This is a genomic window from Methanococcus voltae PS (assembly GCF_024807035.1).
GTDB lineage: Archaea > AGJL01 > Methanococci > Methanococcales > Methanococcaceae > Methanococcus > Methanococcus voltae.
Map to the genome: position 1 here is coordinate 173014 of NZ_JANUCQ010000003.1, position 115295 is coordinate 288308.

At 28.7% G+C, this 115295-nt stretch carries 94 protein-coding genes, 9 tRNA genes, 3 rRNA genes and 1 other RNA gene (1 of these 107 running past the window's edge); 54 read left to right on the top strand and 53 right to left on the bottom strand.

Annotated elements, in window-relative coordinates; all coding sequences use genetic code 11:
* The 8 genes from hisS to M2325_RS06525 form a co-directional block, all read right to left on the bottom strand.
* Positions 1–503, bottom strand: partial view of a histidine--tRNA ligase gene (gene hisS, locus M2325_RS06490; RefSeq protein ID WP_209591300.1) — the 5' portion only. It extends 751 nt beyond the left edge of the window; the window shows 503 of its 1254 coding nt (coding positions 1–503); it begins with the start codon at positions 501–503; its stop codon lies beyond the left edge, outside the window.
* A 225-nt stretch (positions 504–728) separates the two neighbouring features.
* Positions 729–1019, bottom strand: a complete 291-nt coding sequence (locus tag M2325_RS06495) for a metal-sulfur cluster assembly factor (protein WP_209591302.1) — start codon at positions 1017–1019, stop codon at positions 729–731.
* 407 nt (positions 1020–1426) lie between these two features.
* The gene (locus M2325_RS06500) at positions 1427–2104 is read right to left on the bottom strand and encodes a hypothetical protein (RefSeq protein WP_209591304.1); all 678 of its coding nucleotides are present in this window, start codon (positions 2102–2104) and stop codon (positions 1427–1429) included.
* A 406-nt stretch (positions 2105–2510) separates the two neighbouring features.
* On the bottom strand, positions 2511–3413 hold the full coding sequence (gene fhcD, locus M2325_RS06505; RefSeq protein WP_209631831.1) for a formylmethanofuran--tetrahydromethanopterin N-formyltransferase: 903 nt from the start codon (positions 3411–3413) through the stop codon (positions 2511–2513).
* A gap of 174 nt (positions 3414–3587) precedes the next feature.
* Complete coding sequence (locus M2325_RS06510; protein WP_259052248.1) at positions 3588–5459, bottom strand: hypothetical protein; 1872 nt, start codon at positions 5457–5459, stop codon at positions 3588–3590.
* A gap of 274 nt (positions 5460–5733) precedes the next feature.
* On the bottom strand, positions 5734–7494 hold the full coding sequence (locus M2325_RS06515; RefSeq protein WP_209591310.1) for a DEAD/DEAH box helicase: 1761 nt from the start codon (positions 7492–7494) through the stop codon (positions 5734–5736).
* 799 nt (positions 7495–8293) lie between these two features.
* Complete coding sequence (locus M2325_RS06520; RefSeq protein WP_209591312.1) at positions 8294–8743, bottom strand: OsmC family protein; 450 nt, start codon at positions 8741–8743, stop codon at positions 8294–8296.
* Positions 8744–9297: 554 nt separating this feature from the next.
* The gene (locus tag M2325_RS06525; protein ID WP_209631829.1) at positions 9298–11487 is read right to left on the bottom strand and encodes a methyl-accepting chemotaxis protein; all 2190 of its coding nucleotides are present in this window, start codon (positions 11485–11487) and stop codon (positions 9298–9300) included.
* Positions 11488–11829: 342 nt separating this feature from the next.
* Between M2325_RS06525 and M2325_RS06530 the strand changes: the two genes are divergently transcribed.
* Positions 11830–12411 carry a flavodoxin family protein gene (locus M2325_RS06530; RefSeq protein WP_209631828.1) on the top strand — a complete coding sequence of 194 codons (582 nt, stop codon included), beginning with the start codon at positions 11830–11832 and terminating at the stop codon, positions 12409–12411.
* 95 nt (positions 12412–12506) lie between these two features.
* On the opposite strand, the gene M2325_RS06535 is transcribed toward M2325_RS06530, so the two are convergent.
* The 5 genes from M2325_RS06535 to M2325_RS06555 form a co-directional block, all read right to left on the bottom strand.
* Positions 12507–13955 (bottom strand): TrkH family potassium uptake protein, encoded by a 1449-nt coding sequence (locus M2325_RS06535; protein ID WP_209591317.1) that lies wholly within the window; start codon positions 13953–13955, stop codon positions 12507–12509.
* A gap of 230 nt (positions 13956–14185) precedes the next feature.
* A complete protein-coding gene (locus M2325_RS06540; protein WP_209591319.1) occupies positions 14186–15121 on the bottom strand; it encodes a 2-phosphoglycerate kinase in 936 nt (311 codons plus the stop codon).
* Between the two features lie 310 nt (positions 15122–15431).
* Entirely contained in the window at positions 15432–16448 is a 1017-nt protein-coding gene (locus tag M2325_RS06545; RefSeq protein WP_209591321.1) for an adenylosuccinate synthetase, read from the bottom strand.
* A gap of 346 nt (positions 16449–16794) precedes the next feature.
* Positions 16795–17274 (bottom strand): 50S ribosomal protein L11, encoded by a 480-nt coding sequence (locus M2325_RS06550; protein ID WP_209591323.1) that lies wholly within the window; start codon positions 17272–17274, stop codon positions 16795–16797.
* Between the two features lie 418 nt (positions 17275–17692).
* Positions 17693–18790: a DNA topoisomerase IV subunit A gene (locus M2325_RS06555; protein WP_209591324.1), complete on the bottom strand. Its 1098-nt coding sequence runs from the start codon at positions 18788–18790 to the stop codon at positions 17693–17695.
* Positions 18791–19453: 663 nt separating this feature from the next.
* Between M2325_RS06555 and ftsZ the strand changes: the two genes are divergently transcribed.
* The 4 genes from ftsZ (at position 19454) to M2325_RS06575 (ending at position 23130) form a co-directional block, all read left to right on the top strand.
* Positions 19454–20536 carry a cell division protein FtsZ gene (ftsZ, locus tag M2325_RS06560; RefSeq protein ID WP_013180869.1) on the top strand — a complete coding sequence of 361 codons (1083 nt, stop codon included), beginning with the start codon at positions 19454–19456 and terminating at the stop codon, positions 20534–20536.
* Positions 20537–20694: 158 nt separating this feature from the next.
* On the top strand, positions 20695–20919 hold the full coding sequence (locus tag M2325_RS06565; RefSeq protein ID WP_209591325.1) for a protein translocase SEC61 complex subunit gamma: 225 nt from the start codon (positions 20695–20697) through the stop codon (positions 20917–20919).
* Positions 20920–21122: 203 nt separating this feature from the next.
* Positions 21123–21566: a transcription elongation factor Spt5 gene (locus M2325_RS06570; protein ID WP_209591326.1), complete on the top strand. Its 444-nt coding sequence runs from the start codon at positions 21123–21125 to the stop codon at positions 21564–21566.
* Between the two features lie 343 nt (positions 21567–21909).
* A complete protein-coding gene (locus M2325_RS06575) occupies positions 21910–23130 on the top strand; it encodes a 2,3-bisphosphoglycerate-independent phosphoglycerate mutase (protein WP_209591327.1) in 1221 nt (406 codons plus the stop codon).
* A gap of 129 nt (positions 23131–23259) precedes the next feature.
* Here the strand turns inward: M2325_RS06575 and twy1 are convergent, their stop codons facing one another.
* Positions 23260–24234, bottom strand: a complete 975-nt coding sequence (gene twy1, locus M2325_RS06580) for a 4-demethylwyosine synthase TYW1 (protein WP_245314195.1) — start codon at positions 24232–24234, stop codon at positions 23260–23262.
* 599 nt (positions 24235–24833) lie between these two features.
* Here twy1 and M2325_RS06585 point away from each other — a divergent pair.
* From M2325_RS06585 to M2325_RS06605, 5 genes are all read left to right on the top strand, one after another.
* Positions 24834–25598: a molybdopterin-guanine dinucleotide biosynthesis protein MobB gene (locus M2325_RS06585; RefSeq protein WP_209591328.1), complete on the top strand. Its 765-nt coding sequence runs from the start codon at positions 24834–24836 to the stop codon at positions 25596–25598.
* Positions 25599–25850: 252 nt separating this feature from the next.
* A complete protein-coding gene (locus M2325_RS06590) occupies positions 25851–26135 on the top strand; it encodes an ArsR/SmtB family transcription factor (RefSeq protein ID WP_209732949.1) in 285 nt (94 codons plus the stop codon).
* Positions 26136–26591: 456 nt separating this feature from the next.
* Complete coding sequence (locus M2325_RS06595; protein WP_209591329.1) at positions 26592–27704, top strand: OBG GTPase family GTP-binding protein; 1113 nt, start codon at positions 26592–26594, stop codon at positions 27702–27704.
* Positions 27705–27813: 109 nt separating this feature from the next.
* Entirely contained in the window at positions 27814–28710 is an 897-nt protein-coding gene (gene map / locus M2325_RS06600) for a type II methionyl aminopeptidase (RefSeq protein WP_259052250.1), read from the top strand.
* 207 nt (positions 28711–28917) lie between these two features.
* Positions 28918–29484 carry a GMP synthase subunit A gene (locus M2325_RS06605; RefSeq protein ID WP_209591331.1) on the top strand — a complete coding sequence of 189 codons (567 nt, stop codon included), beginning with the start codon at positions 28918–28920 and terminating at the stop codon, positions 29482–29484.
* A 104-nt stretch (positions 29485–29588) separates the two neighbouring features.
* Here M2325_RS06605 and thiC read toward each other — a convergent pair whose 3' ends face one another.
* On the bottom strand, positions 29589–30869 hold the full coding sequence (thiC, locus tag M2325_RS06610) for a phosphomethylpyrimidine synthase (protein WP_259052253.1): 1281 nt from the start codon (positions 30867–30869) through the stop codon (positions 29589–29591).
* A gap of 374 nt (positions 30870–31243) precedes the next feature.
* Between thiC and dph2 the strand changes: the two genes are divergently transcribed.
* Entirely contained in the window at positions 31244–32209 is a 966-nt protein-coding gene (gene dph2, locus M2325_RS06615; protein ID WP_259052265.1) for a diphthamide biosynthesis enzyme Dph2, read from the top strand.
* Positions 32210–32245: 36 nt separating this feature from the next.
* On the opposite strand, the gene M2325_RS06620 is transcribed toward dph2, so the two are convergent.
* Both M2325_RS06620 and M2325_RS06625 read right to left on the bottom strand, forming a co-directional pair.
* On the bottom strand, positions 32246–32869 hold the full coding sequence (locus tag M2325_RS06620; RefSeq protein ID WP_259052271.1) for an L-threonylcarbamoyladenylate synthase: 624 nt from the start codon (positions 32867–32869) through the stop codon (positions 32246–32248).
* A 240-nt stretch (positions 32870–33109) separates the two neighbouring features.
* Positions 33110–33871 carry an MTAP family purine nucleoside phosphorylase gene (locus M2325_RS06625; RefSeq protein WP_209591335.1) on the bottom strand — a complete coding sequence of 254 codons (762 nt, stop codon included), beginning with the start codon at positions 33869–33871 and terminating at the stop codon, positions 33110–33112.
* Positions 33872–34074: 203 nt separating this feature from the next.
* Here M2325_RS06625 and ribK point away from each other — a divergent pair, with 203 nt between their 5' ends.
* The 4 genes from ribK (at position 34075) to M2325_RS06645 (ending at position 38708) form a co-directional block, all read left to right on the top strand.
* Positions 34075–34464, top strand: a complete 390-nt coding sequence (gene ribK, locus M2325_RS06630) for a CTP-dependent riboflavin kinase (RefSeq protein ID WP_209591336.1) — start codon at positions 34075–34077, stop codon at positions 34462–34464.
* A gap of 214 nt (positions 34465–34678) precedes the next feature.
* Complete coding sequence (gene ribB, locus M2325_RS06635; RefSeq protein WP_209591337.1) at positions 34679–35374, top strand: 3,4-dihydroxy-2-butanone-4-phosphate synthase; 696 nt, start codon at positions 34679–34681, stop codon at positions 35372–35374.
* A gap of 93 nt (positions 35375–35467) precedes the next feature.
* Positions 35468–35938, top strand: a complete 471-nt coding sequence (gene ribC, locus M2325_RS06640; protein WP_209591338.1) for a riboflavin synthase — start codon at positions 35468–35470, stop codon at positions 35936–35938.
* A 421-nt stretch (positions 35939–36359) separates the two neighbouring features.
* Positions 36360–38708, top strand: coding sequence for a CDC48 family AAA ATPase (locus M2325_RS06645; protein ID WP_209591339.1), 2349 nt, complete (start codon positions 36360–36362; stop codon positions 38706–38708).
* A gap of 117 nt (positions 38709–38825) precedes the next feature.
* On the opposite strand, the gene M2325_RS06650 is transcribed toward M2325_RS06645, so the two are convergent.
* Positions 38826–39956, bottom strand: coding sequence for a tRNA (guanine(10)-N(2))-dimethyltransferase (locus M2325_RS06650; RefSeq protein ID WP_209591340.1), 1131 nt, complete (start codon positions 39954–39956; stop codon positions 38826–38828).
* Positions 39957–40617: 661 nt separating this feature from the next.
* On the opposite strand from M2325_RS06650, the gene nrdD reads away from it, so the two are divergent.
* From nrdD to M2325_RS06665, 3 genes are all read left to right on the top strand, one after another.
* Positions 40618–42936, top strand: a complete 2319-nt coding sequence (gene nrdD, locus M2325_RS06655; RefSeq protein WP_209591341.1) for an anaerobic ribonucleoside-triphosphate reductase — start codon at positions 40618–40620, stop codon at positions 42934–42936.
* A 203-nt stretch (positions 42937–43139) separates the two neighbouring features.
* The gene (gene queC / locus M2325_RS06660) at positions 43140–43844 is read left to right on the top strand and encodes a 7-cyano-7-deazaguanine synthase QueC (protein WP_209591342.1); all 705 of its coding nucleotides are present in this window, start codon (positions 43140–43142) and stop codon (positions 43842–43844) included.
* A 163-nt stretch (positions 43845–44007) separates the two neighbouring features.
* A complete protein-coding gene (locus M2325_RS06665) occupies positions 44008–45051 on the top strand; it encodes a sn-glycerol-1-phosphate dehydrogenase (RefSeq protein WP_209591343.1) in 1044 nt (347 codons plus the stop codon).
* Between the two features lie 127 nt (positions 45052–45178).
* On the opposite strand, the gene hemL is transcribed toward M2325_RS06665, so the two are convergent.
* From hemL to M2325_RS06690, 5 genes are all read right to left on the bottom strand, one after another.
* Positions 45179–46462: a glutamate-1-semialdehyde 2,1-aminomutase gene (hemL, locus tag M2325_RS06670; RefSeq protein WP_209591344.1), complete on the bottom strand. Its 1284-nt coding sequence runs from the start codon at positions 46460–46462 to the stop codon at positions 45179–45181.
* A gap of 275 nt (positions 46463–46737) precedes the next feature.
* Positions 46738–47013: an EMC6-like membrane protein gene (locus M2325_RS06675; RefSeq protein ID WP_209591345.1), complete on the bottom strand. Its 276-nt coding sequence runs from the start codon at positions 47011–47013 to the stop codon at positions 46738–46740.
* A 130-nt stretch (positions 47014–47143) separates the two neighbouring features.
* Positions 47144–47386 (bottom strand): hypothetical protein, encoded by a 243-nt coding sequence (locus tag M2325_RS06680; protein ID WP_209631823.1) that lies wholly within the window; start codon positions 47384–47386, stop codon positions 47144–47146.
* Between the two features lie 183 nt (positions 47387–47569).
* Positions 47570–49051 (bottom strand): sodium/proline symporter PutP, encoded by a 1482-nt coding sequence (gene putP / locus M2325_RS06685; protein ID WP_209631822.1) that lies wholly within the window; start codon positions 49049–49051, stop codon positions 47570–47572.
* 437 nt (positions 49052–49488) lie between these two features.
* Positions 49489–50412: a manganese-dependent inorganic pyrophosphatase gene (locus M2325_RS06690; protein ID WP_209591348.1), complete on the bottom strand. Its 924-nt coding sequence runs from the start codon at positions 50410–50412 to the stop codon at positions 49489–49491.
* A gap of 643 nt (positions 50413–51055) precedes the next feature.
* On the opposite strand from M2325_RS06690, the gene M2325_RS06695 reads away from it, so the two are divergent.
* From M2325_RS06695 to cfbE, 6 genes are all read left to right on the top strand, one after another.
* Positions 51056–51511, top strand: a complete 456-nt coding sequence (locus M2325_RS06695) for an ArsR/SmtB family transcription factor (RefSeq protein WP_259052275.1) — start codon at positions 51056–51058, stop codon at positions 51509–51511.
* A 23-nt stretch (positions 51512–51534) separates the two neighbouring features.
* The gene (locus M2325_RS06700; RefSeq protein ID WP_209591349.1) at positions 51535–53712 is read left to right on the top strand and encodes a heavy metal translocating P-type ATPase; all 2178 of its coding nucleotides are present in this window, start codon (positions 51535–51537) and stop codon (positions 53710–53712) included.
* Between the two features lie 220 nt (positions 53713–53932).
* Positions 53933–54520 carry an XTP/dITP diphosphatase gene (locus M2325_RS06705; RefSeq protein ID WP_259052281.1) on the top strand — a complete coding sequence of 196 codons (588 nt, stop codon included), beginning with the start codon at positions 53933–53935 and terminating at the stop codon, positions 54518–54520.
* A gap of 306 nt (positions 54521–54826) precedes the next feature.
* On the top strand, positions 54827–55954 hold the full coding sequence (locus M2325_RS06710) for a site-2 protease family protein (RefSeq protein WP_259052285.1): 1128 nt from the start codon (positions 54827–54829) through the stop codon (positions 55952–55954).
* 254 nt (positions 55955–56208) lie between these two features.
* Positions 56209–57072, top strand: a complete 864-nt coding sequence (cofF, locus tag M2325_RS06715) for a coenzyme gamma-F420-2:alpha-L-glutamate ligase (protein WP_259052289.1) — start codon at positions 56209–56211, stop codon at positions 57070–57072.
* 76 nt (positions 57073–57148) lie between these two features.
* Positions 57149–58597 carry a coenzyme F430 synthase gene (gene cfbE, locus M2325_RS06720; RefSeq protein ID WP_209631820.1) on the top strand — a complete coding sequence of 483 codons (1449 nt, stop codon included), beginning with the start codon at positions 57149–57151 and terminating at the stop codon, positions 58595–58597.
* 119 nt (positions 58598–58716) lie between these two features.
* Here cfbE and M2325_RS06725 read toward each other — a convergent pair whose 3' ends face one another.
* The 11 genes from M2325_RS06725 to pdxS all read right to left on the bottom strand — a co-directional run bounded on the left by M2325_RS06725 (position 58717) and on the right by pdxS (position 62614).
* Positions 58717–60162: an HD domain-containing protein gene (locus tag M2325_RS06725; RefSeq protein WP_259052292.1), complete on the bottom strand. Its 1446-nt coding sequence runs from the start codon at positions 60160–60162 to the stop codon at positions 58717–58719.
* Positions 60163–60458: 296 nt separating this feature from the next.
* Positions 60459–60533, bottom strand: a tRNA-Asp gene (locus M2325_RS06730).
* A 14-nt stretch (positions 60534–60547) separates the two neighbouring features.
* A 5S ribosomal RNA gene (gene rrf / locus M2325_RS06735) occupies positions 60548–60662 on the bottom strand.
* A 13-nt stretch (positions 60663–60675) separates the two neighbouring features.
* A tRNA-Lys gene (locus tag M2325_RS06740) sits at positions 60676–60749 on the bottom strand.
* An 85-nt stretch (positions 60750–60834) separates the two neighbouring features.
* A tRNA-Asp gene (locus M2325_RS06745) sits at positions 60835–60909 on the bottom strand.
* 14 nt (positions 60910–60923) lie between these two features.
* A 5S ribosomal RNA gene (gene rrf, locus M2325_RS06750) occupies positions 60924–61038 on the bottom strand.
* Positions 61039–61051: 13 nt separating this feature from the next.
* Positions 61052–61125: transfer RNA gene (locus tag M2325_RS06755), tRNA-Lys, on the bottom strand.
* 5 nt (positions 61126–61130) lie between these two features.
* Positions 61131–61204: transfer RNA gene (locus M2325_RS06760), tRNA-Tyr, on the bottom strand.
* Positions 61205–61266: 62 nt separating this feature from the next.
* Positions 61267–61343 (bottom strand) — tRNA-Pro (locus tag M2325_RS06765).
* 35 nt (positions 61344–61378) lie between these two features.
* A tRNA-Thr gene (locus M2325_RS06770) sits at positions 61379–61452 on the bottom strand.
* 256 nt (positions 61453–61708) lie between these two features.
* Positions 61709–62614: a pyridoxal 5'-phosphate synthase lyase subunit PdxS gene (gene pdxS, locus M2325_RS06775; RefSeq protein WP_209591355.1), complete on the bottom strand. Its 906-nt coding sequence runs from the start codon at positions 62612–62614 to the stop codon at positions 61709–61711.
* A gap of 334 nt (positions 62615–62948) precedes the next feature.
* Here pdxS and M2325_RS06780 point away from each other — a divergent pair, with 334 nt between their 5' ends.
* The 3 genes from M2325_RS06780 (at position 62949) to M2325_RS06790 (ending at position 65261) form a co-directional block, all read left to right on the top strand.
* Positions 62949–63446 carry a CBS domain-containing protein gene (locus M2325_RS06780; RefSeq protein ID WP_259052342.1) on the top strand — a complete coding sequence of 166 codons (498 nt, stop codon included), beginning with the start codon at positions 62949–62951 and terminating at the stop codon, positions 63444–63446.
* 255 nt (positions 63447–63701) lie between these two features.
* Positions 63702–64880 (top strand): cation:proton antiporter, encoded by a 1179-nt coding sequence (locus tag M2325_RS06785; RefSeq protein WP_209591356.1) that lies wholly within the window; start codon positions 63702–63704, stop codon positions 64878–64880.
* Between the two features lie 204 nt (positions 64881–65084).
* Positions 65085–65261: a ferredoxin family protein gene (locus M2325_RS06790; protein WP_209591357.1), complete on the top strand. Its 177-nt coding sequence runs from the start codon at positions 65085–65087 to the stop codon at positions 65259–65261.
* Positions 65262–65469: 208 nt separating this feature from the next.
* Here the strand turns inward: M2325_RS06790 and M2325_RS06795 are convergent, their stop codons facing one another.
* Positions 65470–66651 (bottom strand): TIGR00375 family protein, encoded by a 1182-nt coding sequence (locus tag M2325_RS06795; protein WP_209631819.1) that lies wholly within the window; start codon positions 66649–66651, stop codon positions 65470–65472.
* Positions 66652–66963: 312 nt separating this feature from the next.
* Here M2325_RS06795 and M2325_RS06800 point away from each other — a divergent pair, with 312 nt between their 5' ends.
* The 9 genes from M2325_RS06800 (at position 66964) to M2325_RS06840 (ending at position 76548) form a co-directional block, all read left to right on the top strand.
* Entirely contained in the window at positions 66964–68487 is a 1524-nt protein-coding gene (locus M2325_RS06800; protein WP_209631818.1) for a tRNA pseudouridine(54/55) synthase Pus10, read from the top strand.
* A gap of 315 nt (positions 68488–68802) precedes the next feature.
* Positions 68803–69096 carry a 50S ribosomal protein L21e gene (locus M2325_RS06805; protein ID WP_209591360.1) on the top strand — a complete coding sequence of 98 codons (294 nt, stop codon included), beginning with the start codon at positions 68803–68805 and terminating at the stop codon, positions 69094–69096.
* Between the two features lie 110 nt (positions 69097–69206).
* Positions 69207–69530: an RNA polymerase Rpb4 family protein gene (locus tag M2325_RS06810; RefSeq protein WP_209591361.1), complete on the top strand. Its 324-nt coding sequence runs from the start codon at positions 69207–69209 to the stop codon at positions 69528–69530.
* A 278-nt stretch (positions 69531–69808) separates the two neighbouring features.
* Positions 69809–70405 carry a DUF655 domain-containing protein gene (locus M2325_RS06815; protein ID WP_209591362.1) on the top strand — a complete coding sequence of 199 codons (597 nt, stop codon included), beginning with the start codon at positions 69809–69811 and terminating at the stop codon, positions 70403–70405.
* Positions 70406–70641: 236 nt separating this feature from the next.
* Positions 70642–71805 carry a glycosyltransferase family 4 protein gene (locus M2325_RS06820; RefSeq protein ID WP_259052294.1) on the top strand — a complete coding sequence of 388 codons (1164 nt, stop codon included), beginning with the start codon at positions 70642–70644 and terminating at the stop codon, positions 71803–71805.
* Between the two features lie 167 nt (positions 71806–71972).
* Positions 71973–72647, top strand: coding sequence for a precorrin-2 dehydrogenase/sirohydrochlorin ferrochelatase family protein (locus M2325_RS06825; RefSeq protein ID WP_209631817.1), 675 nt, complete (start codon positions 71973–71975; stop codon positions 72645–72647).
* Between the two features lie 52 nt (positions 72648–72699).
* On the top strand, positions 72700–73911 hold the full coding sequence (hemA, locus tag M2325_RS06830; protein WP_259052297.1) for a glutamyl-tRNA reductase: 1212 nt from the start codon (positions 72700–72702) through the stop codon (positions 73909–73911).
* Positions 73901–75169: a hydroxymethylglutaryl-CoA reductase (NADPH) gene (hmgA, locus tag M2325_RS06835; RefSeq protein ID WP_259052299.1), complete on the top strand. Its 1269-nt coding sequence runs from the start codon at positions 73901–73903 to the stop codon at positions 75167–75169. Before hemA ends, hmgA begins: the two co-directional genes overlap by 11 nt.
* A 413-nt stretch (positions 75170–75582) precedes the next feature.
* Positions 75583–76548 (top strand): hypothetical protein, encoded by a 966-nt coding sequence (locus M2325_RS06840; protein ID WP_374759689.1) that lies wholly within the window; start codon positions 75583–75585, stop codon positions 76546–76548.
* A gap of 121 nt (positions 76549–76669) precedes the next feature.
* Here M2325_RS06840 and M2325_RS06845 read toward each other — a convergent pair.
* Positions 76670–76743: transfer RNA gene (locus M2325_RS06845), tRNA-Thr, on the bottom strand.
* Positions 76744–76880: 137 nt separating this feature from the next.
* Between M2325_RS06845 and M2325_RS06850 the strand changes: the two genes are divergently transcribed.
* Positions 76881–76953: transfer RNA gene (locus M2325_RS06850), tRNA-Gln, on the top strand.
* A 126-nt stretch (positions 76954–77079) separates the two neighbouring features.
* Here the strand turns inward: M2325_RS06850 and priS are convergent.
* The gene (gene priS / locus M2325_RS06855) at positions 77080–78195 is read right to left on the bottom strand and encodes a DNA primase catalytic subunit PriS (RefSeq protein ID WP_259052303.1); all 1116 of its coding nucleotides are present in this window, start codon (positions 78193–78195) and stop codon (positions 77080–77082) included.
* 260 nt (positions 78196–78455) lie between these two features.
* Between priS and mfnF the strand changes: the two genes are divergently transcribed.
* The 3 genes from mfnF to M2325_RS06870 all read left to right on the top strand — a co-directional run bounded on the left by mfnF (position 78456) and on the right by M2325_RS06870 (position 81497).
* Positions 78456–79463, top strand: a complete 1008-nt coding sequence (mfnF, locus tag M2325_RS06860) for a (4-{4-[2-(gamma-L-glutamylamino)ethyl]phenoxymethyl}furan-2-yl)methanamine synthase (protein WP_259052304.1) — start codon at positions 78456–78458, stop codon at positions 79461–79463.
* A gap of 183 nt (positions 79464–79646) precedes the next feature.
* A complete protein-coding gene (locus M2325_RS06865; RefSeq protein WP_209591368.1) occupies positions 79647–80846 on the top strand; it encodes an argininosuccinate synthase in 1200 nt (399 codons plus the stop codon).
* 267 nt (positions 80847–81113) lie between these two features.
* Positions 81114–81497 carry a CxxCxxCC domain-containing protein gene (locus tag M2325_RS06870; protein ID WP_209591369.1) on the top strand — a complete coding sequence of 128 codons (384 nt, stop codon included), beginning with the start codon at positions 81114–81116 and terminating at the stop codon, positions 81495–81497.
* A gap of 352 nt (positions 81498–81849) precedes the next feature.
* Here the strand turns inward: M2325_RS06870 and M2325_RS06875 are convergent, their stop codons facing one another.
* Entirely contained in the window at positions 81850–82050 is a 201-nt protein-coding gene (locus tag M2325_RS06875) for a TRAM domain-containing RNA chaperone (RefSeq protein WP_209591370.1), read from the bottom strand.
* A 343-nt stretch (positions 82051–82393) separates the two neighbouring features.
* Between M2325_RS06875 and M2325_RS06880 the strand changes: the two genes are divergently transcribed.
* From M2325_RS06880 to M2325_RS06900, 5 genes are all read left to right on the top strand, one after another.
* A complete protein-coding gene (locus M2325_RS06880) occupies positions 82394–83137 on the top strand; it encodes a 7-carboxy-7-deazaguanine synthase QueE (protein WP_259052307.1) in 744 nt (247 codons plus the stop codon).
* Positions 83138–83467: 330 nt separating this feature from the next.
* Positions 83468–84553: a class II glutamine amidotransferase gene (locus M2325_RS06885; RefSeq protein ID WP_209591372.1), complete on the top strand. Its 1086-nt coding sequence runs from the start codon at positions 83468–83470 to the stop codon at positions 84551–84553.
* 95 nt (positions 84554–84648) lie between these two features.
* Entirely contained in the window at positions 84649–86181 is a 1533-nt protein-coding gene (locus tag M2325_RS06890; protein ID WP_209631816.1) for a glutamate synthase-related protein, read from the top strand.
* Positions 86182–86343: 162 nt separating this feature from the next.
* Positions 86344–87117 (top strand): GltB/FmdC/FwdC-like GXGXG domain-containing protein, encoded by a 774-nt coding sequence (locus M2325_RS06895; protein WP_259052309.1) that lies wholly within the window; start codon positions 86344–86346, stop codon positions 87115–87117.
* A gap of 90 nt (positions 87118–87207) precedes the next feature.
* A complete protein-coding gene (locus M2325_RS06900) occupies positions 87208–88299 on the top strand; it encodes a Coenzyme F420 hydrogenase/dehydrogenase, beta subunit C-terminal domain (protein ID WP_209591375.1) in 1092 nt (363 codons plus the stop codon).
* A 70-nt stretch (positions 88300–88369) separates the two neighbouring features.
* Here the strand turns inward: M2325_RS06900 and M2325_RS06905 are convergent, their stop codons facing one another.
* From M2325_RS06905 to M2325_RS06915, 3 genes are all read right to left on the bottom strand, one after another.
* Positions 88370–89416: an mRNA surveillance protein pelota gene (locus M2325_RS06905; RefSeq protein ID WP_209591376.1), complete on the bottom strand. Its 1047-nt coding sequence runs from the start codon at positions 89414–89416 to the stop codon at positions 88370–88372.
* A gap of 99 nt (positions 89417–89515) precedes the next feature.
* On the bottom strand, positions 89516–89962 hold the full coding sequence (locus M2325_RS06910) for a Tfx family DNA-binding protein (RefSeq protein WP_209591377.1): 447 nt from the start codon (positions 89960–89962) through the stop codon (positions 89516–89518).
* A 244-nt stretch (positions 89963–90206) separates the two neighbouring features.
* The gene (locus tag M2325_RS06915) at positions 90207–91085 is read right to left on the bottom strand and encodes an RIO1 family regulatory kinase/ATPase domain-containing protein (RefSeq protein WP_259052347.1); all 879 of its coding nucleotides are present in this window, start codon (positions 91083–91085) and stop codon (positions 90207–90209) included.
* 366 nt (positions 91086–91451) lie between these two features.
* On the opposite strand from M2325_RS06915, the gene M2325_RS06920 reads away from it, so the two are divergent.
* Together M2325_RS06920 and truD are read left to right on the top strand one after the other, a co-directional pair.
* Positions 91452–92573: a 3-dehydroquinate synthase II gene (locus M2325_RS06920; protein WP_259052311.1), complete on the top strand. Its 1122-nt coding sequence runs from the start codon at positions 91452–91454 to the stop codon at positions 92571–92573.
* Positions 92574–92750: 177 nt separating this feature from the next.
* Positions 92751–93968, top strand: a complete 1218-nt coding sequence (truD, locus tag M2325_RS06925; RefSeq protein ID WP_259052314.1) for a tRNA pseudouridine(13) synthase TruD — start codon at positions 92751–92753, stop codon at positions 93966–93968.
* A gap of 49 nt (positions 93969–94017) precedes the next feature.
* Here truD and argH read toward each other — a convergent pair whose 3' ends face one another.
* Both argH and M2325_RS06935 read right to left on the bottom strand, forming a co-directional pair.
* Positions 94018–95475, bottom strand: a complete 1458-nt coding sequence (gene argH / locus M2325_RS06930) for an argininosuccinate lyase (RefSeq protein ID WP_374759690.1) — start codon at positions 95473–95475, stop codon at positions 94018–94020.
* A gap of 246 nt (positions 95476–95721) precedes the next feature.
* The gene (locus tag M2325_RS06935) at positions 95722–96165 is read right to left on the bottom strand and encodes a CoA-binding protein (RefSeq protein ID WP_259052316.1); all 444 of its coding nucleotides are present in this window, start codon (positions 96163–96165) and stop codon (positions 95722–95724) included.
* A 65-nt stretch (positions 96166–96230) separates the two neighbouring features.
* Between M2325_RS06935 and M2325_RS06940 the strand changes: the two genes are divergently transcribed.
* The 4 genes from M2325_RS06940 to M2325_RS06955 all read left to right on the top strand — a co-directional run bounded on the left by M2325_RS06940 (position 96231) and on the right by M2325_RS06955 (position 101359).
* Positions 96231–97550, top strand: coding sequence for a DNA cytosine methyltransferase (locus M2325_RS06940; protein ID WP_259052318.1), 1320 nt, complete (start codon positions 96231–96233; stop codon positions 97548–97550).
* A 103-nt stretch (positions 97551–97653) separates the two neighbouring features.
* Positions 97654–98085, top strand: coding sequence for a RecB-family nuclease (locus M2325_RS06945; RefSeq protein ID WP_209591383.1), 432 nt, complete (start codon positions 97654–97656; stop codon positions 98083–98085).
* 210 nt (positions 98086–98295) lie between these two features.
* Positions 98296–99474, top strand: a complete 1179-nt coding sequence (locus tag M2325_RS06950; RefSeq protein WP_259052321.1) for a hypothetical protein — start codon at positions 98296–98298, stop codon at positions 99472–99474.
* A 100-nt stretch (positions 99475–99574) separates the two neighbouring features.
* On the top strand, positions 99575–101359 hold the full coding sequence (locus M2325_RS06955; protein WP_245314907.1) for a DNA-directed DNA polymerase II small subunit: 1785 nt from the start codon (positions 99575–99577) through the stop codon (positions 101357–101359).
* Positions 101360–101427: 68 nt separating this feature from the next.
* Here M2325_RS06955 and M2325_RS06960 read toward each other — a convergent pair whose 3' ends face one another.
* The 4 genes from M2325_RS06960 to M2325_RS06975 all read right to left on the bottom strand — a co-directional run bounded on the left by M2325_RS06960 (position 101428) and on the right by M2325_RS06975 (position 105120).
* A complete protein-coding gene (locus M2325_RS06960; protein ID WP_209591385.1) occupies positions 101428–102192 on the bottom strand; it encodes a phosphoglycerol geranylgeranyltransferase in 765 nt (254 codons plus the stop codon).
* A 177-nt stretch (positions 102193–102369) separates the two neighbouring features.
* Positions 102370–103317: a hypothetical protein gene (locus M2325_RS06965; RefSeq protein ID WP_209591386.1), complete on the bottom strand. Its 948-nt coding sequence runs from the start codon at positions 103315–103317 to the stop codon at positions 102370–102372.
* Positions 103318–103335: 18 nt separating this feature from the next.
* Positions 103336–103836, bottom strand: coding sequence for an NIP7 pre-PUA domain-containing protein (locus M2325_RS06970; RefSeq protein WP_259052324.1), 501 nt, complete (start codon positions 103834–103836; stop codon positions 103336–103338).
* 195 nt (positions 103837–104031) lie between these two features.
* Positions 104032–105120 (bottom strand): radical SAM protein, encoded by a 1089-nt coding sequence (locus tag M2325_RS06975; protein ID WP_259052327.1) that lies wholly within the window; start codon positions 105118–105120, stop codon positions 104032–104034.
* Positions 105121–105280: 160 nt separating this feature from the next.
* On the opposite strand from M2325_RS06975, the gene M2325_RS06980 reads away from it, so the two are divergent.
* On the top strand, positions 105281–106201 hold the full coding sequence (locus M2325_RS06980; protein ID WP_259052329.1) for a LysR family transcriptional regulator: 921 nt from the start codon (positions 105281–105283) through the stop codon (positions 106199–106201).
* Positions 106202–106254: 53 nt separating this feature from the next.
* On the opposite strand, the gene nikR is transcribed toward M2325_RS06980, so the two are convergent.
* Positions 106255–106680 carry a nickel-responsive transcriptional regulator NikR gene (gene nikR, locus M2325_RS06985; protein ID WP_209591390.1) on the bottom strand — a complete coding sequence of 142 codons (426 nt, stop codon included), beginning with the start codon at positions 106678–106680 and terminating at the stop codon, positions 106255–106257.
* Between the two features lie 235 nt (positions 106681–106915).
* Between nikR and M2325_RS06990 the strand changes: the two genes are divergently transcribed.
* Positions 106916–107788 (top strand): MJ0548 connectase family domain-containing protein, encoded by an 873-nt coding sequence (locus M2325_RS06990; protein ID WP_209591391.1) that lies wholly within the window; start codon positions 106916–106918, stop codon positions 107786–107788.
* A gap of 11 nt (positions 107789–107799) precedes the next feature.
* Here the strand turns inward: M2325_RS06990 and M2325_RS06995 are convergent, their stop codons facing one another.
* Positions 107800–108219 carry a DUF192 domain-containing protein gene (locus M2325_RS06995; RefSeq protein WP_209631807.1) on the bottom strand — a complete coding sequence of 140 codons (420 nt, stop codon included), beginning with the start codon at positions 108217–108219 and terminating at the stop codon, positions 107800–107802.
* Positions 108220–108298: 79 nt separating this feature from the next.
* The gene (locus M2325_RS07000; RefSeq protein ID WP_259052331.1) at positions 108299–109120 is read right to left on the bottom strand and encodes an SDH family Clp fold serine proteinase; all 822 of its coding nucleotides are present in this window, start codon (positions 109118–109120) and stop codon (positions 108299–108301) included.
* A gap of 446 nt (positions 109121–109566) precedes the next feature.
* On the opposite strand from M2325_RS07000, the gene M2325_RS07005 reads away from it, so the two are divergent.
* On the top strand, positions 109567–110688 hold the full coding sequence (locus M2325_RS07005; protein WP_209631806.1) for an AAA family ATPase: 1122 nt from the start codon (positions 109567–109569) through the stop codon (positions 110686–110688).
* 161 nt (positions 110689–110849) lie between these two features.
* Here the strand turns inward: M2325_RS07005 and polC are convergent, their stop codons facing one another.
* The 3 genes from polC to rrf (M2325_RS07020) all read right to left on the bottom strand — a co-directional run bounded on the left by polC (position 110850) and on the right by rrf (M2325_RS07020) (position 115178).
* The gene (polC, locus tag M2325_RS07010) at positions 110850–114470 is read right to left on the bottom strand and encodes a DNA polymerase II large subunit (protein WP_259052333.1); all 3621 of its coding nucleotides are present in this window, start codon (positions 114468–114470) and stop codon (positions 110850–110852) included.
* A gap of 214 nt (positions 114471–114684) precedes the next feature.
* Positions 114685–114914, bottom strand: an RNA gene (gene rnpB / locus M2325_RS07015) — RNase P RNA component.
* A gap of 150 nt (positions 114915–115064) precedes the next feature.
* Positions 115065–115178, bottom strand: a 5S ribosomal RNA gene (gene rrf / locus M2325_RS07020).
* Positions 115179–115295 lie beyond the last annotated feature (117 nt).

Below are 115295 nucleotides of genomic sequence, written 5' to 3' on the forward strand. Positions count from 1 at the left end.
TCGAAAACACCTTTTAAAACACCCAAATGACCTATATTTATCTCATATTCCATATTAATGTGTTTTAATCCTTCGATAGCCAAGTTTAAAACTTCAGCATCTGCCGTACATTTATTACTACCGATTAATTCACAGCCCATCTGCCAAAATTCTCTGTATCTACCTGCTTGAGGGTTTTCATATCTAAAACAATTTGTAAGATAGTAGAATTTTAAAGGTTTTGGAACGTTTTTAAATTCGTTTATGAAATACCTGGCAACGGAAGAGGTTAATTCAGGTCTTAAACCCATTTCTCTGTCACCGTGGTCTTTAAATACGAATAATTGACTTCTTATTTCGTCACCTGTTTTTTTACATAAGAGGTCAAAACTTTCAAAAGTAGGCGTACAAATTTCTTTAAAGTTATAATTATCAAAAACTTCTCTTAATTTTTTTGCAATAAATTTCCTTTTTAACATCTCTGAAGGTAAAAAATCCCTTGTTCCTTTAGGTTTTTGAAACATGTGTATCTCTCCAATATAATTATAAATTATAATAAATTAATATTAGATTATATCCACCATAGTCATAGCTTATCATAGTACTAATATCAAAATAATTATCCATTATAAACTCATAAAATCCTTTTAATATATGTTTATGGATTATTAATAGATAACGGTTAATCTTAAAATAAATATATAAAACTCGTTTAAATAAATTAAAAAAAAGATGAAAAACTAAAATAATTATTCAGTTTCTTCGTTTAAAATTTTGTTAATGTCATCTTCCATCATGTGTCCTTTTACGGTAGCTTTTACAGTTTTTACACCATCAAGTTCTAAAACAGCATTTTTAGCACCTGCTGCCATGTGGATAACACTCATACATCCTGGATTTGTAGGAGTTAATGTAAATTCAACGTTTCCTTCGTCATCTACAACAACATCTTTTATTAATCCCATATCAACTATGCTTACACCCATGTGTGGGTCTGGAACTACTTTTATAGCATTCAATACGTCTTCTTTTGAAACCATGCTTTCACCTTTATAATCTTAGAGACAATTAGGTTCTTAAAAATATAGATACAATATACTAACTTGCCATTTTTAAGTGACTTAGCATAATAATAAGCTATTATAATTTAAACTTATATATACTTTATTATTTTGATTAACGGTAAAATAACCTAAATATACGCCAAATACCTTAAAAATATAAATATATCTTTTAAAATAAATTTAAAACGTAAAAGTAGTTTTTTAATATATTTGTAGCATTTTAATACATTATTGTAGGATATAATGTAATTATATACTCATTTAAAAATCAATTACTAAAACTTCTAAAAAATATAAATCTAGTTGAAATTTAATCAGTGACGAAAAATAAATAATAAATTAGAATTAAAAATATAGGTATTTAAGATTTTAAGACCTTAATCTTACTTTATATTTAATCCATGCTCTTTTAAATGTGTTTTAACAATACTACAAAGATAATCATCTTTTGAAACAATCCCGTGTGGATAAATGAATACTCTGTTCTCAATGTTAATTCTTGGATAGTCAATTTCTAAAGTAACATCGTCCAGTAGACATTTTTTCAAATATTGGGTTGTTTTTGTTAAATTCATTAGCGTAGGCTTTTTATATGGTGGATTATTCCTGGGAAGTCTCCAAACAGTCCCGTAGTATGAAATATAATCGGGATTTACTAAAATTACGGTTTCCCCATAAATTTCCATTAAGAGTGTCCAAGAAAACACCCCTCTACTAAAACCTAGTAATCTTCCCAAATAAGATGTTTTAGGGTTTTTGTAGGTTACTTTCAATGTACGTCCGATTATACGTGACAAAGCTTCCTTTGGATTTATATTTTTAGGATTTGTAGGTAAGGAAGTCTTTGGAATTATATTTGTAGGCATATTTTTCAATGGCTTTATCATATGTAACGCGTTTAGGGGATAAAAATAATAATGATTTTTTTTGTTTAACATTACGGCTCCTTCCATTAAACCGTTAAAATCACATTTTACTATTTTTCCACGGTATGTATTAAAAGATTTATTGAGTGTAAATTCCGCAATTACATCTTTATTAAGTGAATCTTTTGGTTTCAAACTAAAAACCTCCAAGAATATAATATTATTACTTGTCAATTATACAATTTATAAAATTACGACAATGGCAATAATAGCGTAAATACCTTTATCTTTAAATTAATTTATATTAATCTCTAAATTTTAACAATAACTTACATTTAAGTGAATTTTCACTATTTTATGGCTTAAATACTGCTATTATATAAAACAGACATGACACTATCATAATGGATATTAATAAATATACTTTACATAAATATTAATGTATTTTTAATATTTAATATTAATTATTATATGTACTAATATAAACCCCATAAATTTAAAATAACTTCAATTTTAAAAAATAAACTAAAATCAATACCTATAAATTATTAAATAAAAAAAATAAAAATAAAAAATTAAACTTAAAATTAAGTTTAATCATTTAGAATAATTCTTGCAATTGGATTTGGTATTTTCCTAATTTACCGCCGTAGTTACCAGCTGTAATTTGTTTAACGCCAGGAATTTTTGTTGCTGCTGCAATACCTGCTTTCATTGCTGCTTTAACTGCTTCTTCATCTACACCGTCGATAACAATTTCGTAAACACCGTTAACGTCTTCAGGGATTGATGATTCTACACTATCTTTTAATGTAGGGCACATTTTTTCGTTTGTTGTTGCTGCCATGAAGCTGTATTTAGGGTTTGTGTAACCTACTTTACTTCCTGATGCTACAATACCTCCAGGGAATGGAGTGATTGTTTTTTCTACGTTGTAAATTGCGTCAACAGCAACTTCTGCTGCGGTTAATGCTGCCATGTTTGAGTCTGCCATAATGAAGAAGTTTCCACCAGCTACTCCTTTTTTAATTCCTAATTTACTTTCGATTTTGAAGTCTCCGCCCATAATTGGTACTGCGTAAATAACTTTTCCATCTTCTGTTTTTTCTTTTGTTTCGTATCCGTCACCGAAGAATTTTAATTTGAAACCAATTTTCAATTGTTCTTCTGCGTCTTCTCCCATTGCGTCGTAAACTGCAGTTGTTGGTGCTGTTAAAACACACTGTCCTAATCTTTCTAATAATTGGTGCTCTAATCCTGATTTTTTAGGGTGGCAGATTTCTACGATGTAACCAGGTCTTCCGTCTGGTGTTTCTGTAGGTGCTACGTATTTTTCAATACCTGCTTCTGCAGGGCACATGATAACTGAACAAGCGAAACCTGTTGCTTCTGTTGCTGCAACTTTTGCTAATCTTTCAGTTGCTGCTGTTATTAATACTCTTGATGTCCAAATTGGAAATCCTTCTGCGAAGGTGTTGTCTATTGCTACTCCGTTTAATTCCATACTAACTCCTCCATATGGTTATAATATCTCAAATTATGATTTAACTATTATTAATAAGTTTTTATTTGATTTTCCTATTATTGAATATTATAAGAATTTTAAACGGTTTAATTTGTAAAATTGGGATATTTTAAGGTTAAATTATTAATTATATTTGCCATATTTCCTTATTTGCTATTTTTTTGAATTTTTATCCATATTACTTTTTTTATTATTTTTACTATCTTCATTTATAACATACAAATTCCACTTTTTTAAAACTCCTTTTGGCATTTCCCCAGATTTTACCTTTTTTAAAAGTTCTTCCCTTCCCCCTTTAGGTTCTATAGTTATATTTTCATTTAATTCTATTTCAAAGTCTTTTAAAGCCTTTTTTAAATCATCCTCGATTGGACAAACTTCAAGTTCTTCTTTAACTTTTTGTGCAAGCTCCAATTGAACTGTAGCTTTATCTTTTTCAAGTTTTATAGGAACTATTAACCGATATTTTTCACTATTCACCAATATGATAGGATTATTTTTATCCAAATTAAATTTATCGGATATACAACTGGTAATTTCCTTAGAATTTACTATTTCGAAGTCTTTTAATCTAAAATAATCCCCTGCGATTATATCTCCCTTTGGAAGATTTTTTACAACCATATCTAAGTTAACTTTAAAATTAGCTCTCAATATTTCTCCAGATATCTTAGGAATACGTTTTTTGTCGAGTAAAGTTATAACATCCCCTGTATCTATATTGTATATAGGATAACCGTCCATTTTAGATATTAAAAGGTTGCCATAGTCGTATTTAGAACGCGTCAACAATTCTCTACTGTTTTTTCGCTCTAAAATAGGGATTGTTAAAGGCATTACGTATTGACGGTAATTATCTGCCTTATTTATTGTAGCTGAAAAAGGTCCTATTTCACTTCCAATGTAAACATTTGTTAATCGCTCTTGTCCTTTTTTCCAACCCATAAAACTTCTTAAGTCATCCCATTGTCTTTTTATCATGTATGTAGTACCCGAAATTAACACTGCATCTTTTAATTTCTCTTTTAATCTATTTTGCAATTCTTTAACTGTTTTTTCAGGATTTTGCTCAAATTTATTTTTATACTTTATATACTCATTATAGAATTCAGTATTGTTGTCATTATGTTTAATTTTTTTATCTCCGGAATTTTCTAGATTTTCTAGATTTTCTAGATTTTCTAAATTATTCGTATCGATTAGATTTGTTAATTTCTTCATATCCTTTAATTCTTTTTCAAATCCTTCTTTTAACTTTTTAGGATTATTCCAGTTCATTATGACATTATAAGGTACTGCAATGATTGCAATTTTCCCCAAACTTAATATTTTTAAAATTGTGGATAAATTATATGCTTTTGAATAATGGTCAATCAAATAATCAGACCTTGGATATAAAGCTATTGCAATCCGTTGGGTTAGTTCAAAACCATAAAGGCGAGTTAAATAGTTATCATCTACTTTAGAAACGCCATCAATTTGAAGCCCTGAGGGAATTAAAAATACCATAGCACCTTTACTATCGTTATTATGAGTATATTTTGAATTACTAGTATTATTAGTATTATTATTTTTAGAACCATTTGATTTTCCAACATATGGTTCCGTATACCATTCTAAAAAACTGGAATCATATATTGCCCTAATTCCCGAAACCCATATCTTTTCCATTGAATTATCAGTAATTTCAAACCATTTTAGTTTCGATAAATCACCTCCTGAAGTGCCAGAAGTATGTATTAATATAGGATTTTTATCAGTTAATTCTAAATTTTGAAAATCTTCATCATTTAGGGTTTCTTTTAATAATAGATTTCCGTTAAGTGAAAATTCTCTCGACTGTGTCGTTTTTTCCACATTTGATATTATCTGATGTTCTTCAATACCTGTATTTTTGAAAATAGCATCTTCATACTCTTCTTTATCATAATAAAGCCAATTTATCCAATCTAAGCCTTTCATACCCTTTATTTTCTTATTAAATATATTTTGAAGTAAATAATCGGTGTCATATTCTATTTTCAAAATAACCCCCTCCGTTATTTTAATATTAGATACTTAATTGACAAATAGTACAGTATTTAATTATCAATACCGCATTATTCTCTGAAAATAAATTATAAGATTACAATAAAAATTTGATAACATATATTAAAATTTATAAAAAAAGACATTTATTAAACTTATTATTCACTTAAAATTAAAATGTTAATATACCAGGTATAAAAAAATGTATAAAAAATAGATATTATGATAAAAAAATAAAAAATAGATTTTAAAGAATTAAGATAGATATATCTTATCTTTTTGCATATTCAATTAATGGTTTTCCGTTTCTTCTTTCAGACCTGAAAGCATCTACGATTCTTTTTGCAGTACCTTCGTCTGCAGAAATGAATGAGAAATTTCTGTAAACATTTACTTCAGTGATATGCTCCTTTGAAACGTCAGATTTTTCGGTAACTTTTCTAAGTAATCTTCTTGTGTCCATATTATCGATTGAGCCCAAAGCTACGAATAATCTTGAACCACCATCGTTGCTTCTTCTACTGTCTCTTCTATCTCTATCGTTTCTATCGTTTCTTCTACCGTCTCTTCTATCTCTATCGTTTCTATCGTTTCTTCTACCGTCTCTTCTATCTCTATCGTTTCTATCGTTTCTATCGTTTCCCCTTCTAGTGCCGTAATCGCCGATTCTTCCGTAGGATTTTCTATTGAGTTCTTCCTTGAATAATTGGGAGATTAATTTATCAATGATTATTTTAGAATCTGCTAATTCTACTAACTCATCTACAATTTCTAAGTTCTCAAATTCGTAATTTTCTAAATTATCAGCATCTTCCGAGTTTCCTTCATTTTCTGCTTGAATTATCTGTTTTAATTTTTCAATTATGTTATTTTTAGTTAATTCAACTATTTCTGTTACATCAGGTATTTTTTCCTTTTTAGCGTCAGATTTTGAGATTTTCATAATGTATTTAAATCTTCTAAATTCTCTTGGTTCTACGAAGGTTATTGCAGTACCTTTATTTCCTGCTCTTCCAGTTCTACCAATTCTGTGTACGTAAGCTTCAGGATTTTGAGGAATATCATAGTTAATAACGTGTGTAAGTTCGTTAATATCGATACCTCTTGCTGCAACGTCAGTAGCAATCATTATGTCAATTTTGTGACTTTTGAATCTTGAAAGAGCCAATTCTCTTTGCTTTTGATTCATGTCTCCGTGCAAAGCTTCTGATGAGTAATTTTCATCATTTAATCTTCTCATTAATTGGTCAACGTCTGCTTTTGTTTTACAGAATACCAAACCATAGAAACCAGGTTCTTTGTCGATTATTCTTCTCAATAATTCAAATTTATCATGTTCTTTAACTTCATAATAGATTTGTTCAGTTAATTCAGTTGTTAAAGCCTTACTTTTAACCCTAATTGTTTCGTATTCGCCCATGTGAAGTTCTACGAGTTCCATGATACTTTTAGGAAGTGTTGCTGAGAAAAGTAATTTTCTACAATCTGGTTTACATTTACTCATAATTTCTTCAACGTCGTCAATAAAACCTAAATTGAGCATTTCGTCAGCTTCGTCGAGTACTAAAAAGTCAATATCGTTCAATTTAAGTGTTCTTCTACCCAAATGGTCGATTACTCTTCCTGGGGTACCAATTACAATGTCAACGCCATTTCTCAACTTATTTATCTGTTTTTCAATGCTTGAACCACCATAAACAGTGCACAATCTTAATCTATTGCCATTGTTTACAGAATCTATCTCATCGTGAACTTGTAAAGCCAATTCTCTTGTAGGTGTTAAAATAATAGCTTTTACAGCTTTTTTATTTTTTCTACCTTCTTCTTGTATTTTTTCTTGTATCTTTTGGAGTATTGGTAAACCAAATGCGAGTGTTTTTCCAGTTCCTGTTTGTGCTTGTCCAACTACGTCCAATTCTGTGTCTAATACAATAGGTATTGCTTTTTCTTGTATTTGTGTAGGTTCCTTGAATCCTTTTTCGTCAAGCCTTTCTAATATGCTTTCAGATATGTTTAAATCTCTAAATTCCATGTTTATCCCTTGTTTATTAATAGATTTCCTATCTATTAATCTAGTTAATTTTAATATTTGTTTTTAAGTTTAGATTGTAAGCCCATATGAGTTTCTGGTTTATACTAGTCCTTATAACCATTATGGCTATGTTATCTAATTCGGCTAAATTAACCTAAAACTCTTTGATTTTATTGACATAATAAACATAGATAAGAAACTTGACTTTAGGTGTCAATATTGCATACCATAATACTAGAATAATGCAACCCTACAATGATATAATTAATATACTAATGCCGTTTGCATAATAATTAATAAACGTTTTATATCTCAATAAAATCGTGTTTTATGAAAAATTAAGTTATTTTTAATTTAATCCATAAAATTAAGCTTAAACATTAATTTTTTAAAGTTTTTTAAAATTTTAAAAGTTTTAATGCGATATGTTAAATTTAAATCATAATGTAAAAATTTAAATCTAAGTACATAGACTATGTTTTCTTAATATAAGTAATTTATCAATATTGGATTTTTTAAAAATAATAATAAATCAATATAACAACATTATATTAAAAATACTAAGTTTTTTATATGTTGTTACACTATAAAAATGTAGCAGTTGATTTTAGCCAATTTTGGTTTTGGTGATACTGTCTAAGGCACTTCTACCTAAAAGGCGGTCTTCCAGAATAGCCGTAGGGCGTTGATGAAGGAAAGATTTTCCAAAGGTAGATATACTAAACGCCTAGTTATAAAAAAATATTATTTTAAGTTAAATTATATTAAAGTTAGTTATTTTATACGCCTTTATATTAAGTTACTCGCCCATATCTTTGATTTTGTAATCAATTATTGTAGGTGTTGGGTTAGTTATGTTATCGTGCATAGGACATCCTTCTTTAACCATTTTAACGATTTCTTCAATCTTTTCTATAGGCTCATCAGTATCAAATTCGATTGAAACGTTTATATATTCAAAACCTGCTCTTTTAGTAGTTTCTCTCAACTTTAATTTATCCGTGTTAAATTTACCATGAACTTCTAAAAACATTTCACGAACTTCCAAACCTTTTAAATCAATATAATATCTGCTTAAAGCATTTAAACATCCGGCATATGCCATCAATAAATATTCCATAGGATTTGGAGCCTCACCTTTACCGCCTAACGATACAGGCTCGTCAGAAATAATTTGATAATGATGTGCTTCCGCATTTAACTTCGTATCGATACTTTTGCCAGCTAATTTAATAGTTGCTTCTCCCATGATGTCACCCAAGATTGTCTTTTGATTATTTAAACCGAATTTTATAAGTTAAAAGTTTATTTAAAACCTATAAATCCCATATTGCCCTTAAGTTAATATTTAAATGGTTTATACAAACATATAGTTTACCATATTTTGATATAGATTATAATATAATTAGGATTCTACATAAAATTATAGTTGTAATAATATTAATATTATAAACTGAAGTTAAAAATAAAAAGGAAATAAAGCAAGTTATTTAAAACTGCTTTTTTTAAAATATTTAATATATAACGGTATTTCATTATTTAATTACTATATGGTAGTATTTATGTATCAAAATATATATGGTGTTAATATTTAAATGTATAAATCTCTTAGCGATTTATTACACTAATTATATTACAGTATTTAATTAATATATCCCCAATAATAATTATTATTTCTATATTATATATTTTACGATTTAAATATCCTAAAAAATAGATAACTAAGATTAAATAAATTTCATAAAAAAAATTCGGTCAGTTATAAATCATATTAAAAATTAAAAAAGAAATTGAATAAATTATTTATTCAATCTTAAATCTTCCTGCAGATTGCTCAACTCTTTCAGCAACTTGTACAACTTGTTTTGAGATAGCTTCGATTTCTGAAATAACTCTATCAAGCTCTTCTGTAGAAGCTGTTACTTCTTCAGCAGTAGCTGTGAATTCTTCTGAAATAGATGCGATATCTTGTGCATTTCTAAGTGCATCGTCCGTACTAGTACTTGCTTTTTTAGAATCTTCTTTTATAGTATTAATAGCAATCGTTGCTTTGTTAACGCTTTCTTTAATTTTCATGAACGCGTCATTAACTTCATCTATTGCTATAACTCCTTTATCTACTTCTTCGCGTCCTGTAGTTCCTAATTTAATTGTCGTTGTTACTTTACTATTCATTCCAACAATTGTTTTGTTAATATCTTCTACAGACTTTTGAATCTCTTCAGCTAAGGATTTAATTTCGCTTGCTACAACTGCAAAGCCTTTTCCTGCTTCCCCTGCACGAGCTGCCTCAATACTAGCATTAAGTGCTAATAAACCGGTTTGTTCTGCAATATCTTTAATTAACGTAGTTACTTCGTTAATTTTCTTGCTTTCTTCGCCAAGCTCTTCGATTGATTTACCTAGGTTATCGATTACGTTTGTAATCTTTTGCATAGTTACAACTGCGTTTTCTACCTTTTGAACACCGATTTGTGAATTGTCTTCGATTTCGTTGTTCAACTGTACAGTATCTTCCGCATTAGTGTATAAGTCTTTTGTTAACTGATTGGTTATTTCTAACTGGTCAGTAGCGTCTTGTAATTTAATTGATTGGTCTGATGAAGCGGTTGCTACCTGTGAAGCTGCTTCGCTAACTTGTTCTGATGTTTCTTTCGCATCTTCAAGCTCTTTTCTAATGTTATGTACTTCATTATCTAAGATACTAAGTTGCTCTTTAAGTTCAGAAATTAAATCACCGGTGCTAATTACTCCGGAGTTTATAGCTTTATCCAAACCTTTATTATCTTCATGCTCAATCATTCTAGCAGTTAAGTCACCTTCTGCAACTCTATTCATTACGTCACTGATTTCTCTTAATAACTCTGCTAACTTAGCTTTATCCATGTCTAATGTTTTATTTAATTCAACTACATTATCAGCCATTTCGTTGAAGGATTCTGCCAAATCATGAGTTTCATCGTGTGTATTAACTACAACTCTATGACTATAATCGCCTTGACTGAATTTTTCAGCTCCTTCTTTTAATAAAGCCATTGGTTTTGAGATAGATTTACTAATAAAGAATGCTAATGCGACTGAAATTAATAAACCCAATAAACTAACGATTACTGATTGAGTCATTAATTGATTCATTAAACTTGTATATGTGGATTTAGGAGTGCCCACAAATAACATACCTATATAATTACCATTTACGTCATGCAATGGCTCGTAAATAGTTATATAGTCTTCGTCATTAATATGTGCCTCTCCATCGTAAGTATTACCCGCTTTAGTTTCTAAATATACTTCGTCAGAAGATTTTGTACCTACAAACCTAGTACCTCCATTTGAGATACTTGTAGATATTCTTACATTATCCATGAATACGGTAACTTCATTACCCGTAATAGATTTTATCTCATCAACGATACCTACATCGTTATTTACTATTTTTACCATAACTAAGTAACCAATTACTTGTCCATCTTTGGAAACTTGGTCAATGGCCACTAAACCAATACCTTCAGAAACCCCATCTATTTTGGATTTTGGGAAATTGCTCATAAAACTAGAGGATAGTTTTAAAAGACCATGATTTGTTCCAGAAGGGATTAATTGATTCAATATATTTGATACATCTACATCTTTATTGATATTAGATGAAATAATTTTACCATTTTTATCAGTTATTGCCATTAAATCAATATCTGAACCTTGATTTAAAATTTTTATACGGCTATTCAAATCATCAATATCTCTATTTTCTATAGAATTTATCATACCATATGTTTTAGAGGTATAATCATTCAAAGAGCTTAAAGAATCCATTTTAATAGCCATTACAGATTCTGCAAGATTTGTATCACTTACTAAGGCTTCATGTGTTTGAGTAGCCATGCTTCCTTGTAAAGTTGATAGAGAAGAACCGCTTGATATTATTAAAGGGACTAATGCTACAACTACGGCCAAAACTATCAATTTTGTACTTATTTTTTTGAATTTTACCATAAAAACACCGTTACTATTATTTTTAGGGGTAATATAACGTGCAATATATATTGTCATACATGTCACATAATGACTAACTATACATGTGTTGTTTATAATATAATATATTATCTATATTGTAATATTGGGTGGGTGGATACATAAAAATGTAATGACGTATTAATTAAAACATAATTTAATAAATAAAATATATAGTAAACTAAAGTTTAATCAATAATTCAGATAAATAGATGAAAGGGTATAAATAATAAAATATTATGATAGAATAATTATTAGATTAATAAAGTATAATTAAGATAGATAATAATAAAAATGCAAAAAATAAAAATTAAGGTAGATAAAATGAAAATATTAGGAATTAGTGGTTCACCAAAAAAAGAAGGTAATACGTCATATCTTGTAAAAAAAGCATTAGAAGAAGCTGAAAAATTAGGTTTTGAAACAGAATTCATATCGTTAGCTGGTCTAGAATTAAATCCCTGTATTGCATGTGAAATGTGTAAAAAAGGAGAAAGCTGTATTATTATAGACGATATAGAAGATATCGTGGATTCAATGGATGGAGCAGATGGTATAATATTAGGTTCGCCAGTATACTTCGGTGGCGTGTCCGCTCAATTAAAAATGATAATGGATAGGTCTAGGTCATTGCGTGCAAACCAAAAACTTAAAAATAAAGTAGGAGCTGCTATTTCAGTAGGTGCTTCAAGAAATGGTGGTCAAGAAACTACCATAAGACAAATTCACGACTATATGCACATTCAATCTATGATTGTAGTTGGAGACGAATTCCCGACGGCTCATTATGGTGGTACAGGCTGGGGTTCAACACCGGGCGACTGTAAAAACGATGAATTTGGTACAATGACTGCTCAAAATGTTGGTAAAAAAGTAGCAGAAGTTTTAAAATTAATCAATAAATAATTAAAAATAATTAAATAATTAAAAATAAATAAATTGAAAGGTTTAAAATATAATATTGAATATATTGAATACAATTCAATATGTAATATATTAAATTATTTCCTATTTTTTTGACAAATTACTTCATTTTTAGAGTTATTTCCTATATCTTTTAATTTTAAATAAGCAGGAAGTATTAAAAGTACGTAAACAGGGATTATTTCTAATCTACCGACCCACATTGATATAATGCCAGTTAATTTAGCTAAAGGGTGCATGGCACTACTTACAATATTTACCGATAAACCCATATTTGCCACCATAGAAACAGCCTCAAATAAGGACTTATAAGGGTCATACCCTAAGAATATTAACATTAAACTAGCCATCATATAATGGACTACATAACCAAATCCGATTATGAAAGCGTCGGTAATTAAATTACCGGACATTATATTTTTACCTATTTTCTTATAGACTACAGAACCTGTAGGGAGTACGGATTCTTTTAATTTATAATAAAACGCTTTTCCCATTATTAAAAATCTCATTAGCTTAATACCACCTGTTGTAGTACCTGTAGCACCCCCTATAACCATTACAAAAATAACCACAGCTAATGAAATATTACTTAATCCTGCCATACTAACTGTTGAGAATCCAGTACTGGTCATAGCGGAAACCATGGTAAATAAAGCATCAATAGGAGATAGTCCTGACGAAAGAACCAGAATTAAAGCAGAAATTGCCAATATTGGTATTGATGCTTTTGTTTGAATATCGTGTACATCTTTACCAGTTAATAAATTGTGGTGTACGGAGAAGGATACAACACCTCCAATGTACATTATTGCTACCATAATTAGTTTGGCTACATCACCATAAGGAAAACTACTATTACTTACACTCATACCGCCAGTGGATATACCGCACATACATATGTTTATTGCATCCCATAGATTTAAGCCACTTATATAGAGCATACAGATACCTAAAACCGTGTATAAAATGTAGATATGCCATATTTTTTTTACAGTGCCTAATGTACTTGGCAATATTTTCTCCTCTCTTGCTTCTGCCCGGTAATATGCAGAAGCCCCTGCTTTGGATAAAATTGATATAACCATAACAAGCACACCAACGCCACCAACCCATTGTTGCAAACTCCTCCATAGTTGAACAGACCGTGGTAAGGATTCCACATCACTGATAATACTAAATCCAGTAGTTGTCCAAGCCGACATACTTTCAAAAACACCGTCTATATACCCAAAATAGTCAATACTCAAAGTTAATGGAACTGCGCCCATCATAGAAGCCATAAGCCAAGCTAATGCAGATATTACCATAGCATGCTTTAATTTTATAGGAATAGATTTAGTAAATCTATTTATCAAATAACCTAATAATATAAAAGCTAACGCAGGGACTACAAATATGCTCCAGTTTTCAGAGTAGTATACAGCAAAAATTCCCGGTAATATCATTAATGAACCTATACTCATCATCAATAGACCCAATTCATGCATAATACCTGCTGCATCTCTTTTTTTAAATATTTTCATATTATCGCTCTATCCCTACGTTTTTCTTAATTTTATCATCTTTCCGATATTGAAGTATTATGATTGTATAAATTAAATTATAAACGTCATAAATAATAATTGTGTGTTATTATTTATTCCAATATTGTATAAATACATAATTAAAAAAATGAAATAAAAATTGTAATATAGTTTATATATAAAATTAAAAAAATGAAATAAAATAAAAATTAAAAGTAAAAAAGGTAGATTTAAATTAATTCCTCTATTTCTCCACCTTCTTCCTCATCCAATGTATTAAATTTATTTGTGACAATTTCCAAACATTCTTGGACTGTGTCACTTATAGATACGTTTTCAATCACTGGCACAATATGTGCATTTGAATCCTTAACAATATATTTATTGATATTGTTTATAATTTCAAAGTTTTCTAAATACCTTTCTAAAGGCCTGTCACTAACCTTAGCTCTTGCTATAAACCTTTTTTTATGTACATTTTCAGAACTTAATGTAAGGGTTAAGAATATTACGTTTGGAATATCGTGGTATTTGTCAGATATCATCCCTGGAACGATGTGTGTACCCTCTATTATTACACTTGTACCCTCGGTTAAGCATCTGTCTATAATTCCTTCAATACCCAATAGTACAGGCTCTACGTGTCTTATAAAGCCTTGTATGTATAAATCATCGTCATCCTCATCATAATTTCTAAGTGCTCTCCAAGCAGTATATGAAGATTCGTACAACATAGGTACTACGTCTTTAGAAATACTACGTCTCATTACTTCCCTAATAGAATCAGTACCGATAACGCTAGAAATACCTAGACGAGAAGCCAATTCAAAAGCAATTGTAGATGTACCAACACCACTTGCTCCACCAACTAATATAATAACAGAGTGTTTTTTTAAGATTCTTCTCCAAATTAGATATTTTTCGGCTATATCTTCATAATCATTAGATATTAAAGAATAATACACCCGTTGCCTTAATTCATATTTGGAAATTCTTTTTAAGCTGTCATGGTTCAAATCAGCTTCAATTCCCCTTGCAAAAATGTATGCCTCACTGGGTTTCATTCCTGCTGTAGTTAAAGACCTTGCAAGAAGTCCTTTTGAGAAAGGCATTTCATAATCCTTAGCTGTCACTATTATCTTATCAGTTATTTTGTCAAATATCATAATATCACGTAATTATAATTTTTTTAAGTTAATTTTTTAATGTTATAATTGATTTAAATATACTATTATTTAAATATTAGTCAGAATTCAAATATTTTATGTTAAAAAAGTCACTAAATTATCTAGATAATTAACTATGGGTTCATACTAAATTAAATTTTATAAAACTTTAAAAGTAGACCCTAATAATATGTTTAAAAATTAGTCATTAGTTAATAATCCATTTAACATTTAAGAATATTATAAATTAGAGAATATATTATTTAAAAAATATAAATAATGAAAATTAGAGTTAATAATTGTAAATCTATTATTTAGCTCTAATATCTATTGTTTGACTTAATTCAGGTCCAGTAGATATCAAAGTAACTTTAACACCTAATTTTTGTTCCATTACTTTTATAAATTCTTTTGATTTATCGGATAAATCTTCGTAGTTTGTTACGCCGTAACATTCAGTATCATATTTGTCTAAACAGGTTAATGCTATTTGAGTTGCTCCATTCAAATCACAAACTTTTTTTGCAAGTTCGTAATCAAAATGTCCTACTCTTCTTCTTCTACCTGTAACAGTACCGTATTCGATTACGCCTAAAGCCTCTGCTTCTTCTTCAGTCATTTCTGATGGGAAAGGTCCTTCTCCAACTCTTGTTGGGTATGCTTTAAAAACAACCACAACTTCGTCAATTTTAGTTGGACCTACACCGACATCTGCTGCAAAGGAAGATGCATTAGTATCTTTAGAGGTAACGTATGGGTAACTACCATGGTAAAGGGAAAGTAAAGCTCCTTGAGTACCTTCAATTAAAACATTCTCTTTGTTTTCAATTGCACTATTAACTTCCTTAGATACATCTCCAAGGTATTTTTGCAAACTTTCAACATCTTTAGCTTGTTTTAAAGTTCTCATTGCTCTGTCCACGTTTGCAGGACCGCAACCAGTACCAGTTGAACCTATTTCTTTAGAAAGGTGAACGTTTGATTTATCCATTTCCCTGTGTTTTAATTCAATTACTCCGCCGTTAGAATCTAATATAAGCCTTTCAGCTACATTAAAATCTTTTAACATTACTAATTCTTTTTCCAAAACTTCAGGGTCGGTTAATACACCAGCACCAATTGCTAATTTAGCATTTATATTAGGAAAACCAGTTGGAACCATTCTAATTCCATATTTTTTATCTCCAACTTCTACGGTATGACCTGCATTAGGGCCTACGCCCCCTCTTGCAATAATTGAAGGATTATCTTTTTCACAAAGGTAACTTACGATTTTTCCCTTACCCTCGTCGCCCCATTGACCGCCTACAATAATGGTACATGTCATTTGCAAAACCTCATTAAAAATATGACTAAATCATATTCCAATCTATTATAACGTTATTCATGTCGGATACATCAAATAGTATATAAATTTAAATGAATAAATTAATAATTCAAAGTTTAACATAAAATACGCGCATAAACGCATACTTAAGTGAATAAAATACGTAATAATAAGATATTTTCAATTTTCAAATATATCTTTTATACTCCATTTCATACAATCATAATTAATTACATTATTTCTAAATTATTGCCATAGTATCAACTATTTTAAATTTAAACCATAATTAATTTAATTAATTTAATTAATTTGAAATAGGTAATAACTAATTTAGCTTTTTGCCAAATTAGTTAAAAAAACTGTCAAATTCTCCTGCGTCGATAGCTTTTTGTGCTTCCCTTGGAGTTTTTCCTTCAACATTTACACCTAATGAAACACATGTTCCAATAACTTCTTTTGAAGCGTTTTTAACGTTGTAAGATAACATTGCTTCGTATTTCATGTTTGCAATTTTAACAACTTGTTCCATTGTTAAGTTACCTGCAACTTGGTGTTTTGGTTCTTGTGCAGCTTTTTCGATACCTAATTCTTTCATAATTAAAGCTGATGCTGGAGGAATACCTACTTCAACTTTGAATGACCTTTTTTCAGTGTCTACGATAACACTTACAGGAACGCTCATACCTTCGTATGAAGCTGTTTTTTGGTTGATTTCGTTAACAACTTGCATGATGTTAACACCTAAAGGACCGATAGCTGGACCTAATGGAGGACCTGCTGTAGCTTTTCCACCAGTTACTAATATTTCAACTACTTGTTCTGCCATAATATTCACCTCAACGTGTTTGCAATATCAAGATAATAATATTTTAATATTTCTTATTTTTACTTTTGATATTTATTATTATTCTCACATATTATTCTTGTTAAATTGTATAAGATTAATAGTTGATTTATCAACAAATTTATACACAATAAATAATACTTACTAATATAAAAATACATCTAAAGTTGACTATTTAATAAACTCCTTAATGTTATTTATGGGTATTGTATTTAAAATTTACTATGAATTACAATATATAATTTTGAGTTAATACTAAAAAAATATTAAATAATAATTAAAAATTAATAAAGATTAATAAAGATTAATAAAAAAACTATATTAAATTAAAAAGAGAAAGAAATATACTAAATTAGTAATTTAAAACCAATTATAAGCTATTTAATAAGCTATTTATTAGTTATGGCAACCATGTTTTTTGGTCTTCCACTTTAGCAGGCAAATATTCTTCAACAACATATTTTAAACCATATTTTGCTAAAGACTGCTGTTCTGCCCTTACTTTACTGTCTGCCATCATAGATAAAGCATTTTGCCATTCTGGGAATGATTTAACAAAGTCATCGTTTTTCAAACCGTCTTTTAACCTTTTAATATCGTGGTCTTTTAACGGGTGAGTAGGTAATTCATAATCTACAATATCTTGAGGTGTAACGCCTATCATTCTTGCTTCTGGAACTGCTAACTTGTCCGCCAAGTGAACTGCCTTACCACTACCTACTTTTAAAGTTCTGTAGATGTTTAAGTACCCGTAAGGGTCACCATCCGTGAATACTAAGATAGGCAACTTTTTCTCTTCAGATAATCTTTTTACAAATCTTCTTGTAGCCCTTGAAGGTACACCTTTTAATGAAACTAAAATACAGTTATGTTTTTTCCAAAATCCTTCAGCGCTCAACCTTGCAAACATACCCGCTGTCTCTATTGCCAATACAAATTCTGCATTAGTCTCCAATGTTAAATTTGTAACTTCATTAGGTATATTATAAGCTCCACTACCTAATTTAGTACAGTCGATTATAATCTCCTGACCGTCTTGAGTTTTATCAATCACTTTTAAAGGACCTACAACAGAAGCACCGTCTTCCTCAGGCATGAAACCTAAATCTTCCCTTAAAAAATCAGAAGCTGCTTCTAAATCCTCTATAACGCTGTTAGAAGGTTGCTGGTCATCAAATCTAGCTTCGCCCCAGTTTTTGGACACATAATATGCTTCCCTCAAAGTTGAGAAGTCATTTGTATCCAACAAACTCTTTGAGAATTCCATCATTTTTATCGTTTGGGCAAATATTTTTGCTTGGTTTACATTAAATGTTCTTTCTTTTTCCTTACCCATTAATGTAAAAGTACCCTTTTCGTCATCAAATTTTGCATTTGATAGACTTCTTACAGGAAATTTAATTACAGGCCTTTTTTTCCTTATGATGTCATCATACATTTGATTTGCCATTTTAAGTAATTTTTGAGAAGCTAATTTTCTTTCTTTTGATGTTATCATCTAATTCACCCAAAGGAATAGGATATTCAATGTACTGTTGAGTTGTACCTGTAAGTTCCTATTTATTTTATATATAATTAAAAATTTTAAAAAATTAAATTAGTTTGGTATAATTCAAGTATTAAAATATATTATTAAAATATATTATAACCTATTTAAAATTTTGTTACATTATACATAATAGAATTAAGTGTTATATATATTTAGTTAAATAGGTTTGCAAAACCAAAAATTAAAACCAAAAGAAATTTAAATAACTAGTATATAAAAATTATAGTTAATATAAAATGTACTTAAAGGTACGATAGTACATTTCTTTTGTAAGCTAATAAATTTTACCAAACAATGAAATTTTATATATGGATATTTTGAAATAGTAAAAATCATACATTTAAATATAATCATGTGGCGCCAATAACAGATATTTTAGAATTTAATTATCTTCAGATGGGATATTCCAAAAAATAAGATACTTATTTGATAAAATCTTAAAATTATTAAAATTTTAGGAATTAGTATAAATAATATAAATATGAAATACATATAATTATAGGCAAATATTATTAATTATTTACTAGTAGCAGTAAATAAACTAAATCATATAGTTTAATAAAAAATATTAAAAATAATTATGGTAAAGGGCATATATGAGGAGGTAATACCTTGAAATTTTTACAAAATATTGCTGAAAACGATTTTTTAGATGAACCTAAAGAAACTCTATCGGACGTAGATAAAGAATTATTAGAGTTAATCGAAGGTTCTAAAGCAAGAATAACTGTTGTTGGTTGTGGTGGGGCTGGTAACAATGCAATAAATAGGTTAGCTGATGAGCAAGTTGAAGGTGCGAAAGTAGTTGCAGTAAACACCGACGCTCAACAATTAGTTAAAACCAAAGCTGAAAATAAGGTTTTAATTGGTAAAAATTTAACCCGTGGATTAGGTGCTGGAGGAAACCCTGAAAAAGGTGAAGAATCTGCTAGAGAGAATGCAGAAGATATCAAATCTGCAATACAAGATTCAGATTTGGTATTTATCACCTGCGGATTAGGCGGGGGAACTGGAACCGGTTCTGCACCAATTGTAGCTGAAATATCAAAGAAAATGGGCGCTTTGACTGTTGCTGTTGTAACATTGCCATTCTCAATGGAAGGAAAAGTTAGAATGACGAATGCTTTAAATGGACTCGAAAAGTTGCAAGAAGTTGCAGATACCATTGTTATTATTCCAAACGATAAATTATTAGAAATTGTTAGAAACGTTCCTTTAAGAACTGCTTTCAAAGTAGCTGACGAAGTATTAATGAATTCAGTTAGAGGAATGGTTGAACTCGTAAATAACGCGGGAGACATTCACGTGGACTTTGCAGACGTTAAAGCGGTTATGGACGATGGTGGAATAGCAATGATGGGAATTGGTGAAAGCGATTCCGAAAAAAGAGCAAAAGAAGCTATTAACATGGCTTTAAACAGTCCTTTATTATGTGTCGATATTGAAGGAGCCACAGGTGCTTTAATACACGTTACAGGACCAGAAGATATGAGTCTAGATGAAGCCCAAGACATTGTTTCAACTGTTTCCGAAAGACTTTCAGAAAATGCAACAATTATTTGGGGTACCACTATCGATGATAAATTAGAAAATTCATTGAGAGTTTTATTAATCATTACTGGTACAAAATCAACAGTTAACCATAATTTAAGCCTTAAAAGAAATAAAGTAATTATAGATATCCCAAAAATTTAATTGAAAATATATAAAATATAGATACAAAATAACTCAAATTAATTTATATTTTACATATTTAATTTATATCAACTTTCATTCAACTTTTATACCCTAATTTAAATAAATATTTAAATGTTGATTGCAAAAGATAATGCAGTAAATAAAAATGTGATAATATGTCTGAAAAATTCGACGAAATGAAAACCGAAACAAAAAATTTCATAAGCCAATGTAAAAGAGTATTAAAAGTTTCAAGAAAACCAACCCGTGAAGAATACATTAACATTTCAAAAGTTACTGGTTTGGGAATCTGTTTATTGGGAGCCATTGGATTTGCTGTTCACGTTCCAATTACATACTTAAAAGGACTTTTAAAACCTGCTGCAGGTTTAGTAAAATAATTATTTTTTTATTTTTTAAATTAACTACCATAATTAAATTTAAATATTATTACTAATATCATAAATATAGTACTTACGTACACTATTAATTTTTATATATGGAATATATTATCGAATAATTCTTTTTTAAAGTTATTATCAATTCTTAATTATTAAAACTAAATCATCATTATAAATGGAATTTATAATTATTTGGTGAAATTATGATATTTGCAGTTAGAACAACCACAGGACAAGAACAAAACGTTGCAGAAGCTTTAGCCTCAAGAGCTGAAAAAGAAAATTTAGAAGTATTTTCTATTTTAGCTACCGAAGATTTAAAAGGATACATTTTAGTAGAAGCTACAAATAAAGGGGCTATTGAGGAATTAGTAAGACAGAATTTCAAAGTTAAAGGGATAGTTCCTGGCGAATCAAGTGTAAAAGAGTTAGAACACTTGTTAACACCTACTAAAATCATTGAATCTATTGATAAAGGTGACGTTGTTGAATTAGTCGGTGGACCATTTAAAGGCGAAAAAGCAAGAGTTACTAGAGTGGACAAAAATAAAGAAGAAATTACATTGGAATTAATGGAAGCAGCCGTTGCGATACCTATCACTGTTGGAATCGAGCAAGTTAAAATTATTGCAAAAGATGCTCCTTAAATTTAAATTTAAATTTTAATTTTTAACTTTTTTTTATTAAATTTTATTAATTTTATTAATTCATCTAGAAAATTTTTCTTTTATTTTAAATTCAAAATAATCATTATTTTAAGTTATATTTACAGATGTGAGAAATCATTAAAGTTAGCTTGAATTTAAAACCATTAAATATTAATAAAACGGGTTACATAGCATAATTAGCATTTTAAATCACTATATACAATACAATGAAATATTTAAAATTATAGAAATTAAAATATACTTTGAATTTCAAAAATGTAATTAGTAAAATGTAATTAGTAATATGATTATTAAAATTTAAGAAATGCAAATTTGGTGAATTATGAAAGCAGTTATATTTGTAATAGACGGATTAGGCGATAGACCAAATTCTGAAGGCAATACCCCTTTAAAGGAAGCTAAAACCCCTACATTAGATAGATTAGCAAAAGAAGGTATTAACGGGTTAATGAACGCTGTAGATATAGGCGTTAGACCAGGTAGTGATACCGCACACTTAGCATTATTAGGTTATGACCCTAAAATCAATTATACTGGAAGAGGACCTTTTGAAGCTTCAGGCGTAGGTTTAGATGTAAAACCTGGCGATGTTGCATTTAGATGTAATTTTTCCACAGTTGATGAAAATTTCACTGTTCAAGATAGAAGAGCTGGTAGAATAGAAGATACATCAGAATTAGAAAAATTAATAGATGGAATCGAGATTGATGGCGTAAAAGTAATATTTAAAGAGTCTGGAGGATATAGGGCTGCGTTAATGTTAAGAGGAGAGGGATTAAGCGACAAAATAAGTGACGCAGACCCTAAAAAAATAGGTTTAAAGGTAAAAGAAATAAAACCATTAGATGGAAGTCCTGAAGCTAAAAAAACCGCAGAAATAATGAATAAATTAATTAAAATGGTTTATGAAAGATTAGATAAACATCCTGTGAATGTTGAAAGGAAAGAAAAAGGATTATTCCCTGCAAATATTATATTGCCAAGAGGTGTTGGGGAAGTTCCTCATATTGTGCCATTTGAAGAAAAATACGGGTTGAGAGGTGCTTGTATTGCAGGTACTGGATTAATAAAAGGAATAGCTAAAATGGTAGGTTTAGAAGTTATCGAAGTGGAGGGCGCTACTGGTGACGCTTTTTCAAACTTTGATAATAAAGCAGAAGCTTTGATTAAAGCAATTAATGATTATGACTTTGTACTTGTAAACGTTAAAGGAGCTGATGAAGCAGGTCATGACGGTCATTATGACGTTAAAAAAGATGTAATTGAAAAAATAGACGTAATGTTGGAGCAAGTATTTAAACAAGTTGATAAGAATGAAGTATATTTCGCTATAAGTGGCGACCATTCTACACCTATTGAAGAAAAGGACCACTCTGCCGACCCATTACCACTTATAATTTGGGGTAAAAGTGTTAGAGTGGATGAAGTAGATAAATTTGATGAATATACTGCTCATAAGGGCGGATTATGCTGGATTAAAGGATTACATATTATGCCAATATTAATGGATTTAATGGGATTAGCTAAAAAATATGGTGCTTAAATCCTATTTAAAAAATAAAATATTAAAAAATTTTTAATCTTTTTTAAATTTTAAACTATTTTACAATTAAAATAAATTAAAACAAGATAATATTATAAAAAATAGATAAATAGATATATAGTTATAGTATTATAAATTTTCAAAGTCTATTTTTGGATTTACTACCCTATCATCTTTAGTATTAGATAATAAAACTACCCTACTCTCTGGAGCGTCATCTATAACTTTAAAAATGGATTTATCTTCAATATTATTACACATACTAATTAAATCATCGTGTTTAATCATATCATCCAAATTAAGTCTATTCCTTGAATAACCTACGTTCATATATGATTTAACTTCGATAAAGTTTACATTGGCTCTATCATATAATTCTGTAAATTTGGACAAATCATCATTTATATTTTTAATAACGGTAGTTCTAAGACAAGTTCTACCTTTTTCCCCCAATACGTCCAAAGTATTTAATATACTCTGCCAATCCTGCTCAGTTCCTCTACATATTTTTTTATAACTTGGCAAATCATAAGCATCTAGTGATACGTATAGCTGTGTAGGGTTTATTTTTTCAATTACGTCTGTTAAAATACCATTTGAAACTACAAATGTAGATATCTTCTTTTTATGGAATATATTTATTAATTCATCGATATATGGGTACATAGTAGGTTCTCCAGCCAAAGAAAGTGCAACGTGTTTTGGTTCAGTTGCTTCTTTATACTTTTCAGTGCCTATTCTATCGATAATTCCCTTATAACCCGTTATAATTGTTTTGTGCATTTTTAAAATATCTTCGGCAACTTCTTCAGGTTCTTTCCATTTTGGGGCTTTAAAATTTGGCTCATTAATTCCTAAATCAGATGGCAATACTCTCCAGCAAAATTCACATTGTTGTTGGCACCATATAACCGAAGGCGTACCTTGAATACACCTATGAGTATTTATTCCATAAAATTTGGATTTATAGCATACTTTATCTTCTAAAAAGCTTTTTCGTACCCATCCACACAATTTAACCGCACTATGGTCTTCAATCTGATAGTGTTGCTTTCTAAGAATATTATATAATTGTTCAGGAATTTGAGGAATTCTTTTTTCCAAATTTTGTATTTTTTGAGACTTTTTATCCTTTTTTAAATTAGAATAGTTATTTTTATTATCAATATTATTTTCCAAAATATCACCAAATGTCAAATATAAAAATGATTTTGAAGCTATGGTACATTTAAGAGTACCAATTTTAAAGTAATAATCCTTAATTAATTCTAATAATTTATATAATTATAGTAAATGAATAAATTTATATATTAATATATCCTAATATACTTATTAATAATAAATAAACTAGTAATATAATATTCGTGTCATAGCCTAAATATAATATCTTAATAAAAAAATAATTTAAAATAGATATATGGTCATAATAGTCATTATTTGCCTAAAAAAAGAATTTATAACAGTAAATAAGTCAAAAAAGTATTTGACATGATTAAATATGACAAATAGGTGATTTTCAATTTCAATAAGTAAAATATAAATATACCAATATACATTTAGTAATTAATAAACTTATTTCAAATTAGAATATTATTTTAAAAAATAAAATAGAAATTAAACTAATTACAAATTGTAATTTTCAGTATTAGTATCCTAAAACACAGATATGACATGATATTATAATTAAGGAAAGGAGTGTAAGTATGAGGGTAATTGGAGTAATAGGTAAAAAAGACACCGGTAAAACAAGTATTATATGCGATATATTGAAGCATGTAAGTGGAATTAGTGTCGCCACCATAAAGAAAACACATCACAGCGTTGAAATAGATACACCAAATACAGACTCATATAGGATGAAAGAAAACTCTAACTTGTCAGTATTATCCACAGGTGCTAAAACTGGTTTTTATTACGATAAGATGTCACTATATGAAATTTTATCAAAATTAGATTACGACCTTGTAATTATTGAAGGTTTTAAAGAAGAACTTATAGAATTTAATATTCCAAAAATATTGATGGTTGAAGGTAAAAGGGGTTTAGATTTACTAGATAATCAAGTTATAATGACAATTGAAGACTTTAAATATGATATAAAGGAAGTTATAGAAATGATTGCCGATAAAGCAGTAGTACCAACATATAACTTTAATTGTGGACATTGTGGATACGATTGTAAACAATTTGTGGAAAAAATGATAAAAGGCGAGGATAATCTAAAATGGGATAGATGCGTAATGTCATATTCTATTAAAATAACCGCCAATGATAAAATAATACCTGCAAATCCTTTTGTATCAGATATAATAAAAAATACGATTAAAGGCATGGTAGTCAGCTTGAAATCAGTCGAAAATCCTGAAAAAATTACCATATCATTTGATGAAACATCAAATAATGATTTATCAAATAAAATTGTAGTGAAAACTATCAAAAATGAGGAATTAAATTCTAAAAAGAATTGATAACTATTTTTTATACTATTATTAAACATCAATACATGTTTTAAATACCAAATGATATATTTGGATATACGAATATTTATATATGAAAACATGCTATGATGATAGAGTGATGAAAAGATATCATATTTCAAATTTTTAAAAATATTTAAAATAATATTTGAAAATAAAACAAAATACCTAAAAAAGAATTAAAAGAATAATAATAAAAAATACAGAAACAGTCTACTAAGTAAGTATATAACGGTGATAACTATGATGAGTGAACAAGGTTATGAACATATGGCAGAAACATTTAAGGCATTTGCAGACCCTACAAGATTAATGATTTTAAGATTATTAAACGAAAATGAAAGTATGTGTGTTTGTAAAATTATTGATGAATTAGGTAAACCCCAGCCTACAATCTCCCACCACTTAAATATATTAAAAAAATCAGGATTGATTAAAGCAAGAAAAGAAGGTACTTGGAACCATTATTATATTGTAAACCCCAAAGTCAAAGAAATGGTACACATTATTGGCGATTTTGAAAATTAAGAAATGGTTTTGGATATATGTTCAAAAAATCAAAATATAAATGTGCTACTTTTTTAAATAGCACACTACTTTTTTAAATTTATAAGATACTTTTATATATAATTTAAACAGAATTAAAAGAATAATAATAAAAAATATATTTTAAACTAAGATAAATTAATATATAATACATTATATAAGGATAAATCCCAGTTAAGAGATATAGCAATCCCTTTTGTAGATTTTAAACTTAAAAAAAAATTTTAATATTAAAAACAGCCGTAATATGCTTTAAAAAATTAAATAATGAAATAGTTGAATTTAAAAAATTATTGCGTTTGAATAAAAGTAGTTATCATATTTCGATGTATAGGATATAAACATAATATAATCCGAATAGTATACTATTTTAAAAAAACTAATATATTAACTCAAATACAGTAATTTTTAAATATAGGCTCATACCCTGGTGAAATAATGGGAGTTCAGGAAGATATTAGAAAATTAGAAGAAGAAATTAAAAATACGCAATATAACAAAGCTACTCAAAAGCATATTGGAAAATTAAAATCAAAATTGGCAAAATTAAGAGAAGAATCACAAAATCCCTCAGGTTCCGGTGGTTCTTCAGGACCTGCATATGCCATAAGAAAAACAGGAGATGCCACAGTAGCTTTTGTAGGTTTCCCATCAGTTGGTAAATCCACATTACTAAACAAGTTGACCAATGCCAATTCCGAAGTGGGCGCTTACGCATTTACCACCCTTACGATAATTCCGGGGCTTATGGAGCATAAAGGTGCTAAAATACAGGTATTAGATGCTCCAGGTATTATATCAGGCGCTTCATTTGGTAGGGGTAGGGGTAGCGAAGTTTTAGCAGCAGTTAGGAACGTAGATTTGATAATGGTTATTGTGGATGTATTTTCCCCCGAACACATCCCGGTTATTGAAAGAGAGTTGTCAAACGTAGGTATTAGGCTAGACCAAATACCTCCTGAAGTTAAAATTGCAAAAAGAGACAGAGGCGGTGTTGCTGTAAATACTACCCTCCCATTGTCTAAAATAGACGAAGATACAGTTGTTGCGATACTTGGAGAATATAAAATACACAATGCCGATATCGTAATTAGAGATGATGTTGATGCAGACCAATTAATCGATTCAGTTATGGGAAATAGGTCATACATCCCTACATTAGTTATTATAAACAAAATTGACCTTGCAGACCAGGAAAGCTTAGATATTATGGAAGGAGCAGTCCATGACAGACCTCACGTATTTGTTTCAGGACACAAAGAAATAAATTTAGAAGAATTAAAGGATAAAATATTTGAAACACTTGGATTTATTAAGCTATACTTAAAACCACAAGGTAAAAAGGCAGATATGCGAGACCCATTAATTATTCTAAAGAATTCGACAGTAAGGGATGTTTGTAATAAATTACATAGGGATTTTGTTAAAAATTTCAGATACGCGCAAGTTTGGGGACCTTCAGCAAAGCATCCTGGTCAAAGAGTAGGATTAGACCACGTATTAGGCGATGGAGATATATTATCAGTTGTTGTTAAAAAATCTGGACAATAACCTGATAAAATAAAAAAATAAAATAAAAAAATAAAAAATAAATGCAAATAACTATTTAATAATAAATATAAAACTAAACATAAAATAAAATTTACAAATTGGGGATAAAATGGAGAATAACGAAGAGTTAGAATATCAAAAAATTATGGAAGCTGGGGAAATTGCATCTAAAGTGAGGGGCGAAGCTCAAAAAATGATAAAACCTGGTGTAAAATTATATGATATAGCAGAGTTTGTCGAAAATAGAATAAGAGAATTAGGTGCAGAGGTTGCTTTCCCATGTAATTTATCCAGAAATGATATTGCAGCGCACTACACCCCATTTACCGGTGATGAATCAGTCTTTGAAGAAAATGACGTTATAAAATTAGATTTAGGTGCCCATATTGATGGTTTTATCGCAGATACCGCGGTTACTGTCGACTTATCAAATAGTTATTCCGATTTAAAAAAAGCTTCTGAAGACGCGTTAAAAACCGTTATACATTCTATTGAACCACCAATGAACGTTGGAGATATGGGTAAAATAATTAGCGAAGTTATAGAAAGTTATGATTTAAAACCTGTTTCAAACCTTTCTGGACACGTTATGCACCAAAATGTTTTACACTCTGGTGTTAGCATACCTAATGTTTATGATAAAACTAAAGATACCATAGATATTGGAGACTTAGTAGCTATTGAACCATTCGCTACTGACGGATATGGTGCTATTACTGACGGAACAGATAAATATATCTACAAATACATAGTTTCAAGACCTTTAAGGTTACCTTCTGCTAGAAATATCTTAAAAGTTATCGAACGTAAATTTTGCCATTTACCATTTTCCGAAAGAGATATTGCTAAATTAAATCCCAAATATAAAATGGGATTAAAAACTTTGGTTAATGCAGGCTGTTTATACGCATACCCTACATTAGTTGAAAAAGAACACGGTATGGTATCACAATGTGAACATACCATCTATATCACAGAAGATAAAATAGAAGTAACTACAAAATAAATTTATCATATTATTATTTTCAATTTTTTTATCATGAAAAATATTTTATACTTAAAACAGTATAGTAAAATAATCAAAATTGTAATTAAAACTTTCAAAACTAATAATCTATTTTAAAATTATAAATCTAAGCTTAAAAACATTGTAAAATATATTATACAGATATATTATAATTACAGTATAGATACATTAATTAAAGGTGTAAATATGATAGTTATTTTAAATAATGGCGGACAATACGTTCACAGAATTCAAAGAAGTTTAAAATACATTGGCGTAAAATCAAAAATCATAACAAATAGCACTACCCTTTCAGAAATAGAATCTGATGAAAGTGTTAAAGGAATTATTTTAAGTGGTGGTCCAGATATAGAAAAAGCTACAAACTGTAAAGATATAGCTTTAAACTCAAAATTACCAATATTAGGAATTTGTCTAGGTCATCAATTGGCCTGCGAAGCTTACGGAAGTAAGGTATCAAGAGCAGAAAGCGAAGAATATTCTAGCGTAACAATAAAAGTTAAAAATCACGACGATTTATTCGAAGGAGTTCCTTCCGAATTCACCGCATGGGCCTCACACATGGATGAGGTAAAAGAAGTTCCAGAATGCTTTGAAACATTGGCTTACTCAGATATTTGTGAAGTTGAAGCTGTTAAACACATTTCAAAACCAATTTACGGCGTACAATTCCACCCTGAAGTATCCCATACTGAATATGGAGATATAATTTTAAAGAATTTCTGTAAAGTTTGCGGTATTGAAACACAATAATATTATTAACGATTAAAATTAAAAAATAAAAAATAAAAAATAAAATATGAACTTAAAATAAATTAAAAATAAAAATAGAAAAATAATAATTTTAAAATTTTAATTTATCTTTTACCCAATTCTTCAACCATTAATAAAGCACAATAGTCTCCACAAACGCTACAAGCTTTTTCTTCTTTTGAAGGTATTTCTTCCCTCATTTTTCTTGGTTTTTCAGAATCTAAAGATAATTCAAACTGTTTTTCCCAGTCATGTTCTTTTCTTGCTTTTGCCATTTCTACTTCTTTTTCCCATGCACTTGAACTACCTTTTGCCACATCTGCTGCTTGAGCAGCTATCTTAGAAGCCATTAAACCTTCAATAACGTCTTCATCTTTCATCAATCTAACATGTTCTGCAGGTGTAACATAACATAAGAAGTTAGCACCACTGTATGCTGCAAGAGTGCCACCAATTGCAGAAGTTATATGGTCGTAACCCATTGCTAAATCAGTTACTAAAGGACCTAACACATAGAATGGCGCATTTTTACATAATGTCTTTTGTATTTTCATATTTGCGGCTATGTTATTGTATGGCACGTGTCCTGGACCTTCTACCATCACTTGAACGCCTGCATTTCTACATCTATCTACCAATTCACCTAAAGTGATTAACTCTTGAATTTGAGGTCTATCGGTGTTATCCACCAAACATCCTGGTCTCATACCATCGCCCAAACTTAAGGTTACATCATGTTCTTTTAAAATCTCTAAGAGGTAATCAAATTGTTGATATAGTGGATTTTCCTTACCGTGGTGCATAATATAAGCTGTTAAGAAAGCTCCCCCTCTGCTTACCACACCCATAACTCTTTCATCGTTGTTAAGCGCCTGAACGCTTTGTTTTGTTATACCACAATGTAACGTCATAAAATCAACGCCTTCTTTAGCTTGTCGTTCTATAACGTTAAAGATTAAATCTTCGTCCATATCTACAACTTTTCCGTATTTATTTTTAGCATCGACTCCAACTTCATAAATAGGAACCGTACCAATTGGTAAATTAGTTTTAGACATTATTTCCTTTCTTATTTCGGGTAAATTGCCACCAGTACTTAAATCCATTATTGCATCTGCACCATATTTATTTGAAATAGCAACTTTTCTCAATTCTGAATCAATGTCTATACAATCTGGAGAAGTACCCAAATTTACATTTACCTTTGTAGATAAACCTTCACCAATTCCTACAGGCTTAGTATTTCTATTTATATTTTTAGGAATAACCACATATCCTTTGGCAATAAGCTTCCTAAGTTGATTTAAGTCCATATTTTCTTGTTCTGCTACGTATTTCATCTCTTCCGTAACATTACCTTTAATAGCTTCAGTCATTTGTGTCATAATTTCACCAATATGATAAAATATATAATTAAATTATAATAAAAATTATGATAATACGATTATAAACTATATCTATGATAGTATTATAAGATATATCGGAATATATTAATATATTAACTGGTTTTTAACATATATTATCATATAATTAGGGATATTTTTTAATCATTATTATTCCATTACCAATTATTAAATACTTAATATATTTAAAACAATATTATAGTTTAAGAAGTATTGTGCCAACTAGTTTATAAATCCCATGATAAGTATTAATTTGAACCTAAGTTAAATTCAAATTAATATTATAAAAAGAATAAAATATATTTCAAATATTATAAAATAATCATATGTTAAAACTATTATTAAATGGTGAAAAAATGTGGAATTTAGAAACAGAACGCGTATATAATTATATTTGTAATTCAAAAGCTAAAAAAGTTATTTTACAAGCACCAGAAGGTTTAAAAAGGTCTGTAGATTTGGAAATATCCAAATTACGTCAAAAGTTTATAGAATATAACACAAAACCTGAAGAAATCCCAAAAATGATAATTTGGGGAGAATCTTGTTTTGGGGCGTGTGACTTGTGCGATAGAGAAGTCTCGTTATTAAATCCTGATTTAATAGTTCATTATGGGCATGAAGAGCTTTCCTATGTTAAATCAGAGATTCCTGTGATATATGTTCATGCTTACTATAACGTAGATGAAGATTTTAAAAAAAATATGGAAAAACTCCAAAAAGAACTAAATAACCCCACCATAGTTAGTACGGTTCAATTTAAAAAGTGCCTTGAAGAATATAACCCCAATATAATTTTAGGATGTAGGGCGGTAATAACTAACTGGAAAAACGACGAATCAATATTATATGTGGGCACAGGTAGATTTCACCCATTAATGATGGCATATAAGTTTAAAAAAACTGTTAAAATATATAATCCACTTTCTCAGGAAGTTTCAGAAATAACGGAATCTGAAATCAAAAAAATGATTAAAATAAGAATTGGAAAAATAACAAAATTAATGTTAAATCCTCCAAAAAAAGTAGGTATTGTATTATCTACAAAAAAAGGGCAATGTAGAGCCAAAGTATTCGAAAAAATGATAGAATTGTGTGAAGAAAATAAAATTGAGTATACTCCAATCGTTTTAAACAACATTTCTCCGTCAAATTTAATATATAAAGTTGATGCGTATGTCATTTGTGCCTGTCCACGTATTGTATTAGATGATTATTCCAACTATGATAAAACACTTGTTACGGCTCGAGAATTTGAAATGTATGTCAAAGAAGACTTTGAATACATATTTGACGAAGTAATGGAGCATGATTTCTTATAAATTAGCATGTTACGATATATTTTATATTATTTTAAATTATTTTTTTATAATTATATTTTTTAAATCTAATTCTTTTAAAATTGTTTTAAAGGAGATAGAACCTTCTCTTACTAATTCTAAACTATTATTTGTTATTTTTATAATCGTAGAGGGCTTTTTGTATTCACAATCGCCATCATCGATAATAATATCAACTTTATCCATTATTTCCTTGCCGATATCAGATATAGAATAAGAAGAAGGCCTACCGCTTATATTAGCACTTGTAGAGGTTATTGGTATCTCGGATAATTCCAAAATTATTCTTGAATCGGGTACGCGAATACCTACATAATCTTTACATATATAATCAGGTATTGACTCCTTTTTAGGTAGTATTAAAGTAATGGGTCCAGGTAAAAATTTTTCTATTAGTGTTTTGGAAATATCTGAGATATATGCGTATTTCGCAATATCTGATTTTTTTTGTAAACTTATGGAAAGGGGTTTTGATTCATCTCTTTGTTTTATTTTATAAATCCTATCAATTACATTTTTGTCGAGAGCATACCCACAAATACCATATATCGTATCAGTAGGACATAGTGCAATCTCACCATTTTTAAGATGCTTTTTAGCTTCATTTAGTGTTATTTCTACCCCTTTTCGAATAATTTTCATAATACCCCAGTACAATCACATATCGTGTTAATAAAGCCTATTATTTTTTAAAATATATTTAAACCATGATTTAGAACTTATTTAGTTTTAGTTTTTTAGATAATTTATAATTATTATTTTATTATTTTATCAGTTTATTATTTTTTATATATATTACGTATTTATATTTTTAAATCATCTGAAATCCATTTATTTGTTAAAATTAATAACTTGAAACTTAAAAGATTTCGAGTTAAAAACTTAAATAAATGCATTTTTCATTACATCTTTACAAGGGCAAGTCCGTTCTCCAAACTTATAATTTATAAAGTCATCTACAACATTTACTATTTTGGCTTCCATTGATTTTACCGTATCCAGTACTTCGTCAACGGTTAAATCGCTATCTTTAATACCTGAGCAATAGTTTGAAATGTTGCAAAGTGAACAATAGCACATTTCAAGTTCTTTTGCTAAAGAAACTTCGGGATAAGCAGTCATTCCAACAACGTGACCCCAATGTTTATACATGTTTATTTCAGCGATTGTTTCAAATCTTGGACCTTCTGTACATACGTAGGTACCTTCGTTATAACCATATTGTCTTTTATCCAGTATTCCTTTTAAAATTCCCCTTAAATCACTGCAAAAAGGGTCTAACATATTTACGTGAGCCACTTTTCCATCTTCGCCCTCATAAAAGGTACTTTTCCTCACCTTTGTAAATTCAATGAAGTCATTTGCAACCAAGAATGATGAAGGTTCTATTTCAACTTTTAAGGAACCTACTGCATTTAATGATAATATCCTTTTGACATCTAGTTGTTTTAAGGCATACATGTTTGCAAGGTAGTTAATTTTATGAGGTGGTGTGCTATGATTTAAACCATGTCTACTAAGTAATACCACGCCGTTGTTTTCATCAATTAATACCTTAGCTTCCCCATATTTATTTTTAACTATCTTTTCTTCCCCATTCTTTAAAAGACCCGCTATGCCAGTGCCGCCAATAATTCCAATCATAAATACACCGTTACTATGTTGATAATTAATTTAGTTAGTTTAATTAATATTTTTTATTCAATAATTGCCATAATTCAGTAAATTTTAAATCGATATGTATATTATTAATGTATTATTATGTATAATAAAATATAATAAAAGTATATATAATATTCCATGCACGGTATGGAATTTTAGAAATAATATTATTGAATGGCGAAAAAATGAAATTTTATGGGAAAGTTATTAGTGGAAAAGGGAAGGGAAAATATTTTGTAGGTTTAGAGCCATACAAACTCGCTTTTGAAAAAAATTTAGGATACACCCCGTACCTCGGAACTTTAAATATAAAGACAGGTCGTGATTTTTGGATCAACGTTGAAAATTATAAAATTATAGACGATTTTGAATATAAAAACGAAAAATATTATGGAGTAAAATTTGTACCTATTACAATAAAAAACCGCTTCGGTGTTTCTATTAAAGGTTCTATTGTTGCCCCTAAGAAAACAGTTCATTCAAAATCCATTTTAGAAATAATATCCCCATTAAATCTTAGAAGATACTTAAATTTAAAAAATAATGATATTGTAATTGTTGAGTTAGAAGTCTAATATCCAAATAGGGGTAAATAACCAACTGTCATTAAATAAACCAACGGTTTATAGCTCGCCAACTTTGTTGACGATGGTCGAACAGCAGATTGTACTTATCATATAAGTCTAATCTATTGATACGAATAAAATAACAAGTTAAATATAATAAAACAAAAATATTATCACATCACAAATAATGAAAATTAATAATTTTATAAAATATGGTGTTATTATGGAAGAATATGGAAATGTTAAAAAAGCTATTGAAGCACTTAAAAGAGGAGAAATCGTATTAATTTACGATGATGATGAAAGAGAAGCTGAAACCGATATGGTTATTGCATCAGAATTTATAACCCCTGAAACCATCAGAACTTTTAGGAAAAATGCTGGCGGATTGATATGTAATTGTATAATGCCAGAAGATTGTGATAAATTGGGAATTCCTTTTATGGTGGACATTTTGGGATTAGCTTCTGAAAAATACCCCGTATTGGATAAATTATATCCTGACGATATACCATACGATGAAAAATCATCATTTTCAATAACTGTGAACCATAGAAAAACATTTACTGGAATACCTGACAATGATAGGTCATATACTATTGAAAAATTAGTTGAAATGTGTAAAGAAAACAGATTTGAAGAATTTGGCTCCGAATTTAGAAGTCCAGGGCATGTTCATTTACTAAGAGCTACTGAAGGCTTAGTTGAAAGAAGACAAGGACACACTGAAATATCACTTGCACTTTCAAAAATTGCTGGAACCTACCCTATGACAGCTATTTGTGAGATGATGGGTGACGATGGTAGAGCACTTAGCAAAGAATTAACTGCAAAATACGCTGAAGAAAATAACATCGTTAATGTAGCGGGCGAAGATATTATAAACTATTATTTAAATGTATTTTCTAAAAAAGAATAAATTAAAACTTTTTAATTTATTTAATAATATATTCTAAAACAATATGGTTAACAGTCAATAATTTAGAATTATAATTTATAAATGGTGTTATAAATGAGTATAAAAGTTGGAATTACAGACACTACATTTGCAAGGGTTGATATGGCTTCTGCTGCAATAAAAAAGCTAAATGAGATGACTAGTAAAATAAAAATAATCCGATACACAGTTCCTGGTATGAAAGACTTGCCAGTATCTTGTAAAAAGTTAATTGAAGAGCAGGGTTGCGAGATAGTATTAGCTTTAGGTATGCCTGGTGGTAAGGATAAAGACAAAGTTTGTGCTCATGAGGCATCACAGGGGCTTATGATGGCTCAATTGATGACAAACAAACACATTATTGAAGTTTTTGTCCATGAAGATGAAGCCGAAAGTGGAAAGGAATTAGACTGGCTCGCAAAAAGAAGAGCTGAAGAACATGCTGAAAATATATATTACATGTTATTTGACCAGAAACACTTGGAAAAACAGGCCGGTATGGGATTAAGAGAAGGATTTGAAGATGTAGGTCCTGCAAAACGTTAATTATCCAATAATATATATTAAAAATTTATTTCTATTTTTTAAATCAAATAATTGTTGTTAACCCCCTATTTCAAAACATAAATATAAATATTTTTTTTAATAAATATTAATTTAGTAACATAGACTTTTATTAAATTATTTTACAATCTTTATTTATCTTAAAATAGGCTTAAACTTTGTATATTTGCATTTAATACTATATTACAATTATTAATTAATATTAAACGATAATTATATATTTGTGAAATATCTTATAGTAAATGATTAAAATATTAATTAGAATATTAGAATATTAAAATATAAGATATAATATATAAGTAAATGAATAACCAAAAAATATATATAGAACTTCAAAGGACTATTATATTTGTAACATTTATAAAATTATTAAAACTTACTTAAAAAGTATGAGGTGACATCTATGGTAGAACTTATCGTAGAGGAAGCATATCAAAGCGATGTAGGAAAAAGTACCGTAAGAATAGACCCGGTAACCATGCAAAAGCTTTCATTAGAGCCTGGCGATGTTATTCAGATTGAAGGAAAAGATAAAACATACGCTACGGTTCTCAGAGGATATCTTGATGACCAAAATACTAAAACAATAAGAATGGATGGTTTACTTAGACAAGTTACCAGAGCAGGTATCGGGGATAAAGTAACCGTTGAAAAAGTACAGGCTAAAGAAGCTAAAAAAATAGTTCTAGCACCATCAAGACCCGTTAGGTTTAATGCAGGGTTTGAAGACTATGTAAAAAGTAGATTAGACAAACAAGTTGTTGGAAAAGGCTCAAATGTATTAGTAGCAGTTTTAGGAACTGCTTTCCAATTTGTAGTGGTTAATACATCACCTAAATCTCCAGTAATTATTGGCCCAGCTACAACTGTTGAATTAAAAACAGAACCTGCGGGAGAAATTAAAGAAACAAAAGTTCCAAGCGTATCTTATGAAGATATCGGTGGTTTAAGAGAAGAAGTTAAAAAAATTAGAGAAATGGTTGAATTACCTATGAGACATCCAGAATTGTTTGATAGATTAGGTATTGAACCGCCAAAAGGTGTTTTACTTGCAGGACCACCAGGAACTGGTAAAACACTCCTTGCTAAGGCTGTTGCAAATGAATCCGGTGCTAATTATTACACAATAAATGGTCCGGAAATCATGAGTAAATATGTTGGGGAAACGGAAGAAAATTTAAGAAAAATCTTTGAAGAAGCTGAAGAAAATGCCCCTTCAGTAATATTTATTGATGAAATAGACGCTGTAGCTCCAAAAAGAGATGAAGTGACAGGGGAAGTTGAAAGAAGAATGGTTGCTCAGCTATTGACTTTATTAGATGGTCTTGAAAATAGAGGGCAAGTGGTCATATTAGCTGCTACAAATAGACCAGATTCTATTGATATTGCATTGCGAAGACCTGGAAGGCTAGATAGAGAGCTTACAATTGGTATTCCGGATAGAAACGCAAGACGAGAAATCTTGGATATTCATACAAGAAGCATGCCTCTTGAAGCGGATTATGACGAATTAAGCTTAAAAGATGGAATAAACTATTTAGCTAATGCTAATAGGAAAGATGTCGATGCAAGAGATAAAGCAAAACAGTTAAAAGAAATGTTAAAATCAAGTCATGATTCAAAAATTGTTGTAGAAAAAGCTAAGGAATTAGGAATTATCGATAAAATAGATAGTGCAATTATCAAATCCTTTGTAAGAGAACTAGCAGACAAAACTCACGGTTTTGCAGGTGCTGATTTATCAGTCTTATGTAAAGAAGCCGCTATGAAGTCATTGAGAAAATTACTAGACAATAAAATGATTGACTTAGATGAAGAAATACCTAAAGAAGTATTGGAAACCCTTAAAGTTACCAAAGGAGATTTCTACGATGCGTTAAAAGAAGTAGAACCATCTACACTTAGGGAAGTATTGGTAGATGTACCAAACATTAAATGGTCAGATATCGGTGGCTTAGAAGATGTAAAACAGGATTTAATTGAAGCGGTCGAATGGCCTTTAAAATATCCTGATAGATTTACAAAGATGGGAATTAGACCACCTAAGGGAATATTACTCTTTGGACCGCCAGGAACTGGTAAAACACTCCTTGCTAAGGCTGTTGCAAATGAAAGTGAAGCTAACTTTATCAGCGTAAAAGGACCTGAAATATTTAGTAAATGGGTAGGAGACAGTGAAAAAGCCATTAGGGAAATCTTTAAAAAAGCAAGACAAGCTTCACCTACCGTGATATTCTTTGACGAGATTGACTCCATAGCACCAATTCGAGGAATGAGCTTTGGAAATGATGCTGCAGAAAAAGTTGTAAATCAGCTTTTAACTGAATTAGATGGTTTAGAAGAACCTAAAGATTTAGTTATTATTGCTGCAACCAACAGACCAAAACTTATCGACCCTGCATTATTAAGACCTGGTAGGATTGATAGAATGGTTTTAGTACCTGCTCCAGATTTAGATACTAGATTAAAAATATTTAAAGTACATACTGCAAATATGCCAATTCTCGACAATAGCAAGGAAGAACTAGACAAATTATTGATAGAATTAGCAGAAAAAACAGCAGGATACTCAGGTGCAGATATTGCCGGAGTATGTAGGGAAGCAGCAATGATAACATTAAGAGAAAACTTAGATGCTCAAACAATACCTAAAGAATCATTCTTAAAGGCTATGCAAAAAGTTAAAGCTTCAATTAGTAAGGAAGACGAAGAAGAAAATAAAAAATTAGTTGAAGAATTTAATAATCAATAAATATAAAATAAGATAATTAAAATAATAAAAAATATTCAAATATCAAATCATATTTCTTTCTTTTTTTAATTTTTAAACGTATTTTCAAAAAATAAAAGAAAATTACAATTTAATAGATTATATTGAACTATTTTCGGAAATTGAAACGATTATATCTGCTAATTTTGCATCAGATTTTAAAGCATAAGGTGTATAATGTACTCTTGAAACTTTAAAGCCTTTATCGGTCAAATCCTGGATAATAACGTCCATTGGAGGCACCAACTTTTTAATAAAGCTACATATTTCGTGGATATTATAACTTCCAACCATGTCAAATTTGGACTCTTCTTTTAATGTATTTAAAATTTCTACAGCCCTATTCGAATAATTTCTTTCTTCAGCGATTTTATGTGCATCGTTAACCAAATCTTCGTCATTCAATTTACCCATATAGAAAGGACCGCCAAATCCTCGCTCAAATCCATCGAAGTAGTTTTTAGTAGTGATGTCTTCATACTGTCTCTTTACATAACCAAGATTTTCCATTGCCTTTTCTGCTTTTCCAGCGCCTCTCTCTGTTATCATAAACGTTCTAACATAGTGGTCCGTACAATGTGAAAATAAAGGTCTTAAACCAATATCATATTTTGCAGAATTTAATATTGCACTTGCAATTAATATCCTTACAGCATACTCTTTATCGCCACGGATTGGGACTGAATTATAACGTCTAATACAAGATTTATGATAAGCCCCACAAAGCACAGCTGTATCAGTGGCCGTCATACATAAGATACCACCTTTTGTTAAAGTTGCCCTAATTCCACTATCCATATAGGGTGCTGGGGAACCGAAAGGATCCAAATCAGTGACGTTAAACTCACGGTAATTTTCAGACAATAATATATTTGCATCTTTGTGATGTACAGATAATTTAACATTATCATCAAATTCATTTAATTTTATATTTTCGTGAATTGCACGTATTGCATTTGGGTTAATGTCACCGATAGAAATATCCAAAATACCCTTAAAATCCAGTTCTTTTGCATATCTCAGGCCTCTTGCACCACTTCCACCTAAAGCGTCACAGATTTTAAATTCATCTCGTTTAAAATTGTTTAAAAAAGCCTGTATTGTAGAAATAGATATATCTCGATTTACTTCCATTATGGGATTATAGAATACAGGGTCTTTTTTTGATAAAGTTCTCTCTTCTGAAATGTTTAAATTAGTATTTCCTTCAATTATTGTTTTTTTAGCCATGATTACACCATAAAATTGAATATATTGATACACTTGATGAGTTTAAAATATTGAAATTTGATTTTTAATAATATTAATACTAATCGAGTTATAAATTAGACTAACTAATATTAATAGTATGATATATAATACATCTTAGGTAATAATGCATATATAATTCAAGCAATATTTAGTTTTTAAAATACCACTTACTTTTAAATAATATTATACAAGTAAATAATATATTATAATAATTTTATAATGAATTTAAACTATGCTAATTTTAAAAGTATTTGTGTAATAATTTTAGATGCATGTTTATTAACTAACTTTTAATAGTGTATATCATATAGTAGTTGATGATTATTAAAAAAAAAATTGAATATTATTAAATATTTTTAAAATAGTACAAATTACGAAATATAATATTTATAATATTACATAATAATATCATTAACTATTATAATATGAAACACAATGATAAAAAATAGAAAATGATAAAAATACATATTAGACGCAACAAATACTATTTATTAAACTAATAATTAATTAAAAATATATTCAAAGAGAAGTTAATTTAATTATATTATAATTCCACTATAATTAGATATTATTAAAATAATTTTCAATTTCATTCTATTAATTTTATTTTTTGAAATCTTTTTATTTAAAGGGTGATTGGATGATAACAAGTAAAAAAATCGTTCCTGATATAAAAATCATTAAAAAAAGTGGGGATAGTGAGCAATTTGACATTAATAAATTGGTAAAATCACTTTTAAATTCAGGGGTTGATTATTCAGACGTAGAACCTATACTTTCAAACTTATACGAAAATATAGATGAAGGAATGACCACTGATGAACTGAAAAAAAGTATCTTCAGCGTATTGAAAGAATATGAAGCAGAAAATGGGAGCTCAAAATACTCTGAAAAATACCTTTATGACAATTGCCTAAAAATTAGAACGTCAGGGAAAGAATTTGAAGGATTTGACAAACATAAAATAGCAGAAGCACTTATAAATGAAGCTAATGCAGATGAAACCATTGCTTTAAAAATTGCAAATGAAGTAGAAAAAGAACTCAAAAAAATGGATGTAAAATATCTTACCGCACCTATGATAAGGGAAGTTGTAAATTATAAGCTTATAGAACATGGTTTTGAAGACATAAGACATAAGCACACCAGATTGGGTATTCCAGTATACGATATAGACAGATTAATTAATCATGGTTCAAAAGATAACGCTAATTTAATGCACAACCCGGAAAGTATACATAAATGGGTTGCTGATGAAACTATGAAGGAATACGCTTTAATGAAGATATTCCCAAAACATATTGCAGATTTACACATGAAAGGAGACATCCACCTTCACGATTTGGAATATGCTGCTGTTAGAACCGTTTGTTGTCAACACGATTTAAGACCATTTTTAATGCACGGTTTAAAAGTTGATGGTACAGGGAGGCATACAAGTGTATCCAAACCTGCAAAAAACCCCGAAGTAGCAATACAACATGCTGCAAAAGTTTTAAGTGCTGCACAGTGTGAAATGTCCGGCGGTCAGAGTATAGATGAATTTAATGTATGGTTAGCACCTTATATGAGAGGTTTATCATACTCTGAAGTAAAACAACTTATGCAAATGTTTATTTATGAAATGAATCAAATATATGCTGCTAGAGGCGGACAAGTTGTATTCAGTACAGTTAATTTAGAATTAGAAGCTCCTGACTTTTTAAAAGATAAACCTGCTATTAAAAATGGACAAATTGTAGGAACTTATGAAGAATATGATGCAGAAATAAAAATAATAGCTGAAGCATTGACCGAAGTTCTAATGGGTGGCGATGCATATGGTAAACCATTCTTATTCCCAAATATCATATTCAAATTAAGAGAAAATGCTTTTAAAAATGAAAATTACGAATTATTGTACAAAATACACAAATTAAGTGCTAAATGGGGACTTCCTTACTTCATAAACATGACTGCTGACTATCAAGTTGGAAATACCAATGCGATGGGCTGTAGAACTCGTTTAAGTGGAGATTGGGGCAATAATGTTGAAGAAAGTACCCTTAGAACCGGGAACATGCAATGGTACACCCTAAACTTACCAAGAATAGCTTATGAAGCTAAGGGGGACGATACAAGGTTATTCGAATTATTAAATGAAAGATTACATTTAGTACAGGACGCCTTGCAAATAAAACATAAAATATCCCAAAAGAGATTATACGGCGATGAAGAATCAAGACCTGTATTACCATTCTTAACTCAAGAATTTGACGATACACAGTACTACAGATATGATAATACGACCAAAACTTTTGGATTTGTTGGTTTAAACGAATTATTAAAATATCACATGGGCGAAGAGTTACATACCTCAAAAGACGCTGTTTCATTTGGTGAAAAGGTAATTGGCCATATTAAAAACTATGCGGATGACCTTAAAAAAGAAACTGGTCTAAGATGGACTGTTACACAAACTCCTGCAGAAAGTACAGCCGGAAGGTTTGCGAGACTCGACCATAAATACTACAAAGAACAAACTGAATCTGTTGTAAATGGCAATTTAGATGACCTCGGTAGTATATATTACACCAATTCGTCACACGTGAAAGTAAATTCGGATGTTACACTTGGTGAAAAAGTAAGTATTGAAGAGAAATTCCACCCATTATGTAATGGCGGTCATATAGGACACTTCTGGAATGCAGAAGCTTACGCAGACCCTGACGTTTTGATGAGCATAACTAAAAAGATATGTGATTCAAATATTGGATTCTGGACATATACTAAAAATTTAAGTATTTGCGAAGCTTGCAACAAAGCAATGACTGGTTTAAAGGATAATTGTAATAATTGCGGTAGTGATAGCGTAGAAAAATTTAGTAGAATAACAGGGTACTTGCAAAATGTTTCAAATTGGAATAGCGCAAAACAGAAAGAATTATTGGACAGAAAAAGCAATTTACCAAGGCTATAATATTTTATAATCTTGGCATTTTTAAATATTTACGTATATTACTTCTTATTATTTATTTTACATTTCTTTTATTTTATATTTTGTAATTTTTACAATACTTTATTTTCAATATCAACACTTTTTAAAAAATATTTTAACATATTATATATAGTATTTAAAATAATAATATATTAAATTAAAAAATAAAGTAAAATTGTGATAAAATGAAAGCAATTTGTGTATTAAGTGGCGGGCTAGACTCCACAGTGGCGTCTTTAATTGCAAAAGAGAATGGATACGATTTAACCTGCATAACTTTTAATTATGGACAACAAGCACTAAAGAATGAGATAAGGGCATCTAAAAAAATATCTAAAATATTGAATGCTGAGCATAAAATTATTGATTTAAATTTTTTAAGCGAAATGTGTGAAATAAGCGAATGTGGGTTAAAAACAGGGGATATTCCAACTATTTCTGAAGAAAATTTAGATAATAAGGACGTAGCGGAACAAACAATGAAAAAAGTATGGGTTCCTGCAAGAAATTTAATAATGTTTTCAATATCTTCAGGGCTTGCAGAAGCTATTGACGCTGGTCATATATATTGCGGAATTAATGAAGAAGAAGCAAGTACTTTTCCAGATAATACGATGGAATTTATGGATAGATTTAATAAATGTACGGAATATGGGACGCTAAATAAAGTAAAATTAGAAGCTCCATTGTATAAGATGAATAAAGATGAAATTGTAAAAAAAGGATTTGAATTAGAACAAAAATTGGGTTTAGAAGTTTTAAAATATAGTTATTCTTGCTACCATGAAAACCCGGAATTAACCCATTGTGGAACTTGTGAAAGTTGTATGAGACGAAAAAGGGCATTTAAAGTTTTAAAAATTAAAGATGTTACAAATTACTTAAAATAAAAAATGATACTTGATTAAAAGATTAATAACTAAATTTAACAATTGCTGGATAATAAAATAAATAAACCATCAAAAGCATAAAATTAATAGATAATTAAAAATTATGGAAAAAAGTTAATAATTCTAAAAATAAGCTATAAGTCGATAAATTAAGTGTGATATGATGATTACAATCCCAAGATATACCCTTGTTGAAAATGGGGCAATTAACAAAATACCCGAATTACTAGAGAAACTAAATTTAAAAAATCCTTTAGTAATTACAGGTAAAAGCACTCAAAAATATAACAAATTGGGATACGACTATATTTATTATCAGGAAGTAGAATACGAGAGATTTGGTAAGTTAAACGATGAAAATAGAAAGTATATCAAAGAATCTTTTGGAGATTATGACTGTATTCTAGGTATCGGCGGAGGTAAATCGATTGATGTAGCAAAATATGCCTCTAGCATTACTAAAAAACCTTTTATCAGTGTACCCACCACAGCTTCGAATGACGGTATTGCTTCACCGATTGTTTCGTTAAGTGTACCATCATTTATGGCAGAACCACCAATTGCTGTTGTAGGGGATATCGATATAATAAAAAAGTCACCTAAAAAATTATTAGCTTCAGGTGCTGGAGATATAGTTTCAAATATAACTGCAGTTTTGGACTGGAAGTTAGCACATATCGAAAATAATGAAAAATATAGCGAAAGTTCAGCCATATTTTCAAAAACTATTGCCGAAGAACTTATCGAATACATAAATAATTCTAAAAATAAGGATAATTTAAAAGAATACCCTAAAAAAATAGTTAAAGCACTTATTGCAAGTGGAATGGCAATCGCTATTGCTCATTCTTCACGTCCTGCATCAGGTAGTGAACATCTATTTTCGCATTCATTGGATAAACTTAAGAAAGAAGGCAATATAGATAATAAATCACTTCATGGCGAACAATGTGGGATTGGTACGCTCATATTTTCTAAAGCATATGTTGAAGAAGGTCGATTAGATAACAAAGAATACCATGAAATCTTAAAGTCCTTAAAAATAGTTAAATCACCTGTTAACATCTTTGAGTTAGGATATGATGAAGATGTAGCTATTGAAGCTCTATGTAATGCCCATAAATTGAGAAAAAGATATACAATTTTAAGGAATGGATTTGACAAGAAAAAAGCAATCGATATATTGGAAAAATCCCAAATTATTTAATTATATATAAATTAAAGTTATTACTTAATTTCTTCTTTTAAATGTTGAAGTAATAAGAATATAAAAATATTATAAAAGAAAGGATAAAAAATATAAAAAATAAAAATAAAAAATGTATTTTAAAATATTATTTTAAAGACTTAAACGCATTTTCCATTACATTCATTGTTGTTTGAATATCTTCTTCGTTATGTGCTATGGATGTAAAACAACACTCGAATTGTGAAGGGGCTATGAATACACCATTATTTAGTAAACCAAAGAAATATTTATTAAATAATTCAGTGTTACTCTCTTTTGCGATATCATAATTTAATACTTCGTTTTTATTAAAGTAAACTTGGAATATAGAAGCTACATTGTATACTTTTGTTTCAATACCATATTTGTCAGATAATTCCCTTAAGTGATTTGATAATATTGTTGCCTTTTTGGTAGTTTGTTTGTAAAAGTCATCATTTAAGCACTTTAAGGTTTCAATTCCTGCGGTTATAGATACTGGATTACCATTAAAAGTACCTGCTTGATATATAGTACCATTTGGTGAAAAGTTTTCCATTAATTCTTTTTTACCAGCAATTGCACCGATAGGAAAACCACCACCTAGTATTTTACCCAAAGTAACTAAATCCGGTGTTACGCCAAAATATTCCTGAGCTCCACCTTTTGATAATCTGAAACCAGTGATTACTTCGTCAAATATTAATACAATGTTATTTTCTTCAGTTATTTCTCTTAAAAATTTTAAATAATCGTCATTTGGTAAAATACATCCTACATTACCCATTACTGGTTCGACAATGATACAAGCTATTTCTTCTTTTTGTTCAGCTATAGTTTTTTCCATTAATTCACGATTGTTAAAAGGTAATAATATCGTATTTTTTGTAGTATCTGCAGGAATTCCAGGAGAATTTGGAGAACCATGTGTTAAAGCACCGCTACCACTTTTTACAAGTACATAGTCGTGTGCACCATGATAAGCACCGTCAAATTTAATTATTTTATTTTTACCAGTTACTCCCCTGGCCAATCTAATTGCACTCATTGTTGCTTCAGTTCCTGAATTAACAAATCTTACCATTTCTGCGCAAGGTATTCTATCGATTATCTCTTTTGCAAGTTCAATCTCCTTTTTTGCAGGAACTCCATATGCAGTGCCTAAATCCATCTGTTCTTTTACTTTAGATAATATATCCTGATTTGCGTGGCCTAAAACCATAGGACCATATGCCAAACAATAATCTATGTACTTGTTATCGTCTTCGTCTATCAAATAACATTCTTTAGCACTTTTTACAAAAAAAGGATAAGGTTTAAAGGCTCTAACCGGGCTATTTACGCCCCCTACTAAGTAATTTTTTGCTTCGTCATATAAATCTTTAGAATTTTGCGTTTTTATCGTATACATTGTAACACCCCTAATTCATACATTCGAGTATAATTTTCAATTGATAATGTTTTATTTCTTATTTTAAACTATTTTATATTTTAAACTTATAAGATATAGTTTTTACGATTTAGATGATAGAATAAAGAATTAATATTAAAATAGATATTGGCATTAAAACTAATATTGAATATAATTGAATTAAATTAGACTAAAATTAAAAATAAAATAGATTAATTATTTATTAAAAATATATAAAAAATATGCAAGAATAATGTTTAGATAGTTATTATTCCTTAAAAAATTCCATTGTATGCTAAAACCCAAAATACAATAGCTATGAAGAAATATATTGGTAATCCGCCACCTAACCATTGTTTTTGAGACATACTCTTATTTCCAAATAGATTAGAAGTAACGTGTCCCGAAACTATGAATCCAATAAGTAAAAATACAATGGTGGCTATTCCACTTAAAAAGCCTAAACCCATTGTATATACGTAATTAGCCAAATATCCAAATACAACCCCAAAAACCCCGTTTAAAATAGCTAATTTTGCATCTAAAGCCATAATATCACCCTAATACTCTTGATAATCATAATATTGTTTACAAGTTGATTTTAAAATTTAATCGTAAATTTTTTATCTTTTTATCTCGTTATATTTTCTTTTTATCGTTATTTAATTTATTTTTTAGTTTTTATTTTTTAGATATATTACTAATTTCAAAAACCTTAAGATATTCTTTTGGCCGCTTACTATCAGAATATGAATAGTCATCTAAAACCATTACTTCGTCATTTGCATAGTATTTGGTTTCGTCAAAAAGCAAAATATCTTCTTTTTGAAGTAAAAATGCAAATTTTCTCTTTAGGCCATAAGCACCTTTATCAACCAATATTTCGCGATTCCTTAAAGAAAGTTCAATTTCAGAATAATCCATAATTTCCCATAATTTTACATTAATTTATAATATCTTAATGTAATTAAAACATACAAATTAATTAGTGAATATAGTATAAAAATCATTTGAATTTATCGGTAATTATACTTAACGATATTAGTATATTAATTTATTGAAAATAAAAATAAAAATAAAAAAGATATTTAGTAAATATTTAATTAGTTAATTATTTGTAACTCTTTCATATTCTTCCAACATATCTTTAGATGGCTTCTCTAACAAGCTAACCAATACGATGAATACAGATGCCATAATAAATGCAGGCACTATCTCGTAAAGGTCAAATATTCCCCCGGATAAACCAAACATACTACTATTTTTCCAAAGTATTACAGTTAAGCCACCTGCAAGCATACCTGCAATTGCTCCACCTTTTGTTGTTTTCTTCCAGAATAAGGAGAATAATACCAAAGGACCAAATGTAGCTCCAAATCCTGCCCAAGCATACGAAACTAAATCTAATACTTTATTATTTACATCTAAAGCCATTACATAAGCCAGTACTGCAACTAAAATTACAGAAAGTCTACTAACCCATAATAACTCTTTTTCTGATGCTTCTTTTCTTACGAGTGAATACATATCCTCAGTAAGTGCTGAAGCGGTTACCAACATCTGTGAATCTACAGTACTCATGATTGCAGCTAAGATTGCAGCTAAAAGCACACCACCCACTAAACTTGGGAATAATCCATCAATCAAAACCATGAATACACTTTCAGGGTCAGATAAAGGTTGTCCTTGTAAAGCCACAGCACCAATCATACCAACCAATACTGCCATTGCAAGACTTATAACTACCCATGAAATAGCAATACGTCTTGCTTTTGGTATTTTATCCTCCGAGCTAATTGCCATGAATCTAACCAGGATGTGGGGTTGTCCAAAGTAGCCCAAACCCCAAGCTAATGAAGATACTATAGCAAATAAGGCCAAAGGTTGTCCCATTAAATCAGTAAATGGATTTACAAAATCAGGACTTATTTGATTAAATCCTGCCATTACTGCATCAGGACCTCCAATATTCATTGTTGCAGCTAATGGTACAGTTACAATTGCCAATACCATAATTAAACCTTGCAAAAAGTCGGTCCAACAAACTGCTAAGAATCCACCTAAAAAGGTGTATGAAATAATTACAAATGCTCCAATTGTTAAAGCCATGGTATAATCTAAACCAAAAACTGTTCCAAACAATTTTCCCCCTGCTACAAGACCTGAAGAGGTATATATCATAAAGAAAATTAAGATAAAGGCTGCAGAAATAAGCCTAAGTACTTTAGAATTATCTCTAAATCTATTTTCAAAGTATACGGGTAATGTTATAGAATCGTTTGCAACTTCAGTATATCGCCTAAGTTTACGAGCAACAAACTTCCAATTTAGATAAGTACCGATTGCAAGACCTAGTGCAATCCATATTGCTTCCATACCTGCCAGGTATGCAAAACCAGGTAAACCCATTAAGAGCCACCCACTCATATCGGAAGCCTGAGAACTTAAAGCAGCTACCCAGCTGTTAAGCGTTCTACCCCCCAATATATAATCGCTTAAATTTTCGTTTTTCTTATAATAGTAAACACCGATTCCTAGCATTACTATCAAATATATCACGAAAACTAATATAATTTCTAAGTTTTTCATAAAATACACCAATTAATACATATCTACATATATGGATATTTTGTAGATTACCTTTTATAAAAATATCTTTTTTAATAAGGTATTAAATTAAAAATATGCTTATAAATTATACAAATAGACCTGCTTGATTTTCACTTGAAAAAAAGGTAATAATCATAACATTTTTTAAAGAAACTATCTATATAATTGCCTTATAATTATACGGGCAAATAATAAAAGGCGCTTGATATTAAGTATTTATATTACTTTCATAATCAAACATTTTAATATATTTATTAATGTTTTTTATACCTTTCTGTTTAATTTAAACTGAAATTGAACAAATTTGATGTAAAATGGCTTAAAAATAGATAATTAAAATTAAAAAATAAATATTGAATAGTAAATATTGAATAGTAAATATTTGTATACAATATGTGTTAATAAGGTATCATAAATTACATATTATAGTATTTTTCTAAAGGTGGAATAACTTGTTTTTTCCTAGACATTAAGCCTTCAATAAATACACTATTTTCTGGTACTTTTACATTGAATGACGCTTCAAATGCTTCTTTATTACCACATACTAATACTTCACTGCCTTCTTTCATTATGTCGGTAATCAAGAATAATATTAAATCATAATTATCAGAATTAACTCTTTCTTGAAGTAATTTATAGATTTCATCTTTTTTAGATTCAACTTCTGATGCATCGATAACCTCGGCTTGCCCTACACCAACCTTTTTACCATTTAAGCTAAATTCTTTGTAGTCGATATCTAAAATTTCAGATGGTGCCATACTACCAACGGTAGATTTTGCCTTTAACATTTCAATACCGTAATCATACATGTCTTTTATATTAGCAATTTCTGCAAGTTTAGTGGCTAATTCTTTATCCAATTCAGTTGTTGTAGGTGATTTAAACAATAATGTATCAGATAAAATTGCTGACAATAAGATACCTGCAATATCCGGTTTCAATTCTTTATTTTTAGCACCAATATAGTCTAAACTATTTCTAAAGTATAATTCAGATATTACAGATGCTGTTGAACCAATAGGCTTTGAAACGTAGATTATAGGTTCAGATGTAGAAATTCCCACTTTGTGGTGGTCTATAATACCTAATAATTTACCATCTTCTAAATCATCAAGTGATTGTGACCTTTCAGCATGGTCTACCAAATATATCTGTTTTCCTTTTGCAGAGGTTATTGTTTCGGGTTCCATCAATCCAAATCTTTTTAATATAAACTCAGTTTCTGGATTTATACTCCCTTGTTTTGCTGCCATTCCATCTAAGAAATAAGCAAGTGCTATTGCTGAACAGACGCTATCTGTATCTGGATTCTTATGTCCTACTACATATATCATAATTTCACCGATTTAAAGTAATATTGAATATATATCTATTTTTATTATATATATTTAATTTTAGTAAATTTAATCAATATTTGGTTATAATCATAATTCTAAATATAATTTAAGTGATATCATTTTAAATTCAATTGCTTTGACCAAATATATTTTCAAAAAATACGTTGATAATATAATAGCTATATATAACAGTTTATATTATGTAATATATAGCTTCAATAAACCGACCTACATGGAGCCTATGGATGACCTCGCAATGATAGAGGGTTCGAATTTGAAGCAATATTATCGTATAAACCAACTTTTGGGCGAGTTATGAGAGTTTGCGTTGGCTTGCAGTGACCATAATACAGCAAAAGTTAGTAAACTGGTCTCGACATTTAGGGTTAGCCAATTGACATGGTATATTCCAAGTATGAAATTTGGTGTTGATGTCGAGATAAATTTTTAGGACTATTTTTAAGTACAGTTAAAAAATTTAATTAAAGTTAATTTACACTATCAAATAATATAATTTATATATTAGTAATTCAAATAATATAACAATTGAACAATTGTTCAACTGTATAATTATACGGATGCTAATAACTAAATTTTCTATTACATAATACATTATAATTATTAAAATAAGGTGTTAATCATGTTAAAATATGAAAAAAAAGTAGAAACAAAGAGAAATGATGAAATAAAGGACTTTGGAGAATTAGAAGTTGAAATGTGTCAGGAACATCCTGAAAATCAAGTACATATTCAAAAAGCTATTGAATCATTGCCCGATAATGAAGAAATTTCGGAAATGGCGAATTATTTCACGGCTTTAAGTGAACCTAATCGTCTAAAAATACTATTTATCTTAAAAAAAGGGGAATACTGCCCTTGTGAATTATCATCAGTCTTAAAATGCACCAAATCTGCATTATCTCATCAATTACGTATATTAAGAGATAAAAATTTAATAAAAAGCAGAAAAGATGGAAAATTTGTATATTATTCGATAAAAGACTCAAAAATATGTGAAATACTTGAAAAAATTATTAAAAATAAAAAAATAAAAAAAGAAAATAAAATAGAATCAAAAATAAACGACAATAACTAAAAATAAAACCTTGAGATGAAACCATGGTATTAAAATATCACTTAAAAGGATTAAAATGTTCTGCCTGTGCGTCAAAAATAGAAACAAAAATAAAGGAATTATACCCCTCAGCCACTATGAATTTAACAACTTTCGATTTATACGTATTTGATGAAGAAATTGATACCGAAAAAGTCCAAAAAATTATAAATTCGGTAGAAAAAGGAGTAAAATTAATAAAAATAGATGAAAGTAACATTAACAATAATGAAGTTGAAACTGAAGATAACGACAAAAGAAAAATAATAGAATTAAGTTTAATGAGTGCATTATTTTTAATACTAATATTTACATACTATTCGGGATATTTAACAAACATTATGGCCATTATTGGATTTTTTATATTGTACTTAATAGCGGGTAGATTTGTAATTTCGAAAACTATAAAAAATATTACACATGGCAACGTATTTGATGAAAATTTCCTTATGACTATCGCGTCTTTAGGTGCATTTTTTATTGGAGAATACCCTGAAGGGGTTGCAGTAATGATATTATATACCATTGGCGAATATCTTCAAGAAAAAGCCCTAAATAACTCAAAAAAATCTATTAACTCACTTGTTTCTTTAAAAGTTAATTATGCCAATTTACTTGTTGATGGAGAACCTAAAAAAGTAAATCCCGATATAGTAAACGTTGGAGATACAATCCTTGTAAAAGTTGGTGAAAAGGTACCACTCGATGGGGTAGTTGTAAAAGGCAATTCAAATATAGATACATCCGCAATAACTGGTGAAAGCTTCCCTAAGAAGGTTTCTATCGATGATACAATATATTCGGGCTCAATAAATCTAGCAAAACCATTGATACTAAAGGTTACAACAGATTATAGTCATTCTATGATTTCAAAAATTAGGGATTTAATAGAAATTGCAAATATTAGGAAATCAAAATCTGAAAAATTTATAACAACATTTGCAAAGTATTATACTCCTTTCGTAGTGGGACTATCCTTATTAATTGCAATAGTACCAATAATATTATATGAGGACTACTCTTGGATAAATAAAGCTTTAATACTTCTTGTAATATCCTGCCCTTGTGCTTTGGTACTTTCGGTTCCTTTGAGTTACTTTTCAAGTATTGGAAGACTTGCAAAAGAAGGGATTCTTGTAAAAGGTTCAAATTATGTGGATGAATTAACAAAAGTAGATACTTTTGCATACGATAAAACAGGTACCTTAACATACGGTAAATTTGAAGTATCAAAATTTTCGAGTAATGGAATTTTAAAAGAACAAGACATTTTAAAATTAAATTATTTATCAAATTTAGCTGAAAAAAATTCAAATCATCCCTTAGCCCTAGCAATTTGCAAATATTATGAAAATAACATATTTAATAAAAATAAACAGGACAATTTACCGAATGATATATATATTAAACTACTCAGTAAAAAAATAAAAGTAGAATCTACTGAAGAAATTTCTGGAAAAGGAATGATTTTAAAATTTAGATATATGAATTCAGAGCAAACTGAGGAAAATATTTTCTTGATAGGTAATGAAAAACTATTAAATATGTACAATATAGAAATTAATGACTCAAAAATAAATAATAATATTACAAATGTATTTATAGGGCTAAATGATGAATATATGGGTCATTATAGCTTAGAAGATAGGTTAAAAGAGGAATCTCCTGAAACAATTTCTAAATTATCCAGTATGGGTTTTAAAAATTTATTATTAACTGGTGACACTCAAAAAGTAGCTAAAAACGTCGCTAAACGTTTAAATATGGATGGATATTATTATGAATTATTACCTGAAGATAAATTAAATATTATTGAACAAATGTCCTCAAATAATAAAATAGCATTTATAGGCGATGGTGTTAACGATGCTCCCGTTATTAGAAGAGCAAATGTTGGAATATCGATGGGTAATCTAGGTAGTGATGTAGCGGTGGAAGCATCCGACGTAATAATTATTAATGATGATATAGCTAGTATAGTAAAAGGCGTTAAAATATCAAAATTCACGAAAAAAATAGTATATCAAAACATAATTCTGTCATTAGGTATCAAAATACTATTCATAACTTTGGGTGTTTTAGGCAGTATTTCATTGTGGGAAGCAGTTTTTGCAGATGTGGGTGTAACAATACTTGCAATATTAAATTCTTTAAGAATAATTCGCAAAAATTACAACGATTAAATAATTATTAAAATGCCAATATAGGGCAACCCTACTTTTTTATTTTTAAATTTTTATTTTATTATATTTTATTATATTTTATTATATTTTATTATATTTTATTTTTAAATCTATTATCGCTTGGAGAGGACTATGCAATGTTTAAATACGTTGTAATACTATTATATTTTGGTAATATTTTTTAATTAATTTGGAATATTTTAAGGACTATGGTGGAAATATGAAATTATTATTTGCTACAGGAAACATGAATAAAGTTAACGAAGCTAAACTAATTCTAAAAAATTCAAAATATGAAATAGAACAGTTGAAGATACCATATCCTGAATTACAAGGTAATCTTGAAGAAGTAGCTGAATATGGTGCTAAATACGTTTATGATAAATATACGTTAAATAAAAAGATATCTAAAGATGGTTCGGGCATAATTGTAGAAGATAGTGGACTATTTATAGAATCATTACGAGAATTCCCTGGAACATACTCTAAATTTGTTCAAATGACTCTTGGAAATGAAGGTATTTTAAAATTACTTGGCACATGTACGAAAAGAAACGCATACTTTAAAACAGTTATTGGATACTATAATGGCAAAGAACTTAAAACATTTGCAGGAACGGTTGAAGGCAAGATATCCTATAAAATAAGGTCAAATGGATATGGTTTTGCTTATGATAGTATATTCATACCTAAAAATCATGAAAAAACATTTGCAGAAATGTTGCCTGAAGAAAAAAGCGATATTTCACATCGAAAAAATGCTTTTGTTAACTTTAAGAATTATATTGATTCTTTAAATTTAGAATAACTTCAAAAATTCATTAAAAGTTCATAGGTATGATTTTTAGTATATATTATACATTATATAGTATTTATTATGATTATACTTAATATATTCCTTTTATTTCTATCTTCATTTAATTTAAATTTTATTTTTAATTTTTTATTAATCTATTATTAGTTTTTAATGTAATTTTATCAAATAATTATATACATATTAACTGAATAATATACCAAAGTACATATAGGTAATAAACAAAGATTTAAAATATTAAATTATTAAAATAGGTATAAAATATAAATTATTAGACTTTAAGCTAGATAAGGTGTAGAAATGGACTTATCACAAAACATGGTTTTAATAATCTTCATACTATTGTGGATATTATTACTAACTTTAGATAAATTTAAAGAAAAATACAACTTAAAAATAAACTATGAATTAAAAACGTATTTCGTATTTGGTGTTTTAAAAACCAAGATAGGATTAAAATTTATTGATAAAGTGGGAAAATACAAATTTTGGCGTTGGTTGTCTACATTATCAATACCTCTTGCAGTTTTAATAAGTATTTTCGGATTTGTAAATTACCTAATGTCTTCGCTGAGCGTAATTAATGGAAGTATTGAACGTGAAGCTGCAACGCCCGTAATTATGTTATTCGGGAATACCATACCATGGATTGCCGGAATTATCGCTCTTGGGTTAGGAATTACAATTCATGAACTAGCTCACGGTATTGTAGCTAGGTCATTCAATCAAAAAATAAAAAGTACTGGTATATTATTAGCATTAGGGATACCATTAGGTGCTTTTGTAGAATTTACGGAAGAGTATCAAAATTCTGCTAAAAGAGTGCGTGGTTCAGTAGCCGCTGCAGGACCTATATCTAATTTAATACTTGCTTTGTTATTTCTCTTTGCATTACCTTGGGGAACATCATTGGATAGTGATATTATAATATCTAATGTATTAGAAGATAGACCTGCTGAAGGGGTATTGTTTGATAATGATACAATATACTCAATCAATGGCGTCAAAATAAATTCATTGGCGGAATTCCAAAAAGAAGCAAGTAAATTAAAACCCAATACGAGCTCAAATATTGTAGTTATGAGAAACGATGAACTGCTGGATTATAATATAACGACAGATTCTGACGGAAAAATTGGAATAATGGCCATAACTTCGGGTTACGTAAATTTACTCATAAATATCATATATTGGTCATTTATGCTAAATTTATTATTGGCAATATTTAATTTATTACCTGCAATACCGTTGGATGGATACCATATCTGGATATCACTACCCGATACAATACGAGAACTAGGTAATAGTAGAATTACCGACCATATAGCTAATGGATTATCCTACGTTATAAATGATAAAGTACTACATTCAATTGGTTCATTGATTTGGCTACTTATAATTGTAGTAATAATTTATTCATTTATATAATTAAAAATAATATTTATAAATAATATTTATAATCTTTTTTTAAAATTTTTAACATTTTAATTTTATTATATTAGTTACATTACATAGTTGTTTTTAAAATTTTATCATATGATGTCAAAATAATACATAAATTTTAATTAATATAACAAAGATTATATAGTTCATATTTTATCATTAATCATGATAACCAATTTATTAATAAAATACAATAAAAGAAGAACGATATATTAATAAAAATTATTAAAAGGGATAAAATGATAACAATCGTATGTGCGGAGGGTGGTTCAACAATATATGCCTTAAAAAATGCTGTAGAAGGACTTGGACAACCTTGTGAAATATTATTACTTTCAGAAAACAACTTATTAGTAGATGATAGTTTTAAAATAGAAACGGATTTAATACACTCTAGATGTGGTATTGGAGATTATATTGATAGATTAACACTATATTCCTGGCAAGTATTAAAAAATTTAGAAGAAGAAGACTATAAATTCATAAATCCATTATCTACAATCTATAATTCATCAGATAAATTTAAAACCATTAAAATTTTAAATAAAAATGGAATAAAAGTACCAAAAACAGCTCTTATCAGAGATTATGACGATGCAGTACGATTTATAAATAAAAATAATATGGAATATCCGGTAATTTTAAAAAATTCATTCTCAAAATGTGGTATGAAAGTAGAAAAACCGCAGAATGACGAGGAATTAAATGAAATGTCAAAAAATTCAATGTGGGAAAGTAAGTTAATACAAGAATATATAGACTTTAAAGACCCCAAAACTGGATTGTACAAAGATATTAGAGTTTTAGTAGTTGACGGTCAAGTTATAGGTGGCTATAGGCGAATAAGCAACAATTATATAACAAATCTATATAAAGGTGGAGGGATTCAGGAGCTAACCATCAATTCAGAAATAGAAGAATTAGCATTAAAGTGTGCTGAAGTAATGAAAGGGGACATTATGGCAGTAGACTTATTACCTAGAGATAATGAATATAACGTTGTAGAAGTAAATACTGCACCAGGGACGAAAGGTTTTAGACAATTAGGTGTTAATGCTGATGAAATAATAGCAAAATGTTTAATTAACCGTATGAAATGTTAGTTATGCTATTTATGATAGTTATCTTTTATAAAATGGGGGCGATAAAATTTTAAATAAAACTGAAAAAAAGGAAAGTATGGAAAAAATACTCGTGGTAGATATAAATCACGGTGCTTTGGACGTTGCAGAAGAATATCTGTCATATGAAGATTATAATTATTCTAAAAACATAGTAATATGGGATATTTATGGAAAAATTAGTAAATTAGAAGAATTATCGTCCTTAAACGGAATAAACTCATTTTCCAATAAGGATAAAGAAATATATAAAAAATATAATAAATTAAAAGAATTTTATCCAGATTTAAAAATAATAACTAATTTAAAAAATAATTTTGATTATTCAAAATTTAAGGAAGTTATAGCCCCAGTACATTGTCCCATAGATGTTAAATTTAAAACTTTCCATGAAGCAGTTTCTGAAATTATAAATAAAAAATATAACGATATTAAATCTAAAATAATTACCATAACTGGAGTAAAAGGTAAAACATCTACATCTGAATTAATCAATTATATATTGTCAGATAAATACAATGTATATTTACATAATAGTAATAAAGGGTCAATAACACCTACAGAAGTTTTAAATAACTTAAATAACTTAAAAAAAGACGAAAAATTGTCAAAATATGATTATTTCATATTTGAAATATCATTAGGTCTTGTATCTTCGAAATTTGGAGTAATTACTAATATTTTAGAAGAATATAGTATAGCAAAAAATTTAAGAACTGCAAAAGTGAAATTAGATACCCTAAAATTTGTAGAAAATTGCTATATTTTAGAAGAGCTGTTTAAAACTTATAGGAACGATATTAAATCATCAGATATTAAGAATTTAAATCTAAATTTAATAGATGATAAAACACCTAATTTAAAAATTATATCAAAATATCCTTTAAAATTTGAATATATTACTTCAGAAGATGATAATCATGAAATTAATCATATTTTTGAGTTTGATAAAAAAATTTTTGGATTACACCACATTCAAAATAGTATTTTAAGCTATGAAATTTGTAAAAATATGATGAATTCAGACGATATTATTAAAAGGATTAAATCTTTTGAATTAAAAAATAGAATGGAATTAATAGCTAAAAATATATTAAAAAATACCAATCCCGGATTAAATATAAAATCCATATCTAATTCAATGCTAGATTTTATCGAAACTTTTGAAAATCCAATAATATGTATAGGTGGGGACTTTGGGTGTACTTGTGAAGAAATAAATGCAGAAAAATTGTTTGAACAGATTTTAAACTTATTTGCGGATTCTAAAGACAATATAAAATATAATAAAAACGATTCAATAATATTATATTTGTCAGGGGAATTAGGAAATCAATTATTTGACATTTGGCAAAATAAAAAGGCTGATTACGAACAGGATGGCAAACATTTGATTTTTAAAAGGATAAATGGCAAAAAAATAATTAATAAAAAGGATTTAATTGATTTAAGACTTCTAAATGATAAAAATAATTATTTAATAATATATAGAAGTTCTATAATATAATAATATAATAATATAATATAATATAATATAATAATATAATATAATATAATAATATAATATAATATAATATATTATAATAATATAATTTTAGTGCTAGTATTCAATTAATTATATTGTAATTATCTTGATATAATAGATTCGTCGACTAATTTATAATCATATCTATAAATACCACCCATTTGTACAGTTCTTTTCTTAACCATTCCTGAAAACAAAAGTTTTTGTAATTCAGAAGACAGGATAGCCTCACTTAAACCTTTATTTTTTGCATAAGCCATAAATGTAGAATAACCTTTTACAACAGGATTTTCGGCCAAAATATTTATTATAAAGTTATTGTCGAATAATTCCAATTCGTTGACTAATTCATATTCGTCAATTAGGTTGTAAATTATATTCTTTAATTCATATGGCGAATTTTTAATATTATATTTTTGAGTTTGAATACTTTCATTTGAAATTTTATTTGGCTCTGCATAAACACGTACATTCCAAGATTTTTTATATGCAACTTTTAGATTTTGAACCAATGGTGAAACTTCATCCAATCTATGTTTTTTACCATTTATCAAGACTGGAACTTTATTTTCAACAATTTTAGGGGGTTTAGGTATGTCCAAATATAGTTTAAATCCCATTTTATCATATAATAACTCTTCAAGAATTGCCAAATTAGATTCTGTCAAGTTTATTAACTTATAAATTTCTAAAGGTTTTAATTCCCGATAAGGGAACGTAGCAATATTTTTAAATAAATTCCTAGTATCCAACATCTTCATTAATTCTCTACCATAACCTTCAGATTTCCGAAGGGTAAAAACTAAATCGATATCATCCATTATCGATAAATCCTTATTTTTAATAATGCCTTCCTTTAAAATGTCCAAAGTAGCATTTTTTAACATACATTCTGCTATACGGGAGACAGGGTGCATATAAACGGTGGGGTACATTTGATATCTAGCAATAAGTAAAGATTCAATTGCTGAAACCCCTTTCTCTAAAATTCCTAGTGAATTAGAGTCTTCAAAATCCGTTATTGAGCTTATTATACGATGTATATCTATAGAACCATAAGCAACACCGGTATGATAGCTATCCCTTATTAAATAATCCATTCTATCGGAATCCATTTCTCCATGGATTAATTTACCAATTAGACCCTTGGAATTATAAGATTCGAGAACTTCTCTACTTTGATAATTTTCGAAGTTCATCTTTTTTATTTTCTGTCTTGTATAATATTCGTGGTCATAATTATTTACTTCTAAAGTGTGAGAATATGGAGGATGTCCTATATCATGTAAAAGTCCCAATATTCTAATTAAATTAATATCTAAGTTTGGATTATTCAATTTTTTGGCCATTTCTCCTGCCACGTACATCGTACCAAGAGAATGTTCGAATCGTGTATGGTTTGCACTAGGATAAACTAAGCATGTTAATCCTGTTTGTTTGATATTCCTAAGTCTCTGAAAATTTTCGGTGTCCACTATTGAAATTTCAGATTCTTTAACTTTTATATCTTTGTGGATTGGGTCCCGTATAATTTTTGATTTTTCCATAGTAATAAGTTATTTTTAAAAATATATATAGTTTTTTGATTTTTAATTTAAAACTAAGCTTATTCAAAGATTTTCAAATTAAGTAATAAGCGGAAATATCTTAAAATATAAAAAAATAGATTATAAAATAATAGAATATTGGATTCTATAGACATAAAGATATCCGAATAACAAATTTTGATAAAAAAATGACGTCATATCATAAATAAATAATTGTCAAATAAAATTTATAAATGAAAAATAAGTTATAAAAATAAATTATAAAAATAAGTCCTTGGACCATAAAATACAGAAAGCGCCCTGGCCGGGATTTGAACCCGAGTCACAGGAGTGACAGTCCTGTATGATAGGCCGAGCTACACCACCAGGGCATAATAAAAAAAGTGATCGGCAGCGTCATCTTGTTCCCACCATATGGCAGTACTTAAGAAATCGCTGGAGGGCTTAATTTCCGAGATCGGAATGGGATCGGATGGGACACCTCCGCTATGACCGCCGTATCAACAGCTAAAACGGGCCCGAAGGGATTCGAACCCTCGACCGCCTGGTTAAAAGCCAGGCGCTCTACCAGACTAAGCTACGGGCCCAAGTCTAACGAATAGTACTTATTAATTGCTTATGACATTTGTATTCTAAATAGTGCAGATTTTATATTTCAAATTAAATATAAAGCGCCCTGGCCGGGATTTGAACCCGAGTCACAGGAGTGACAGTCCTGTATGATAGGCCGAGCTACACCACCAGGGCATAATAAAAAAAGTGATCGGCAGCGTCATCTTGTTCCCACCATATGGCAGTACTTAAGAAATCGCTGGAGGGCTTAATTTCCGAGATCGGAATGGGATCGGATGGGACACCTCCGCTATGACCGCCGTATCAACAGCTAAAACGGGCCCGAAGGGATTCGAACCCTCGACCGCCTGGTTAAAAGCCAGGCGCTCTACCAGACTAAGCTACGGGCCCAAGAGTCCCGCGAGCCGGATTTGAACCAGCGACATGCGGATCTACAGTCCGCCGTTCTACCAGTCTGAACTATCGCGGGATAATTCTTGGATATGCTTCTGATACGCTATTGCTAACAGTATTCGTATGTATTAAATTAAATGGTGGGCCTGCCCAGATTCGAACTGGGGTTTCAGGATCCCAAATCCCAAAGGATGACCAGGCTACCCCACAGGCCCAAGTAAAAGTCTTAAGTCTATTGCCTAAGAACTCAAGCCCCAGGGGGGATTCGAACCCCCGACCACCTGATTACAAGTCAGGCGCTCTACCAGGCTGAGCCACTGAGGCAATCTTTTATTTTACTTGCACAATGACTAACACCATTATACTATATAAATGTTTCCATCATTTATAAAATTAAATTTATATATATTTAGATATTATTATAAACAACGATATAACATGACTTTTAATTAATTATGACTTACTAATTGTTATGATTGCATTTTGTGACAATTATAATATTCATTACTTTATTAGCTTAATTATGTTTTAAAAAATAAATTATAAAAAAATCAAAAAAGAGACTAATTAAAAAATTTAATTAATTACCCCTTTTTGCTAAAAGTTGCTCTTCAGGTATTTCTTCAATATTGATACCCACCATAGGCTCGCCTAAGTTTTTACTTACGTCTGCGATTAATTGTGGCTTATCGTAGTTGTATGTAGCTTCCACAATAGCTTTTGCTCTTTTTTCAGGGTCTCCAGATTTAAAGATACCTGAACCAACAAATACACCATCACAGCCCATTTGCATCATTAAAGCTGCGTCTGCAGGTGTGGCAATTCCCCCTGCTGCAAAGTTAACTACAGGTAATCTTTTTAATTTTGCAACTTCGTAAACTAAGTCGATAGGTACTTTCAATTCGTTTCTTGCTAATTGAACTAATTCAGCATCTAAACCCATTTCGTAGTAACCTACAACTCTAGCAATACCTTCGTTCATTGCTCGCATGTGTTTTACAGCTTCTACAACATTTCCAGTTCCTGCTTCTCCTTTTGTCCTTATCATAGCAGCTCCTTCATCAATTCTCCTAAGAGCTTCGCCTAAGTTTCTTGCACCGCATACAAAAGGTACTGTGAAAGCCTTTTTAGCGATGTGGTTTACTTCGTCTGCAGGTGTTAAAACTTCGCTTTCGTCAACCATGTCAACGCCTAAAGATTCTAAAACTTGAGCTTCTACATCGTGACCGATTCTTGCCTTTGCCATTACAGGGATTGAAACTGCATCGATTATTTCGAGTATCATTTCAGGGTCGGACATTCTTGCAACGCCACCTTGTGCCCTTATATCTGCAGGAACTCTCTCTAATGCCATAACTGCGGTAGCACCAGCTTCTTCTGCAATTTTTGCTTGTTCAACATTTGTAACATCCATTACAACGCCGTGTTTAACCATTTTTGCAAATCCTCTTTTAAGTACGTCGGTACCAACAAGTTTTTTACTCATTATTTCACCATTTCTGTTATTATTTTTCTGTTTTAACATTTTATTATATGATTTATTTGATTTAATTATGAATTATATTTTTTAACATATTTTCAGAAAATAAATATAATGTACTATATTATATAATTTAATATATACATTTAAAGGTTAAATTTCAAAGTTAATTATAATTATTTTAACTATTCTAATTTATCAATATATATCCAAATATAAAAAATTAATTATATCGAATATTTAGTGGATTTAACTACCCCAATATATCAAAATAATTAATCTAAAAATATATTAATTACTACGACATATAGTGTAGTAGATGTTATTTTACAAAGGTGATATTGTGGAAATCGACACTGCTTTAGAAAAATATCATCACCTAAAAATTAAAGATATAATGCCTAATAAAGACGAAATGCCTATAGTTTGTATAAATGATTCCGTTTTAGACGTATTAAAGTTATTAAGAACAAGGCATCACGTTTGGGTGATTGATACAAAAAATGATAACAATTTAGAGGGTCTTATTAGATACCTAGATGTAATAGATTTTCTATTGCCCCCTAGTAAACATAAGATTTATATGGGAAGCTCAACGTCCATATTAAAATCAATTATTGGTGGCGCAAACACCGTAAAAGAAATATTACAACCAAATCCGTTAACCATTAATCAAAATAATACAGTTCTAGAAGTTTTAACTAAAATGGAACAGTATAAAGTTCAAATTATTGGCGTAGTTGATGACAATAATAAATTAGTTGGAGAAATTAGTTTAAAGATATTAATTAGACAATTTATGGATTTATGTATGTTTTCCACCAATTGTGGTGAATAATAAATTGTCCAACAGTACTTGATTAATTATATACCCCCTTAATATTATTATAATGTTGTTGCATGGTTTAAAGCAAGTTTAATTGGTATTCGTACCGTTTTTATTTTTAATAAATTAACATCCCATATGTGTATAATTCGATTATGGTAAATTATAGTATAAAATCTTTAAAATGTTAAATTAGATTGAATTGTTAAATAAATTTAAAATAAAAAGATAAAAAACTAAAAAATTTTATATATATCGGTGGTTCAAATGGATTACAGCTGGGTTTTACTAACCCTGGGCATTTCACTAATTGCGGGAAAATTAGGCGACCATTTTATGGAAAAATTAAAATTGCCTGGCGTATTGGGTGAAATATTAATGGGTATGTTTCTTGGAAATTTAATATACTTTGGATTTATTGATGGAAACCATCTTACACTACATAATAATGAAATATTTGAATTTTTATCAAAATTAGGAATCATATTTCTATTATTTCTAGGTGGTTTAGATACTAACATCGCTGAAGTTAAAAAAACCGGTGCAATAGCTACTGTATCCACAGTTTTTGGTGTTTTATTTCCATTAGTCATGGGGTATCTTGCATTAGTCTCGGTGGGTTATCCCTCACAAGAAGCATTCGCTGCGGGAGTTATACTAACTGCAACTAGTATTGGCCTTACAGTTCGTGTTATGATGGATTTAGGTGTTTTAAAAACAGATGTGGGTTATGCTTCATTGAGTGCAAGTATTATGGACGACTTTTTAGGGATTATGTTGATAATATTTGTAGTAGGAATGGGCGACTTAACTTCTTTATTCGGTAAATTAGGGCTATTTGTAATTATTGGGTTTATAGGCTGGAAACTTATTGGCAAATATATATCATTTGCCGAAAAATTGCATGTCCAAAGAGGGATTCTTTCATTTATATTGGCATTATTGTTTATATTTTCATTCCTTGCAGAAAATTGGTTTGAAGCAGCCATTGAAGGCTCCTTCTTAGCAGGCTTGATTCTTTCAAAAACTCCCGAAGGTAAAGCTGTAATGAACGATGTAAAAACTATTGGTTACAGCTTCTTAATACCATTATTCTTCGTATATACAGGTGCTAGTTTGGATTTGGGCGTTTTTGGAAACTACGATGCTCTAAGCTTAGCAGTAATACTTACTGTGGTAGCAGTAATAAGTAAAGTTGTAGGTAGAGGATTAGGCGCCAAACTTATGGGCTGGACTACAAAAAAGTCATTACAGATGGGTATTGGCTCAATTCCTCGTGCAGAAATAGCCCTCATAAACTTAATGGTTGCAGTTAATGCAGGTATTATTTCAGCAGGTAATGTTCCAAAATTTATCGCAGCTACGCTAATATTTATCACAGTTTCAATATTAATAACTCCTCCACTACTAAAATGGGCTTTTAAAGACGAATGTACTTTAAATTAAAACTAACTTCACCGAACAATATATATTTAAAATTATAAAACTATGAAAAATTATAAAAAATAGTGAATAAAAACCTCATAAGCCATAAGTTAAATTAAATCACTATTTTTTTATAGTAAAATAGTATTTAATATAATACAACATATATTATTATCTAAATAACTAATAAATATAAAAATAATAAGCTAAATTATTGGTGATATTATGGTATACGCTGTAAACGCTGACGAATGTATTGCATGTGGAGCATGTGTTCCTGTATGTGCTGTTGAAGCAATTTCAGAAATGGACGATGGTAAAGCAGTTATCGAAGCTAGTAAATGTAACGATTGCGGAGATTGCGCTGATGTATGTCCTGTTGAATGTATAAAACAACAGTAAATAGTAAACTATAATGTTAAAAGTAATTATTAATTAATTTACTAATTATTAATTATTTTTAGACATACTAAACTTACCATACTTTTTAAATTCTATTTTTTAACGTTGTGAAAAGTATTATTAAATTTAAAACTAAAAATATAACTAAAACCATATTTAAAAAATTAAAAATAATTATTAAAAGAATATTTTTTTAATAACGATATTATTAACCCATCCAGTTTTCCAGCGTGGTTTTTTGCTCGTATCTTTTGATTTTTACAGGATTTTTAGATATATAACCATATTCTCCACCGCCACCAGGGTATATATTTATGGTATTATTTCTAAATTTTTCTATTGTTTGCCCTACAGTCTCGTGTATGGCTTTTAACTCATGTATATCCGATTTTGTGAGTATTTCAATTTCATTTTTAAAGTTACCCAAGTATTTATCATATAAAGTTTGAACAGATTTTGTATTTATACCTTTATCTATTGAAAACGATATTATTTCAGCCAAAGGTATTATTTTATGATAAGGAGGTCTAAAACTAGGATGAATTACTTTATTGTCCTTGGAAAGCTCCCCAGAACGTTCTAGTACTCCTTTCTTAATAGTGCCCCCACATTCTTTACATTTGAATTTGAATTTAATTGCGTCGTCAATATCATATCTTAAATAGCATCTAGTGCATGCCGTTGTATGGTATTTACCCAAATTAGGGTCTAAACCATAATTAGCAACTATTTTATTATTTTTTATCGCATTCTTAATTTCTTCAAAATTATGTTCAACATCTCCAACACTAGAAATTTCCATTTGATTAAATTCCCTACCCATTCTATGAGGATAAAAAGAATGTGCGTCAGAATTACTTAAAAAAGGTATATCCCGTAGTTCTTCGACCATGTCTGCCATATCGGTATCTGCAGATAACCCCAATTCAATATAATCTGGTTTTTTACCATAACAGTCATAAACTGAATCGTATGTTTTATAAAGACTAGTCCAGGGTGTAAAAACGTGTGCGGGACCTATTAGACCACCCAAATCCTTTACAATATCCATTATTTGCTTACCGTCCAACGAAACATTTGGTCTACCTTCATAACTTATATTTTTAGAGTATTTTGAAAAATAATCTATTAACTCGGCTGTTTGACCCAAATTAGGCAAGATTATTAAATGATGAACTCTAAATTTGTCCTCTACTTCGGTTGTTAATACCAGATTGTCATTTAAATGGTTTTTTATCTCATCCAACCATTTTGGATTTAAACAGTCCCCTGTTCCAATTATGTCCAAACCTTTTAACTTTCCATATTTTACAATATTTTCTATACTCATGAATTTAGAGGTTCCCATTGAATATTTTGAATGTAAGTGTAAATCGATGTTTGCTATCATTTTATCACAGATATTTTAAATTAATTGACTAATTGACTAATTGATTAGTTGATTAACTGGTTAGTTTAATAAATTTAATAAAGTTATTATATGTTATTATAAGGCAACAAATTTAAGTTTGTAAATTAATTATGCAATTTTTATTTTAGTATTACAATATGCTAAATTAATATAGTATAATATCTCGTTATATTTTATAATATTGTATAATATCTTATAATATTTTATAATATTTTATAGTATATCGTACTAACTTATAATATAATTACGTATTAATTATCATGATTTACAGGACTACTTATTGGTGACATTATGGACTATGAAAACAAAATATTACAAAAATATAATCTATGTAATAGATGTTACGGCAGAATTTACGCCAAATTAATGAGAATGGGTAATAAAGATAGAGGAACTTCAATAAAAACTGTTATTGCAATGAACTTTGAAAAAAAACTCAAAGAATTATTTGAAGAAAAAAATATGATTATTGAATCATCCACTCAAACTCCATTGTCTGAAACTGATGAAGAAAAAATAAAAAAAATTGAAGAAGAAATATACGAAATTCAAAAAAATTTGACAATTCTAAGAAAAACTGGTTTAAATGGAATTAAAAATGAATATATTATCGAAGAATTGTTAAAAGATGAAATTGAAGAGCAGAAAAACGAAAAAAATAAAGACGAAGATAAAAAAGAAAGTAAAGACGATGTGGAAAACGTTGATAATACTCCATTAACACCCGAACAAAAGTGTCCTTGGTGTAAAGATGTATTTAATCCCGAAAATCTTGAAGAAATATCCAATAAAATCGTAGAAGCTCTTTCAGAATATGAATTTGATAAATTTTTAATAGGTACCAGGTTACCAAAAAGAATGAAAGAATTAGAAAAAGATTTAGAAGTTAACTTTAACGAAAGTAACATGGAAAGTTTAAGAAATGAATTTGGTAGGGAATTAGGCAAAATTTTAACAAATAAGTTGAAAAAGCCCGTCGATAAGGAAACCCCTGATATTGTAGTCATGGTAAACCCTTATAACCAAAAAATATACTTGCAGATAAACCCAATATTTATTAAAGGTAGGTATAAGAAAACAAAAAGAGGAATTCCTCAAAGCCATTGGGACTGTAGAAGTTGCAGGGGCAGAGGATGTGAAAAATGTAATTTCACAGGTAAACAGTACCCCACATCTGTTGAAGAAATAATAGCAGAACCTGTGATGAATATAGCAAAAGGTAGTGGAGAAGCGCTACATGCTGCAGGGCGTGAAGATATAGACGTGAAAATGCTTGGAAAAGGTAGACCTTTCGTTATAGAAATAAAAGAGCCAAAAATTAGAAAAATGGATTTAGATAAAATTACAGAAGAAGTAAATAATAGTGAAGGCGTAGAGATATCAAATTTAGAATATGGTGTAAAAAACGACGTAAGATTCTTCAAAAACGAACCCCATACAAAAACTTACTGTGCTCTAGTATCAATAGTTGAAGAAAAAATAGAAAACTATAATTTTGAAGAAGAAAGCATTAACGAATTACCAGAAAAGCTTGAAAATTTAAGAATCGACCAAAGAACACCCCATAGGGTATCACATAGACGTGCAGATTTAGTAAGAGTTAGAAATGTTTATAAAGCTTGGTGCGAACCAATTGATAACAAATTATTTAAATTGACTGTTTACTGTGATGGGGGATTATATATTAAAGAATTAATAAGCGGAGATGAAGGAAGAACCAAACCTTCAATATCTGAAATTTTAGGAGTCCCTTGTTACTGTAAACTACTTACAGTTATGGATGTTCATGATGAAAATAATCCTGCAAATTATTAAACATCCTTAGATTTTAAATTTTTGAAAAAAATATAAATATTAAAAATTATAATTAGTACACGTTATAGCACAGAAAATATGATAACGTAAATTATTAATGAATGTATAGGAATAAATATATATATGTAAAATATATATGTAAAAAGATATATTAATCATGGTCATACTATTCATGTTTAATTCGTTATTAATCAAAATCCCAAATAAAATTCTAAAAATTAATTTGGGATAGATTTAGAATATGACGCCAATATGGACCCAATATTTTAAATTCTTGGATTAAATAAGTTTATATAGAAACAGCGAGGAGAAACTATGCAAAAAAGCGAAGGATTTAGAAGCAAAACAAGATACAAATTACAAAAACACCCTAGACAAAGAGGCTTATTCCCATTGACTAGAGCTTTAAGAGTTTACAAAGTGGGAGAAACCGTTCACGTTGTATTGGACCCTTCAGTACAAAAAGGTATGCCACACCCTAAATTCCACGGTAAAACTGGAAAAATTGTTGCTCAAAGAGGTAGTTCATACTTAGTTAAAGTTAAAGATGGTGGAAAATACAAAGATATCATCGCAAGACCTCAACACTTGAGAGAATCAAAAGCATAATCTAACTAATTAAAACTACATATTTAAACTAAATATCTAAATATTTCATTTATTTTTTTAATTATATTGTAACGATTTAAATTTACGAATTTTTAATTTTGGTGAACAGAATGATTGGTAAAAAACTATTGGCTGAAAAATACACCACAATTGCTAACGCTACAGAAATTATGAACGCGAGAGCAGTTATTGATGAAATGTCATATGAAAATGGCTGTGCATTAGACTATTTAAACAAATTTTCAGTATTGACAAAAGAAGAAGCTGAAGAGCTATACGAAGAACTCACGAGTTTAGGTTTAGATGAAAAAGATGTTATAAAGGTTATAGACATACTACCTGTTGATATGGAAGATTTAAAGGCCGTATTCTATAAAAAAGATGCTCCTGAAAATTCAGAAGCTATATTAGACGCAATCTGTAAATTAATCTAAATAAATATGAATAATTAATTTACAAATCTATTTTACGATATTTATTTTAAAATATATTATCAAATATAAATTTACGAGACTTAACACTTTTTAACACTTTTTATAATGGTTTAATATCTTTTTTATATTTTATATTTATATTTTTTAATCAATCTCTTAAAATCAATACATTTTTATGCTTCGGCAAAGATAAATAATATATTATTTTATTAAAAATTAAAATATTAATCATAACTACGGTAAAAAAATATCATAGAGTTGCTTAATGGGGGCAAAATATGCAAAAAACCCGTAAAAATTACAGAAGAGAATTTGAGGATTATGCTTATGTACTAGATTTTTTACCCTATGGACGTTGTGAAGACACTAGACCAGACTATAAAAAAAAGGGATTAGTGCAAGCTTTTGGTGAGAAAAACTTTGTATTAATGGAATTAGAGTTAAAAGATGATGTGGATATTGATTTAGCAGAAAAATTATACATTGGCAAACATAATCGTGAAAAGGTAAGTCATGTGTTAAAAATGATAAAATACGAAGAATTGTCAAGAACCTCCAAATTAGAGTTGGTTCACGTAATAAAAGAATCAATTTTTAACCAGGAAAATAGATTTATAGATTTTTTAAATACTTGTGATGCAATAAGTCCTAGATTACATTCATTGCAAATACTACCAAGCGTGGGTAAAACTGCCATGTGGAAAATATTAGAAGAGAGAGAGAAAAAGCCATTTGAAAATTTTGCGGATTTTGAAAAAAGAGTTCATAAACATAATATTGTAGATGTGGTTGCTCAAAGAATTGAAGAAGAGTTGAAAGAAACGCAAAAACATTATTTATTTATAAAGTGGAAGAATAATACATCTAAAAAATAAAAAATAAAAAATAATCATGTTATAATTTTAAAAATAAATTTAAATTACCTTAATTTCTATTTTAATCCTTACTCTTATTTTATTTTTAAGTTTGTTTCAGCATTTATTTTTACATTTATTCGATAACTAAGTACATTTAGAAATTATTTTGTATATGTTTTAATAATAAAATAACATATTATTATGAAATTATACAATAACACATGTTGTGCTTAAATTAACCAGATGGTGATTTTTTGAAAGTCCTAATTCCTGCGATATATCACCCCTATCCGGGCGGTATATCAATACATGTTGAAAATCTAATAAAAAATATGAATCTATTGATAAAAGAAAATAATTATGGCGTTAATTTTAATAATTTAAACACGTCTGAAATAGAATTTCATATTTTAAACTACAAAAATAAAACAAAAGAATTTCAAAATGATATAGAAAACATAATTATACATGATGTTCCACATGTCAAAAAATTAAGGGGTCCAACTTATTACTTAAAAGGATATAAAATAGGTTCTAAAGTAATAAAAAACCACAATATAGATTTAATACATAGCCATTATGCGTTCCCCCAAGGGTATTTAGGAGCCAAATTAAGTAAAAAGTACAATATACCCCATATTTTAACGTTACACGGTAGTGACGTTATGAAATTATCAAAAAATCCCGTTGGAAAACCATTTTTCAAATACGCCATTCAAAATAGTAATGAGATAATATGTGTAAGTGAATACTTAAAAAAAGAAGTTCAAAATGAAAATAATGTTTCAAAAGTCACAAAAATATACAATGGAATAAATTTAAACATTTTTAACAATGAAAAAATCTCTGATGAAAATTATGGGCTATTTATTGGTGCATTTATAGAGCAGAAAGGCATAAAAACGCTGATTGAAGCCATTACGTTAGTAAATAAAAAAATGGGGCAGGAATCCAATTTTAAATATAAATTAGTAGGTAGTGGAAAACTACTAAATGAAATTAAAGATATGATAAAAAAGAATAATTTAAAAAATGTAGAAATAATGGGTCAAAAAGACCAGCTTGAAGTATCTAAATTAATTAAAAATTGCAGTTTTTTAGTTTTACCATCCAAATCTGAAGGAATGGGGATTGTATTATTAGAGGCTATGGCATGTCAAAAACCCGTTATAGGTACCTCAGTTGGCGGAATACCCGAATTGATAAAACAAAATCACAATGGGTATATTATAGATTCAGATGATATCAATTCCTTAGCAGATATTATGATAAAATTTATTGAAAATCCAAATGTACGGGAAAAATTTGGAAATAACGGATATAATCTTTCAAAAAACTATTCTTGGAAAAATAACGCCGAAGAGACTCTTAAATTATATGAACAGCTATATTTGCAGAATAAAAATAATAAAAATTAAAATTAGAAATAAATTAAATAAAAAATAGCTTAATAATTTAATAGGAAATCAGCTCCAATAATAACTAATTGTAAAAAACATTTCAAAAATAATTAATACTAAAAACTTAAAAAGTATTAACTACATATTATAAAACAAAACAAATGTAAACTCAAAAGATAGATAGTATGATACCATTTTTTTTAGATTTAAAAGACTTTAAAGTAGCGGTTTTTGGATACGGGGACGTTTCAAAACGAAGAATATCTAAACTAATAGAAAGTAGTGCAAAAATTGATGTTTACTCTCTTGAAAACGTCGAAATATCAAAAGATTATACATATAAGGATATAACATACAAAAATTGTGATATCAATAAACTAACAAATCAAGAGTTAGAAGCTTTAATAAAAAAATATGACATAATTATAACTTCGATAGATAAAAAAAATAACGAAAGAATTGTAAAAATTTCAAAAAATCTAAAAAAAATGATTTCATCATCCACTTTTGAATCAGAAATAAATTTTATTATTCCTGCATATTATAAAAAGGACGATATTTGTTTTTCCATATATACAGGCGGTAAAAGTCCTTTAGTTGCTCGAGAAATTAGAAAATTAGTTCAAAATTATTTAAATGATAATGAATTAGAAATTGAAATTCAGGAAAAAGTTAGAGAATTGTTAAAAAATAATGGGAAAAATAAAAAGGAAAATCAAAATGGAGCATTATGTGATACTAATATTTTTAAAAATCAATCTGATAGGAAAGAAATATTAGAATTAGCATTTAACGATGAAAATTTTAAAAGAAAGATTTTAAATCTAATAACCGAATATTCTAAAAATAAAAATAAATAATTAAAAAATAATATAATCATATTTCATTTTTATAAAAGTACTAGGTGTATGTATGTTATTGTTTAAAGCAGACCATAAATCTTTTTCTATTGATGAATTGGAAAAATTAAGACAGGATGAAGAGGAATTTTATAAAAAACATAAACATTGTGTGTTGGTTCAAACCTGCAATAGGATAGAAATCTATTTTGATGACCTACAATACCAATATATGAAAGAATGTAAAAAAGGCTTAAACAATGACCAATATATAGCCAAATTAATAGAAGAATTCAAAAATTTTGAAATTATTCGAGGAAAAGAATCAATTATCCATTTTCTAAATGTGGCATGTGGTATCGAATCAATGGTCGTAGGGGAAGACCAAATTCTAGGGCAGATTAAAAAAAGCTTACAAAGTTCAAAAGAAAAAGGAAAATGTACCAAATACTTAGAACTAGTTTTTTTAAAAGGAATCCATGTTGGACAAAGAGTCAGAGCGGAAACTAAGATAAATGAGGGTAGTGTATCCATAGGTAGTGCAGCGTTAGAATTAGTAGAAAAAAACTTTGGATTGGAAAACAAGAATATTTTATTAATTGGAGCTGGTGAAATGGGAACATTAGTTGCTAAAACACTAGCTGAAAAAAATATAAAAGCAGTTATAATATCAAATCGTACATATGAACGTGCAGAAAGACTTGCAAAGGAATTAAAAGGTATTGCAATTAATTTTGATAAATTAAAGGAAGCAATAAATTACAGCGATGTGATTATATGTGCTACTGCATCTCCACATACAATATTACATAAAAAAGATTTAGAAGATATTCAAAATTCTGGGTCATTAGGTGCAAAGATTATAGTGGATATAGCGAACCCTCGAGATGTAGAAGAAAGTGTTTCAGAGCTTGAAAGTATAACATTGTATACAATTGATAATTTAAGAGAAGTTTCAGATACCAATTTAAAGAAAAGAATGGAAGAAATGCCAAAAGTACATAATATTATAACTCAAGAGTATGAGGTACTACTTAAAAACCTTGAAAAATTAGATATAGAAGAAATATTAAAAGATTTAAATAATTATTTGGAAGAAATTAGAGTTAAAGAAGTAAATAAGGCTATAAAATTAGTAAAAAATAACCCTCAAAAAGCTGAAGAAATATTTAAAAATTTCTCAAAATCGCTTACTAAAAAAATTTCTCACGATTATGTAAATTATTCCTGCAATACTTCAAAAGATAAGCTTATTAACTCCATCTGGTGGAAAAATGAACAGTAATGAAATTAAAAATAAAAACGATAAATTCGAAGAATTAAATTCTAAAGAAATTGAAGAAGTAGTTGAAAAATTAATTAAAAAAGAATTAAAAGTTTATCAGTTGGATAAGTTAATTGGCGAAAAGAATGCGGTTGTAGTTAGGAGAATATATCTTGAAAAGTTGTCCAATGTAAAAACAGAACATATCGGTCAATATACGATTGATGAAAAACCTGCTATGCAAAAGAACATTGAAAATATGATAGGTGCAATACAAGTGCCTCTTGGTTTTGCAGGTCCTTTAATTGTTAATGGAGAATATGCAGAAGGCGAATTTCAAATACCTTTAGCTACGACTGAAGGTGCCTTAGTTGCTTCCATAAATAGAGGTTGTAGTATTATATCAAAATGTGGGGGCTCGACAGTTAGAGTAATTGGGGATAAAATGACCCGGGCACCAATTATCGCTACAAAATCAGTCTCTGACGCTTTAAAACTAAAAAATTGGATTGAAGAAAACTTCGATAAAATAAAAGAAGTTGCAGAAAGCACAACTAGACATGGTAAATTAATAGATGTATCGCCAGTCATAATCGTTGGAAAAAATGTTTATCCTAGATTCTGCTTCACTACAGGCGATGCAATGGGTATGAATATGGTTACAATAGCTACTGAAAGAGTATGCAATCTTTTAGAAGAAGAAATGGCAAAATTAGGAATTAAAATAAGTACTGTTGCATTGAGTGGTAATGTATGCGTAGATAAAAAACCATCAGCAATTAATTTAATAGAAGGTAGGGGTAAAAGTATAGTGGCAGAAGTATTTTTAACTGAAGAAATGGTAAATAAATACTTAAAAACTACATCAAAAGCTATTGAATATGTAAACACCAATAAAAATTTAATAGGCTCTGCAATTGTAAATTCTTTAGGATTTAATGCCCATTTTGCTAATATAATAGGTGCTTTATTTTTAGCCACAGGTCAAGATGCTGCACACGTTGTAGAGGGTAGTATGGGAATAACTACTGCGGAATGTCAAGACGATGGATTATATTTCTCAGTTACATTGCCCGATGTACCAATAGCAACCATTGGTGGGGGCACTAGAGTTGAAACTCAGCAGGAATGCTTAAAAATATTGGGATGCGCAGGTAATGGAAACAGTAAAAAATTTGCAGAAATAGTTGCTTCAACAGTTTTAGCCGGTGAATTATCACTAGTTGGTGCGTTAGCAGCAGGACATTTGGCAAAAGCGCATTCAGAATTGGGAAGATAATATATTTTTAATTTAAAAAATAAATTTATTCCCGGTTATTTTTTATAGATTATATTTTATGTTTTATTTTATGTTTTATTTTTTAATTTACTTAATTTTTTATTCTTTTTTTACATTGTTTAAAACCATATCAAAGTTATTAATGTACGTCATTAATTTTTTTAAATAAATTTGTTTAACTTCTCAAAGGTATTAATTATTAGTATGATATACGAACGCAAATGTGGCTGTTTAAAAGTAATATCTAAATGATATAAAATAATTCTATTTTGCAAAATTTCACAAAAATAGTTCAAATAATTTACATGTACATACATATGTTTCAAAACCATATCAAAAAGGGTATATGGTGTAAAGAATATAAAAATAATATGGACTATGTTGACTATAATAAATCATATTATGGGGATATTATGTTTAGCTTTTTAAAATCAAAAAAAACTATTGAAAATTACCTGAAAAACATCAAAAGCGATAATATACTCACCATTAAACTATCTGAACCATTAAATTGCCTATTAGATTATACATACAATTTTAAATGGCAAAGTAATTTTGATGAGAATCATGAGATAATGCCAAACTCTAAAATATCATACAAAAAATTAGTTGAATTTATAAAAAACCCAAAAAATGTTATAATTATTGAGGGAAATGTTGGGAAAAGATTTTGTAGTTCACTAGGTGCTGATTTAAAGTATTTTGGAGGCTCTGGAGACATCGTTAATTCAGGTACGGTTATTATAAATGGGGATATCGACACAAGATGTGGAATAAGCATGGTTTCTGGCGTAATCTATCAGAGTAAAAAATATAAAATTAAAGAACCAGTGGGTAATATAATAGAAATTGAAAGCGATATTAAAGATTATAAAAAGTTCGTATCGATTACTGATTTCTTAAAAAATGGAAATTCCAAAGGTTACAAGATATTAAAGCCCAATAGGATAATATCTGAAAATTTAATAATTTCCGATAATATAATTAGAGATACGGTGGGAGCTAGACTTGATGAAGATTACATCGTAACTGTTGAAGGCAATGTGGATTTAAGTACAGGTATTTTAATGAAAAAAGGTAAAGTTATCATTAATGGAGATGCAGGTAAAAATACTGGTGCAGTATTAAGGGGTGGTACGGTTATTATAAATGGGAAAACAGCGGATTTTACAGGCTCAGATATGAAAGATGGTAACATAATTGTCAGAGAAGATGCGGGCAAATATCTAGCAGCAAAAGCTAAAAATGGGCATATATACTCAAAAACCGGAAGTTCCATACCACCATTTAAAAAATACCCATTGAATGAATTTGATAAAAAATTTCTAAAAAGTAATGGAATTAACAATTTAAAAGATTATTGGAAATTTTCTAAATAATCATATAGTAATATTTTCTTAAATTTTTTTATTTTAATTTTTAATCTTCAGTAAAATAACATATTTGAAAATAGTATCAATATATTTAAATTAATAAATTCTTTCGTAGTATATTAAAAAAAGCCTCAGGCGGGGTTTGAACCCGCGGCCTCCTGCTTACCAAGCAGGCGCTCTACCAGGCTGAGCCACTGAGGCATTAACATCTTACTTCAATAAGCCATTTTAACTATATATAGTTTTCGATGAATAGCCTATAGAAACATTTATATATTATAAATACCTTTCCTATTATGAAGTTAGTTAAAAATATCAAAACTTCATTAATGCAGTATAGCCCGGTAGTGTAGAGGCCAATCATTCGGGTCTTTGGAACCTGAGACCGCGGTTCGAATCCGCGCCGGGCTACTTTTTATTTTAGAAATATATATTTATAAATTTAAATTTATAAATATATGGCATATTGATAAAGATATTATTTTAAAAAATAACTATAAAAATAAATATAATAATTATGGAAATTAAAAAATTAAATTAGTGTTTTTTCAAAATTTCAAAATTTACTCCGTGTCCATATAAAAACAATAATAGACTAGCCGGAACTTCTTTACTCTCTTTAGTATATTGCTCATTTTTAATAGTAACTTCGTCAATAGCAGTATTTATTCGTATATCATAATAAGTTTTAGAAAATTCTGAAAATACTGCGTCAGATAATGGTTCAAAAAAACCATTTGATAATGTATCATACTTTATTTCTTTAACCATGAACCCAGTGAAACCATGTAATGAACCAACGGTTCTTAAAAGTCTAATATCATCATCCATTACTTTTTCATCTAGTTCCAATCTATTTTTAGTTTTATTTATTATATCCAATAGTAAAGGTTTTGATTTTTCCCTGGTGGATTTATTAAGTTCCTTGTCCCAATTATTAGAGTTTTTAAATGATTTAATCGGAAATTTATTCTTTTTAAACTGATTTGTTAAAATTGTCTTCCAAGCACTTCCCATATGATTTAAACTTAAATTTTTACCCAATATGAATTCTATAAAATATCTACGCTCATTTTTACCCCAGTGTTCAATTTCTTCTTTTATTTGTTCATTTTTTGGGTCAATATATATGTGATATCCCCTATTACCTGAAAAAACTATTTTTAAATCATTTTTAGAAAATCCAAAAAATGGAATTAAATATTCATCAATCAAAATCAAAGTTTGATTTTTTGCTTCTTCTAGGCAATGTTCACATAGCCAATTTTCTTCGTGTTTACATTTCTCAGTTTTATGGGTATCAATATCAAATGCTATTTCTCGCCTAAACAATTTCTTTTGATTAGCACCACCCATATTTTCAGGGTGTTCCATATACGATAGCGACTTATACAAATGAAGTGGAGAGTTTTTAAGCACCCATTTTAAATAATCGATATTGTTCTCAAAACATATGTTACGATTATCTACTTTTTTTGTTATACCAAAACCTATTTCTCTATGAGGTAAATCCGTTGGTATTTCTAGCCATTTTCGTTTTATCGCATATTTATAGTATTCACTATATAAATTAGATATTTCACTAAATAAGGAATTTCTATCCTTTGAATCATTTTTGGAATCTAAATTTTGGGTTTGAGGTACTGATTTCATAATATCTTAATCTTAATATAATTTAAAGAATTTAATAATTATTATATAATCTTATAAATTTATGTTTTTATCATAAGTTATGAGATAAAATTTTAATTAAACATTTGATATATCTTTTAAATTATATAATGTTTTATATATTTCATAAATATATTAGTCTACTAATTATCACAATATTTAAAATAATTAATAGCATATTATAATATAATCATAATCATATTTTGTAAATATATTCTATTGAAGATTAAAGAGGGATTTTTATGAAGATTATTGGCGTAGATATTGGCGGAGCAAATACCAAAATAACAGAAATTGATGAAAAGGGCAAACACAATATAAAACATGTGTATTTGCCAATGTGGAAAGAAAACCATAGGTTAACCGAAGTTCTCAAAAATAATTGCCCAGAATCTGATTTTAAGGTAGCATTGGTTATGACTGCCGAACTTGCAGACTCCTACGCTACAAAAGAAGAAGGAGTTGTTGCAATACTAGATGCAGTTTTAGAAGCTTATTCTGATAAAATACCTGTTGAAAACATTGAAGTATTTGATACCGAAGGGAATTTTATAAGTGTTGAAGAAGCTAAAAACAATCATATGCGGGTTTCCGCATCCAATTGGAGAGCTACAGCTGAATTAATAAAAGAAATTGATGAAAATTGCATATTTGTAGATATGGGGTCTACAACTACAGATATAATACCCATAAAAAATGGCAAAGTTTTGGCAAATGATAATGACTTAGAAAGATTGATGAACAACGAATTACTGTATATCGGAACGTTAAGAACCCCCCTATCCTTTTTAACTAATCAAATTAATTTTAGAGGTACTTTATCAAATGTATCTTCGGAATACTTTGCAATTACTGGTGATGTATCCATTATTATGGGTAAAATATCTGAAAGTGACTACACCTGCGAAACTGCAGACGGTAAATCCACTAGTTTAGAAGATAGCTTAATTAGAATATCAAAAGTATTATGTACTGATTTAAATCAAATATCTAAAGAAGAAGCCATAGAAATTGCAAAAGAATACTATGAGGCATGGAAAAAATTAATAGATAATAATGTATCAACAGTTTCTTCAAAATATGGATTAAAAAATGTTATTATTACAGGACTTGGAGAAAAAATATTAACCGATGCTTTAGAATCCAACTATAACATCAAATCAATTACGGAATTATACGATAAAGATGTAAGTTTGGCCACCCCAAGTTATGCAGTTGCAAAAATAATGTACAACAGATTAAAAATTTAAAAATTTAAGAAAAATAATGAAATAAGATAAAAAAATAAAATAAGATAAACTAAAAAATATACGAAAATGAAAGATATAAATACATAATAAACTAATGGAATAGTAAATAAATTAATATAATTATATTAGTTATAAAATTAAATCATATGAAATTATTTAAACTAGACAAATATTGGTGATTATATGGAAAAAGAAAACAAAAAAATCGCAGTATTGGCATACTCTGGTGGATTAGATACAAGTTGCTGTTTAAAATTATTGGAAGACAAATATGATTACAGCGTGGTTTCAGTTGCTGTTGATGTAGGACAACCTGCTGAAGATTTAGTTGAACCAGAAGAAAAAGCTAAAAAATTCGGTGTTTTAGAGCATTACACTATTGATGCTAAAGAAGAATTTGCAAAAGATTATATATTCAGAGCTATCAAGGCTAACGCTTTGTATGAAGGCTACCCATTATCAACCGCTTTAGCAAGACCACTTATAGCTGTTAAAATTGCAGAACTAGCAGAAAAATTAAATGCGTCAGCAATTTCACACGGCTGTACTGGAAAAGGAAACGACCAATTTAGATTTGAATCAATTATGAGAGCTAAATCCCCTTCAATAGAAATTGTAGCACCAATAAGAGATTTAAACTTAACTAGAACTGAAGAAATTGAATATGCAATGGAAAAGGGTATACCTGTACCAGTAGACCTTGAAAAACCTTTCAGTATCGATGAAAACTTATGGGGTAGAAGTATAGAAGGTGGAGTACTCGAAGACCCAATGTACGAAACTCCTGAAGAATGCTTCGCTTGGACCACAACTCCAAAATTAGCTAAAGATGAAGAGGAATTAGTTACAATCGAATTTAAAGAAGGCGTTCCTGTTAAAATAAACGATGAAGAAATGGAACCTGTTGAATTAATAAGAAAAGCAAATGAGATTGCAGGTAGAAACGCAGTTGGTAGAGTAGACATCATAGAAGACAGAATTTTAGGTTTAAAATCAAGAGAAAACTATGAATGCCCTGGTGCTTTCTTACTCATAAATGCTCACAAAGCTCTTGAACAAATTGTATTAACCCGTGAAGAAATCAAATTTAAAGAAACAGTAGATTTCATGTATGCAGATTTAATATACAGAGGACTCTGGCATGAACCTTTAAAAGCAGATTTGGATGCTTTCATTGATAAAACACAGGAAAGAATGAACGGTATTGTAAAAGTTAAATTATACAAAGGTTCATTAAGAATTGTAGGAAGAAACAGTCCTGATGCTCTTTACAATGAAGAAATGGTTTCATTTGAAAATAAAGAAATGGACCAGAATGAAATTGTAGGTATGGTTAAATTCCACGGTCTTCAAGCTGCAATATTTGAAGGTCTTAAAAAATAAGATAATTGCCATATAATAATTAATTAGTAGCTAAAATCTTAAGATATTGCGAAAATTAATTATTAAAACAATATCATACATATTATACTTTTTAAATTTCAAAATTTAATTTAATAATATTTTTTTGATGTTGTAATGCGTAATTTTTTAAAATTTTTAATTTTAAAGCTCATATCACGCATTAGTTTCATAATTATCTTTTTTACCCCGGCTAATAAACTATAATAATATAATGCTATTTAAAGTATTATTAACTCAGGTGAAAAATTGAATAATTCAAAAATTTTAAAAAGAAGTTCTATAAATTACGATAAAAATCATTCAATAAACATAAGCGAAACTATTTTTCCAGATGAAATTTGTAAACAGTGCGGGAGATGTTGTATTGTACACGCCTATGAAGATTACGAAGGCGAAAAAATGAACGTAGTATACTGCAAACATTTAAATTTGGATACTAAAAGATGCAATATATACAAAGAACGTTTCCATACTGAAAAAGGCTGTTTATCCATGATGGAAGCTATTTTAGTAAAAGCATTACCCAAAGATTGTCCCTATGTAGCTCATGTTGAACACTATCAAGAGCCAAAGATATATGAAAAAATTAGAAACTCAAAAAAAGATGTACGAGCCATTAACGAAGATTAAATTACGATATACGGTACAAAATCTATTAAAATTAAAATTAATAATTTATTTAATATTATAATATAATTTTAAAGTATTATTTAAAGTTATTTTAAATATAAATCTTTTTATATTATTTTTTACAACTTCATGCAATATAACATATTGTCAATATCTTTTATTTACAATTAATTACAGAGTATGAATAACATTACTTCGATAAGCAAGTTCAAAATAGTTTAAAAATTAAATATTGAAGAATGTTATGCCCAACATTACCACAATTATTTATGAATAGTATAGTTATTAATGCAATATCTTATTCATATTTAATATGTAATTTGAATTATAACACACTTCATAGATGAAAAAATTAAATTTTTTCAGCAAAAGCGAATTTTTCTTTGATAGCAGTAACTTTGATAGCTACTTCTTCTCCTTTTTGTGCTTCAGGAACAAAGATTACGAATCCATCAATTCTTGCGATACCGTCTCCGCTTTTACCCATGTCTTCAATTGTTACGTTGTATTGTTCTCCCTGTTTAACAGGTATTATTTTACTGTCACTGTTCATTTTTTCACCTTTACACCATGCAACTAGGTATTTGAAGTAATGCTATAAATCATGAATCATTATAGATTGTATTTACCTATATTTGGCATTTATATATATTTCATACTGCATGATGATTTAATAATAATTCATAGACTTTATAGTATATATAGATAGTTGTATGAAATTAAAGTAGTAAAATATATTAACTTAAATTTTTTAAAAGCCGCTCCTTTTAAAATTAAAGGTTTATAAAAAAAAGGCAAATTACAGTTTAAAATTAAATATATAATCAATATATCTATTAATTAACAAATTACATGTGTAAACTTAATATATCTATATTCAAACATAGGTGATAGTAATGATAAGAGAAGTTTTTTCATCAATAATGGGCGAAGGAAAATACATCGGAAAACGATTTATATTTATAAGGTTTAAGAAATGCCCTTTAAATTGCATATATTGCGACGAACCAAATACTAGTAAAGGAGTTCCACAGTTTGAATATATCTCAGGGTCAGGAATTATTGAAGAAATCCCTGATTTAGCCGAAAAATTGGTTGAAAACATTGAAAAAATAAAAACTCCAGACTTATTCGCGGTATCCTTTACCGGAGGAGAACCTTTAGTTTATTCTAAATATATTCAAAAATATGCTAAAGAATTACGTGAAAAAGGATATAAAACATTTTTAGAAAGTAACGGTATGTTTCCCGAAGCTGTAAAAGATGCAGATTACTACGATTATGCGTCAATTGATATTAAATTACCAGAACATTTTGATAAAACAAATAAAGTTATAGAATGGGAAGAATTATATAATAAAGAGCTTGAAACGATTGCAAATCTTTATAAAAACGGTACTGAGGTCTATGCAAAAGTAGTAATATTTGAAGATACGTCAAATGAATTAATCGAAAAAATTGCAAGAGATATTTCAAAAATAGGTAATATAACCCTGTGTATACAACCAATAACACCAATTGAAGGATTAAATATAAAACCACCTGCTCAAAAGAAGATATTCGAAATCATGGAGCTTTGTGGTAAGTATGTAGATGTAATGTTTACACCTCAAATCCATAAATGGATGAATATGTTATAAAATACATTTAATTATACCTATATACTAATTTTTTCAATATATTAATATATTTTTTAAAACTTAAATCAAAAACATTAAAAGAATAGGGATTTATTATATATATTTGAATATCCATTATACTTAATACCATATATAATTAATAATAATGATAATAACATACATGACGAATATCAAAAATCACAAAATTTTAAATTTATAAATTTTTTAAACTTTAATCTAACATTTCAAAATTTTAAATCTATAAATCAATAGATTTATAGATTTCCATATTTGATAATGTATATAAATTAGATTATCCATACTACTATAACCCAAAAAAGGAGGATTTTTATGTGTGGAATTATAGGTTTTATGAGTAAAAAAGGTAGATTAATTAAAGGAGATAAAATTGCCAAAGCTTTGGATAGTTTAAGGGACAGAGGCAATGGCGAAGGTTCTGGTTATGTAGGATACGGAATATACCCAGAATATGCTGACAAATATGCAATCCACGTATTTATAGACAATACTGTAGATTTCCCACAAATAAAGTCCAAAGTTGAAGAAATACTACAGAGATATGGGATTATTGTAAAAGATGAAGAGATACCTGTAGACGACTCAGTTATCAAAAAAGAACATATTTCTTGGAGATTCTTCTACGAAATGGATGAAAAATATGCTGAAATCGAAGAAGATAAGATTGTTGAAATGGTAATTGAAATTAACTCCAAGATTGATGGAGCGTTTATATTCTCTAGCGGTAAAAACTTAGGCGTATTTAAAGCTGCTGCTTGGCCAGATGAAGTAGCTAAATACTTCAAATTAGACACTTATGAAGGCTACATGTGGTTATCACATGCTAGATACCCTACAAATACTAAAGGTTGGTGGGGAGGAGCTCACCCATTCAACTTATTGGGTTGGTCTGTAGTGCACAACGGAGAAATTACAAGCTACGGAACAAACAAAAGGTATGTAGAAAGCTTTGGATATGAGTGTAATTTATTAACAGATACCGAAGTTGTAGCATATTTATTCGATTTATTATCTAGAAAGCACAAATTACCAATAGAATATGTGATAGGTGCATTAGCTCCAAGATTTTGGAAAGATATAGATAATATGGACGATGAAAAAAGGAAAATATGCGAAGCAATTAGAATGACCTATGCAGGGGCTGCAATGAACGGACCATTTGCAATTGTAATAGGTACAAATCAAGGTTTAGTCTTCTCAAACGGCGAAGTAGACAATAAAAACGATATGTTAGGATTTACAGATAGAATTAAGTTAAGACCACTCGTAGCTGCAGAAAAGGACGATTTACTATTTATATCTAGTGAAGAAGCTGCAATTAGATTAATATGTCCAGAATTAGATAGAGTATGGATGCCAGATGCAGGTAAGATGACTATCGCAAGATTTGAAGAATAATTTTAAAATAATCATAGAAATCGAAAAAATAAAATTAAAACTTAAATTAAACTTTAAAGTAAAAATAAAAATAAAAAATTTAAGGGAGTGAAACAATGATTCCATCAACTGTTCCACCAAAATATAAAATTACAATTGACCATGACAAATGTATATTGTGTGGTAGATGTGCAAAAGAATGTGCTTGGGACGCTATCAGGAAATCAAAAGATAAAATCATAACTTACGACAATAGATGTGGTTCATGCTTTAGATGTGCATCAATGTGCCCTAGAGATGCAATTACAATTATTGAAAATCCTTCACAAGGTAGAAAACATCCTGTATGGACCCCCGAAGCAAGACAGGATGTATTAAACCAGGCTAATTCAGGTTGTATTTTATTAAGCGGTATGGGCAATGCAAAAGACTATCCGATATACTATGATAATATAGTATTGGATGCTTGTCAGGTTACAAATCCATCAATAGACCCATTAAGAGAACCTATGGAATTAAGAACATATATTGGTTCAAAACCTGAAAAATTAGAATTTGAATATATTGAAGAAGAAATTGATGGTAAAAAAGTTAAAAAATCAAAATTAAAAACTAAAATAGCTCCTAATTTAAAATTAGATACCCCTATAATGATAGGACATATGTCATATGGTGCTATTTCACTAAATTCCCATAAAGCTATGGCAAAAGCTGTAAAAAGATGTGGAACATTTATGGGAACTGGAGAAGGTGGACTCCATAGGGATTTATACGAATATTCCGATAATATAATCACTCAAGTTGCTAGTGGTAGATTTGGAGTTAATAGTGAATATCTTTCAAAAGGAGCTGCAATTGAAATTAAAATAGGTCAAGGTGCAAAACCAGGTATTGGTGGACATTTGCCAGGTGAAAAAGTTTCAGCTGAAGTTTCAATGACTAGAATGATTCCAGAGGGTTCAGATGCAATATCACCTGCACCTCATCACGATATTTATTCAATTGAAGACTTAGCACAACTTGTAAGAAGTTTAAAAGAAGCTACTAGATGGAAATTACCAGTATTTGTTAAAATATCTGCAGTACATAATGTAGCAGCTATTGCAAATGGTATTGCAACTTCCGATGCGGATGCAGTTGTAATTGATGGATTCAAAGGTGGAACTGGTGCTGCACCTAAAGTATTCCGTGATAACGTAGGTATTCCTATCGAAGTAGCTATTTCTGCAGTCGATGACAGACTAAGGGAACAAGGAAACAGAAATAAAGTAAGTATTATCGCAAGTGGAGGTATTAGGAACTCTGCTGATGTATTTAAGTCTATTGCCCTAGGTGCTGACGCGGTATATATTGGTACAGCTGCAATGATAGCTATGGGTTGTACAGTTTGCGGTAGATGCTACGGTGGAAAATGCTGTTGGGGTATTGCAACTCAAAGAGCTGATTTAGTTGAAAGATTAGAAATTGAAGAAGCTGCAGATAGAGTTTCAAATTTAATTGGTGCTTGGACTCATGAAATTAAAGAATTACTTGGTGCTGCAGGTATAAACTCTATTGAAAGTTTAAGAGGAAATAGGGATAGATTAAGAGGAATAGGTCTTAATGAAGTAGAATTAAAAGCTTTAGGATTAAAACAAGCTGGTTTATAATTCCTATCAAAATATATTAAATTATATTATTAATTTATTAAATATAATATAATTTAACCAAATATTTTGAATTTACCAAAAATAAAGTAATTAATAAGATTTTAAAGATTTTGCAATATTAAAATCCTAATTTAGTTATTGCCTAATACCAAAGGTGAAATAATGAGTAAAGAAGTAACAATAGATACTTCCGGTATATACTACAAAGAACTAAATGAGCAGATAAATGAGATTATTAAAGATAATCCGGATTTAGAACGTATAACATTAAATAATGTTTTAGGTCAAAGGTTTATAGGAAACGGAATCTCTAAAAATAACTTAACAATAGTTATAAACGGAATACCTGGTGGAGACTTGGCTATGTTCATGAAAGGCCCTAGGGTAGAAGTTTATGGAAATGCTGACCATGCTCCAGGAAATACATTGGACGAAGGAAAAGTTATAATTCATGGCAGTAGTGGCGATGCTACAGGTCACTCCATGAGAGGCGGTTCTGTATATGTTCAAGGTAGTGTAGGCTATAGAAGTGGCATACATATGAAAGAATATAAAGGTAAAACTCCTGTTTTAGTAATTGGAGAAACTGCAGGCGACTTTTTAGGCGAATATATGGCAGGAGGCATTATTATAAATTTAAATATACAATCTGAAGATACCGAATTTGTAAAAAATTCAATGTTAGGTACCGGAATTCACGGTGGAGTAATATACATACGTGGAAAAGTTAACGAAAGTCAACTAGGAGTAGCTGCAGATATTAAAGAATTTAAAAAAGAAGATTTAGAAAAAATCACATACTATATTGAAGATTATTGCAATGAATTTAATTACAGCGATGAAATAAAAAATAAATTACTAAATTCAAATTATACAAAAATTGCCCCAATTTCAAGCAGGCCATTTAAAAAATTATATACTCCAGATATAAGATAATCTTGACGATTGAAAATTACAAAATAATATTTAAAGATATTATTAGCACTTAAATCAATATTGCAATAAAATTACCATTAAGGTGTTATCATGATTACTAAATCATATTTAGATTTAAAAAAGGAAGTTTGGGATATTGGAACTTGTTCAGGCTGTGGAGCATGTGTTGCAGTGTGTCCTTGCGACAACATATTTTTCATGGAAGACGAGCCTATGCGAGTTGGATGTGACCAGATAAAATGTGGAAAATTGGATTCAAGTGAATCACCATTATCTTTCGACTTTTGTAAAGTTACAAATTACAATGTAAAATGCGGCGCTTGTTACGATGCCTGCCCAAGAACTTCGTCCGGCTTATTAGCTAAAAAAATCCCTGAAGCTCCAATTGGAGATTTCATTGAGATAAAAACAGCTAAAGCTAAAAAAAGCAATGGTTCCGTTCAGAGCGGAGGTGTTGTAACTGCATTATTAGCAGAGGCTTTTGATGAAGATTTAATAGATGGCGCAATCGTTATGATTGAAGATAAATGGACTATGGAACCAGAATCTTATTTGGCTACTTCAAAAGAAGAAGTTCTTAAGTCATCAGGTAGTAGGTACAGCTGGAATGTACCAATTTTAGAAGCATTAAGAGAAGCAGTTTATAACAAAAAACTTAAAAGATTAGCTGTTATAGGTACACCTTGTGTTATGGACTCTTTGAATTCAATAACAAGTTCAAATAATGATTTATTGAAACCATTTGAAAAAGCCATAAGATTCAAAATAGGTCTTTTCTGCTATGAAACAATGAAATACGGCCCTTTGATGGAAATGTTAGAAAAAGAAGGCATTAATCCATGGGATATTAAAAAAATGGACATTGAAAAAGGAAAATTCATTGTTTTGCTAGATAATGGAGATATGAAATCCTACAAAATTAAAGATTTAGAAAAACTAGTAAGAACCGGTTGTATGTACTGTAAAGATTTCACAGGGTACAACTCAGATATATCTGTTGGTAATGTTGGTTCACCAGAAGGTGTTTCGACAGTTATCTTAAGAAATCACTGGGGCAAAGGTTTATTTGATAAAGCCGTTCTTAATAACCATATTGAAGTTAAAGAACCCGTTAATACTGATGAAATTACAAAATTAGCCAAAATGAAAATTAAAGATAGAAAAGATATTTTAATTAATTAAATTTAATATTCTTTAAAATTTATTTTTTAATAGTTTGAATTCTATTAACCTTTATTATTTTATTGATATATTATTCGACAGGGAATCTTAGTAATGCAGCTATTCCCCCTAGTGCTTTAAGCTGTTTCCCTGATTCATGTTCTGTAGATACAACTACCAATTCTCCGTTTGAATTTTCAACTTCAATTACCATTTGTTCAATATTTCTTCTTTTAGACCTTAAATATTGGTCAGTTATTAATAATTTTTCAATTGCACAGTAATTTAAAGCATTTTCCACTTCTGCTAAACCATAAGCTGCAAGCCCTTTTTTAGATATTTCTTCAAGTAATTTTTCAACTAATTGCGATTCCTTACTCAAACGGGCTTCTCCATATATTCTATCAATTATACCGGATTTTAAAACTTCTTGTAACCCCAATCTACCAGTATGATTACTTGATTCTACAACAATATTCGGGGATAATTCCTTATATTTTTCAGAAACATACTTTTGGAAGTTGTTTCGTGCAAAACCCGTCCCTGTAACTAGTATTTTTCCAGAAAATTCAGATATAATTGATGCAATTTCAGAAAAATAACTAAAACGCATTTGTTCATTTTGTTTAGCACCTAAATTTTTAGAAATTCCCGATTTTAGTTCTGCTAGTTCTTTTACACCATATTCTCGAACTACATACACGTTTGCATTGTGTTCATCCAATACTACAACCACTATTTTAGGGTTCTTTGACGAGTTCTCAGCTTCTTTTAATCGCTTTAAATCCCAAGGTTTCCAATTTTTTTGTATGGAAACCTGACTCAGTGGTTCAATGTCGATAGTATGGTACGAACCTAATGGAATATCATCTGGTCCATGAATTATTTTACCATTTACCCTTAAACGATTTGTATCTTCATGAAATGATATTTTTTCAGCCTTTATACCCAAATAAACCTTTCTCTTTACACCCCGGTCAGCTCTTAATTTATCCCCTTTATCTTCAGTTCTTCTCTCAGTTAAAGCCGATACAGCATTATTATATTGTATAATATTCGATAAATGCCATAAATCATCTAAATTTTCAGGCATTAGTTTTATTAGATTCTTTTCAGGAATTTGATTTATTATTTTCATTATATCTCCAAATTAGAACTTTAAATTATTATTTGGTAGCTAATTAATTTTAAAATATTACAATATTAGCAAATCTAAAAATAAGATTATATATTTATTTTATTTTAACATGTTATTTTCATAATCACTTGATTCTGAATCTATTGAAGTTATATAAATTTCGCCAGTTTGCATAATTGTAACAATAAAAGGTTCTTTTACAAATCTATTTCTTATGTATTTTTTAGCATTTTGATTGATAAACTCCATAATTTCCAGAGAAGTATATCTCACATGAATCTCATCTTCATCAGACTTTGAAAATACTATTTTAGGTATCTCAAAAACGTCAGTACCTTCAGGTATTACAATTCTAGAAGGTGCTATTATATCACTGTAAATACTAAGCGTATTCCTTGCTTTTTCGACATTTTCTTTAGCCCTCTTTTCAATCATGCTAATATTAGCCCTACTAGTCCCCATCTTTTTTGCTATTTCGTCTTGTGTATGCCCCTTTTTACGCAAATCTAAAACTTTTACTTGTACTTCTGTTAAAAATGACTCCATATTACCACTTATTCCCTATTTCTCGATATATCAAATAATTTTATTATAAGTTTTTAAGCCCATATATGTTAAATTAATAGCCATCAATTTTAAAAACATAAATATATATATATCACTGTAATTATTTAAATGTTAACTATTTTTAATTACCATAATTATTATTAGAATATAGAATTACCAACTGAAAATATTTTTTGAAGTAAAATAAAATAAAATAAAAGAAAAAATAAAATTTTTTAAGTAATTAATTAATAATATAATTATATAAAGTATCCAAATCTTTATTAAGTCCATATTTTTTGAAATAACGTAATAAATTACCAATATCTCTTTTTAAATAATATTCTACGTCATACTCTACATCTTTAGAAGAAATCTTTTCTATTTTAAACTTATTATCGTTTATTTCGATAACCTGGGGCCAATCAATTATTACAAAATCTCCGTCGCTATTAATTAATATATTAAATTCACTTAAATCTCCATGAATATAACCCAATTTATACGCTTTCTTAACTTCTTCAATTATTTCCTCAAATAATTCTTCAGGATTTAAATCTAATCTATGTAAATTAGCTTTTTTTAAATCAGTACCTTCCATTTTACCCATTAAAATTGTATGCCTGTTATTAGCAATAGGCTCAGGTACTTTTACTATAGGGTATAATGCAGTTAATACTTCAAACTCTTTTTCAGCAGATAGTCTAGAAGAATAAAGCCAACTCATATGCCTTTTATCTGCAAGATAATTTCTATAACGTTTGCCCATTGTAAAGCAAGTTCTACCGTGTTTATGGAATTTTAGAACTGCATTTCTATTATCTGGTAATAATACATTATATACGTCACCTTCTTTTCCGACACCTACTTTACCACCCATGCCGACTATCAAATCTTTTTTAGAATAAGTATCAATAGCCAAGGCATCGTAACCCCAATGTGATATCCTATAACCATATTGCGATGAATTTAACATCTTTATGTGAATCAGTCTTGAAATACGGTAGGAAACTTCATTTTGATTCAATTTAGCCTTTTTAACAATTTCTTTAATTGGCACCCATTCGTGATTTTTTAAACATATTTCAACTATCCTTAATATTCGCCAATCCAAATCTTCCATATCCTTAATGTAAATCAATAATTTATCGATAATTTACACCTCAAAAAACTTTTAAAATAATAAATCCTACTTTATCCCTAAACAGACATTATTTTGGATTTTTTTATAAAATTTAGTAATAAATTAATAAGAAAGTAATGAAAAATTACAAATTCCTTACATCTAATTTTGTGATAATATTTAATAACAAATAGTATTGTTTGATATATATACTATTATGAAAACTTAGATTTATTAATTAAGATTAATGGTTATATATTTAATATATGAGTATATAAAATAATTAAGTAATTTTAATTAATTAACCTAAAAAGTAAAAATAATATTAAAATTAACTAAAATCTATAGAAATAATTAGGTGATATTATGGCAAAATTTGGATTTATTTATACATTTAACAGTGAATGGGAAGAAATTAAAGAAACAGTCAAAGATTCATTAGAAAGCTCCATAGATTCTGTAATAATACCCCGAATAACTGATGAACAACTAACTATGATAAAAAAGCTTGGAAAAATTAATATAATATCTAAAAACTCTAATTCAGATATGCTACTACTCGATAACGAGGATATATCTGAAAAAATAGACGAAAATATAGAACTGCTTTCAAACTTAAAAAAAGAAAATAGTAAAAAAATAGCTGTATTAATCAAAATAATGTCAAAAAATGATGAAATAATGGCTTCAGAATTGAGTAAATCTGGTTTAATAGACTATGTCATATTGGAGGGTAAAGACTGGAATATAATTCCTTTAGAAAATTTAATAGCAGATTTATTTAATACAAAAATAGAAATAGTTTCTTTGGTTAAAAACCTTAAAGATGCCGAAGTAGCTTACGAAATTTTAGAAAAAGGTGTTGATGGCGTAGCTTTGATGTCAGAAGATATTAACGAAATAAAAAAATTCTCAGAATTAATTGTAACATTTAACTCACCTAAATTAAAGATGGATATTGCAACAATAAAAAAAGTTGAACCTGTTGGTAGTGGAGACCGAGTTTGTATAGATACTTGTTCAATGTTAAATATAGGCGAAGGTATGTTAATTGGTTCATACTCAAAAGCGTTATTTTTAGTACACGCCGAGAGTGTCGAAAATCAATATGTGGCCACCAGACCCTTCCGAGTTAATGCAGGTCCAGTTCATGCTTATGTACTATGCCCTAATAATAAAACAAAATACCTTAGCGACCTAAAAGCTGGAGACAAGGTTCTTGCCGTAAGTTCGAAAGGTGAAACGAGAGAAGTTATAGTTGGAAGGGTAAAAATTGAAAAAAGACCCCTCTATCTCATAGAAGCAGAATACAAGGGAGAAATAATAAGAACTATATTGCAAAATGCAGAAACTATAAGGCTAGTAAGTGAAAAAGGAAAGGATATCTCCGTTTTAGATTTAAAAGAAGGAGACAAAATCATTGTAAAAACTGAAGATAAAGCAAGACATTTTGGAATGTCGATTGAAGAAACGATTATTGAAAAATAATAAATATTATGAAATATAAAATAACTAAAAATTTAAAATAAAATAGGATATTTTTATTCTTAATTTATTCTCAATTTATTTTTGTATTATTTTTAACTATTTTTTTAAGTGATTAATCATATGTTAAAATAAAAGAAATAATACTATCTAAAATTACGTATAATTATAAGTGATATCATGAAATTAAGACAAAAACCAGAAGATTTTAAAGTTCAGGAAGTATTAGACCTAGAGAATATATTAACTGATGAAAACTCTTCGGAAAAAAATTACAAAATATATGAGTTATGCAAAAAAAATATGGAAAACTTAAAAGCAATCTCATATATCTCAAAATCTCAAGAAATACCTTTAAAAGAAATCGGATATTGTGGTTTAAAAGATAGACACGCTATTACAAAACAATACATCTCGATACCTGCAGAATATGAAATAGATATTAAAGAAGATAATTTAAAATTAAATTTTATAGGCTATTCCTCCGATAAATTAACAATAGGGGATTTAATAGGTAATCATTTTGAAATAACTATAAGAAATATAGATAGAGACTATTTCTTAGAGATAGCCGACAACATTAGAAATTTAGAATATGGTGTGCCAAACTATTTTGATAATCAGCGATTTGGAAGCGTTTTTCAGGGAAAATTTATTGTAGAATATATGTTGAAAAATAATTTTGAAGAAATATTCAAAATATTGTTAACAAAATATGGAAAAAGTGAAAATAAAAAAATAAAGGATTTGAAAAGATATATTGACAAAAACTGGAATAATTGGGATAAATGTTATCAATATGTAATTAAAAACGATATTAAATCTAAAATGTACGTAAATATTCTAAAAAAGCTTAAAAATACGGGAGAATATAGGGAAGCTTATAAATATGTTGATATTAGACTTAATGACCTTTTTATAGCAGCTTACCAAAGTTACCTATGGAACGAGTGTTTAAAAGAATACCTAAAAGAAGTATTAGATAAGGAAAATAGGACATATATTGATTATGATTGTGGCTCGTTATTGTATTACTCAAAAATAGACGAATCGTTATTTGAAGAATTAAGAAATAAAGAAATGCCATTATTATATGATAAATTAGATAAAAATTTATCTGAAATCGATGAAAAATTTGTAAATGCAATAAATATGGTTTTAAAAAGAAATAAACTTAAATTTAAAGATTTTTCAGATGATAATTTAATTAAAGGCAAATTTAGAAATTTCAATAGACCGATTTTAAATATTCCTGAAAATGTAAAATATGGAAAATTTAAAGCTGACGAATTAAATAAAGGAAAATACAAAATTACATTAGAATTCAATCTAAAAAAAGGTGCTTATGCCACAGGAATTATTAAGGGTGTATTCAATAGCGTTAAATATAGGCAATAGTGTAAAAAAATAATATACAATAAAAAAAATAAAAAAATATGAAAGTTAATTACAATTTGTAATTAATTAATTTAAATTCCACATTTTCTATATTAGAATACTTTTCAGACACTATTTTTTCATAAGAATCCATTTTTAAATTAAAGTGACCTACAGCTCTTTCAAGTTCCTTAGGTGCAGGACCGCCCATTACTTTTCTAAGCTTTACGTTTTCCATAGGATTTAAAGCTTTTTTAATAGATTCCTCACTCAAATTTAATCCATATTTATTTAATGTTTCAGTTATGATGCTAGATATTGGAACATTTTTTTCAATTGAATCTCTTACTAGTTCCCCTACAATACCATGTGCCATTCTAAATGCAATATCGCACTCCCTAACTAAAGTATCAGCCAATTCTGTAGCAGTGGAATAATTTTCAGTAGCCAATTTCTCCATTTTTTCAGCATTAACTTTTAAGGTTGAAACCATTCCTTCAACCATGTGTAATGTATCAAGAATTGTTTCGGTTACTTTCCAAAGGTGAGGGCTTATTTCCTGCAAATCTCGATTATAAGTATTTGGCAATGCCTTTAATATTGTCAATACAGTTACTAATTCCCCATTTAAGGTTGAAAGTTTTGCCCTTGAAATTTCTGCTACGTCAGGGTTCTTTTTTTGTGGCATTATTGAAGATGTAGAGGTATATTCATTTGCTATTTCAATTGTTCCAAATTCGCATGATGAAAATACGATTAATTCTTCACATATTTTACTTAAATTAGTTCCTAACATAGATATGTCAAACATTGTTTCTGCTATAAAGTCCCTTGAAGAAACGCCATCCATTGAATTATTAATTATATCATCAAAGCCTAGTAAATCTTTTGTTTTGATTCTGTCTATATTAAATCCAGTAGTTGCCATTGCTCCGGAACCTAAAGGACATACATTTACACGATTATAAGTATCCAAAAACCTTGAAATATCTCGTTCAATCGCTGAAACGTGGCTAAGCATTTGATGTCCGAACGTAACCGGTTGTGCTTGTTGTAAGTGAGTATAGCCTACAGAGAGAGTATGTTTATTACTTTCAGCTACTTTTAAAAGACTTTTATTTAATTTTAATATCATTGCAACTATTTCAAGAATCTTTTTTCTCAAGGCCAATCTTAAATCAGTTGCAACTTCGTCGTTTCTACTCCTACCGGTGTGCATTCTACCTGCAATATCTTCCCCTACTTTCTTAATTAATTCATTTTCAATAACCATGTGTATGTCATCGAGAGAAGGGTCCAAATCCAAGTTTTGCATACCTTTGGATAATATGTTCTTTAATTCCTCAACTATTATTGCACCATGTTCCTTGGAAATAATATCTTGCTGAGTCAACATTATCGTGTGTGCAATATCACAATATATATCGCTTTCAAAGATTTCTTTATCAAATTCTAAGCTTGTAGTGTATTTCATTACATCTTCATTTACATTACTTCCAAGCCTTCCTCTTCTAAGTATATTTTTCACACATATCACCGCATATGATAATAATCTAGACATATCTTAAATTATAAATAATATATTAATTACTAGATTATCTTATAAATTTAAATTTTAATTGATGTATAGACTATATAACATCTTAATTATATAGTTATTTTTTAAAAAATTCCAATTTGATAAATTACATGGCAATTATAACTTATTTCAAAAATATTGAATAATGAATTTATTTAAAAATAATATTATATCTTAATGCAAAAATATACTAAATTACATATTTTTTAATCTTAAATCAGTTGCCAATACTCCAATACATTTTTCTTTTACGATACTATGATTATTTCTCAACATTAAATCTATTGCATTTCCACTATCTGTACCTGGTTGCATCCAAAATACTCCAAAATCTCCATAATCGATAGCTTTTTTAGCTTCTTCTACCATATATATTGGATTCCTAAATACGCAAACTATATCCAAATAGCCTATCTCATCTTTCAGGCGCTCCAAAGATGAATATATGACATAATTCTCAAATTTCTGACCTTCATATTTTGGATTTACTAGATATAAATCATAACCTAAATCAACCATAACTTTTGTAATTCGATTACTTACTCTTCGCTCATTTAATGAAACCCCTACAATAGCTATTTTCTTCGCATTCCGCAAAACATCGTAACTTTCAGATAAAGTTAATTCCTTCGCTTTCATATTATTCACCCCTATCTTAAAATATGTAAATACCATATTATATTTATTATGTATAAGGTGAAATTATGATTTCAAAAAGTGGTTTGGAAGATACATCCAAGAGTAGTGGTAAAGTCGAACCTATTAAAGATAACGGCAATAATAATAAAAATATTGAAAAAAATCATTTTAAATTTGTTGATTTATTTTGTGGTTGCGGAGGATTCTCCAGAGGTTTTGTAGAAGAAGGATTTAAACCATTGGTGGCAGTTGAAATTGAGGAAAATCCCGTTAGTTCATATGCCCTGAATTTTAATGGAAAAATATACGAAAGAATTTGTAAAAATGGAAAATACGAATATATATTAAAAGAAAACTATTTTCAACTTGAAAATTTTATGTCAAGGGAAGAAATAGAGTTATTTAAAAAAATAAATAATTATAATAACTTAAATCCTGTCATAATAAATGAAGATATTAGAGAAATTCATGCAATAGATATTTTAAATTTTATAGATAACAAAACCATAGATGATAGTAACAATACACTTAAAAACAATGAAATAAAGATTGATTTATTAATTGGTGGCCCCCCTTGTGAAGGATACACTGGTGCAAATCCAAAAAGATTTAAAAATCCATATGATAGATTATATAGTGACGAATTAGGAAGATTAGTTTTAGAATACATTAGATTAGTGGGAGACTTAAAACCTAAAGTTTTTGTGATGGAAAACGTACCTGGAATGCTTAATTGGCAATTATGGGAATGTATAGAACAGGAATTTGCGAAAGTAGGCTATGAAGAAATATATTTCCATGTTTTCAATGCTGAAAACTTTGGAAATCCCTCAGCTAGAAAAAGGATAATCGTTTCAAATATACATTTAAATCCAGAATGGTCTGAAAATAAGGTTATTGTGAGAGATATATTAGAAGATGAGTATCTTTTTACACCAAATAAAAATATTAATACTAATACTGGTATCAATATCAACAATTTCGATGAAAATCATGATTCAAAAATTAATGAAAAAACCTCTTTAAATTTAAATAAAGAACAATCTCCATTACCCGAAAGAATTTCAAAAAAATTAAAAGACACAAAAGTAGGGTCTGGAGCAGTTAAATTTAGGGCTTCGAAAGGTAGTTTAGAGAATTACATATTAATCGATGAAAACGACATATCCGATACCGTTATGGGTCAACGTAGGTTTATTCATCCAAATAAACAGCGTCTATTGACGGTTCGTGAACAAGCCCGTCTAATGGGATATCCCGATTATCATATATTAGCAGGAGGTTTAACATCTACTTACAACCAAGTTGGTGAAAGTGTACCCCCTACGTTATCAAAAGCCATTGCAAAAGAAGTATATATATACTTAAAAAGCTTAGAAGATTAAAAATAAAGGATAAATTATAAAATAATTATATATTATTAATAAATTCTTATTAATAAATTCTTACTAATAATTTCTTATTAAGATAAATTTCAAAGGTGATAAAATGTACGTTGCATTACATAACTCATTTAGCTCAAAACAAGTTGAAGAATTTGCGAAAGTCGTTTTTGGTATGGGATTAAACACCATAATATTTACAAAAGCTTCAAGTTCCGCTGCTCAGAATGGAGTACCAATAGTTCAAAAAATGGCAATCAAGAACAATAAAAATTTAATGTATTTAGAAGGTTTAGAAGATGCAATTGAGTTATTAAACCCTGAAAAAGTTATAATGATAACCAATAGTGGTGTAAGTAAAGAAAAGCTTAATTTTGAAGAAATAGGGGAAAAAGATTTAATTGTATTTTGTGGAAGTAATTCAGGATTCAGCCTAAAGGAAATAGAAGCTACTAAAGGTAGTCCTAAACATATCTTGGACGTGAATATTGGTCCTATTGGGGAAGCCTCAATATTATTGTATAATACATTAAAATAATACCCTATTGCAAGATACAGATAATATAAAATATTTTTCTATTATTTTTTAATAAATTATTGATTAATTTAAACTAAAAGAGTATTGAATAATTTAAAATACTTTAAGATACTATTTATTATTAATTTACAAATTAAGTAATGTATATTATATAGGGTTAAAATTAGTAAAATTTAAAAAGCTACAAAAATAAAAATTACAAGTGATTTGATGTTTTTAGATAAATTAAAAGAAGTTTCAAACTTAAATCTAATTGAAGAATTAGAAAAAAATGAAAATAAAAAGCTTATTCATTACCGACTTAAATCACTTTTTGAAAATAATGAAGAATATAAAAAAAATATTGAAAACCTAGTTGACTTAAATAACGACACTTACTACGAATATATTAAAAGATTTTACAATATAAACCCTTATGATTGCTCAAAAGATATTTTAATAAATTATTTAATTTTAATTATGATATCTTATAGTAAATACAATAACTACTACGTTAAAAAAATTTCCGAAGAGTTAGCAAAAAGGGAATTTAAACCCAAAATATCAGGTTTGGGGCACAAAATAGACATTTGGACGTTTATTAAAATAGCAAGTAATTCACATAATAACGATTTGCATTTGGAACGTATGGATTTATCAAATGAAGAAGGTAAAGTTTATATCTACCTGCCTGAAGATATCTACCAAACATACCTCTATGAGAAAATAAGGTTAGAAATGAAGGAAGCAGTTCAAAAAATAAAATCCAAAAAAATTTCCGAAGAGTTAAAAATATTCTTTAAAGAGTATATAGAATTAGCTTTAGAAGATGTTAAAATAGTATTTAATACAGATACAGGTATTAAAATAAACTATGAAGGATTTAATGGAATTATTCCTGAAGAATGGCATCCTCCATGTATACGAGAGCTTTTAAATGATATATTAACAGGAGGCTCCCCATCCCATTATGCAAGACGTAGTTTTGTAGTCTACTGGTTTGTATCTCAAATGAATCCTAACGTAAGACCACTAGAAGATGGCGAAATTTGCAATAAAAATGCCACAGATATTGCAGGTGAGGAAGATATCGAGAAATTTATGGATGACTTAATAGCAATGTTTAGTACTGTTGGTGACTTCGACACTCAAAAAACTAGATATTATATTAGCCATAATATAGGCTATAAAGTTACTGACCACATTACACATTGCGAATACTGTAAAAATTGGAAGATTGATGGGGGCAAAGGACTTAATTATTATTGTAGACCCGATTCAATCTGTAATCTTAAAGGAATTACTCATCCATTAGATTATCTTTGTTATAATATAAATAAACATTCTAATAATAAAAATACATCTGATGAAAAAAGCAACGTAAATAATAATGTAAAACTTAAAAAGTAAAACTTAAGAATTCTATTAAGATAAAATAATTGAGAATAATTGAGAATAATTGAGAATTTAAAAATTAAAAGCTAAAATAATTACTAAAATGGGGCTAAGTATGGATATAATTAAATTATTACTAGATTTAGAGATTTTAGTTTCACCGTCTTGTTATAATCGTCTAAAAAGTTTTAAAGAAGTAGATTTGGAAAATTTAATATCAAAAATATCCAAATTCAAAAATTCAAAAAAAGATTTTATATTACTGGATAATCATTTTATGGACTTATTTTTAAAAAATGACGTCAATGACATAATATCAGAATATAGTAATTTTGATTTTTTAAAATATTATATGGGTTCTAAAACAAATATTGAATTTAAAAGTTCAAAAACGAATTTAGATGAAAAATTATCAAAAGAATATAATATTATAGATTTAGAAATAAAAAACGAAAAAATTCAGGACAAATCAACTAAAAAAATTGAAGAAACTAAAAAACAAATAATCGTAGAAGAAGAAAAATCAGAAGCAGAAATTCAAAGAGATTTAAAATTAGCAAATCGATTAGAAAGATTTGAAAAAATTAAATCAATAAGAAAAAGCGTAAATTCTTCGTTTAAATTTGATTCAAAAGATATTGAAACTCAAGTTAAAGTATATAAAGATACCGACGTAACTGGAAATTCAACCTGTGAAGGTACTTTGGATGATTTTATAACATATTTTAGAGATAGGTATGAAACTTTAAAGACAATTATTGAAAGGAAATATCAAAAAAAGGCATATCCATTAACTAAAGCATACACAAAAAAGAATGAAAAAATCTTTTTAGTAGGAATTATCTCCGATGTTAATGTCACCAAAAATGGACACAAAATGGTTGAAATTGAAGACCAAAAAGGTGACTTTAAAGTCCTAATAATGAAAAATAAAATTGATAATAAGGAGATATATGGAGACATCTTGCTCGATGAAATTATGGGTTTTGAAGGCACCGTTAGTAACGATGGTAGGTTAATGTTTGTGGATAAAACCTATAGGCCGGACGTAGATGTTAAACCTACAAAAAAAATTGATGAAGAAATATATACTGCATTCTTATCTGATGTTCACGTGGGTAGCCATGAATTTATGGCAAAAACTTTTGAAAAATTTGTAAGATTCCTCAATGGAGATGTGGGAAATTCCAAAGAACAAAATATAGCTAGTAAATTAAAATATGTAAGTATTGCAGGAGATTTAGTAGATGGTGTGGGGATATATCCAGGTCAAGAAGAAGATTTATACGAAGTGGATATTATTTCACAGTATGAAGAAGTAGCAAATTATTTAGCACAAGTTCCAGAACATATTCATTTTGTAATATGCCCGGGTAACCACGACGCATTAAGACCTGCAGAGCCTCAACCTACTTTTAGTAAGGAAGTAAGAGAGTTATTCCCAAAAGAAAACGTTACTTTCGTTTCAAATCCTTGCTCTGTAAATGTACATGGATTAGATTTCCTATTGTACCACGGTAGAAGTTTTGATGATGTAATAGGACAAATTTCAGAGGCTCAATATACAAATCCTTGTTCCATTATGAAAGAATTGTTAAAAAGAAGACATTTGTGTCCTACATATGGTGGTAGATGCCCAATAGCCCCTGAAATAAAAGACTACTTAATTATTGATAAAAAGCCTGATGTATTCCATACTGGGCACATTCATATCAATGGTTGTGGTAACTACAAGGGCGTAGTTATGGTAAACAGCGGTACATTCCAAGAACAAACCTCTTTCCAGAAAAAAATGGGAATTGCACCGACACCTGCTATTGTACCAATCATGGATATGTCAAATATGGGTAATGTAGTGTATGAATGGAATAAAGGTGAAGTAAATTCAAAATTAGTTTAAAATAATATAATAAAAAATAGTAAAAATAAAATTTAAATTAATAAAATATAATTAATAAACCTAGATAATTAGAGTTTATTTAATTTTTCTAATTTTTTTAAACCTGCTTTTTTAATAGCGTTTCTCATTTCTTTTACCGCTTCGGGATTTTCTTCAGTTAAAGTTCCTGTAACAATTACATCCGCACCATAAATTACCTTTTCGAAAGCTGTTTCAGGGTTTCTGATTCCCCCGCCTACAATTATGTTTATATCTGCTAAATGCTTTGCAGTAGCAATTGCTTTGTTATCGATTGGGAATTTTGCACCACTTCCTGCCTCTAGGTAAGCCCACCTCATACCAAAGTATGACGCAGATAAACAATACATTGCAGCTATTTCTGGTTTTGCACTAGGTATCACATTTACTTCACCTACGTAACCTACTGCAGTATTCTGAATCGGCTCTACTCCTATGTATGCCATAGGTATTGGCTCGATACCTTCTTTTTTAATTTTAATACAGCCTAAAGTAGGCGCAGTTATTGCCCAGTAGGTATTTTTAGAGTTCATAAGTGTCATATAGAAGAGTGCATCAGCTTCTTTCGTGATTCCATCTACATTTCCAGGGAATAATATCGTTGGAAGATTCGTTATTTCTTTTATATCTTTAGTAATATCATCTAAATTACATATTCCAATACTACCTCCGATTATTATAACATCTGCATAATCTTTAACCTTTTCAGCTATTTCAGCGTAGTTCTTCTCGTCAGGGTCGATTAAAACCGCATATGCAGCTCCTTCTTTTTTAATTACATCATTTAAATACGATTCTACATTTCCAATTTTCATAATATCTACCGCAAAACTCTATGATTATAATAATAATGATAATTATAAAATATTTAAAAATATACTCTTTAAAATTAGTAAGTAATAAAAATGCTAAAGAAATAAAATATAATATATAAAAGATAAAAGATAAAAGATAAAATAATGTAAAATTAAAATTTAGCTAAAAAATATTAGTTAAATTAATTCTACAAGCATCTTATCTATCTCTTCAATAGTTTCTAAATCATTTTTATCATCTGCAATTTTTCTAAGTTTCCCTATCACTTGCAAATTTTTACCAATTAATAATTTATATTCTTTACAATATTCAAAAATAATCCGATATTTATTTTCAATCAGTGAACTATCGTATTCTAATAACTCATAGTAAATCAAACCTTTTAAAACGTTGATTTCAGAAAATAAATATATGGGATGTATCCATATGACCACCTTATTATTTTCAATTATTGTTTCATTCTTTATATGTTCTAAATCATTGAATAAATCCAAATATAATTCTAATTCTCCAATACCTGCTGTTTCAGAAATGATATTTAGCAATTCTTCACATTTAACGTCAAAAGATTTTAATAAATCGTCCAATTGGGTAGAGTCTAAGTCCTTCCACCTTAAAACTCTTTCGAAATGTTCTGCGCTAATATTATTAAAATTCTTATGCAAAACAGTATATTTATCATCTTTTTTAAACCGATAATTCTTAGATTTTTTTGAAGATAGATATATGGTGACATAACCATTCTCCAAATTTCTTAAATCTATGTTTTTAAGTTTATAAGACCTATTTTGAAAATAAACATCCAAAATATCTTTTTCAGAGTCATTATCATCATTTTTGCATTTAGCACTATTTAATGTTATTCTGTCATTTTTCAAGTATTCATTCAAATATAGTTCATCCAGGTCTGAAATACTTAATATCCTATGCAATCGCCCATCAGCATCCGTTAAACTAAATCCTTTAAATTCGATTTCATAATTTTCTGCCAATAAAATATCTTTCGTATATTCATCGACTATGTTTATTATGTCTTTAAGTATTTTAGAAGTCATTTTGGAGAATTTAATAATATTATCATTGTTTTCTACTGCTTTTTTATTTAAATTAGCCATTTTTTCCATATTATCCCTAATGTAGTATTATCCACCATTTCGTAAATACCATCCCTTATCCATCAAATTAACTAGTAATTCACCATTATAATTACCCATACCTATTAATTCCCTAGTCTTATTAAAAACTATTAGCTTACCTTCGCCGTTTATTTCTTCAAAAGATGATTCAAAAGCATCTTTTGCGTAAAGAAACATTTCTTCTCCTTTTCCATTTAAAACTACATAATTTTTAGTAACGTATTTTGAAATTAAATTTAAACACTCTACAGATGGAGAAAATTTTTCTTTGTCATTTTTGATTATCAAAACGCCCAAATTAAGTCCCATACTTGTTATTTTATAGGAAAGTTCATTTTCAAACATATTTTTTAAAATATCGTCACTTACATATTGTAATCTTTTTAAATCAGTCCCTACAACCAATACATTGTCAAAAGGTAAAGTTTCTACGCTTTTACCAATATATCTTGAAAGTAGATTTTTAACTGTTCTTATTTCTTCATTACTTATTTTCCTACATTTCATATTTTCCCAAATTTGTTTAATAACTATAGTATAGTACTATACTCATATATTAAATAATTGATTATAATATACTATATTTAAAACTATAAAAAATCGTAAAAATAAACTTATTATATAATATCAAATATAGACTAGATTTAAAAAATTAATAAATTTTATTATATTTTTAATATAATATATTATAATTCTATGCTTTTAAAGATATTTCATAGCATTTTTAGTAGTTTTTTTAACGTAACTATCTATTTTATTAGCTATATTTACATCCATATCTTTTAAAACTGCCAAATTCTTTTCAGAAATTTCTAAGTTTTTATTTATACGATAGGATTCATTGGGAATATTTTTAACATAAGGGCTATTTAAAAGCTCTTTTTTAGAATTTAAAACATCCACATCAGAAAAGCTCCCCAAAAGTTCCCTACCTGTAGAATTTATTTCATTTTCGACAGTTTTACCATATTTTGTTCCATATATACTAAATAATGGGAACTTAGTAATTATGTTGGAACCTGCCATAACTAATGGCCCAATATTTGGTAACTTATCAACCCATGTACCAGAGATTATCTTTAATTTAGGATAATTCAACCTAACCTGAGAAACCCAATTCATATAATTTAACGTGGTTGTTGAAGTTTTATGTTCAAAGATTGTATCTTTTTGAGGATTTAATGAGTAAAATGTTATCCTATTTAAATCCAATTCTTCAATCATTTGTAGTAATTTCTCAATATCGTCTTCAGTTTCGCCCATTCCCAATATTATAGTAATACCTGTTTTCAAGTCATAATCTTTAGCTTTTAAAAGCATTTCTTTCGTATTTTCTAAGGGTTTTCCAGGACATACTTTTTGATGTAATTCTGGATTTACAGTCTCTACAGCTCCGACAATACCCTCTACATTATTTAAATTAAGTTTTTCAAAGTCGATTATTCCTAAATTTAAATATTGCTTACAACCTTGAATATGAGCTATCATTTCTATCATATCGTTTAATTCTTCAATTTTATAGCCATAACCACCAGATATGAACTCTAATTTCCAACCTATTCTTTTCATTATTGAAGCTTCAGCAAGGATTGTTTCCAATTTTCTTCTTGCTTTCAACGGTTCTTTAATCTTATCTTTTTGAGTAGACATATAGCAAAATTTACAAGGATTTTCTAATTCACAATACCATCCTAAGAATAAGGCACGTTCTAAGCCAACATAATTTCCATGATATTTCTCAGTTATTTTATAAGCCTTAATCGAATTTTCAAAAATATCTATTGAATTCATACAATCACCATTATGATATTATAATTAAATACTTTAAAATTTATTTAATAAGGTATAAAAAATAAAATATGTAAATATTATATAAATATTATATTGTTAATCTATTTCAAAATTTAAAATTTAATATATCAATGTACAAATTTTAAAAGTCGGCGGTAAGATGGAAGAAAAGGCACGAGTAAATTATAAAAAGTCATCAAATTCAGATAATTTAAAAGATACTAAATTATCTCCCGTCATACAACTTAAATATTATAATCAAATAATTACTAACAATCAATTACAGATTTTAAAACTTTTAAAATTACATAAATCGCAACATAAAGTAGCAGAATTATTAAAAACTCCTGTTTCTTCAATAAACATTCAAATGAAAAGATTAGAATCTAAATTAAATTTAAAATTGCTGGATTCATCCCCTTCAGGAAGTACGTTATCAAAAGAAGCAGAGGATATTGTATCATACTATAAATCATTAGATAAAAGGATTTTAGAAAAACCTTTTGTAGCCTGTGGTTTTATTAGTGGAGAAATTGGAAAATTACTATTTGAAGATATATTAATTTCTTCCTTTGAAAACATATTAAGATTATATAATTCGGGTTTAACCAAAGTAGTTGGCATAGATGACCCCTATTGGAGTTACAGATTGGAAGGAGAGCCCTTCCCCATTGCAAAAGATTATTATGTAATGGTTCACAATTCGAAAATCAACGATAGGTTTGATTACAAAAATATGATTGGAATTCACCATTCTGCTCATCGTATTGTTTGGAAAACATTAAAGCAACAGCAAATTAATTTTAAAATAACCAAAGTAGTTAAAAATCCATTTTATGCTATTGATTTATTAGATGAAGGCTATAGTTTATTTTTAAACCATAGTTTATTACGCTATTTAAAAAAAGAGCATGTTGTAGAAATTCCAAAGTATTATGAAAAGACTTATTATTCGGTTAATTTTATGAATACTTTAAAAATTTCTAACGATGTTGATTCAAATTTCGAAAAAGAATTTGAAGAATTAATATATAAAAAAGAAAAAGAAATTAAAAATGCAGGTTTTGAACTAATAATTTAAATAATAGTCTAACCAATTACATGAATAATAAAGTTTAACGAGGGATTAAGTGATTACTGTGGTATACTACCCCCAGGAACCATAACAGTTAATTTTACCTGTTTAACACCTTTTTGAGATGTTAATTTATCAGTTAATTCTTTTATTTCTTTAGCATCTCCCCTAACAATAATTACTTCCATACAATGGTCATGGTCCATATGTATGTGCATAGTAGCCACAATTATCTTTGAATAATCGTGTTGAATCGTGGTTAATTTTTCCATTACGTCAGTGGAATGATGGTCATATACCACATTTATAGTACCAGACCTTTCACCATGTAAACTTCTTATCCATTTATGCTTTATGATATATTCTCTGATTGAATCCCTTATAGCTTCACTTCTACTTGCATAGCCCCTTTCAAGTATTATTTCGTCAAATTCTTCAAGAAGATTCTTAGGCAATGAAATGCTAATTCTATCCATGTCTACCATATATATCCCTCTTAAATAACTAAATTTTTAGATATTGTATTATTTGATAATATAATAATAATAGTATTTAATATTTATTATTTATTATTATATATTATGTATTATCAGAATAACATAAGATAATACTTTAATATTATAAAATAGTATGTAAATCAATAAAGTAATTATTAAAGCGTTAAAACAAAACTAGTAAATATCATATAAAATAGCATTAAAATATACCCCTGGTGATATTATGAGCGTTATTATTGGATATTATGGAAATAATGGTTCTGCAATTGCAGGCGATAAGAGAAATATCTTATTTAGAGGTTCCGAAGAAAATAGAGAGAAATTAGAATCGCTACTATATGAAGGAAAATTAAAAAATGACGAAGAGTTAAAAGAAAAAGCTTTAGAATATGATGTAAATGTACATATTACAGACGCCCAAGATAAAGTAAAAAAATTAGATGGTTGCCTAATGGGTGAAGTTAAAATTATAAGTAATCAATCCAAAAGGAAAAGAATGTATCTATCAAAAAATAGTTGCGCACTTGTTAAAATAATAGATGATAAAATTACCGAAAAGGAGTTAAAAAAAGGTTCTGGAATCATAATTTTTGGAAATAAACATTTAAAAAGTCTAGTTCAGGTTGAATTACAAAAAAATGTAAATATTATAAAATCAGGGGATATTTTAAAAATTGAAAAACTCTTTAAAAATATACTATCAAATATAGATGCCCCTTCTTCAAGTAATGATATTGATTCGTATTCAAATTTCAATTATGTAAATTTAGAAAAAGTTATCATGAAAGATTTAGATAAATTGGTAGATTATAGAAATGATTTGAAAAACCAAATAATTAAAGTACAAAAATTAATGCTTATTGAGAAAAAAATAGCCACGCAAGGAGAAATAGGTTATATCGAAAATGGAAAATTAAAACTATATGATAAATATCTTGCAATAGATAGAATTTGTGAAAATCCTACTCTATATTACCAAATAGATATATCAGGCGATGTAAAAGATGGCGATATTATTATAATAGATGATAATAACCTAAAAGTAAAAAATAAAGATGTTATTGTTTCAGTTGATAAAATAATCTGTAATAAGTAAATTTAAAATAATTATTTAATAAAGCTTGCGTCTTTAAATTCTATCATCATATTTGAATATTCCTTAGATTGATAAGTACTCCAAGGTTTCAAATGTGTAAAATCAACCACCTTACCATCATTTAAAAATATTATATATATTGGATATTTCATAAAATAAGTGTGTACATGTATCTTTCTAAACATGTATTTAAAAATTAACGCTTCGTTGTGCATTATGTCTTTAAACATTAATCCACGCGCCCTATCTATAAATTTATCTGCATATAAAACTTTAAAATTTCTACCATTTATTTTTAAAATCTTATTATCTTTTCCAATATCTTCGTTTAAATTATCCAATATTGTAACTTTTGGAAATTCTCTTCTAATAACGTTATTACTTAAATTTTCGTAGTAGTTCTCTTCAAAATCTTTATTCACATTGCTCATAAAAAAATACCTTTGTATTAATTTTTTAGATTTAAGATACAATATTTATATGGTGAAATATGTAAATCACCATATTATATTATTTAGTATTTAATAGTTTAGATATTGATTTGACAAGACTTTCACTTGATTTTTTAGACTCTTTATTTGAACCATATGGTGCCGGTATATATTGAACAGAAGGTCTTTGATTTGACGATTGCTGATATAAATCAAATAAATCATAGATTTCAGCAGGAACTTTTGTATTTATAGCCACACCCAAATTTTGCAACTTTTCAATATATAATGGATAATCATGAGTCCATTTTCCAGTTGCCAATATTTCGGAAAGTTGTTTGGCTTTTTCTAATCCAACTTTATTTTTCAAAATATGGCAAACGTAATCTTTAACTTGATTTATAGCTTTTTTGGAGATATCCGCCAATATTAAGGTTTCATCATCTATTTCCGAAATATATTTTTTATCTAGAACACTCAGTATGGAAGCCGCAGGATATTGACCAATCTGAGGGTCAACAGGACCCATTACTGAATTTTTGTCCATTATAATTTCGTCAGCAGCCAATGCAATAAGGCTACCGCCACTCATAGCATAGTGTGGTATAATAACAGTTGTTTTAGCCTTATGTTCCATCAAAGCAGATGCTATTTGCTCACTTGCAAGAACCAACCCTCCTGGAGTGTGCAATATTAAGTCTATAGGCATATCCTCTGGTGTTAAACGTATAGCTCTTAAAACTTCCTCACTATCTTCAATACTTATAAATTTATAAAGGGGTAATCCAAACAATGCAAGTTGCTCTTGCCTGTGTATCATTACAATTACTCTAGAACCCCTACTAACTTCGAGTTGCTTTATTTTATTATATCTTTGTAATAATCGATATTTAAATATCATTTGTGGATAAATGAATAAAAATATAAAAAATACCCATATTAAAATTGAATTATCAAACATTGTCCCAATCTCACTTGCAAGTAGTTTAAATATTAAATTGAATATTTAAAACGAATAAATAATCTATTAAATTTATAATTTAATTTGTAAATAGTATTAATTCTATAATGATGAGTCAACAAATTATAATTTAACAAATTATAATATATGTTATTGTAATATTAATAATTTTATTTCTAATTTTAAATCATAAATAAATTATCAATTTATTAGTATAATATACTATTCAATACAAAACAATACAAAAAACAATATACAAATTAGCCAATCTATATATAATAGAGTAAATATAATAAATAGTTCAAGGTTAAGATTTATTAAAATTTATCCAAAATTTAAATAATAAGCTAAAATTTAAAATTACCAACCTCTAATGAGGTGTATTTATGAAAAATATAACATTTAACAGTATTAAAGTAAAATCAAACCCTCAAAAAATTGTTGAACCATCAGAAAATAATATAGGTATTAAATACGTTATTTTAGAACCTGTTGGATTCCCAATTAAAATAAATGGGGAAAATATTAAAGTTACAGTAGATGATGGTAAATTATTTAATCATTATGCCAGAGACCAATGGGAAAATGAAATAATTAAAGAAGGGGACTACTTATTCGACAATAATATTATTCCAGATTATGCATTTAAAATTCTATCAGTATACCCCAAAGATGGCGAAATTACAACAAAAGAAACTATATATAAATTAAACACGCCTATTCAAAACGAAATTAAAAATGTTAAAAAAACGTATTTCGAAGAAATTATAGGACAAAATCAAGCTAAAAATAAATGCAAAATAATAATGAAATATTTGGAAAACCCTGAAATATTTGGAGAATGGTCTCCAAAAAACATATTATTCTATGGTCCGCCAGGCACTGGAAAAACCATGTTAGCGAGAGCGTTAGCATCTCAAACAGAAAGTAATTTAAAATTGATAAAGGCTACAGAGTTAATTGGAGAACATGTGGGAGATAGTTCCAAGGTTATAAAAAGATTATATGAGGAAGCTGCGACAAACAAACCGTGTATTATCTTTATTGATGAAATAGATGCTATAGCGTTAAGTAGGAATTACCAATCATTAAGAGGCGATGTATCCGAAGTTGTAAACGCTTTATTAACTGAATTAGATGGCATTCATGAAAATGAAGGGGTAATAACCATTGCAGCTACAAATAATCCAGATATGCTTGATTTAGCCGTTAGGAGCCGATTTGAGGAAGAAATATTATTTAAAATACCTGATGAAAAAGAACGATTGGAAATATTAAAAACATACTCTAAAAAATTACCTATAAAAGTTAAAGTGGATTTCAAAAAATACATTAAAAAAACAGAAGGTATGAACGGAAGAGTATTAAAAGAAAAATTATTAAAGCCATTATTACATAAAGCCATTATTGAAGATTTGGATGAAATTTCGGAAAAAGAATTTGAAGAAATATTAAATAGGCTAACTAATCAAAATACTAAAAATATCCCATCAGACTTGTATTCTTAAACTTAAAATACTTTTATTTTTTTAAATTTTAAATCTTAATTTTAATAATGTATAAATTAAAAATAAATATGAAATTATATTATATTATATTATAGTATATTATATATTATTTTAAAAATAATTAATTAATTGATAAAAAATAATAAAAAAATAAATTTGAATTATTTAAAGAAATCATCTATTCTAAATTGTTTATTCCTTTCATTTACAAATAAACTATCGATTCCTTCTCGAATTAATTCTAATCTCTGTTTTATATAGTCACTTGCCTCATATTTTTCGGCCATTGATTGGGAAACATCCATATATTTCTCAACCGCGCCTTTTGAAACAGTTAATATCAGTTTACTATTACATTTTTTACAGGTTCCTTTTAATGGCATTCTCCTATATTTTGCCCCGCACTTACAACGTACACCTTGCCTTGAAAAAGCTCTTAAATTACCTATTAAATCAGGTACGAAGTGTGTCTGAATAACCTTTTCTGCCACATCTCGCTCATCGGTTGCCCTAATTCGTTTACCTATTTCAAGCTGAGCAGTTGTTTTTTCGAACATTGACCCTAAGGTCTTATATGAACATATTAAAGGACCTTCGTCTACCCTTGTAGTTTCATGAGTATAACCTAAGCCCTCATATTGTTTTTCAGTACCTAATCTATCGTCAACCGTTTCGATTAACTCTTTTACTTCTTTAGGTGTTGGCATATCTATAGATTTCTCGTAAAATTCCAAAGGATATTCCCATATTGTGTCTAAGTTGTGAACTTCACCATCTACTTCTTTAGGATCTAGTAATGTTGTTAATACTAATGGTGCATCCATCTGCCCGCCTCTTTTATCAGGTAAAAATTTTTTTGAGAAGTTCAAAAAGGCATCCAGCAATAAGAAGAAAGCGTCTTCATCACCATCACAATTTCTTCTTTTTGACGCATGGAAATAAGGGTGTGCATAACCAACATTTGCTACACTATAACCCACAATACGTCCAACCATTCCTGCAGAAGTATGGGGTGCCATACCAATTATTAGCTGTCCTGCCAATTCATCAGCTTTTGAAATGTTATAATATCTATCTACACCATAATATTTTTCCAATAAATCATCAACGAAGTTAGATACATTTACGAAATAAGTCATACAACTTTTAGGAACGATTACATCCTGAACCTTAAGTTCTAAAACTTGCTCATCGTCTATTAATTCATTGCCATGAATGTCATAAGAATAACCCAACTCTAGCAATTTTTTAACCGAGGTATGTACTTCTGAAGGCTTAAAATGTGTTATTGGTACATCAGTACAATCAAATCTCGTAGTGCCATCCTTAAACACATATACGTCGTTTGAAGCTCTTAATATGGCTTTCTCTAAAGGTTCTATTAACTTATCTTTAGAAGTCATACCTTTAATACATTTTACATCACCAGCTTTATTTAGCGATAAATTAGATAATGCAATTTTCCAGTAGTCCTTTAAAGGTAATCTAACATTTGAAGTTCTTTTTAAAGGAACTTCTGAGCCACATTTTGGACATTTTCTATAAGCACTTAAAAATCTACAATTAGGGCATGTAGCAACGGATATATCTAAATCATCGTTTGCATTATTCTCTATTGCATTGTTTATAAGTCTTACCATACCCCCGGAGTTACCAATCGGGAATAAACCATTTACTGGTGGTTTCATTTTTCTAGAGGCTGCCTTTTCAGGTCTACCCATCCTTGCACCCACATAAACGTAGCAATTTCTTTTTATGGCTATTTTTGACAGTGAATTTACTAAATGCATTGAATTCAGTATTCTTGGTAAATTCAAGTTATCATCTAAATCATCTATTGATTTTTTATCTTTTGAATCATCTAATTTTGAAATTTCTTCCAAAATGTTTAAATTTTCTGTATAATACGGATTATTGTTTAACAAATCATAATTGCCATCTGTTTTAACTATTTCAAAACCTAAAGATTCTAAAACAGTCTCATATTCAAATAATACCAAATATTTATCGTTGTTTTCATGATGCAATAAATGAGGTATCCCGATTAATTCGAGTAACCTCTTACAGTATTTTTGATATTCATTGATATCATCATATTTTAAAACATAAAATTGCTCTAAATTCCAATTTGTATTATAAAAGTCCAAATACTGCTCATTTTCAAATAATTTTGAAATAGGAGAATTTGATGATTCTATATCATTAAAACTTAATAATTTACCTTTTGAAATAAAATAAATAAGTTTTAATATATCTTCTTTTGAAACATCATGCCAATGATATGTAAATTCAGGATGTAATGGAGTATTAGTTTTTTTAGCAAATTCAACAGCTTCTAAAGGAGTTGGATTATTGAAATCTTTAAAAAATGTGTCATATTCAATTTCTTTAGATTTCAATATTTTTTCATACCATTCGATACACCAACTACTAGGCAATATATTATGATTATTTTCTAAAAAATCACCGTAATTTACCAATATATCGCCTAAAAATAATATCTCTGAAACTTCTTTTAATTCCAAATTATATTTTTTAGCCAAAATTGGTGATTTTACTTTGAAAACACTTCCTGAGGATAACCTTACGATTGGTGCGTCTATTCCATCTACGGGCACTACACAAGTGGCTTTACCAGGTCTTTCTGTTTTTAATTGAGTACCGATTGCCATGAATTCATCAGATAAATACATGGTTGAAGGGTGAAATCCATCTGTAGCAAAACCAGTGTTTCTACTTCTACCATATCTTAATCTAAAACCACCAACTGCTGAAGGGTGTGCAAAAACGGGTCTTCCTGCAATTACATCTCCAATATATTTAGTAATAGCATCGATTTTTACATCTGCATATTCTGACCCAAAATCTTCATTTTCAATGTTATCGACATCTTCCTCTCCAATAGTATCTTCGCCTGATTTTTTACTTTTAAGGTCTTTTAACCATTCCCATCCTTGAATGTTTAATTTATCTACGTGTCTTAAAATTTTAGGGGCTTTTAATAGCACACCTTCAACTAAAGCCAATAAAGCTCCACCCCTTATTTGGTTAGTTTCTACACGTTCTAAATCTCTGTGACCGCTTATATCCACAGGGTCTGTTGCTTCCCCCGTAATTTCCACAGATATATTTTTAACTGCAATTCTTATCTCTTCAGGTTTTGGAGAATACTGGAAATTACCAACTTCGGACTGGTGAAGTTCTACTTCTTCTACATAACGCTCTACTTCATCATCTATAGGTTTGTAAATATCTAAACTCATGTTTTTTCTAACATAATCTCCAACCAATACGGCCAAAGCTTGCGCTGTTCCTCCAGCACTTCTAATCGGCCCTGCAAAATATATTGCTAAATATTCAGTATTATCAAAATTCTTTTTGATTTTTACACCTGCAATACCTTCTAAAGGTGCAGCTACTATACCCTCTGTGATTACAGCTAACGCTGTCCTTACAGCTTGTTCTGCCAAAGCGTCTCGCGGGCTTTCAGCATCTTTAAACTCGCCAAATTTACCTTCTACTATTTCTTTGGCAATTTCTAAAGAAGCTGGCTCCTTACCATGTTTGGAGACTAAATCTCTAATCCTTTGAGATACTCCACTTGGTCCAACTATACCTTCAACCCGGTCTGCCATATCTTTTGCTAAAGGTATCTCTACTTCGTTAAATACATCCAAATTTTTAGAACGACATGATTTTGCGACGTCATAAGTATCCATTACATCTTTCAATATATTCTCAAAATAATTTTTCATGTCTTCTGATGTTTTTACATGTAACATATTAAAGGCTCACCACAAATTTAACTTAAATTATATTCTAAATCATAAATTTTATAATAAAAAAATACGATTGTATAAAAAAATTAGTATAAATTTTTAATATAATTATACAATATGTAGTAAAATTATATATAGATATATCATTTACAAAAATAATTTACAAAATAGTTAAATAAATAAAAAAGGTTCCAAATAAATTTAAATAAAAAAAGAAGCATGAAAACTATAGCCTGCCTTCTGTAGTTTAAGCGACATTTAGCTAAGCGCTAATGCTTGCACCCGTGTAAAATGAATTGGTTTCACCAGTGTTTTTAAAACTCCTCAAAAATCATCGTCATTGTTTTAAAACTGTATCCTTTCTATAATTCATTCGTTTCTTCTCAGAAACCTACACTTAGGGGTGGGCAGAGCTTCCTCCTATTGGATAGTCGCTAGTTTACTTGCTCCCATATCTATATGACTATAGCATATGTAAAATACATTAGTCAATAAAACTATAAAAATATATTGATTCTGCTTTTCTACTCACATGTAGTATATTAGCTACATATAGTGTTAGAAAACTCGAATTAATTAAATTAGATAAAAAAAAGTGACTAACAGCGTCATCTTGTTCCCACCGTATGGCAGTACTTAAGAAATCGCTGGAGGGCTTAATTTCCGAGATCGGAATGGGATCGGATGTACACCTCCGCTATGACCGTTATGTCAAGAAAATATGTGACACAAACTCTCATATCTTTAAGTGTCCAGAATATCTTTTATCACTTGAACTATTAGTATTAGCGGGCTTAATGCCTCGGAAAACCTTGACACTTACACCCC

What these genes read in the sequence shown, in the direction of transcription:
- M2325_RS06495 (WP_209591302.1), bottom strand. Translation starts at nt 1,019, where the DNA reads ATGGTTTCAAAAGAAGACGTATTGAATGCTATAAAAGTAGTTCCAGAC.
- fhcD (WP_209631831.1), bottom strand. Translation starts at nt 3,413, where the DNA reads ATGGAATTAAACGGAGTAGCAATAGACAACACCTTCGCAGAAGGATTT.
- M2325_RS06515 (WP_209591310.1), bottom strand. Translation starts at nt 7,494, where the DNA reads ATGGAATTTAGAGATTTAAACATATCTGAAAGCATATTAGAAAGGCTT.
- M2325_RS06520 (WP_209591312.1), bottom strand. Translation starts at nt 8,743, where the DNA reads ATGGGAGAAGCAACTATTAAATTAGCTGGCAAAAGTATCGATACGAAG.
- M2325_RS06525 (WP_209631829.1), bottom strand. Translation starts at nt 11,487, where the DNA reads ATGGTAAAATTCAAAAAAATAAGTACAAAATTGATAGTTTTGGCCGTA.
- M2325_RS06530 (WP_209631828.1), top strand. Translation starts at nt 11,830, where the DNA reads ATGAAAATATTAGGAATTAGTGGTTCACCAAAAAAAGAAGGTAATACG.
- M2325_RS06535 (WP_209591317.1), bottom strand. Translation starts at nt 13,955, where the DNA reads ATGAAAATATTTAAAAAAAGAGATGCAGCAGGTATTATGCATGAATTG.
- M2325_RS06540 (WP_209591319.1), bottom strand. Translation starts at nt 15,121, where the DNA reads ATGATATTTGACAAAATAACTGATAAGATAATAGTGACAGCTAAGGAT.
- M2325_RS06545 (WP_209591321.1), bottom strand. Translation starts at nt 16,448, where the DNA reads ATGACATGTACCATTATTGTAGGCGGTCAATGGGGCGACGAGGGTAAG.
- M2325_RS06550 (WP_209591323.1), bottom strand. Translation starts at nt 17,274, where the DNA reads ATGGCAGAACAAGTAGTTGAAATATTAGTAACTGGTGGAAAAGCTACA.
- M2325_RS06555 (WP_209591324.1), bottom strand. Translation starts at nt 18,790, where the DNA reads ATGATAACATCAAAAGAAAGAAAATTAGCTTCTCAAAAATTACTTAAA.
- M2325_RS06565 (WP_209591325.1), top strand. Translation starts at nt 20,695, where the DNA reads ATGTCTGAAAAATTCGACGAAATGAAAACCGAAACAAAAAATTTCATA.
- M2325_RS06570 (WP_209591326.1), top strand. Translation starts at nt 21,123, where the DNA reads ATGATATTTGCAGTTAGAACAACCACAGGACAAGAACAAAACGTTGCA.
- M2325_RS06575 (WP_209591327.1), top strand. Translation starts at nt 21,910, where the DNA reads ATGAAAGCAGTTATATTTGTAATAGACGGATTAGGCGATAGACCAAAT.
- M2325_RS06585 (WP_209591328.1), top strand. Translation starts at nt 24,834, where the DNA reads ATGAGGGTAATTGGAGTAATAGGTAAAAAAGACACCGGTAAAACAAGT.
- M2325_RS06590 (WP_209732949.1), top strand. Translation starts at nt 25,851, where the DNA reads ATGATGAGTGAACAAGGTTATGAACATATGGCAGAAACATTTAAGGCA.
- M2325_RS06595 (WP_209591329.1), top strand. Translation starts at nt 26,592, where the DNA reads ATGGGAGTTCAGGAAGATATTAGAAAATTAGAAGAAGAAATTAAAAAT.
- map (WP_259052250.1), top strand. Translation starts at nt 27,814, where the DNA reads ATGGAGAATAACGAAGAGTTAGAATATCAAAAAATTATGGAAGCTGGG.
- M2325_RS06605 (WP_209591331.1), top strand. Translation starts at nt 28,918, where the DNA reads ATGATAGTTATTTTAAATAATGGCGGACAATACGTTCACAGAATTCAA.
- thiC (WP_259052253.1), bottom strand. Translation starts at nt 30,869, where the DNA reads ATGACACAAATGACTGAAGCTATTAAAGGTAATGTTACGGAAGAGATG.
- dph2 (WP_259052265.1), top strand. Translation starts at nt 31,244, where the DNA reads ATGTGGAATTTAGAAACAGAACGCGTATATAATTATATTTGTAATTCA.
- M2325_RS06620 (WP_259052271.1), bottom strand. Translation starts at nt 32,869, where the DNA reads ATGAAAATTATTCGAAAAGGGGTAGAAATAACACTAAATGAAGCTAAA.
- M2325_RS06625 (WP_209591335.1), bottom strand. Translation starts at nt 33,871, where the DNA reads ATGATTGGAATTATTGGCGGCACTGGCATAGCGGGTCTTTTAAAGAAT.
- ribK (WP_209591336.1), top strand. Translation starts at nt 34,075, where the DNA reads ATGAAATTTTATGGGAAAGTTATTAGTGGAAAAGGGAAGGGAAAATAT.
- ribB (WP_209591337.1), top strand. Translation starts at nt 34,679, where the DNA reads ATGGAAGAATATGGAAATGTTAAAAAAGCTATTGAAGCACTTAAAAGA.
- ribC (WP_209591338.1), top strand. Translation starts at nt 35,468, where the DNA reads ATGAGTATAAAAGTTGGAATTACAGACACTACATTTGCAAGGGTTGAT.
- M2325_RS06645 (WP_209591339.1), top strand. Translation starts at nt 36,360, where the DNA reads ATGGTAGAACTTATCGTAGAGGAAGCATATCAAAGCGATGTAGGAAAA.
- M2325_RS06650 (WP_209591340.1), bottom strand. Translation starts at nt 39,956, where the DNA reads ATGGCTAAAAAAACAATAATTGAAGGAAATACTAATTTAAACATTTCA.
- nrdD (WP_209591341.1), top strand. Translation starts at nt 40,618, where the DNA reads ATGATAACAAGTAAAAAAATCGTTCCTGATATAAAAATCATTAAAAAA.
- queC (WP_209591342.1), top strand. Translation starts at nt 43,140, where the DNA reads ATGAAAGCAATTTGTGTATTAAGTGGCGGGCTAGACTCCACAGTGGCG.
- M2325_RS06665 (WP_209591343.1), top strand. Translation starts at nt 44,008, where the DNA reads ATGATTACAATCCCAAGATATACCCTTGTTGAAAATGGGGCAATTAAC.
- hemL (WP_209591344.1), bottom strand. Translation starts at nt 46,462, where the DNA reads ATGTATACGATAAAAACGCAAAATTCTAAAGATTTATATGACGAAGCA.
- M2325_RS06675 (WP_209591345.1), bottom strand. Translation starts at nt 47,013, where the DNA reads ATGGCTTTAGATGCAAAATTAGCTATTTTAAACGGGGTTTTTGGGGTT.
- M2325_RS06680 (WP_209631823.1), bottom strand. Translation starts at nt 47,386, where the DNA reads ATGGATTATTCTGAAATTGAACTTTCTTTAAGGAATCGCGAAATATTG.
- putP (WP_209631822.1), bottom strand. Translation starts at nt 49,051, where the DNA reads ATGAAAAACTTAGAAATTATATTAGTTTTCGTGATATATTTGATAGTA.
- M2325_RS06690 (WP_209591348.1), bottom strand. Translation starts at nt 50,412, where the DNA reads ATGATATATGTAGTAGGACATAAGAATCCAGATACAGATAGCGTCTGT.
- M2325_RS06695 (WP_259052275.1), top strand. Translation starts at nt 51,056, where the DNA reads ATGTTAAAATATGAAAAAAAAGTAGAAACAAAGAGAAATGATGAAATA.
- M2325_RS06700 (WP_209591349.1), top strand. Translation starts at nt 51,535, where the DNA reads ATGGTATTAAAATATCACTTAAAAGGATTAAAATGTTCTGCCTGTGCG.
- M2325_RS06705 (WP_259052281.1), top strand. Translation starts at nt 53,933, where the DNA reads ATGAAATTATTATTTGCTACAGGAAACATGAATAAAGTTAACGAAGCT.
- M2325_RS06710 (WP_259052285.1), top strand. Translation starts at nt 54,827, where the DNA reads ATGGACTTATCACAAAACATGGTTTTAATAATCTTCATACTATTGTGG.
- cofF (WP_259052289.1), top strand. Translation starts at nt 56,209, where the DNA reads ATGATAACAATCGTATGTGCGGAGGGTGGTTCAACAATATATGCCTTA.
- cfbE (WP_209631820.1), top strand. Translation starts at nt 57,149, where the DNA reads ATGGAAAAAATACTCGTGGTAGATATAAATCACGGTGCTTTGGACGTT.
- M2325_RS06725 (WP_259052292.1), bottom strand. Translation starts at nt 60,162, where the DNA reads ATGGAAAAATCAAAAATTATACGGGACCCAATCCACAAAGATATAAAA.
- pdxS (WP_209591355.1), bottom strand. Translation starts at nt 62,614, where the DNA reads ATGAGTAAAAAACTTGTTGGTACCGACGTACTTAAAAGAGGATTTGCA.
- M2325_RS06785 (WP_209591356.1), top strand. Translation starts at nt 63,702, where the DNA reads ATGGATTACAGCTGGGTTTTACTAACCCTGGGCATTTCACTAATTGCG.
- M2325_RS06790 (WP_209591357.1), top strand. Translation starts at nt 65,085, where the DNA reads ATGGTATACGCTGTAAACGCTGACGAATGTATTGCATGTGGAGCATGT.
- M2325_RS06795 (WP_209631819.1), bottom strand. Translation starts at nt 66,651, where the DNA reads ATGATAGCAAACATCGATTTACACTTACATTCAAAATATTCAATGGGA.
- M2325_RS06800 (WP_209631818.1), top strand. Translation starts at nt 66,964, where the DNA reads ATGGACTATGAAAACAAAATATTACAAAAATATAATCTATGTAATAGA.
- M2325_RS06805 (WP_209591360.1), top strand. Translation starts at nt 68,803, where the DNA reads ATGCAAAAAAGCGAAGGATTTAGAAGCAAAACAAGATACAAATTACAA.
- M2325_RS06810 (WP_209591361.1), top strand. Translation starts at nt 69,207, where the DNA reads ATGATTGGTAAAAAACTATTGGCTGAAAAATACACCACAATTGCTAAC.
- M2325_RS06815 (WP_209591362.1), top strand. Translation starts at nt 69,809, where the DNA reads ATGCAAAAAACCCGTAAAAATTACAGAAGAGAATTTGAGGATTATGCT.
- M2325_RS06825 (WP_209631817.1), top strand. Translation starts at nt 71,973, where the DNA reads ATGATACCATTTTTTTTAGATTTAAAAGACTTTAAAGTAGCGGTTTTT.
- hemA (WP_259052297.1), top strand. Translation starts at nt 72,700, where the DNA reads ATGTTATTGTTTAAAGCAGACCATAAATCTTTTTCTATTGATGAATTG.
- hmgA (WP_259052299.1), top strand. Translation starts at nt 73,901, where the DNA reads ATGAACAGTAATGAAATTAAAAATAAAAACGATAAATTCGAAGAATTA.
- M2325_RS06840 (WP_374759689.1), top strand. Translation starts at nt 75,583, where the DNA reads ATGTTTAGCTTTTTAAAATCAAAAAAAACTATTGAAAATTACCTGAAA.
- priS (WP_259052303.1), bottom strand. Translation starts at nt 78,195, where the DNA reads ATGAAATCAGTACCTCAAACCCAAAATTTAGATTCCAAAAATGATTCA.
- mfnF (WP_259052304.1), top strand. Translation starts at nt 78,456, where the DNA reads ATGAAGATTATTGGCGTAGATATTGGCGGAGCAAATACCAAAATAACA.
- M2325_RS06865 (WP_209591368.1), top strand. Translation starts at nt 79,647, where the DNA reads ATGGAAAAAGAAAACAAAAAAATCGCAGTATTGGCATACTCTGGTGGA.
- M2325_RS06875 (WP_209591370.1), bottom strand. Translation starts at nt 82,050, where the DNA reads ATGAACAGTGACAGTAAAATAATACCTGTTAAACAGGGAGAACAATAC.
- M2325_RS06880 (WP_259052307.1), top strand. Translation starts at nt 82,394, where the DNA reads ATGATAAGAGAAGTTTTTTCATCAATAATGGGCGAAGGAAAATACATC.
- M2325_RS06885 (WP_209591372.1), top strand. Translation starts at nt 83,468, where the DNA reads ATGTGTGGAATTATAGGTTTTATGAGTAAAAAAGGTAGATTAATTAAA.
- M2325_RS06890 (WP_209631816.1), top strand. Translation starts at nt 84,649, where the DNA reads ATGATTCCATCAACTGTTCCACCAAAATATAAAATTACAATTGACCAT.
- M2325_RS06895 (WP_259052309.1), top strand. Translation starts at nt 86,344, where the DNA reads ATGAGTAAAGAAGTAACAATAGATACTTCCGGTATATACTACAAAGAA.
- M2325_RS06900 (WP_209591375.1), top strand. Translation starts at nt 87,208, where the DNA reads ATGATTACTAAATCATATTTAGATTTAAAAAAGGAAGTTTGGGATATT.
- M2325_RS06905 (WP_209591376.1), bottom strand. Translation starts at nt 89,416, where the DNA reads ATGAAAATAATAAATCAAATTCCTGAAAAGAATCTAATAAAACTAATG.
- M2325_RS06910 (WP_209591377.1), bottom strand. Translation starts at nt 89,962, where the DNA reads ATGGAGTCATTTTTAACAGAAGTACAAGTAAAAGTTTTAGATTTGCGT.
- M2325_RS06915 (WP_259052347.1), bottom strand. Translation starts at nt 91,085, where the DNA reads ATGGAAGATTTGGATTGGCGAATATTAAGGATAGTTGAAATATGTTTA.
- M2325_RS06920 (WP_259052311.1), top strand. Translation starts at nt 91,452, where the DNA reads ATGGCAAAATTTGGATTTATTTATACATTTAACAGTGAATGGGAAGAA.
- truD (WP_259052314.1), top strand. Translation starts at nt 92,751, where the DNA reads ATGAAATTAAGACAAAAACCAGAAGATTTTAAAGTTCAGGAAGTATTA.
- M2325_RS06935 (WP_259052316.1), bottom strand. Translation starts at nt 96,165, where the DNA reads ATGAAAGCGAAGGAATTAACTTTATCTGAAAGTTACGATGTTTTGCGG.
- M2325_RS06940 (WP_259052318.1), top strand. Translation starts at nt 96,231, where the DNA reads ATGATTTCAAAAAGTGGTTTGGAAGATACATCCAAGAGTAGTGGTAAA.
- M2325_RS06945 (WP_209591383.1), top strand. Translation starts at nt 97,654, where the DNA reads ATGTACGTTGCATTACATAACTCATTTAGCTCAAAACAAGTTGAAGAA.
- M2325_RS06950 (WP_259052321.1), top strand. Translation starts at nt 98,296, where the DNA reads ATGTTTTTAGATAAATTAAAAGAAGTTTCAAACTTAAATCTAATTGAA.
- M2325_RS06955 (WP_245314907.1), top strand. Translation starts at nt 99,575, where the DNA reads ATGGATATAATTAAATTATTACTAGATTTAGAGATTTTAGTTTCACCG.
- M2325_RS06960 (WP_209591385.1), bottom strand. Translation starts at nt 102,192, where the DNA reads ATGAAAATTGGAAATGTAGAATCGTATTTAAATGATGTAATTAAAAAA.
- M2325_RS06965 (WP_209591386.1), bottom strand. Translation starts at nt 103,317, where the DNA reads ATGGAAAAAATGGCTAATTTAAATAAAAAAGCAGTAGAAAACAATGAT.
- M2325_RS06970 (WP_259052324.1), bottom strand. Translation starts at nt 103,836, where the DNA reads ATGAAATGTAGGAAAATAAGTAATGAAGAAATAAGAACAGTTAAAAAT.
- M2325_RS06975 (WP_259052327.1), bottom strand. Translation starts at nt 105,120, where the DNA reads ATGAATTCAATAGATATTTTTGAAAATTCGATTAAGGCTTATAAAATA.
- M2325_RS06980 (WP_259052329.1), top strand. Translation starts at nt 105,281, where the DNA reads ATGGAAGAAAAGGCACGAGTAAATTATAAAAAGTCATCAAATTCAGAT.
- nikR (WP_209591390.1), bottom strand. Translation starts at nt 106,680, where the DNA reads ATGGTAGACATGGATAGAATTAGCATTTCATTGCCTAAGAATCTTCTT.
- M2325_RS06990 (WP_209591391.1), top strand. Translation starts at nt 106,916, where the DNA reads ATGAGCGTTATTATTGGATATTATGGAAATAATGGTTCTGCAATTGCA.
- M2325_RS06995 (WP_209631807.1), bottom strand. Translation starts at nt 108,219, where the DNA reads ATGAGCAATGTGAATAAAGATTTTGAAGAGAACTACTACGAAAATTTA.
- M2325_RS07000 (WP_259052331.1), bottom strand. Translation starts at nt 109,120, where the DNA reads ATGATATTTAAATATCGATTATTACAAAGATATAATAAAATAAAGCAA.
- M2325_RS07005 (WP_209631806.1), top strand. Translation starts at nt 109,567, where the DNA reads ATGAAAAATATAACATTTAACAGTATTAAAGTAAAATCAAACCCTCAA.
- polC (WP_259052333.1), bottom strand. Translation starts at nt 114,470, where the DNA reads ATGTTACATGTAAAAACATCAGAAGACATGAAAAATTATTTTGAGAAT.